This window comes from Agreia sp. Leaf283 (assembly GCF_001422485.1).
GTDB lineage: Bacteria > Actinomycetota > Actinomycetes > Actinomycetales > Microbacteriaceae > Agreia.
Genome location: NZ_LMNF01000001.1, coordinates 1,204,278 through 1,318,127, shown reverse-complemented (window position 1 = coordinate 1,318,127; position 113,850 = coordinate 1,204,278). Strand labels below are relative to the sequence as shown.

The following is a 113,850-nucleotide window of genomic DNA, read 5'->3' as shown; positions in this document are numbered from 1 at the left end:
TCGAGCGTGGCCAGCACGACGACCGGCGCGATGATGTTCGGCAGGATGTCTTTGCCCAGCGAGGTGAACGGGCTGTTGCCGAGCAGGCGGCCGGCCACCACGTACTCCGAGCGCGACGCCACGACCACGAGCGAGCGGGTGACTCGCGCGTATGCCGGCCACGACACGATGAGCATCGCGATCACGGCGTTCGTGAGGCTCGGGCCGAGCGACGCGGCGATGACCATGGCGAGGATGATCGTGGGGAACGCGAAGACCAGGTCGGCGATGCGCATGATGACCTCGTCGGCGACCTTGCCGAAGTAGCCGGCCACCGATCCGGCGATCGTGCCGACGAGCAGCGACGACACGACGAGCAGCAGGGGCAGGATGATCGACACGCGTGCTCCGTCGAGAACGCGCGCGAGCACATCCCGGCCGAGCTGGTCGGTGCCGAACCAGTGCGCCGCACTCGGCGGCTGCAGGCGCTCGAAGTCCTGAGCCAGGGGCCCGGCGGGGCTGATCATCGGCGCAAGGAGCGCCAGCAGCAGCCAGACGACGATGATCGCCGTGCCGGTCACGGCCAACGGATTGCGCAGGGCCGCCGGGAACCGCAGCCGGCGTCGGGCGGCCACGGCGAGAACATCCGGCTGGGGCCGCGAAGCGGGCGCTGTGGTCTGGCTCATGCGGCCCTCACCCTCGGATCGATGAAGCCGTATGCGATGTCGACGATGAAGTTCAGGCCGATGTAGACGATGCCCACGACGAGGCCCACGCCCATGATGGCGGGCAGGTCGAGCTTGGTGGCCGACGAGAAGGCGTATTCGCCGAGGCCGTGCCAGGAGTAGACCTTCTCGACGAGAACGGTGCCGCTGAGCAGCGAGCCGAACGCGATGCCGAGCACGGTGATGATCGGAACGAGGGCACCGCGCAGCACGTACTTGAGCACCACGGTGCGACCGGTGAGCCCCTTGGCCCGGGCCCCGCGCACGTAGTCGGCGTCGAGCACCTCGAGGATGGCCGAGCGCGAGAACCGCGTGAGCAGGCCGATCGTGTAGAGGGCGAGAACGGATGCCGGCAGCACGAGGTGATAGACCGCGTCGCCGAACGTCGCCCACTGCCCGGCCAGCAGCGAGTCGACCGTGTAGAGGCCGGTCACATGCGGGGGCGCGACAGCCGTGGGATCGAGTCGCCCCGACCCCGGGAACAGACGCAGCTGGAAGAAGAAGATGAAGTACACGAGCAGGGCCATCCAGAATGCGGGAACGCTCAGCCCGATCAGGCTGACCACGCGGATGATCTGGTCGATGAAGGTGCGTCGGCGCAGCGCGGCCCAGAGCCCCAGGCCGATTCCGATGATGGCGGAGATCAGGATGGCGCCGACCGCGAGCTCGATGGTGGCAGGGAAGGCCTTGCCCAACTCGGTGGCGACCGAGGTGCGCGTCTGCGTCGACGTGCCGAGGTCGCCCTGGAAGAGGTGGCCGAGGTAGGTGAAGTACTGCACCGGCAACGGCTTGTCGAGCCCGGCGTTCTCGCGGAACTGCGCCACGATCTCGGGGTTCGCCGCCGCCTGCTCGCCGAGTGCGGCCTGCACGGGGTCGGCCGGCACCAGGTTGGTGAGGATGAAGGTGACGAGGGTGACGCCCAGCATGAGCAAGGCCGTCACCCCCAGCCGGATGGCGAGGTAGCGCGCCAGCGGGGGGATGCCCGCCGGCGCGCTGCGTCGTTCCGTCTTCACGGCGTCGATGCTATTTGATTCCGGCAAGGTCGATCGTCCAGACCGGGTTCAGGCTCACGCCCGTGATGCTGGGCGAGGTGACCACGTTCTGCGCGGGCTGCAGCAGGGGAACGAACGGGCCGCTCGCATTCTGTGCCTCCTGCAGGGCCGCGTAGGCGCTCTGGCGCTCGTCGGTCGAGACCGCAGCCTTGGCGGCGGTGGCCAGGTCGGTCACCGTCTGGTCCGCTCCGGCAGCCCAGCCGGCGCGAAGGCCGACGAGCTCGCCCGGCGTGAACGCGAGGTAGTTCGACGGGTCGGGGAAGTCGGGGCCCCAGTACCAGAGACCGACGGTCTCCTTGCCATCGCGGTACGCGTCGAGCTCGGTCGCGACAGGGGCCGGAGCCAGCACGATGTTGATGCCGACCTCCTTGAGCTGGGCCTGCACCGACTCGGCGACGCTCTGCAGCGACAGACCCTGGACCGTGATGTCGTTCGGGAAGTTGAGCGTGACATCCTCACCGGCGTAGCCGGATGCGGTCAGAGCCGACTTCGCGGCGGCGGCGTCGTACTGGTTGCCGTCGGATGCGTCGATCGCGCCGACGAAGAGCGACGGGATGAATCCGCCGGGCTGCACGGAGCCCTCACCGGCGAGGTCGACGATCTTGTCGTAGTCGATCCCGGCCTTGACCGCCTTGAGGAAGTCGGGGTTGCTGGTGATCGCAGAGACCGACGGGTCCTGGTTGAGGAGCAGGAAGATCATGTAGCGCGACGGGCTCGAGAGAACCGTGACATCGGATCCGTCGAGCTCGGCGACCTGGTCGGGGTTCAGGTCGAGGGCGACCTGCGACTCACCGGCCTGGATGTTGAGCTTCTGCGTCGGGCCCTGCACGTTGCGCAGGACCACGCGGTCGTAGGCGGGGGCGTCACCGGTGTACTTCGGGTTCTTGGTCAAGACCACCTGCGAGGCCACATCGAACGACTCGAGCATGTACGGGCCGGAGCCGGCGGACGCGCCGTTCAGGTAGGACTCGGCACCGTCGGCGTCGGTCGCCGTTCCACCGTTCTCTTCGACGACCTTCTTGTTCACGACGCTGAGGGCCGGGTTCGGAAGGATGTAAGGAAGGGCGGGGTTGGGCTCGGCCGAGGTGAGCGTCAGCGTGGTGTCACTCGTCTTCTCGACGGTCACGCCATCGAGCAGGAACGACGGGTTGCCCTTGATGCCCTGCACGCGCTGCAGCGAGAAGACGGCGTCGTCGACGGTCACCGGGGTTCCGTCGGAGAAGACGTGGCCGTCGGCCATGGTGAGGGTGAGCACCGTGTTGTCGGCGTTCATCTCGTAGCTGGCGAGCCCGTCGATCGGCTTCGTCACGTCGTCACCCTTGAAGGTGAGGAGGGTCTCGTAGAGCGCCTTGGCCACGATCGAGCCCGTGGTCTCGTACTCGCGGTTCGGGTCGGCGGTCTTCAGGTCGAACGAGGAGTCGACGACGACGGACTTGCCGCCGGAGGATGCGGAGTCGCTCGAGCCTGCGCTGCAGGCTGTGATGCCGAGCGTCGCGACGACGGCGATGCCGACGATGCCTGCGATGCGGCGGAATGGTGACAACACGAGGGTGGTCTCCTATCGGGTGAGGAAGGGTGCAGGGCGGGTTCGGTGCGATGAGGCGGTGAATTCTGAACGAACCGAATGTGGAATGTTGTCTTGAAATTACTTCTCGCACAGATCAAGTGTCAATCTGACCGCATCAGATAGAGACAAAGTGATGACAGCAACCGCCTTTTCGACATAAAATCTCCAAACAAGAGACTCTGCAGCCGCGGAGACGGACAAAACAGGGGGTCGAACATGGATCTTGATGAGACGCATGTGCGCATGCTGGAGATCCTGAGAGACAACGGGCGTATTTCGATCGCCACGCTCTCGGAGCAGCTCGGCATCTCGCGTTCGAATGCCTACACGCGCTATGAATCCCTGGTGCGCAACGGGGTCATCCGGGGAGTGCACGCCGACATCGATCCGGCCGCCGTCGGCCTCGCCGTGGCGGCCATGGTCTTCGTCACGGTGCGGCAGAGCCAGTGGGCCGATTTCCGCAGCCGACTCACGACGCTCGACGAGCTCGAGTCGTTCACGGTGATGACCGGAGAGCACGACGCCATGCTGCTCGTGCGGGGATCGGGCGTCGCCSCCATCCACGACCTCGTCGCCACGCGACTCGCGCAATGGCCGTCGGTCAAGGCCACCGTGACCGTCTTCATCATGGACGAGATGACCTCGAACGTCTCGCTGCGCATGGGCGCCGCGACGAGCGACACCCTGCAGCAATCGGGCGAGCGCTACGGAATGACGCGGTTCGTGCGCACCAGCGACGAGCGGGCCAAGAGTGCGGAGAGCGCCCAGAACGCTAGGCGCGCACCTCGCGGCACACGCTGACGTGGTCGGCCCCGTCGGGGCCCACGAAGTCCTCGGTCAGCTCGAGCACTCCGTCGTCGGTGCGGCTCACGACGGAAGTCGCGGAGCCCGCGGTGGTGGTTCCGTCTGTGCCCAGGTGCACGAAGGAGACGTGCAGCACGTCGCGGTCGCGGTAGCCGCTGAACCGTCCGACCGTCACCGTGTCGCCCGTGTAGTCGCCCCAGATCACACCGCGATCCTCGCGATAGTGGAACCGCGACGGCGCCGTCGTCGAGACCGCGCTGGCGGTCGACGAGACCATGTCGAAGACCGTGTCGTCGATCGATTCGTCGAAGGTGCGGGAGGCGGCGGCAGCGGAGGCGTCGGAGGGGGTGCTCATGATCGCCCACTGTTCCGGAGTGCGCCGCAGCTCGTCAATTCCCGCGCAGAAAGTCCGTCGCAGGGTGTCAGCCAGGTGACAACTACGGACGAATAGGTGCGTTCGCGATCATGGTCAGGACAGATCGTCGCCAGCGCTGTAACGAGCTTGAAACCTGTTCGCAGATCCGGCTACTTTGCAGTCATGACTACTCTTTCGCCCGCTCCGCGCGACCCCCGGATGCCTCGGCTCCCCACCTCCGACGCCTTCCGCGAGTTCATGGCGAGCGGCTGGGGCGAGCCCGATCGCACCGCCCGGGTGACGCCAGGAGCAGCAGAGGCGGCGGCCGACCACCGCCGAATGCTCTCGGCGAGATTCCCGCGCGAGACGCTGGTCGTGGCGAGCGGGCGCAGCGCGGTGCGCTCGAACGACACCGAGTTCGGCTTCCGTCCGCACAGCGACTTCGCCTGGCTCACCGGATGCGCGGCCGAGGCGGCCGTGCTCGTCATGCGGCCGGGCAGTGCCAGCGATGGCGCATCCGGTCACGACGCCGTGCTCTACCTCACCGAACCGGCCTACGCCGGCGACGAGGCCTTCTACACCGACGCGCTGCGCGGCGAGCTCTGGGTCGGGGCGGCGCCCGGCCTCGACGACTGGGCGTCGGCCCTGCAGATCGACGTGCGCTCGCTCGCCATGCTTCCCGACGACCTGCTCGCCATCCACACCGCCGTGCTGAGCGCCGGTGCGAGCGAGCCCGCCCTGTCGGAGGCTGGAATCGACGAGCCTTCTCCGCTGCTCGAGCAGGCGCTGTCAGACCTGAAGCTCGTAAAGGACGAGTGGGAGATCGCCCAGCTGCGCGCCGCCGTCGACGCCACGGTCGCGGGCTTCTCGGCCGTGGTCGCCGAGCTGCCGGCCGCGCTGGCGGGCGGCGGCGAGCGCTGGCTGCAGGCCACGTTCGACCGGCACTCGCGGCAGGGCGCGAACGGCGTCGGCTACACCACGGTCATGGGGTCGGGGCCCAACGCGGCCACCCTGCACTGGTCGCGCAGCGACGGCCCGGTGAGCGAAGACCACCTCGTGCTGCTCGATGCGGGCGTCGAGGTCGACACCCTCTACACGGCGGATGTCACGCGCGTCTTCCCGGCATCCGGCACGTTCTCGCCGGCCCAGCGCCGGGTCTACGAGCTCGTTCTCGAGGCGCGCGCAGCAGCGCTGAGCGTGCTGCGCCCGGGTGGGCTCTTCTCCGACTTCCAGCAGGCGGCGCACGACGTGATCGCCCGCGGTCTGCACAGCTGGGGCATCCTGCCGGGCACGCTGGAGGAGGCGCTGAGCCCCGAGGGGCAGTACCACCGCCGCTACGCCATCTGCGGCAACGGCCACCACCTCGGACTCGATGTGCACGACTGCGCGAAGACCAGCGAGGAGCTCTACCTGCGCGCTCCCCTCGTGCCGGGAATGGTGCTCACCGTCGAGCCCGGCATCTACTTCCACGCGAACGACCTCACCCTTCCCGAGGAGCTGCGCGGCATCGGCGTGCGCATCGAGGACGACCTGCTCATCACGGAGTCGGGCTACGAGAACCTCTCGGGCGCCCTGCCCGTGGAGGTCGCCGACGTGGAGGCGTGGGTGCGCGCGCTGACACGGTAGCGCCACTCGCCTCGTCGCTCGCCTCGCCGAGCGCGCCCTTCACGGGCGAACGCGCCGCCGTCGACGGCGCGTTCGCTCGCTGAAGGCGCGCTCGACCGGAGCTCAGCCACGGGACACCGCCCCGCAGCACCGTGCGACCATGGGTACTGTGCAAGCAGAGGCGTTCGAGACAGGGCTCACGGATGCCGAACTGCGGCTTCTCGAGGCGAGATTGCGCGAGCGCCGGGCCGAGATCGACACGGAACTCGGCGGGCTGGCGCAGACGCTCGTCGAGGTGCGCGAGGCCCGGGGCGCGGAGTCGGTCGACGACGAGCACGACCCGGAGGGTCCGACGCTGTCGAGCGAGTGGTCGCGCATTCACGGGGTGCACGGCGAGCTCGCGGCGGCGTCGGTGGCGGTGGATGCGGCCCTCGACCGCGTCGCATCGGGGAGCTACGGAGTCTGCGCGCGCTGCGGCCGCCCGATCGGCTTCGCCCGGCTCGACGCGCGCCCCGAGGCCACGCTCTGCATAGCCTGCGCCCGAGCCGCCGAGCGCTGAGCGCGCCCCGCCCGCTCCCTGAGCGCCCCGCCCGCTCCCTGAGCGCCCCGCCCGCTCCCTGAGCTTGTCGAAGGGAAACTCCTCGCCCGAGCCCCTTCGACAAGCTCAGGGAACGAGCCGACGTGTCGAGATCACCTCTGGCTAGGCTGAGCCCATGATCGCGAACTCAGAAGCCCTCGTCTTCTCGTCATTCCTCGCCTACGTCGTCGGTCTCGCGATCGGCGCACTCGTTCTCTACATGGTGATCCGTTCGGCCGTCGCGTCTGCCCTCTACAAGCACCAGCTGTGGCTCGAGCAGTACCGCCCCGCCACGAACCCGGGACCTCAGCCGCCGGCGCCGCCGGCGCCACCCGCCCCGCCCGTTCCCTGAGCCTGTCGAAGGGACACTCCTCGACGGCGCCCCTTCGACAAGCTCAGGGAACGGGGGCCCTTCGACAAGCTCAGGCAACGGGGCGCCCTACGCCGCCACCTCTTCGAGCACCTCGCGGAACGCCAGCGTCGCCGGGTGGTGCGACCCGCTGTCGCGCACCGAGGTGAAGATCGATCGGCGCGCATCCCCCGGCAGATCGATGAGCAGGCAGCTCGTCTCGCGCCCCGCCCATACGAGCTCGGGCATCAGCGCGACCGCGTTCCCCGACTCGATCAGACGGATCTGCGCCTGCAGGTCGGCGGTCTCGTAGCGCACATCGGGCTCGAAACCGGCGATGCGACACTGCTGCAGCGCCCAGTGCCGAGACGCGGCGCCCGCCGGCTCCATCACCCAGGGAAGGTCCCGCGCATCCTGGATCGACACGACCGCATGGATCTGCCGCGAGGTCGGCGGAACGGCGAGAGAGACGGCATCGGACGTGAGCCGCTTCTTGTCGAGCTCCGGATGCCGCGGCGCCGCGTGGGCCGGGTACTCCTCGGCGACCACCATGTCGAAGTCGCGGGCCCAGGTCTCGTAGAGCGCGGTTTCGGGCTCACGCTGCACCATCTCGACCCGCACCTCGGGATAGCGGGAGCGCATAAGGCTCAGCGCATCCGGCATCAGGGCCAGGGCCGCCGACTGGAACACGGCGACGCGTACGGTTCCGGTGACGGCGGTCAATGACGCGGCAAGCGTGGCCTCGGCGCGCTCGAGGATCTCGAGCATCGACGCCGTCTGGGTCACGAGGATCTCGGCCTGCGGGGTGAGCTGCACGCGTCGGCCGACCTTGCGCAGCAGCTCGACGCCGGTCTCCTTCTCGAGCAGGGCGAGCTGCTGGGACACCGACGACGGACTGAAGTTCATGGCCGTCGCGACCTCGGCGAGGGTGCCGCGAATCTTGAGTTCGCGCAGGATGCGCAGGCGCCGGGCATCGAGCACGGGCGGGCCCTCGTTTCATTAGCTGAGCTGATGGTTATTGGTTATGAACGGTCACTTTATCTAATGTGAACCGCATCCCATACTGAACCCATGACCGACATCGCCGCACACCCGGAAGCCGACTCCACCACGCCCGCGCCCGCGCCGGCCGAGCTGGCCGACCTTCCCACCCCCGAGGCGGTCACCGCGCTCGTTCGCCGCTGGCTCACGGAGGCCGCCGCCATCCCGGCCGACGCCTCGGCGCAGCGCCTCGCCGGCGTGCTCAAAGACCCGAAGGGCCTCGACTTCACGGTCGGCTTCGTCGACGGAGTCGTGCGCCCCGAAGACCTGGGCGTCGCCGCCCGCAACCTTCGCGCCCTCGCCCCGAACGTGCCGGCGTTCCTGCCCTGGTATCTGAAGAGTGCCGTGCGTCTCGGCGGCCTGGCCGCTCCCGTCGTCCCGGCCATCGCCATCCCGATCGCCCGCAAGGTTCTGCGCGGCATGGTCGGTCATCTCATCATCGACGCCACCGACGCCCGCCTCGGCTCGGCCATCGCGAAGCTGCGCAACCACGCCGAGGGGACGAAGCTCAACGTGAACCTGCTGGGCGAGGCCGTGCTCGGCGAGGCGGAGGCCGCCCGCCGCCTCGAGGGAACCCATCGCCTGCTCGCCCGCGACGACGTCGACTACGTCTCGATCAAGGTCTCCTCCACCGTCGCCCCGCACTCGGCCTGGGCCTTCGACGAGGCCGTCGCGCACATCGTCGAGCGCCTCACTCCGCTGTTCGAGCGCGCCGCGAAGGCGACGCCGGCCAAGTTCATCAACCTCGACATGGAGGAGTACAAAGACCTCGACCTGACCATGGCGGTCTTCATGCGCATCCTCGACGACCCGCGCTTTCACGAGCTCGAGGCCGGAATCGTGCTGCAGGCCTACCTGCCCGACGCCCTCTCCGCGATGATCCGCCTGCAGGACTGGGCATCCGCTCGCCGTGCCGCGGGCGGGGCCGGGGTGAAAGTGCGCATCGTCAAGGGCGCGAACCTGCCCATGGAGGAGGTCGAGGCGAGCCTGCACGGCTGGCCGCTCGCGACGTGGTCGTCGAAGCAGCAGAGCGACACCAACTACAAGCGGGTCGTGAACTACGCGCTGCACCGCGACCGCATCGACAACGTGCGCATCGGCGTGGCCGGGCACAACCTCTTCGACATCGCCTTCGCGTGGCTGCTCGCCCAGAAGCGCGGCGTGACCGCGGGGCTAGAGTTCGAGATGCTGCTCGGTATGGCGCAGGGGCAGGCCGAGGCGGTGCGCCGCGAGGTCGGATCGCTGCTGCTCTACACGCCCGTGGTGCACCCGCAGGAGTTCGACGTGGCGATCGCGTACCTGATCCGCCGCCTCGAGGAGGGTGCCAGCCAGCAGAACTTCATGTCTGCCGTGTTCGAGCTCAGCGAGAACGAGGCGCTGTTCACCCGTGAGCGCGAGCGCTTCGAGGCCTCGCTCGCCGAGCTCGACGATGCCGTTCCGCAGCCGAACCGCACGCAGAACCGCATGGCTCCCGACGCCACGGCGCCGCGCAGCGGCTTCGACAACGCCGCCGACACCGACCCCGCACTGCCGCAGAACCGCGCGTGGGGCCTCGAGATCCTGCGCCGCGTTCCCTCGTCGCTGCTCGGCGACGACACGATCGCCGCGTCGATCGTGCACGACGAGAGCGAACTGGATGCGATCATCCAGAACACGGCCACGGCCGGTTCCGCGTGGGGTCGGCTCTCGGGCGCCGAGCGCGCCGAGGTGCTGCACCGGGCCGGCGACGAGCTCGCCCTCTCTCGCGCCGACCTCATGGAGGTCATGGCGAGTGAGACCGGCAAGACCCTCGACCAGTCGGACCCCGAGGTGTCGGAGGCCATCGACTTCGCCCACTTCTACGCCGAGCGCGCCCGCGAGCTCGACGCCGTCGACGGAGCCGACTTCGTTCCGGCCGCACTGACCGTGGTCGCTCCCCCGTGGAACTTCCCCGTCGCCATCCCGGCCGGCTCCACCCTCGCGGCCCTCGCCGCGGGAAGCGCCGTGGTCATCAAGCCCGCCCGTCAGGCCCGGCGCTCCGGCGCCGTGATGGTCGAGGCGCTGTGGAGGGCGGGAGTCCCCCGCGAGGCACTGCGCCTCGTGCAGCTCGCCGATCAGTCCCTCGGCCGCACGCTCATCGCCCATGAGGCCGTCGACCGCGTGATCCTCACCGGCGGATACGAGACGGCCGAGCTGTTCCGCTCGTTCCGCCCCGACCTGCCCCTGCTCGCCGAGACCAGCGGCAAGAACGCCATCATCGTGACCCCGTCTGCCGACCTCGACCTCGCCGTCAAAGACGTGGTCGCCTCGGCGTTCGGCCACGCGGGGCAGAAGTGCTCCGCCGCATCCCTCGTGATCCTCGTGGGCTCGGTCGCGACCTCGCGCCGGTTCCGCACCCAGCTGGTGGATGCGGTGTCGTCACTCACGGTCGGCTACCCGGCCGACCCCAGCACGCAGATGGGCCCGATCATCGAGAAGGCGAAGGGCAAGCTGCTCTCCGGTCTCACGACCCTCGGCGAGGGCGAGAACTGGCTGGTCGAGCCGAAGCGCCTCGACGACAGCGGCGCCCTGTGGAGCCCGGGAGTCCGCGCCGGTGTGCGCCGCGGATCCGAGTATCACCTCACCGAGTACTTCGGCCCGATCCTCGGCATCATGACCGCCGCCACCCTCGAGGAGGCCATCGAGATCCAGAACGAGATCGACTACGGCCTCACCGCGGGCCTGCACTCGCTGAACTCGGCCGAGCTCGGCGTGTGGCTCTCGCGCATCCAGGCCGGCAATCTCTATGTGAACCGCGGAACGACCGGTGCGATCGTGCGCCGGCAGCCCTTCGGCGGCTGGAAGAAGTCGGTCGTCGGGCCCGGATCGAAGGCCGGCGGACCGAACTACCTGCTCGGCCTCGGCTCGTGGAAGACGGCCGTGAGCCACGCGGATGCTCCCGTCGCGAACGCGTCGGTGCGTCGCCTGGTCGATGCAGCGGCGACGGAGCTCGGCGCCGACGAGTTCGGCAGCCTGCGTCGGGCCGCCGCGAGCGATGCCGCCGTGTGGGCGTCGGAGTTCGGCACGGCACGCGATGTCTCGGGTCTCAGCGCCGAGCGCAACGTGTTCCGCTATGTTCCGCGCCCCGTGACGATCCGCTTCGGCAGCGACGCCCGTGATGCGCACGTCGTGCGCGTGCTCGCCGCGGCGTTCGTGTCGGGCGCGCCGATCGACGTGTCGGCCGCTGTCGCTCTGCCGTCGGAGCTGCGCGCCGCCGTCTCGGAGTGCGGCCTGTCGATGCGCATCGAGAGCGACGAGGCGTGGCTGGCCCGCGCGAACACGATGTCGGATGCGACGATCCGGCTCGTCGGCGCATCGGCCGGCGAGCTGGCGATCGCCACGGGCGGCCGCCCCGACCTGGCCGTGTATGCCGGCGAGGTCACGGAGTCGGGCCGCATCGAGCTGCTGCCGTTCCTGCACGAGCAGGCGGTCTCGATCACGGCCCACCGCTTCGGAACGCCGAACCACCTGAGCGACAACCTGATCTAGGGCCCCGTCCCCTGAGCTCGTAAAAGGGCCCCGTTCCCTGAGCTCGTCGAAGGGCCCCGTTCCCTGAGCTCGTCGAAGGGCCCCGTTCCCTGAGCTCGTCGAAGGGAGCCCCGTTCCCTGAGCTCGTCGAAGGGAGCCCGTTCGCTGAGCTTGTCGGAGTCGGCTAAGTCCGCACGATTCAACCCCACTCCGGCGAGTCGTCGATCGTCGCGCGGCGCGGCTGCACAGTCGTGCGGACTTAGCGCTACGCCCCCGCGAAGAACGCCCTGACCGCGGCCGACAGCGCCACCGGGTCGTTCACGTGGCACAGCTCCCGCGCCGAGTGCATCGACAGCAGCGGAACCCCCACGTCGACCGTGCGGATTCCGAGCCTCGTCGCCGTCAGCGGTCCGATCGTCGATCCGCACGGAACCGCGTTGTTCGACACGAACTCCTGGTAGCTCACGCCCGCCCGCTCACAGGCGCGCGCCCACAGGGCCGCACCGAGCGCATCCGTCGCATAGCGCTGGTTCGCGTTGATCTTGAGCAGCGGCCCACCGCCCGCGATCGGCGTGTTCACGGGGTCGTGCCGCTCGGGGTAGTTCGGGTGGATGGCGTGGCCGGCGTCGGCCGACAGGCACCAGGATGCGGCGTACGCCCGCAGGCGGTCGGTCGGGGTGGCGCCGAGCCCGGCCCCGATGCGGGTGAGCACGTCGTCGAGCAGCGGGCCGGAAGCGCCGGAGCGCGACTCGCTGCCGAGCTCCTCGTGGTCGAAGGCGGCGAGCACGCTGATGTGCTTCGCACCAATGGCACCGGCACCGGCGCCGCCGCCGGCCGTCTCATCGGCCGCCGCGGCGATCAGCGCGACCAGTCCGGGGTAGACCGACGAGAGGTTGTCCATGCGCCCGGCGGCGAAGAGCTCGCCGTCTTTGCCGAAGCGAGCCGGCGCCTGGGTGTCGGCGGTCAGCAGGTCGTACCCCGCGACATCCCATGCGGGCACCCCGCCGAGGTGAGCGAGGTGGGCGAGCAGGTCGCCCGCGTGACCCACGCCGAACACCGGCGTGAGGTGCCGCTGCTTGTCGAGCGTGAGCCCCGAGTTCACCTCGCGGTCGAGGTGGATCGCGAGCTGCGGGATGCGCAGGTACGGGCCCGTACGCACGAGGTGCTCGCGGCCGTCCCGGGTGACGAGCCTGCCGGCGAGCTCGAGCTCACGGTCGAGCCACGAGTTGAGCAGCGGGCCGCCGTAGACCTCGACGCCGGCCTGCAGCCATCCGCGGTTCGCGATCGTGGGCTTCGGCTTGAGCTTGAAGGCGGGCGAGTCGGTGTGCGAGCCGAGCACGCGGAACGGCGTGGTCGAGGATGCCGCGCTCGGCTGGATCCACGCGATGATGGCTCCGTCGCGGACCACGTAGCGGCGCTCGGGTCCGTCCTGCACACCGGCATCGTCGCGCACGCTCCAGTCGCGCTCCTCGTCGAGCCGCGAGAAACCGGCCTCGTCGAGCCGCCGGGCGGCTTCGGCCACCGCGTGATACGAGCTCGGCGACGCCTGGATGAAGCGGGCGAAGTCGTCGATGTAGGCGTCGGTCGTCGTGGAATCCATGACTCAATCCAACCACTCGCCACCGCACCGACCACACAGAGCCGACCGCACCGCGCCGACCACACAGAAGGGGCAGACCACACAGAAAGGGCCGGCGACTCAGTGGGCGGCGAGCGAGCGGGCCAGGGCGGCTTCGATGAGTTCGAGGTCGATGTGCACGTGCTGCGACGCGATGCGGCTCGCGTCGTCGGCCCGTCCCTCGACGATGGCGGCGACCAGCACCTCGTGATCGCCCAGGGCGCGCAGCTCCATCTCGCGCATGCCCTCGGGCGACCCCCACAGATGAGCCGGGGCCGAGATGCTGATGCGCGATTCGAGGTCGAGAAGCAAAGACTGCAGAGTCGCATTGTGGGTGGATCGGCCGATGGCGAGGTGCAACTGCTCGTCGGCCTTCTGCGACGCCAGGCCGGACTCGGCCGACCGGTATCCGACGAGGCATTCCTCGAGCCGCACGATGTCATCGTTCGTGCGCCGAGTGGCGGCGGCCGCGGCGATCGTGCCGTGCAGCCAGCCCACCGCGTCGAGCGTGTCACGCAGGTCGTCGAGCCGGGCCGTGAGGGTGCGCTGCACCGGCGCATCCGATTCTGGCCCCCACTGTTCGCGCACGAACGAGCCGCCCCCGCGGCCCCGCTGGGTCTCGAGCAGACCCTTCTCGACCAGCACCGCGAGCGCCTGCCGCACCGCCATGCGGCCCACCTTCAGCGACGCCGCCAGGGCGCGTTCGGGCGGAAGCTTCGACCCCGGCAGATACTCTCCGACGGCGATCGCGGTGATGAGTCGATCGGTGATCTCGTCGGACCGCGACGAGCTCACGATCGGCGTCGCGAGCGGGGAGGCGAGCGGAGTCCGTTCCTCGGTCATCGGATGCTCCGTTCCACGAGTCGTCGGCCGGCCGAATGTAACGCTCATGTTAACGGAGCCAAATGGTCTTCTGGTGAGACCTTTTCTTGTGCACAATGACTCTCATGTCTTCCGTGACCACCCGTCTCATCCCGTTCGGCGAACACTCCACGTGGGTTCGCATCGAGACGCCGAACGCCGCTCGCGAGGGAGCGCTGCCTCTCGTCGTGCTGCACGGCGGCCCCGGGATGGCCCACAACTACGTGCGCAACATCGGCCTGCTCGCCGACGAGACCGGCCGCACGGTGATCCACTACGACCAGCTCGGATGCGGCAACAGCACGCACCTGCCCGATGCGCCGGCCGACTTCTGGACCCCGCAGCTCTTCGTCGACGAGTTCGAGAACCTGCTGCGAGCGCTCGAACTCGACTCGGTGCACCTGCTCGGCCAGTCGTGGGGCGGCATGCTCGCGGCAGAGATCGCCGTGCGACGGAATCCCGCCCTCGCGAGCGTGAGCATCTGCAACTCCCCCGCCTCGATGCCGCTGTGGTCGCAGGCCGCGGGCGCCCTGCGCGCCGACCTACCGCCCGAGGTGCAGAGCGCGCTCGACCGGCACGAGGCCGCCGGCACGCTCGACGACCCCGAATACCTGGCGGCATCCGCCGTCTTCTACGAACGGCACGTCTGCCGCGTGATACCCACGCCCCCCGATTTTCAGGAGAGCGTCGACCAGATGGAAGCGGAGCCCACGGTGTACCACACCATGAACGGGCCGAACGAGTTCCACGTGGTCGGCACCCTGGGTTCCTGGACCGTCGTCGATCGCCTCGATCGCATCGACACCCCCACGCTCGTCGTCGCCGGCGAGTTCGACGAAGCGACGCCCGCCACCTGGGAACCCTTCGCCACCCGCATCGCCGGAGCCACCACCCATGTCTTCGCCGGAGCCAGCCACTGCGTGCACCTCGAACAGCCCGAGATCTTCCGGGCCGAGATCGCGCAGTTCTTGAGCAAGCATGACCTCAGCATGCATGACTACAGCACCGCCGACAGAAGAGACCTCACATCATGACCCAATCCGGCCCCGCCCTGACCGCCCAACAGGAACTCGAATCGCTCGGCTACAAGCAGCAACTCAAGAGAAGCGTCTCGACCGTGGATCTGCTGATCTACGGTCTCGTCTTCATGGTGCCCATCGCGCCGTGGGCGATTTTCGGCGTCGTCTACAACGCGGCCGGCGGCATGGTTCCGCTGGTCTACCTCATCGGCCTCATCGCCATGATCTTCACGGCCCTCGCGTACCAGCAGATGGCCAAGTCGATTCCGCTCGCAGGTTCCGTCTTCTCGTACGTGGGCCGGGGCATCCACCCCACGGCCGGATTCTTCGCGGGCTGGGCGATTCTGCTCGACTACCTTCTCGTGCCGACGCTGCTCTACGTGTTCGCCGCCGAGTCGATGGTGGGCATCTTCCCCGACACCCCGCGCTGGGTCTGGGCGCTGGTGTTCGTGGCGATCAACACCGTCGTCAACCTGCTCGGCATCGGCTCGCTCAAGCTGATGAACCGCATCTTCCTCGCCATCGAGCTGATCTTCGTTGTGATCTTCATCGTCATCGCGGTCACCGCGCTCTCGGGCAACACGGTTCCCGACGCGGCCTTCACCATCGACCCCCTGTGGGACCCGAGCAAGGTCACCGGGCCGCTCATCGCATCCGCCCTCTCGATCGCCGTGCTCAGCTTTCTGGGCTTCGACGGCATCTCGACCATGGCCGAGGAGGCCACCGGCGGACGCAACTCGGCCGGCCGCGCCATGATCCTCGCTCTGATCATCGTCGCCGTGCTCTTCATCGTGCAGACCTGGCTTGCCAGCGCACTGGCCGGTGGCCGCGAGTCGTTCAGCGACGACGAGGTCGGTAACGCCTTCTTCACGATCGTGCAGGCCGCCTCGAACAGCGGCTGGATGACGGCCTTCCTGGTCGTGAACGTGCTCGCCGTCGGCATCGCCAACGCCATGGCCGCCCAGGCCGCCACCAGTCGACTGCTCTTCTCCATGAGCCGCGACCGGCAGCTGCCGCGCTTCCTCAGCGTGATCAACAAGCGCCAGGTCCCGCAGAACGCGATCCTGCTCGTGTCGGCACTCTCGGCCGTGCTGGTGCTGTTCTTCGTGGGTCAGATCGACCTGATCTCCGCCCTGGTGAACTTCGGCGCCCTGTTCGGCTTCATGCTGCTGCACCTCGCCGTGATCGTCTTCTACATCGTGAAGAAGAAGTCGAAGAACTACCTGCTCCACCTCGTCGTTCCGGTCATCGGGTTCCTGATCATCGGCTACGTGCTGCTGAACGCGGCCGTCGAGGCCAAGGTCGGCGGCCTCGTCTGGCTCGTGCTGGGCGCCGGGGTCTTCGCGTACTACAAGATCACCGGCCGCAAGACCGAGCTCGCAGAAGAGGACGCGCACGTATGAGCGACACAGGCACACCGGGCACAGGCACCGCGACCACGGGCACACCGGGCACAGGCACAGCGGGCAGAGACCACGGCAACACCACCTGGGTGGTCGACGGCTCGGGAATCGACCACCTGCTCGGCAAGGAGAACGGCCGCTTCGGCTTCGAGGCGGGCGAGCCCGCGCTGCGGGTCACTCCCGGAACCGGCGAACGCATCGGCTTCGAGACGAGCGACGAGGTCTACCGCCAGCTGCACGAGCACAAGGACATGCAGAAGCTCACGGCGGGCATCAACCCCGTGACGGGCCCCGTGTTCGTCGAGGGCGCCCAGCCGGGCGACACCCTGGCCGTGACGATCCACGAGATCAGGCTGAAGGACTGCGGCTGGTCCGTCAGCCTGCCAGGCACGGGGGCATTGTCGGCGGTGATGGGGCCCGAGCTCTTCAGCCGCCGCGTTCCGCTCGACGCAGACGGCGCCCACGTCACCGATCGCCACGCCTTCGCCGTGCGTCCGATGATCGGATGCATCGGCACGGCTCCCGCGGAGGGTGCCAACTCGACGATCATGCCGGCCTACGCGCAGGGCGGCAACATGGACCTGACCGAATGCCGTCCCGGGTCGGTGGTGCACCTGCCCGTCATGGTCGAGGGCGCCTACCTCTCGATCGGCGACATCCACGCTCTGATGGCCGAGGGCGAGTCGTCGTTCGTGGCGATCGAGGCCGAGGGCGTCGCGGTGGTGAGCGTCGATCTGATCCCCGGCAAGAGCATCCGGGCCCCGCGCGTCGAGACCGCCGACGAATGGATCTTCGTCGGTCTCGGCGATCCGGTGCAGCAGAGCATCACCCGCGGCTACGAGGATCTCTTCGAGTTCCTCACCGTCGACAACGGCTGGAGCAAGGGCGACGCCTACGCGGTCATGAGCGCGGTGTGCCACTCGAGGCTGGGCGGGCCCACCGGCTCGGCCGATCCCGACCCCCTGCACCCGATGGCGCCCGTCGGTGCGGTGACCCTGCACATCCTGCCGAAGAGCGCGCTGCTCTAGGCCGGAGGCTTCTCGTCGGGGAAGACGCGCTTGTACGTGCGCCCGTCCGGCAGCGTGACGGTCTCTGCTCGCAGGAGGCCGCGGCTGATGCGCAGGTAGATCGCCTGGGCGCTCACGCCGAGCTGCTTCGCGGCCTCCGACACCGACACCCCGGGCAGGTCGGTGGGCACACTGCTCGGGCGGGCGGAACGCTTGCGCCCTGCCTCGTGCCGCTCTGCGATCTCGGCGTCGGTGCCGTGCCAGCGCCACTTCGCGGCGGCGGCCCCGAGGCCGGCGGCGTTCGCGATGTCCTCCCACGTGATGCCGGATGCGCGGGCCTCGCGAACGGCGTGCAGGGTCGCAGCGTCTTTCTCGAGTTCGGCGGCGAGCATACGCACGGCGCGGATGCGGTCAAGCGGCGCGGGCGGGGACTGGGGCGATGCGGTGGCGGCGGCATCGAGCTCGGCGACGCGGGAGAGCCACGCGCGGCTGTCGTCTGAAAGGAAGGACACGCGCCATATTAACCCGCGAAGCTGCGACTAAATCAGGAGGAGCGCGCGGCCGACGCCACTATCCACGCGGCCGGCCTCTCCTCCTGAATACGTGACGCCGATCAGAGGCTCTCTGCCCGCCGATCGAGCCGCTTGAGGGCCTTCGGAGAGTCGTTGAGCGCTGCGGCCCCGCGGTGCTGCGCGCGCACGGTCATGGCGCCGTAGACGAAGGTGTTCTCGCCCGCCGCGTGGGCGCGGTTCGAGGTCAGCAGCAGGTGCTCCACGAACAGGGCGCTGTCTCGATGGTCGCCCAACGCATCCTGCACGCGCTCGGCCTCGCGGGCGATGTGCCGGTACTTCTTGCCGAGCACGGCGGTGCCGCCCTGCGACACCGCATCGGCCGCGAACCGAAGTCGGCGGGCGGCCTTGCGAGCGCTGTGCAGGGCCTGGTCGCCGCGCGCGTCGACGGCGCCGCCCGATCCGGATGCCCCGGCGAACGCGGCCGCGCCGGCCCGCTTGCGCAGACGCGCGAGTTCGCTGGCGACCACCTTGGCCGCGACGACCTTGATCGACTGGCGCCTCTCACCGCGCTCGGAGAGCGGCGGGTTGGCCACGAACTCGTCGAGGGCGTCGAACAGCCGATAGTACGACGCGCTCGACAGCATCCTCAGGGCGGCCGCGTGCGCCTGGCGGTACTCCTCGAGCGAGCCCTCGACCAGTCGGCGGCGCGAGGCATCGTCGACCCGGTGTCCGATCTCGGCCAGTTCGTCGTCGGCCAGCTGCGCGCGCACCTCGGCGTCGCGTGCGGTGCCGAGGACCGCGCCGAGCGAACGCAGCTGATCGCGCAGGGAATCCACCCGCTGCGCGTCGAAGAGGCGGCTGTAGGCCGCGAGCACGCTGCGCAGCCGTCGCACCGTCGAGCGCATGCGGTGCACGGCGTCGGGCTGGTCTGTCCTCGCCTCGGGATCGAGCCGCTCGAGCTGTTCGACGAGCTGGCGCAGCGCCTCGATGATCACGTCTGCCGCGGGGCTCTTCGATGTGAGGGGAGCGGCCGCCGCGGTCTCGGGAAGCAGCTCCGCGAGCGAGGTCTGTCCGAGCGCCCGGGCGATCTTGGCCGGCGACGACGACACCGTGGCGGCCTCGGCCAGCACGGCCACTTCGAGGGCGTCGAGCAGCGCGGTGCGCTCCTGCTCGTTGTCGGGAGCGCCCGGCAGAAGCTCCATCTCCCATTCGCGCCAGGACCGCACCGAGCCGCCACGAACATCCGATGCCGTCACCAGGTCGTCGGCGAACTCGGCCACGGCCTCGCCGCCGGCGGCGAGCAGGTGCGTCGCGGTGCGGCGGGTCGAGATGCGCGCGATCGGCGTCAGGATGCGATCGCGCACGATGGCGCGCACCGGCTCGAGCACAGAGTCGGGCACGGCGGATGTGTCCGTCGTGTTCGCTTCGTCAGCAGGCGCGTCGACATCGAGGGGCCAGTGCAGCTCGGTGCGGCCCTCTGCCGCGGGGCGCTTGATGTGCCACCCCTCGTCGCCACCGCCCTCGCGTCGGCGCACGATGTGGCGGCGGCGCAGGAGGTCGAAGTCCTCGGTGTCGTAGTACACGGCCTCGAGCGTCACGGTCTCGTCGACGGAGACGTTCTCTATACCCTCGACACTCGTGAACGTGGGCACGAGCGCACTCTCGTCGACGTCGTACTTGCGCTCGATCTCGACCTGGCTGGTGTGCTTCATGGCTCCTCCGTCGTGGCCTACTGTCGCCGCTGCGGACAGATGTGACCGGTGTGCCGGGCGCTACTGTCCGCGCCGGTAACCATTGTCGCCGACGACGGTCAGCGCTGCACCCGGAACCTGTTCTCGGGATCGAGCTTCACCAGCATCTTGCCCATGATGCGGTTCAGGTCTGCCACGTCGTCAGGCGTCAACGGATCGATCACGTTCTCGCGCACGGTGGCGACGTGTCCGGGAGCGGTGGCGACGACCTTCTCCCACCCGGCCTCGGTGAGCTGGGCATTCGTGGCGCGACGGTCTTCGGGGCAGGGAGCGCGCTCGATGTAGCCCCTCTTCTCGAGGCGCGAGACGACGTGCGACAGCCGGGGAAGAGTGGAGTTCGTGGCCGACGCGAGCTCGGTCATGCGGAACACGCGGTTCGGCGCCTCGGAGAGCATCGCGAGGGTGAAGTACTCGAAGTGGGTGAGGTCGGCATCGTGCTGCAGCTGACTGTCGAGAACGCCCGGCAGAAGCTCGACGACGGCGATGAACTTCACCCAGGCTCGCTGCTGCACGTCGCTCAGCCAGACATCCTCATTCATGCTGACCATTCTATCGGAATAGTTGACGCTACAACTAAGTAGACGTACATTACTTGTATCAACAACTAAATCGGGCAGTGGTCCGATCGATGACAATTAGGAGATTCTCATGGCGCTCGTCACCATCATCGGAGCAGGAAACATGGGTTCGGCCATCGCCGCAGTGGCAGTTGCCGGCGGAAACACGGTGCAGGTTCTGGCCCGCGATGCAGAGAAGGCCGCGGCGGTCAACCCCCAGGCGACCGCGGGCGTCGTCGGCGACGCCATCACGGGCGACATCGTGGTTCTCGCCCTCCCGTACGGCGCGGTCGCTCCCGTGCTCGAGTCCTACGCCGGACAGCTCGACGGCAAGGTGCTCGTCGACCTGACCAACCCGCTCGACTTCTCGACCTTCGACTCCCTCGTCGTCGCTCCCGGGTCGTCGTCGGCCGCAGAGATCGCCGAGGCCGTACCCGGCGCATCCGTTCTCAAGGCGTTCAACACGAACTTCGCCGCGACCCTGGCGACCGGGGCCGTCGGCTCCGAGAAGACCACGGTGCTCATCGCCGGCGACGACGCCGACGCGAAGGCGGCCCTCGCCGCCGTCGTCGATGGTGGCGGACTCAAGGCCGTCGACGCGGGCAGCCTGAAGCGCGCGCACGAGCTCGAGGCCCTCGGCTTCCTGCAGCTGACGCTCGCCGCCGCGGAGAAGACCTCGTGGACGAGCGGATTCGCCCTCGCCGACTAAGCCCCTTCGGCGCGGCGCCCGCCGCACGAATGTGCCCGTTTCCCTCCATCTGCTCCGTCACCACGGAGCAGATCGGAGGTGAACGGGCACCATGGCTGCGCACCGGCGAGTGGGAGAATTGACGGGTGACAGACACCCGCACGTATCTCTGGGCCGGCTCCTACACCGCAGACTCCGGCGGATCAGGCACGGGAATCGAGCTGCTCGACGCCGCCGTGGGCCGCTCGCTCGAATCGCTCGGCACCGCAGCCGAAGCGCCCTCCCCGTCGTTCCTCGCGGTGCACCCCACCGCCCCCGTGCTCTACGCCGTCAGCGAGGCGGCCGGTTTTCTGCAGGCCTACTCGATCGTCGAGGGCGAAGAGGGCCACCTCGGCCCGGCCCTGACACCGCTCGGCGAGTCGTGGACCACGGGCGACGCCGGATGCCACGTGGCCGTCGACCCGCGCGGCCGCTACGCGATCGTCACCTGCTGGGGCGACGGCCAGGTGATCCTCTTCGGCCTCGACGGCCGGGGCGGCATCGTCTCGCGCACGATCGCCCCCGCCGCGCGCGACCCGCACGCCCACCGCAACCCCGCGTATCCGGCCCTCGGAACCGCCAGGCCGTCGCGCGCCCACGCGAGTCTCATCCTGCCCGACGGGCGCATCCTCACCACCGACCTCGGGCTCGACGTCGTGCGCATCTGGACTCATGACCCACTGCGGGGACTGGTGCGCGCGGGCTTCGTGACGCTCCCCTTCGAGTCCGGGCCGAGGCACCTCGCACTGCACCGAGACGGGCGCGTGCTTGTCGTCACCGAATACTCGGTCGAGGTGTTCACGCTCGCGCCCAACGACGAGGGCGGATTCGACGTCGTGCACCGGACCCCCGCCATCGAGGGCGGCGCCGATGAGGGCGACACGGCCGCACATATCGAGCTGTCGGCCGATTCGACCCGCGCCTACGTGGGCGTGAGGGGCTCGAATCGCATCGCCGTGCTGAGCGTCGACGACGACGGCGCGCACCCCCTGGAGGCATCGCCGTCGGGCGGCGACTGGCCGCGGCACCACCTCGTTCACGACGGACTGCTGCGGGTGGCCCACGAACGATCGAGCGAGGTCACGACATTCGCACTGGATGCCGCGACCGGCCTGATCGGCGAGCCTCTCGATTCACTCGGGGTCGGCTCCCCCACCTGCCTGGTGCTCGCCCGCTAGCTGCGCGGCCCTTCCGCAATACAGGTTGTTCTGTAAACACGCCGCTGTTCGGAGCACGAAACACCGGCCCTGGCCCCATCCATCCTGTCGAACGGATCCGCTCTTCAGGTCGGGCAGCTCACAAACCGGCCGAGGACTTCCTCGATCGAGCCGCGAGGATCGCGAAAGCCGCAGCGACCGCGAGCGCGACCACGAAGACGGAGCCGAACGCCACATCGCCGTCGAACACGGCGACATCGCCGGCCGGAGAGGCGAATGTGCAGAGCGGTCCGGTTGGAACCACCGAGAACACCGTCGACGGCGCATGGACCGCTTCGATGGCAGCACGCCCGACGACGGCCACCGGAGGAACCCCGCAGTCGATCCATCCTCCCCTCGCGAATGAGATCGCGTACGCGGCTGTGCCGAGTCCCGCGGTCACGGCGACGACCGCCGCGGACAGCGATATCGCCACGGTCCAGGCGAAGAATCGCGGATGCGACGAAGCGGGTCGCACACGCAGCGCGACGGTCAGCACAACGAGAATCAGCGCCAGCACGACAAGGTGCGAGGCGAGGGGCTCATCGGGATAGGTGACGTTGGCACCGGAGGAGCACCTCAACCCCAGAGGAGTGAGACCGAATCCGATCGCCACGGGAGTAGAGCCGGTCGATTCGTATTGCACGGTCCAGGGAGTCCAGCGCTCGGACCCGCAGACGTCGAGGGCGCCTCCCGCCGCGTAGCCGATCCACCGCACGAGCAGCACACCGACGGCAGCCGCGGCGCCGACGATCGACACGACGGAGATGATCCGCGGAATCGCTCCCTTCATCCGACCGACCCTACCGCTGCTGCTCGCCCGCTAGCGCACTAGATGGCGGACAGCCTGCCGACCACCTTCGTCGTGAGGTTCTCCGTCCACGGAACCGGGTCGACGTAGCGCGGCGGCATCACGCCGACGAGAGTCATGCCGAGCTCGGCGTAGCGCTCCATGTCGGCCAAGAAGGCGTCGGTGTCGCCGGTGGGGTCGCCCTGGTACAGCATCGTCTTCTCGATGGCGTCGTAGTCGGTTCCGAGCTCGTCGCAGTGGCCGCGCAGCACCTCGAGCTTGTGCGCGACCGTCGCGAGGGCCCCGTCGCCCGGAGCTCCGAAGAGGTTGCAGGCCTGCGCGTACTGCGCCACGAACTTGAGTGTCTTGCGCTCTCCGCCGCCGCCGATGAGGATCGGCACCGATCCGCGCACGGGCTGGGGAAGGCTGATCGTCTCGGCCAGCGAGTAGTGCGCGCCCTCGAAGGGGCCGTCGTTCGGCGACCACATCTGCCGGCAGATCTGCAGCGTCTCTTCGAGCCTTTCGAAGCGCTCCTTCGTCGAGGGGAACGGCACTCCGAGCGCCGCGTGCTCCCGCTCGTACCAGGCCGCGCCGAGGCCGAGCACAGCCCGGCCCTTCGAGAGCACGTCGAGGGTCGTCACCGTCTTGGCGAGCAGGCCCGGATGCCGGTAGGTCACGCCTGTGACCAGCAGGCCCAGCCGCATCCGGTTCGTGACGCCCGCGAGGTAGCCGAGCGAGGTGTAGCCCTCGAGCATCGGCTCGAACGGACCGCCCGCGTCGAGCATCTGGAACCAGTGGTCCATGAACGAGAACAGCGAGATGCCTCCCTCGTCGGCGATGCGCGCCGTCTCCGTGAGGCGATCGGCGAGGGTGGTCTCCCACTCGGGAGCGGTGAACGTGTAGTAGTGCAGACCCAGATCCATATGGTCACCCTAATCCCGGAGAACACCGTCCCCGCCGGGTTAGCCTCGATCCATGAGATACACACGACTCGGCAGCACCGGACTGAAGATCAGCGAGGTCGTGCTCGGCTGCATGAGCTTCGGCACGCCCGACCGCGGCGGTCACGCCTGGACGCTCGACGAGGAGGCCAGCCGGCCGCTCATCCGCAGCGCCCTCGAGCAGGGCATCACGACCTTCGACACGGCGGATGTCTACTCCGACGGCTCGAGCGAGGAGATCGTCGGTCGCGCGTTGGCCGACTTCTCCCACCGCGACGACGTCGTGATCGCGACGAAGGTGCACGGACGCATGGGCGTTTCGCCCAACCGCGGTGGTCTGTCGCGGGTGCACATCATGTCGGCGATCGACGACAGCCTGCGCCGCCTCGGCGTCGACCACGTCGACCTCTACCAGATCCACCGCTGGGACGCGGAGACCCCGATCGACGAGACGATGAGCGCGCTCAACGACCTCGTTCGTGCAGGCAAAGTGCGCTACATCGGCGCCTCGTCGATGTGGGCGTGGCAGTTCGCCAAGGCCCAGCGCGTGGCCGAGGCGAACGGCTGGAGCCGTTTCGTGTCGATGCAGGACCAGTACAACCTGCTGCAGCGCGAGGAGGAACGCGAGATGCACCCGCTCTGCATCGACGAGAAGGTGGGCGTTCTGCCCTGGTCGCCGCTCGCGCGTGGCCGGCTCACACGCGACTGGGATGCCGAGACCGAGCGCACGGGCAAGGATCTCTTCGGGGCCACGCTCTACTCGTCGAACGACGACTCGAATCGCGCGATCGTGGATGCCGTGGCCGCGATCGCGGGTGAGCGCGGCGTCTCGCGCGCCCAGGTAGCCCTCGCGTGGGTGCGGCAGCAGTCGGCGGTTTCGGCGCCCATCGTGGGAGCGACCTCGCAGAAGCACCTCGACGACGCCGTCGCGTCGCTCGACGTCGAGCTGAGCGAGTCGGAGCTCGCGCGCCTGGCCGAGCCGTATACGCCGCGCAATCCCGAGGGCTTCTAGAACTGCGTATGTGAGGATTGAAAAGTTTCATACCAACACTTATCGCATAAGTGTTGGTATGGTCGATCCATGGATGCACGTGAGGGGGTGGCTATAGCCATTCCGCCGACAGGTTCGGAGACACATAACTGGACTCCTCGATACCCCGACCTCTATTCGCGGTCCGAGGTGATCCGACAGACCGGCCCCTACGACTCCGCAACGACTCCGCCTATCGCGCAGTGGTCACCCGCACTCTCGAGCGAGACGATCGCCGACGTCGAGGAAGCAGCACTGGCCATTCGCACGTTCGACCTGCATTCTCAGGCCGTACTGGGCTCGACCGATCCCGCCCTGGCGCCGATGTCCGCAATCCTTCTTCGAACAGAGTCGGCATCCAGCAGCCAGATCGAGCACCTCACGACCTCAGCAAAACAACTCGCCCTCGCCGAGATCGACGAAGGCAAGAAGTCCCACGCCCGCACGGTTGTCGGCAACGTTCGAGCGATGGAAGCGGCGCTGCGACTGTCCGACTCCCTTGACGCGACAAGCGTTCTGGCGATGCACAACGAGCTTCTGAGTCGACAGCCCGGCCTGGAACACGAGGCGGGGCGATACCGCCGCGAGCTCGTCTGGATCGGGAACAACGACACCGCCGGCCCTCGCGGAGCATCCTTCATAGCTCCGCAGCACGAACTCGTGCCACGTGCCGTCGACGACGTCATGGTGTTCGCACGCCGAACAGATCTGCCCTCTCTTGTGCAGGTGGCCGTAGCTCACGCGCAATTCGAGACCATCCACCCGTTCGTCGACGGCAACGGCCGTACCGGCCGCGCCCTGGCACAGGCGATGCTCCGCCACAACAAGATCTCTACTCACACGACGGTGCCACTATCCGCAGGACTGCTCGTCGACACGGAGTCGTACTTCGACGCGCTCAACCGGTATCGACAGGGAGACGCGGGTCCCATCGTGCGGCGGTTCGCAGATGCCGCTCGCTACGCTTCGGTCACCGGGCGCACTCTCGTCAACGCGCTCGCCGATCAGCTCAGAGAGTCCACCGAAGCACTGTCCGGGATTCGTTCCGACTCGGCCGCATGGAGGATCCTGCCGCGACTCGTCGGTCAGCCGGTGGTCAACATCCGCTACCTCGTCGGCACTCTCGGCTCACGCGATGTGACGGTTGCGAGGGCCTTGGATGTGCTGACCACACGCGGAGTGCTTGTCGAGCGCACCGGATTCTCCCGCAACAGGGTCTGGGAGCATCGAGGAATCCTGACCGTGCTCGATGACTACGCAAGGGAGGTTCGGAGGGCGCGATAATCACTCTTGACGGTTCACTTGTTTTTTGCAAGTATCAGATCAGTTCACCAAGCCAGCATTCCTACCGCCACCTGAGGAGCCCCACAATGTCGTCGATGTTCGTCAACCTGCCCGTCACCGATCTCGAGCGCGCCAAGACGTTCTACACGTCGCTCGGGTTCAGCATCAATCCCATGTTCACCGACCACAACGCGGCCTGCGTCGTCGTCGAAGACGGCCACAACTACTTCATGATCCTGGTGCGCGAGTTCTTCCAGACGTTCACGAAGCTGCCGATCGGCGACAATGCGGTCAACCCGGCCGTGTCCACGGCGATCTTCCTCGACACTCGCGAGGCGGTCGACGAAGCCGTGACCAACGGACTGTCGGCCGGCGGCACCGAGCCGCAGCCGGCATCCGATTATGGTTTCATGTACCAGCGCCAGATCACCGACCCCGATGGAAACCTCATCGAGTTCGGTTGGATGGACCCGGTCGCCGCAGAGCAGGGTCCCGAGGCGTTCGCGGATCAGCAGCCCGAGCAGGCCGCGCAGTCCGAGCAGTCCGCGCAGCCCGAGCAGGCCTAGGGCTCGATGGCCGCGCGCGATTACGGGCAGTACTCCGGTGTCACCCGAGCCGTCGAGCTCATCGGCGAGCGCTGGGCACTGCTGATCGTGCGCGACCTGCTGGTGGGGCCGCGCCGCTACGGCGAGCTCGCCGAGGGGCTCGCGCGCATCCCGAGCAACATTCTCGCGACCCGGCTCAAGGAGCTTCAGGCGGCCGGCATCATCCGCCGCGCACCGCGATCGCGCATCATCGTGTACGAGCTCACTCCCTACGGCCGGGAGCTGGAGCCCGTGGTGCTCGCACTCGGCGCCTGGGGATTCAAGGCATTGGACGAGCCACGAGACGAGCAGGTCGTCACCCCGGCGTCATTGACCATGGACCTGCGGTCCGCCTTCCAACCGCGGGTGGCTCTCGAGCTGCCGGCCACGTCGTATGCGGCCCGTATCGGCGACGCGGAGCTGTTCATCAGGGTGGATGGGTCGGCCCTCGACCTGACGCGCAGCGACGGCCCCGTCGACATCGCTTTCGCGACGGGTCCGGCCATCCACCGGCTCATCTCGGGCGACTTGGCGCCGCAGCGGGCGATCGACACAGGCGCCGTCGAGGTCCTCCGCGGCCACGGCGCCCTGCTCGACCGCTTCGCGAGCACGTTCCACCTCGCTGCCTGACCCCACACGCACTGAAGTGCGGAGAATGGCCGTTTCCGTATGGATCGAAGCGGCCATTCTCCGCACTTCAGTGCGTTCAGCCCGAGCTACTCGGCGTCGAGGTCCGTCTCGAGCAGCGCGGCGAGCTCCTCGAGGGCTGCCTCGGCCCCATCGCCGTCGGCGGCGAGCGTGACGATGTCGCCGTTCGCCGCGCCCAGGCTCATGATCGACAGGATGCTCGCCGCGTCGAGCGGGGTGCTGCCGGCCTTCGAGATGGTCACCTTCATGGGCTGGCGCTTGACCGCCTCGATGAAGACGGAGGCGGGACGGGCGTGCAGTCCGACGCGGCTGGCGATGGTGGCGGTGCGTTCAGGCATGGTGTGTCTCATTTCTTGAATCGGGGGTGCTTGTTTCAGAGGTTTCGATGAAGAGGTGTCAGCGAGGGTGAATCAGCGGGCCGCGACCGGCACGCCGGCCTTGGCGGACGAGGCCGACGCAGCCGACGAGGTTCCGCCGGCCACAGACGAGTCGGCGGTGTCGACACCCTCGACCGGGCGGCGACGCACCCAGCGCTTGAGCGCCACGACGAGCAGTCCGGATACGACGGTCCCGGCAAGGATCGCGACGATGAACATGGCCAGGTTGCCGATCGCGAAGAAGACGAAGATGCCTCCGTGCGGTGCCTGCGAGGTCACCCCGGAGCCCATCACGATGGCGCCGGTCAGGGCGCTTCCCACGATTCCGGCGGGGATGACGCGCAGCGGGTCGACGGCCGCGAACGGAATCGCGCCCTCCGAGATGAACGCGGCGCCGAGTAGCCACGCGGCCTTGCCGTTCTCGCGCTCTGCGGCGCTGAACAGCTTCTTGTCGAGCACGGTGGCGAAGGCGAGCGCCAGGGGCGGAACCATGCCCGCGGCCATGACCGCGGCCATGATCTCCCACGGCGCCTGGTTCGTGGCCGAGCCCGCCGACAGGCCGGCCACCGCGAAGGCGTACGCGACCTTGTTGATGGGTCCACCGAGGTCGGCTGCCATCATGACGCCCAGGATCAGGCCGAGGATGACCGCGCTCGCCCCGGTCAGCGACGAGAGCCACGTGGTGAGGCCGGACATGAGCAGAGCGATGGGCCCGCCGAGCACGATGACCATCAGGCCGGATGCGAAGATCGAGCCGACGAGCGGGATGATGACGACGGGCATCAGTCCGCGCAGCCAGCGCGGCACCTGCAGCCGCCCCAGCGCCCACGCGATGAATCCGGCGAGCAGACCACCGACGAGGCCGCCGAGGAATCCGGCGTTCATCAGCAGGGCCACCGCACCTGCGGTGAAGCCCACCGCGATGCCGGGACGGTCGGCGATCGCGTAGGCGATGTAGCCGGCGAGGGCGGGAACCAGGAAGCCCATCGACGCCGCACCGATGGCGAATGCCACGGCGCCGAGGTAGGTGCCGAGGCCTCCGTCGGGCAGGTTGAAGAGGCTGTAGTTCAGGATGATGTCGGTCGCGTTGCCGCTGATCTTGTAGCCCGCGAGCAGGAAGCCAAGGGCGATGAGCAGGCCGCCACCCGCGACGAACGGGATCATGTAGCTGACACCGGTGAGCAGCCAGCGCTTGATCTTCTGGCCCACATGCTCGTCGGTCGTGGTGCCGGTGGATGCCGCGGCGCCGTCACCCGCGACACGTCGCGCCTGCGGGTCGTTCGCGGCGGCGAGCGCCTCGGCGATCATCTGGTCGGGCTCGTCGATTCCGCGCTTGACCGGCGCCTGGATGACGGGCTTGCCCGCGAATCGCGCCTTGTCGCGCACGTCGACGTCGACCGCGAAGACCACGGCCACGGCGTTCGCGATGATCGCGGGGTCGAGCGGTGTGACGCTCGACGATCCCTGCGTCTCGACGTGCAGCTCTGCTCCGGCGCGCTTCGCGGCCGCCACGAGCGAGTCGGCCGCCATGTAGGTGTGCGCGATGCCGGTGGGGCAGGCGGTGACGGCGACGAGGATGGGCCGGGCTGCGGCATCCGGTGCCGGTGCGTCGGCCACGGGGGCAGCCGACCCGGCCGCATCCGACGCGGGAGCGGCGACAGGCTCGTCGGCCAGCGCGCCGTCGACGAGCTCGACGATCGCCTCGGCGCTCGGAGCCTCGCGCAGCGCGGTCACGAACTCGGGCTTGATCAGCGACCGCGCGAGCTTCGACAGCAGCACGAGGTGGGCCTGGTCGGCGCCGTCGGGCGCGGCGATGAAGAAGATGATGTCGGCGGGGCCGTCGGATGCGCCGAAGTCGACGGCGGGGGCAGGCCTGGCCATGGCGAGCGTCGGCTCGAGCACGGCCGTCGAGCGGCAGTGCGGGATGGCGATGCCACCCGGGATGCCGGTGTCGGTCTTGCTCTCGCGAGCCCAGGCGTCGGCGAAGAGCGCCTCGGTGTCGCTCGCGCGACCGGATGCGGTGACGAGTCCCGCGAGGCGCCGGATGACGGCCGCGCGGTCGGTGCCGAGATCCTCGTCGAGGATCACCAGCCCGGGGGTGATGAGTGAAGACATCGTTGTTCTCCTTACAGGGTGATTCGCTCCGCGGGAATGCGCGGAAGCGTGGTGACGACGAGTTGTTCGGGATGCGTCTGGTCGAGCCTCGGCACGGTCGTGCCGGGGAGGGAGGCGGCTGCGGCGCCGTGGGCGACCGCCTGGGCGAGGCGACCCGCGGGCAGGTCGCCTCTCTGGTCTGCGAGCACGTAGCCCGCGAGCGAGCAGTCGCCGGCGCCGACCGTGCTGCGGGCGACGATCCGGGGGGCCGGCGCGAACCGGGCGGCGTCGGAGTCGACGAGCACGGCTCCGTGCGATCCGAGCGTCACCAGCACCGCGCCGAGGGCCGGCGAGATCAGCGCCTCGGCGAGCGACACCGCGAGCGCCGGATCGGCCTCGAGCTCCTCGTGCGTCGCAGAACCCGTGTCGAGTCCCTGTGATTCCGCCAGCTGCAGCAGCTCCTCGGCGTTGGGCTTGACGAGGTCGACCCGCTCCCCCGACGCGACGAGGGCGGCGAGCGGCGCGCCCGAGCTGTCGACGGCGATGCGCAACCCCGTGCCCACAGAGCTCGGCACGGCCCGCACGGCTCGCACGAGATCCGCGTAGAACGTGTCGGGCACGCCCGGAGGAACCGAGCCGGCGAGCACGAGCCACGACGCCGAGGCGCAGGACGCGACGACCGCCTCGATCAGCTCGGCCACGGTCTCCGCGCTCAGGTGCACGCCCGGGTCGTTGAGCTTCGTGGTCGTTCCGTCGGGCTCGGTGAGGGTGATGTTCGAGCGGATGGGCGCGTCGATCGACACGGTCGCCGTCGGAATGCCCGACGCCTCGAGCGCCACGACCAGCGGGTCTGTCGACGCACCGGGCAGGATGGCGAGGGTCTCGCATCCGGCCGCATGCAGGGCCCGCGAGACGTTCACGCCCTTGCCGCCCGGCTCCTGGCCGGTGACGACGGCGCGCTGCACCTGGCCGCGCTCGAGCGGAGCGTCGAGCTCGACCGTGCGGTCGAACGAGGGGTTCACGGTGAGGGTGACGATCACGGCACGATCACCTCCACGCCCTCGGCGTCGAGGGCGGCCGACAGCGTTCCGGCGGGGTCGACGTTCGAGACGAGGGTGTCGAGGTCGCGCAGCTCGGCGAACCGGTAGAGCGCCTCCTCGTCGAGCTTCGTCGAGTCGGCCAGAACGACCGAACGCCGGGATCGGCGGATCATCGCGGCCTTGACCGCGGCCTCCCTCTCTTCGGGAGTGCTGAGGCCGAAGGCGGCGCTGACGCCGTTCGTGCCGAGGAAGGCAATGTCGGGCCGGAGCCGATCGAGCTGCTCGATCGTGGATGCGCCGACAGCCGCGCTGGTGAGGCCTCGCACGCTGCCGCCGAGCAGGTGCAGCTCGATGGCGGGGTTGAGGTGCAGCAGGGCCGCGATGGGAACGGAGTTCGTGATGATGGTCAGCGGATGCCCGTGCGACGGGTTCCAGTCGACGAGCAGTTCGGCGAGCATCCCGGTCGTCGTTCCGGCGTCGAGCAGGATCGAGCCGCGGAACGTGTCGCCGATCATGCCGAGGGCGGTGCGGGCGATCAGGAGCTTCGCGTCACGGGACTTGTCGGCCCTGACGGCGACGGTCGATTCGGCCAGGCTCGTCTTCGATCCGGCGACGGCCCCGCCGTGCACTCGCAGCAGAACGCCACGACGTTCGAGGTGGTCGAGATCCCGGCGCACGGTCTCTGCGGTCACGCCGAATCGCTCGGAGAGCTCGGTGACCGTGACGCGGCCCTGCGCGCCGATCGCTTCGCCGATCTGCTGATGCCGCTCTATGGCGTACATGTCGTCGTTGACCTCGTCTTTCGATTCGCCTGTGAACCTGCGTCTGGCTGTGTTGTGATGTGACTTTATGTCTGTTTGTCTGCGAAAGCAAGATAAACAAAGATTTTGGATGCCCTTCGACAAGCTCAGGGAACGACGTGGCTGCCCTTCGACGGGCTCAGGGAACGGCACGCATGCCCTTCGACAGGCTCAGGGAACGGCGCTGTGCTCAGGCAACCGGGAGGGTTCTCGCCTACCGTGAAGCGATGACCGACACCCTCACCCGAGAGATCGAGATCGGCGAGAGCCCGCAGAATCCGGTGCGCCGCGCACTGCGCCGTGCCCGGGCCTGGGTCGAGCGGCACCCGCGCATCCGGTTCGCCTACCGATTCGCGGTAGCGGTTCTCGGCGCGACGGTGGCGATCGTCGGGCTGATCCTCGTGCCGCTTCCGGGGCCGGGCTGGCTGATCGTGTTCCTCGGCATCGCCATCCTCGGCACCGAGTTTCCCGCCGCCCACCGCCTGGGTCAGTGGCTGAAGCGCGTTCTCGCGAAGGCCGTCTCGCGGTGGAAGGCGTGGCGCGCATCCCGTTCTGCCCGTGCGTCAAGCTCCTCCCGAATGGACACACCGCGCGCCTAGGATGAGCAGCACTACCCCCGTGCAGTGCTGAAGGAGACCTTCCATGACCGGTTCCGCATCCACCATCGACGGGCTTCAGTCGCCCGTCATCCCGCGCGACGCGCACAACCCCTGGTATCAGCGGCCGGCCGAGCCGCTCGAGGGCGAGGCGCTACTGCAGGTCGATGCCTGGTGGCGGGCCGCCAACTACCTCTCTGTGGGTCAGATCTACCTGCTCGACAACCCGCTGCTCGAGCGCCCCCTTAGCCGCGACGATGTGAAACCGCGCCTGCTCGGGCACTGGGGAACCACTCCCGGGCTCAACTTCGTCTACGCCCACCTCAACCGCATGATCCGGCACCGCTCTCTGCCGACGCTCTACATTGCGGGCCCCGGCCACGGCGGCCCGGGCATGGTGGCGAACGCCTGGCTCGACGGCACGTACTCCGAGATCTACTCGAAGATCGACCAGTCTGTCGACGGCATGCGCGGGCTGTTCCGCCAGTTCAGCTTCCCCGGCGGCATCCCGAGCCACGCCGCGCCCGAGACCCCCGGATCGATCAACGAGGGCGGCGAGCTGGGCTACTCCCTCTCGCACGCCTACGGCGCCGCGTTCGACAACCCGAACCTGCTCGTGGCCGCGGTGATCGGCGACGGCGAGGCCGAGACCGGTCCGCTCGCCACGGCCTGGCACTCCAACAAGTTCATCGACCCGCTGCAAGACGGCGTCGTGCTGCCGATCCTGCACCTCAACGGCTACAAGATCGCCAACCCCACCGTGCTGGCACGCATCCCCGAAGAAGACCTGCTCGCCCTGATGCGCGGCTACGGACACAACCCGCACATCGTGTCGGGCGGCTTCGACGGCGAGGACCCGCTGCTCGTCCACGCCCGGATGGCCGAGACGCTCGACACCGTGCTCAACGAAATCGCCGCCATCAAGCAGGATGCCGCCGACGGCACCCTCGAGGGAACTCCCCGCTGGCCCATGATCATCCTGCGCACGCCCAAGGGCTGGACCTGCCCTGCCGAGATCGACGGCCTGCCCGTGGAGAACACGTGGCGCGCGCACCAGGTTCCGCTGGCGAGTGCCCGCGACACCGAAGCGCACACCCGCCTGCTCGAATCGTGGATGAAGAAGTACAAGCCGGAGGAGCTCTTCGACTCGTCGGGGGCGCCCACGCCCTTCGTCACCGGTCTGGCGCCCGAGGGCTACCTGCGCATGAGCGCGACGCCGTATTCGAACGGAGGGCTGCTGCGACGCGAGCTCCGGATGCCGGACTTCCGCGAGTACGGGGTCGACGTCACGGCCCCCGGTCACGAGACGGCCGAGGCCACGAAGGTGCTCGGAGGCTGGCTCGCCGACGTCATCAAGCTGAACCCCGACAACTTCCGCATCTTCGGGCCCGACGAGACGGCATCCAATCGCCTGCAGGAGGTCTACACGGTCACCGACAAGCAGTGGAACGCCGAGATCCTGCCCGTCGACCTGAACCTGGCCCGCGCCGGTCGGGTGATGGAGATGCTGTCGGAGCACCAGTGCCAGGGCTGGCTCGAGGGCTACCTGCTCACCGGCCGGCACGGACTGTTCAACTGCTACGAGGCCTTCATCCACATCGTCGACTCGATGTTCAACCAGCACGCGAAGTGGCTGCAGGTCGCCCGATCGATTCCGTGGCGTCGCTCCGTGTCGAGCCTCAACTACCTGCTCTCGAGCCACGTCTGGAGGCAGGACCACAACGGCTTCAGCCACCAGGATCCGGGCTTCATCGACCACGTCGTGAACAAGAAGGCCGACGTCGTTCGGGTGTATCTGCCCGTCGACGCGAACACGCTTCTGTCGACCTACGACCACTGCCTGCGCAGCGTCGACTACATCAACGTGGTCGTCGAGGGCAAGCAGCCCGGGCCGCAGTGGCTCAGCATGCCGGAGGCGGTGGCGCACTGCACGCGCGGCCTCGGCATCTGGGACTGGGCCGGCACGGAGCGGCCGAGCGACGAGCCCGACATCGTGCTAGCGTGCGCCGGCGATATTCCGACCATCGAGACTCTCGCGGCCGCATCCCTGCTGCGCAAGCACCTGCCCGAGCTGCGCGTGCGCGTCGTGAATGTGATCGACCTGATGCGCCTGCAAGACGAGACCGAGCATCCGCACGGCCTGTCGAACCGCGACTTCGACACCATCTTCACGACCGACAAGCCCATCGTGTTCGCTTATCACGGGTACCCGTGGCTCATCCATCGCCTGACCTACCGTCGGGCGGCGAACGCGAACCTGCACGTGCGCGGATTCATCGAGGAGGGCACCACGACCACCCCGTTCGACATGCTCATGCTGAACAACCTCGACCGGTACCACCTGGTGATCGACGTGATCGATCGGGTTCCCGGGCTGGGGTCGAAGGCGGCCGCGCTTCGGCAGGACATGCAGGATGCCCGTATGCGCGCCCGCCAGTACACGCGCGAGCACGGAGAGGACATTCCCGAGGTCGCCCAGTGGTTGTGGTCGGGAGACGACGGCGTGGGCTTCGACCGGCAGAACCTGCAGGCCGTCGACGAGACCGGCGGAGACAACGCCTAGGTCGCGCCCCGTTCTGCCCGTTCCCTGAGCCTGTCGAAGGGCCGCCTGCCGCTCCCTGAGCCTGTCGAAGGGCCGCCTGCCGCTCCCTGAGCCTGTCGAAGGGCAGCCCCCGTTCCCTGAGCCTGTCGAAGGGACGCTCGGGAGGGCTCTACCGCGGGGCCGGGCCCGTCGAGCCGCGCAGAATGAGCTCGGTCGGCAGCGACTCGGACTCGACCGCGTCGAAGCCGCCCGCGTGAAGTCCCGCGATGAGCAGGTGCGCCGAGCGTCGGCCGATCTCAGCCATGTCCTGTCGCACCGTGGTGAGCCCCGGGGTGACGATCGCGGCCATGTCGACGTCGTCGAAGCCGACCACGGAGACGTCTTCGGGAACGCGCAGGCCGGCCTCGCGCAGCCTGGTCATGGCGCCGATCGCCATGTAGTCGTTGCAGCCGAAGAGCGCAGTGAACCTCACCTCGTGGGCGAGCAGGTCGGAGACGAGGTCGTAGCCCGACTTCAGCTCGAAGTCGCCGTGCAGCGTCAGCGCGTTCGGGAACGACTCCTTGATGGCTCTGGTGCGCTCGATCGTCGAGTGCAGTCCCGCGAATCCGGCGATGATGACGGCCCGGGTGTGCCCGAGATCGCGCAGGTGGCGGCCGAGCATCTGCGCCCCCACGAAGTTGCTCGAGGTGACTGACGGAACGTCGGGCAGGGTGTCGACCTTCTCGTCGGCGAAGACGATGGGCGAGTTGCCCGACACCCGCACGAGTTCGTCGCTCGCCGAGATCTCCCTGCTCGCGGTGTAGATCAGCCCCTCGATCGACCGGGTGCGCAGCAGGTTGAAGTAGCGCTTCTCCCGACGCGGGTCGGAGTTCGACGTGCTGCAGATGATGAGTCCGTAGTCGAGTTCGTCGGCCACCTCCTCGACACCGCGCGCGATGCGGCCGAAGTACCAGTGCGAGATGTCGGGCACGGCCAGGCCGATCATGCCGCTTCGCCCCGACTTGAGGCGCTGGGCGCCGGAGTCGGGCACGTATTCGAACTCGGTGATCAGCTTCTGGATGCGTTCGGCCGTCGCAGGATTCACCGGTCGCTTTCCCGAGAGGGTGTGCGAGACGGTGGTGACACTCACGCCGGCGGCAGCAGCGATCTGCTGCATTGTCCACGGCTTCGATGGGGTGTCGGTCACGAACTCACAGTAACCGAGAGAGCCGTGCACTCACGACCCTGTGTCGCATTTTGCAAAACGAGTTGCTACCGAAAATACGGCCGCATAAGAGAGGTATGACTCGAGCGGCCGTTCAACTTTCTTTTACAGTCCAGAAACAGGAAGAAATCGGGCTGAAACACACTCCCCGTACCGTCGGACGGAGAAGTCGCAAAACGATTTGCAGCCCGACCCGCACCACAGTCCTGTGCGCCTGCCGCATGCCCGCCATAGCCTCCCACCCGCCAAGGAGAATCAATGCACTCCCGCTCCCGCTCCCCCTTCACCCTCAACTCCGCTGCCCGCACCGCCTCTGCCCGCACCGCCTCTGCCCGCACCGCCCCCGCCAGCACCTCGCCCGCCCGACGCCCCACGAGGCTGATCGCCGGTGCCGCCCTGGGCCTGTCGGCCATGCTGGTGCTCGCGGGCTGCAGCAGCAGCGCCAGTTCCGAGACCCCGTCCTCCGACAGCCCCGTCGCCCTCACCCTGCAGACCTCGTGGATCCCGCTCGTGCAGTTCGGCGGCAGCTACGTCGCCGACTCCGAGGGCTACTACGCCAAGAACGGCGTCGACGTCGACATCCTGCCCGGCGGCCCCGACGTCGACTCAATGGCCGCGGTGGTCTCGGGACAGGCCGACATCGGAATGGGCAACGCCGACACCGTGGCCCGCGCCAACGAGCAAGGCGCCGACCTCGTGATCGTCGCCGCCGGATTCCAGAAGAACCCCCTCGCGATCCTCTCGAGCCCCGACAAGCCGATCGCGACTCCGGCCGACATGGAGGGCATGAAGATCGGCGTTCCCAGCGGTGACGAGGCGGCTCAGGATGCGCTGCTCGAGGTCAACGACGTCGACGCCTCGAAGGTCACGTCCGTGCCGGTCGGCTTCGACGTCGCCCCGCTGGTCAGCGGCGAGGTCGACGGCCTCTGGGTGTTCTACAGCGAGCAGCCCATCGCCTACGAGGAGTCGACCGGAAAAGAGGGAGTCACCTTCCTCACCGCCGACTTCGGGCTCGACGTCTACGCCCAGGTCTACGCCGTCACGAAGGAGTCCCTCGAGGACCCGGCCAAGAAGGCGGCCATCGAGGGCTTCCTCAAGGGAGAGATCGAGGGATGGCAGAGCTACGTCGCCGACCCCACCGAGGCCGTCGACCTCACGGTCAACGACTACGCGAAAGACGGAGGCCTCACGGTCGAAGAGCAGACCAAGCAGGCCGAGCGCCAGATGGATCTGCTCGTGACCGATGAGACCGACGAGCACGGCCTGTTCTGGATGTCGGACGAGGGCATCGAGAAGAACGTCGACACCCTGACGACGCTCGGAATCACCGACGTCGACGCCTCGCTCTTCGACAACTCGCTGCTCGAGGACATCTACGGCGGCAAGTCCAGCCTGCAGTAGAACCGACCGCCGCGGGTGGGGCCGACCCGACTCCCCCACCCGCGGCATCCATCCACCCGCACCCCGCACCACCCGCACCCGACGACAAGGACACCCGACGTGGACGGCACAGGCTTCACCCTCAGCAACCTGACCAAGGTGTACTCGTCGAAGAAGAGCGACGTTCTCGCGCTCGACGACATCTCCCTCGCCGTGCCCCAGGGGTCGTTCACCGCCCTGCTCGGCCCGTCGGGCTGCGGAAAGTCCACGATCCTCCGCATCCTGGCAGACCTCGAGTCATACTCCGCGGGCGAGGTGACCATCCACGGGGAGAGCCCGTCACGCATCCGCACGGCCCACCGGCTGGGCCTCGCCCTGCAGGACCCGTCGCTGCTGCCGTGGCGCAGCGTGCGCGACAACATCCGCCTGCCCGGCCAGGTCATGGGCGTGAGCATTCCGAAGAGCCGCATCGACGAGCTGATCACGCTGGTCGGTCTCGACGGCTTCGCGGATGCGCGTCCGTCGCAACTGTCGGGCGGCATGCGCCAGCGGGTCGCGATCGCGCGGGCGATCGTCGCAGAACCCGAGATCCTGCTGCTCGACGAACCGTTCGGAGCGCTCGACGAGATCACCCGGCAGCGCATGAACGAGGAGCTGCAGAAGCTGTGGAGCGCGACCAGCGCCACCGCCCTTCTCGTGACCCACTCGATCTCGGAGGCGGCGTTCCTGGCCGACCGGGTGATCGTCATGTCGCCGCGGCCGGGCCGGATCGTGGGAGACATCACCATCGATTTCGAGCGGCCCCGACGCCGCGAGCTGCTCTCGACCCCCGAGTTCCACGCGGTCTGCGACGAGCTGAGTTCGCTGCTGCACGCGGGCGCCGACGAGGAGTCCCTGCAGGCGGTCGAGGCGTGAGCGTGTCGTCCTCGACGCCGACCTCGACCTCGACGCCGACTGCCTCGCTGCACACGCCGGCGCAGCAGCAGGCGATCGCCACCGAGCGCGCGCGTTCCCAGCGCGCCGGCCGCCGGGCCGCGCTGTCGGGCTGGGTGACCACCGCGCTGGTGAGCGTCGCGCTCGTCGTGCTGTGGGAGATCCTGGCCGACGTCGCCCTCACGCGACTGGGCGTGCTCGCGTCGCCGAGCGCGATCATCCGGAGCCTGATCGCCGAGCCGCAGCTCTACGTCGGTGCCTTTACCAGCACGGCGTGGATCGCGGTGCGCGGATGGTTCTGGGGCAATCTCGCAGCGATCGTCGTGGCCATCCTCTTCGTGCAGCTTCCGGCCCTCGAGTCGCTCTTCCTGCGGCTGGCGCTCACCCTGTTCTGCCTGCCGCTGGTCGCGGTCAACCCGCTGCTACAGCTCACCTTCGACCCCGACACGGCGAAGGTCGTGCTCGCAGGGCTGTCGGTGTTCTTCACCACCCTGGTCGGCACGATGCTCGGCCTGCGCTCCGCCGACGGCGGCCCGCTCACGATGGTGACCGCCTGGGGCGGCCGGGCCCTGAGCTCGCTGCGCTTCGTGCGGCTGCCCTCGGGCATCCCCTCGATTCTCACGGGGCTGCAGATCGGCGCCGCCGCGGCCGTGCTCGGCGCCATCTTCGGCGAGTTCATCGGCGCGAAGGCCGGTCTGGGCGTGCTGCTCATCAACGGCCTGATGTCGCTCGATCTGGCCCGCGTGTGGTCGGTCGCCGTGATCGCGACCCTGATGGCGGCCGTGCCCTACGGCCTCTTCGGCCTGCTGCGCCGCTGGCTCACCCCGTGGTCGGCCACGATCTCGAACGCCCAGCAGGCGGCGCCGGCCGTGCGCGGGTCGCTCGGAACCCGGGCCCTGCGCGCCGCGGCCTGGACGGTCGGATCGATCCTCGTGATCCTTGCCGCGTGGTGGGCGTATCTGATCGTGTTCGACATGTCGCCGTTCGTGGGCAAGTCGCCCATCGACGTGTACACCTACCTGTTCACCGCCGAAGACGCGGGCGAGAACCGCGCCGTGATGCTCGACGCGCTCGGCGTGACCCTGGTGCACGCGGGGGTCGGCTACATCGCCGGGCTCGTGATCGGCATTGCCGCTGCCGTGTCGTTCGTGCTCTTTCCCATCGTGGAGCGTGTGCTCACACCCGTGGCCGTCGCCCTGCGCTCGGTTCCGATCATCGTGCTCACACCGGTGCTGATTCTCGCACTGGGCCGCGGGCTAGGAGGTGTCGTCGCCATCACCGCCATCGTCACCTTCTTTCCCACGCTGGCCAACACGCAGGGAGGGCTGAAGCGCGTTCCCGCCGACGCGTTCACCCTGCTGCGCAGCTACGACTCCTCGGTCTGGAGCACGCTGTGGCGCCTGCAGCTGCCCTACACGCTGCCCGCGATCTTCGCCTCCGCGCGCATCGCGGCCCCCACGGCGGTGCTGGCCGCCACGCTCGCGGAGTGGCTCGCGACCGGCGACGGCCTCGGCCATGAGATCGTGAGTTCGCGCGCGCACTCCGACTACACGGGCCTGTGGGCGGCGGCCGCGATCCTCACCGCCGTCTCTCTCGTCTTCTACAGCCTGGTCAGCGCCGCCGAGCGCGCCGTGCTGTCGCGTTACGCACCATCCCAGCTCGGCTGACCCCGCCCGCCCCGACGATCTCGATACGGTCGCTGAGCGACCTGCTCGATCAGCGCAACACAGAAAGACGACACATCATGGCCACTCCCCACATCGGCGCCGACTCCGGAGCCTTCGCCCCTGACGTTCTGATGCCCGGCGATCCGCGCCGCGCCAAGCTCATCGCCGAGACCTTCTTCGACGATCCGCAGCTCGTCACCGAGGTGCGCGGCATCCTCGGCTACACGGGGACCTTCAACGGAAAGCCGATCTCGGTACTCGCCTCGGGCATGGGCATGCCCTCGATGGCGATCTATGCGACCGAGCTGGCCCGCTTCTACGACGTGACCCGCATCATCCGGGTCGGCACCATCGGCGGTATCGCCCCGTATCTGAAGCTCGGCGATGTGGTCGCCGCCTCGGCCGCGCACACGAACTCGAACATGACCGCGGAGTGGGTGCCCGGCGTCACGCTCAGTCACGCGCCCTCGTTCCCGCTGCTGCGCAAAGCCGTCGAGCACGGCGAGGCGACGGGCAAGACCATCCACGTGGGCCCGCTGTTCACCACCGACAGCTTCTACAACCCCGACGCCGAGCTCGTCGACAGGCTGCTCGCCTATGGCACGATCGGCATCGACATGGAGGCGGCGGGGCTCTACGCTGTGGCGATCAAAGAGAAGTTCGACGCCCTGATGGTCGGCACGATCAGCGACCTGCCGGGCTCCGAGATGACCGCTGCCGAACGCGAGGCCACCTTCGCCGACATGGTGTCGTTCGCGCTGGCCGCGCTCCAGTAGCCCCGCCCGCGCACCGAAGGAGCATGATCATGACCGATCCGCAGCCTGCCCCCGCCGACCTCGTCATCACCAACGCGGTCGTGCTCGTGCACAACGATCTCGGCGAGGTCGACTTCGCCGAGAACCAGACCATCGTCGTGCGCGACGGCCTCATCGAATCGATCTCCGAATCCCGGCCGCCCTCGGAGCGACCCATCCCTGCGCTCGAGACGATCGACGCATCCGGAATGCTCGCGATGCCCGGCTTCATCAACTGCCACACGCACTCGCCCATGGTGATGTTCCGGGGAGCCGCCGAGGACGTTCCCGAAGACACGTGGTTCAACGACTTCATCTGGCCTATGGAGGTCAACCTCACCGATGACGACGTCGAGCTGGCCACGAGGCTGGCGGCCGCCGAGATGATCCGCAGCGGCGTCACCACGTTCGCCGACCATTACTTCAACATGGATGCCATCGCCCGGGTCACCGATGAGAGCGGGCTGCGCGGGGTGCTCGGCTCCACCTACTTCTCATCCGACGGCGAGGCCGGGCTGGAGCGATCGCTGCAATTCGCGCTCGATTACCGTGGAGCCGCCGGTGGCCGCATCACCACCGCCCTCGCGCCGCATGCTCCCTACACGGTGACCGACGACGATCTCGCGAAGACCGCCGAGGCGGCCCGCGACAACGACCTCCTCGTGCACATCCACGCCTCGGAGGCGCGGTACCAGATGAAGCACAGCCGCGAGCGCTTCGGCCACACCCCCATCGAGACGCTCCGCCGTGCGGGGCTGCTCGACGGAAAGCTGCTCATCGCGCACGGCATCGGCATCGTGGCGGAGGACCTGCCGCTGTTCCTCGCTGCCACCGGAAGCATCGGAATCGGCAGCGCGCCCAAGGGCTACCTGAAGCACGGGCCCGACACCACACCCGTGCGCCTGCTCGAGTCGGCCGGCATCCCCGTTGGGCTCGCCACCGACGGGGCCGCCTCGAACAACACGCTCGACGTGTGGGAGAGCATGACGTTCATGGCGCTTACTCAGAAGGCGCTCGAACGGGACCAGACCTACCTGACCTCGCGCCAGGTGCTGGGACATGCCACGGTCAAGAGCGCCAAGGCCGTGCAGCTCGGCGACAGCATCGGACGCCTCGCCCCCGGGTGCCAGGCCGACCTCGTGCTCGTCGATCTGTCGGAGCCGCGCAACCAGCCGATCCACGACTACGCCAACATGCTCGTGTACAGCGCCCGCTCTAACGACATCGACACCACGATCGTCGCCGGTCGCGTTCTGATGAGGGGCAGGAAGGTGCTGACCATCGACATCCCGGCAGTGGTCGCCGAACTCCAGCCGCGCCTGGCCCGCCTGACCGACAGAAGCCACGGCAGGAGTATCCAGAACTACGACGCCTGACCCTTCTGCCCCCCTGCCCCGGCCGCGAATGTTGCCGAGCGCGACGGATGTGCCCGGGCGACCGGCAACATCCGTCGCCGCGAGCAACATGCGCCGGAGCGCTGCGGCTAGGGGCGCGGGGGGAGGGTGCTCAGGAAAGTCTCGAGCACCTCGAGGGAGGCCTCGACCGTTCGGGCGAGGATGTACTCCCCCTTGGCGGCCGTGGCAACCGACGGGTCGCCGAACACGCCGCTCGGCGAGAAGGGGTGCAGCTGCATCGGCACGGTTCCGAACTCCGGCGGAAACACCGGGTACTCGGCGACATAGCGCTCGGGATGCACGGTCGACGGGTCGATCGCCAGCATGATCGAGGTCTCGACCTCCTCGGCGTGGTTCAGCCCTGGAGCAGCCGGACGCGACTCGCGCACCTCGTCGATGGCGGCATCCATGCCGGGATAATCGAGAACGAGGGCGGGGATGACCCCCTCGTCGACGAGTTCGCGGGCGGCGAGTGTGAGCGGCGCCCGGTTGCCCCAGTCGCCGTTCACGATCACGAGCGCGCGCACCCCTGAGAGAACGAGCGAGCCCCCGATGTCCTTCGCGATCGCGGTCACGGTTCCCGGCGACAGCGAGACGGTTCCGGGGTAGCCCGCGTTGTTCCAGGTCTCGCCGTAGTGCACCGGCGGCAGCAGTACGGCGTCGAGCAGGGTCGCCAGCCGCCGTGCGACCTCCTCGGCGGTCGCGGTGTCGGTCGACAGGGGCAGCTGAGGGCCGTGCTGCTCGAGCGCGCCGAACGGCAGGATGGCGACGCCCGACGTGGCGGAGACATGCGCGGCCACCTCGGGCCAGGTCGAGCGAGCCGCCTCGATCACGGCGCGTAATCCTGGATCGAACGGCCGTGCGAGGTGTCGCGCAGGGCGGGCACCCGGCGCTGCAGCTCGTCGGCCACGCTCGCGACGTCGATGGTGGTGAGCCGCCCACCCGACACGACGACGCGGCCGTCGACGAGCACCGTGCGCACGTCGGAGGACTTGACGCTCAGCACCAGCGCCGCGGCCAGGTCGTGCATGGGCTGCATGTGCGGAACCAAGGTGTCGATCAGCACGATGTCGGCCGTGTAGCCGGGCAGGAGCGCGCCCAGCGAGTCGCCGAGCCCGAACGCGTGCGCGCTCTGCCGGGTGGCCAGGTCGAGGGCGTGCTGCGAGGTCAACCAGGTGGCGTCGCTGTGCACGTTCTTCTGCACCATCGAGAGGAAACGCACGCTCTCGAGCACGTCGAGGGTGTTGTGCGAGGCGGGTCCATCGGTGCCGACCCCCACGGTGATGCCGGCATCGTGCAGCGTCTTCACGGGCGTGCCGCCTGACTGCGCGTGCTTCAGGTACACCTTGCTGCACGAGGCGACCGCGACCCGGTCTGCCCAGGGTCTGAGCCAGCGCAGGTCGTCTTCGATGATGCCCGCGCCGTGCGCGATGATGGCCCCGGTCTCGAGGATGCCGGTGTCGTGCAGCACCTGGATGGGCGTGACCCCGAGCCGGTCGAGACTCGAGCGGGTCTGCGAGGGGCTCTCGGACGCGTGGATGTGGGTGCGCACTCCGAGACGGCGGGCGTGCTCGGCCGTCTTCTCGAGGTCGGCGTCGTTCACCGTGTAGGTCGCGTGCGGTCCCATCGCGGTGGTGATTCGGCCGTCTGCGGCGCCGTTCCAGCGCTCGGCGAACGCCGCGGACCGCTCGATCCCCTCCTCCCCCTGCGACGAGAAGAAGGTCGAGGCGAGAAGTGCCCGCGCGCCGCTTTCGGCCACGACCTCGGCGATGCGGTCTGTCGAGAAGTAGTGATCGGCGAAGCTCGTGACACCGGCGAGCAGCATCTCCCCCACGGCGAGCTGCGCGCCCAAGGTCACGTCGCGCTCGGTGAGGTTGACCTCCATCGGCCAGATGTGGGCGTTGAACCACTCGCTGGTGGGCACGTCTTCGGCCGAGCCTCGGAACATGGTCATCGGCGAGTGCGTGTGAGAGTTCATGAGCCCGGGAATGGCCACGTGTCCTCGGCCGTCGATGAGCGTCGTCGCCGCGTCACGCTCGGCCAGGGTCACCTCGACGCTGGGTTTCACCCACGCGATCGTGTTGCCCCGGATGCCGATGGCATGGTCGTCGAGGAACGTCGCCGTTCCGCGCGCCGCGACATCGGTGCGCGGCAGCGCGGTGTAGTTCGGGGCGGGCCGGGTCGTGCGACTGAGAACCGTCGCCCCGGTGATGATGGTGTGCACGGGCTGCTCGTGTGCCCGCCCTGCTTCCTGGGTCGTCTGCTCGTTCGTCATTCGATCTCCTCCCCCGCGAGCCACCGTATCGTGCGGTCGAAGAGCGGGGCATAGCCCGCCCAGCCCAGGAATGCGGGCGGCGCCCAGTGCGGCGCGAGGTCGGAGGTGAACGCGGCGTTTCGACCCGCGCCATAGCCTCCCACGGCCAGCAACGGATGCCCGGCGCAGCTCGCGAGCGTCGCCGCGCCCGGCCGGGTGGTCACCTCGTTGAGGCCGAGCAGCTCGGGCCACTGCTCGTCGAGCCCGTCGGTGATGGGATGCGCGTAGGCGAGCTGCGGCGCGGCGCCGGCCGGGAGCTCCACCCGGTCGTCGCGATCGAGGATCTCGACGGGAAGCGCCTCGGCGAGCGGCGTGCGCCCCCATCGCGCCTTCGCATCGATGCCGGAGAACGTGAGATAGCCGCCGACCATGAGGAGGCCGCCGCCGAGCTGCACGAACTCGCGCAGGGCTTCCGTGCGGTCGGGCTGTGCCTCGGACCGGGTGAAGGTGGCCGGGGGGAGCTGGAACGTGTTGGCTCCGACGTCGGAGATCACGACGACATCGGCGACCGCCGCGATGCCCTCGGCATCGGCGGGCAGGCGCGTCGAGATCTCGTGCGCCGGAATGTGGGTGACGTCGTGACCCGCCGAGCGCAGGGCGGCGACGAACTCCTGCCCGCCCAGAGTGAACTCGGAGGTGTGAAAGGAGTCGAAGCCCTTCTGGTGAACCGAATAGACGAACCAGGATTCTCCGAGGAGCAGGACGCGTGACATGGCAGCACTGTATACCAATCGTTTTGCACCCCCGGAGTATTTCTTATACTCGAAACATTCGGGAAACACTGCAAAGCGTTTTGCGGCGTACCGTCGCCCTATCGAACCGTCCGAAGGAGACCCTTTTGTCACGCATCCACAGCTCTCGCCTCTTCGCGGTCGGCGGCCTCGTGCTCGCCGCCTCGCTCGCGCTCACGGCCTGCTCCGGCAAGACGGCCACCACGGGCGCCAGCACCGATCCCGACCTTCCCAAGGTCGCGATGCTCTACGGAACGACGGGTGACTTCTCGTTCATGGACAGCGCGTACAAGGGGTTCACCGATGCGCAGGACAGCCTCGACTTCACTCCCATCGACCTCTCCAGCCCCAACACCGACGACTACCAGGACCGCCTCGACCTCGCCATCTCCGAGGGAGCCGGCCTCGCCATCGGCATCGGGTTCCAGTACGCGACCCCGATGGAGCAGACGACCGACCACCCCGACACGCAGTTCGTGGCCGTCGACATCGACAAGGGCACGGTCATCCCCGACACCACCACCATCTCGTTCGCCGCAGAGCAGTCCTCCTACCTCGTCGGCATGGCGGCGGCACTCGCGTCGAAGACGGGCCACGTGGGATTCATCGGCGGCGTCGACCAGCCGAGCATCCAGAACTTCTTCGTCGGCTTCGAGGCCGGCGCCACCTCGGTCGACCCGAACATCACGGTCGACTCCACCTACCTGGCTCCCCTCGGTGACTTCACCGGATTCTCCGACCCGACCAAGGGCAAGGAGGCCGCCGCATCGATGTACTCCAGCGGAGCCGACGTCATCTACGCCGCAGCCGGCGGATCGGGCCAGGGCGTCTACGAGCAGGCGGCCGCATCCAGCACCGACGCCCAGAAGAACTGGGCCATCGGGGTCGACGGCGACGTCTACGAGCAGGTCGACGACTCGATCAAGCCGTACATCCTGACCTCGGCCATCAAGAACGTGAATGTGGCCGTCGAGGACTCGATCAAGGCATTCCTCGATGGAACCCTCGAAGAGGGCGAGCAGGACTTCGACCTGTCCAACGACGGCGTCGGCTACTCGACCTCGGGCGGCTTCGTCGACCAGTACAGCGAGCAGCTCGAGAAGGCCAAGGCGGATATCATCGCCGGAACGATCACGGTGACGTCGGCGCTCTAGCCGAGAAGGACGCTCTAGCCGAGAAGGACTGGCATGCAGAAGCAGGAAGAGCTGGTGCGCCTGACGGGCATCGTCAAGAGGTTCGGCGCCTTCACCGCCAACGACCGCATCGACCTGTCCGTGAAAGCGGGCACGGTACACGCGATCGTCGGAGAGAACGGTGCGGGCAAGTCGACCCTCATGAAGATCCTCGCCGGTGAGGAGCACCCCGATGAGGGCACGATCACGATCGCGGGCGAGCCTCGCACGTTCTCGTCGCCCCGCGACGCCCAGCGCGCCGGCATCGGCATCGTGCACCAGCACTTCCTGCTCGCCGACGCGCTCAGCGTGTGGGAGAACGTGGTGCTCGCCGACGAGCCGGGCTCGGCCCTGCGGCTCGACAGCCGGGCCGCCCGTCGGAGCGTCGAGGAACTCGCCGCGACGAACGGTTTCCCGGTCGACGTGAACGCCGTCGTGCGCGAGCTCGGCGTGGGAGGCCGACAGCGCGTCGAGATCCTCAAGGTGCTCTATCGCGACGCCCGCATCATCATCCTCGATGAGCCGACCGCGGTGCTCGTTCCGAGCGAGGCGCAGTCGCTGTTCGCGGCGATGCGCGCGTTCACCGCCGAGGGTGCCGCCGTGATCTTCATCTCGCACAAGCTCGACGAGGTGCTCGACTTCGCCGACGAGATCACCGTCATCCGGGCGGGCGAGGTGGTGGGGCACCGCATCGCGTCGGAGACCAGCGCCGCCGAACTCGCCTCGCTGATGGTGAAGGTCGCCATGCCGTCGGTGAGCCCCCGCTCCCTGCCGCCCGGCGACGACGTCGTGCTCTCCGCCGACAACCTCAGCGTCGGCCTCGACGGCGAGGTCGCCGCGCTCGACGACGTGTCGTTCGCCGTGCACAGCGGCGAGATCGTCGGAATCGCCGGTGTCGAGGGCAATGGGCAGTCCGAACTGCTGCTCGCCCTTCTCGGCCGTGCCGCCAGCACCGGCACCGTGTCGCTGGGCGGGCACGACATCAGCGCCCTCACCACCGAGCAGCGCCGCGCCCGCGGCATGGCCTACATTCCCGAAGACAGGCACAAGGACGGTCTCGTGCTGTCGATGGCCCTACGAGAGAACGCCGCCCTCGGCTACCACTCGAGGGCTCCGATCAAACGCGGCCCATGGTTCAGCCGCTCCGGCGCCGCAGCGGCCGCCGCCTCGATCATCGAGAAGTTCGACGTGCGCGGCGGCTCCGTCGCGAGCCTCGCCTCGTCGCTCTCGGGCGGCAACCAGCAGAAATTCATCGTGGGGCGCGAACTGGGCTCATCCCCCGACGTGCTCATCGCCGCCCACCCCACGCGCGGCGTCGATATCGGCGCCCAGTCGGCCGTCTGGACCGAACTGACCGCGGCCCGCGATCGCGGACTCGGCATGCTTCTCATCTCGGCTGACCTCGACGAATTGCTCTCGCTCTCCGATCGCCTGCTCGTCTTCTACAAGGGCCGCATCGTGGCCGAACTCCTGCCCTCAGACGTGGATGCGCAGGAGCTGGGCGAATACATGACCGGCGTGCGGCGCCAGGGAGAGGCGGCGGCATGACGCGGCGCATCCTGCTCACGATTGCCGGCCCCGTCGTATCGGTGCTGCTGGCACTGCTCGTGACCACGCTCTTCCTCACCTTCGGCGGCTACTCGGCCGCCAGCGCCTACGAGGTCATGTGGAACTACGGCATCGAGCCGGCCTCGCTCGTATCGGCCCTCAACAATGCGGTGCCGCTCTACCTCGCCGGCATCGCGGCGGCCTTCGCCCTGCGCATGGGTCTGTTCAACATCGGTGTCGACGGCCAGTACCGGGTCGCCGCGCTGGCCGGCGCGGTGGTCGCGGCCAATCTGCCCCTTCCGCTCTATCTGCGACTGCCGATCACCCTGCTGGTGTGCTGCCTGGTCGGCGCTCTCTGGGCCCTGGTTCCGGCGCTGCTCCGCGTGTACCGCGGGGTCAGCGAGGTCATCACCTCGATCCTCATGAACGCCATCGCGACCACGGTCGTCGCCATTCTGCTCGCCAACGTCTTCCGCTCGGGCGGAGGGCAGAACACGGGCACGGCCATCATCGGCGCCGACGGGGCGATGCCCGCGCTCGTCGACCTGGGCATCGGCAACCGCACGTCGATCTCGGGCTTCCTCGTTCTGGCCATCGTCGTGGGCATCGTCTTCTACCTGATCCAGTACCGCACGACGTTCGGGTTCACCCTGCAGGTGGCGTCGAAGTCTCCTGAGGCGGCGGAATCGGCCGGCATCAAGGTGAACCGGCGCATCATCTGGGCGATGCTCGGATCCGGTGCGATCGCCGGGCTGGTCGGTCTTCCGCATGTGCTCGGCGTCGCCTTCCGCTTCGACGGCACCCTGCCGACCGACCTGATGTTCACCGGTCTCGCCGCCGCCCTGCTCGGCCGATCGCATCCGATAGGCGTCGCTGTGGGCGCCTTCGTGCTCGCGTTCGTCGAGCGCAGCTCGCAGGTGCTCGGCCTCGTTCAGCTTCCCACCGAGGTCGGCTCCGTGTTCATGGCCGTGATCCTGCTCTCGAGCGCCATCGGCTACTGGTTCACCGACAAGGCCGATCGCCGGCTCGCTCTGTGGAACGCGATCCGCAGCCGACGCAGGGCAGGCGCACAGACCGTGGAGGCATCCTCATGACCGACAGCAGTGGGGCCGCCGCCGGCCTGACCGTCGACGGCGCGACGAAGACCGTCGCCGCCGCTCCGCGCTCGCTCGCGCCCAGTCGGCGCACCCTCCGCATGGCCCTGCGCTGGAGCCTTCTCGGTTTCGCGCTGATCGTCGTGGCGCAGTACGTGGCCGACGCCCCCGGGATCTCGGCGTCATCCACCTGGGGTTCGGCCCTGCGCCTGACCGTGCCGATCGCGGTCGTCGCCATCGGCGGCCTGTACTCCGAACGGGCGGGCATCATCAACGTCGGCCTCGAGGGCATGATGATCGGCGGCACCTGGATGGCCGGCATCTTCGGCTGGTTCTGGGGGCCGTGGGCGGCGCTCGGCGGAGGAATCGTGGGCGGTCTCGTCTTCGGCCTGCTGATGGCCGTGCTCTGCATCGAGATGGGACTCAACCAGCTCATCGTCGGTGTCTCCATCAACGTCGTCGCCGCGGCGCTCGCCCGTTTCATGTCGGACATCGTGTTCAACGGGGTCGACGGCGGCACGATCTCGCGGTCACCGCGCATCGACGGCTCGTTGCCGAACATCGGCATCCCCTTCCTCTCAGGAGGATTCGGCACCCCTGATGCGACTCGCGCCATGGAGGCGTCGGGCATCCCCGTGATCACCCAGCTGGGCGGCATCGTGGGTGGACTCACGCGCGACGTCTCACTCGCCGCGATCATCGGTCTGCTCCTCATTCCCGCGACGGCATACATCCTGTGGCGCACTCCGTTCGGGCTGCGCTGGCGGGCTGCGGGCGAGCAGCCCGCCGCACTGCAGGCCCTCGGAGGCAGCGTTCACCGAACCCGCTGGGTGGCGGTTCTCGTGGGCAGCGGCCTCGCCGGATTCGCGGGCGGCTATCTCGCCCTCATCTCGCAGGCGTACGTCGAGAACCAGACGGCCGGCAGAGGATTCATCGGCCTCGCGACGCTCATTTTCGGCAACTGGATGCCGTCGGGCGTCTTCCTGGGGTCGAGCCTGTTCGGCTTCAGCGACGCCGTCGGGCTCGGAAGGCCGGAGACGTTCAAGGCGCTGCTCTTCATCCTGGCGATCGTCTTCGTGGCGATCGGTCTCAGCCGGATGTTCGCGGGCAAGCGCCGGGGAGGACTCGCGCCGCTCCTGCTCGGCATCGCCCTCGTGCTCGTTTTCGTGTTCGTGCCGCTTCCCAGCGAGCTGCCGACCGCCGCGCCCTACCTCGTGACCCTGGCCGTGCTCGTGGTCGCGGGAACAACGATGCGACCGCCGGCCGCGCTCGGCCACCTGTTCCCGCGTAAAAACTCGCGCGGCTGATCCCGCGCGCCCACCCGAACCCTCCCCCGCGCCAGAAAGAGCACCATGAACCAGCACCTTCCCGCCGTGGCCCTCTGGGACGGCACCACCGATGCGGGCATCCGCTCTCTGAGCTGGTCCCGATCGGGCGCCGACGCCGTCTTCGAAGAACCCTCGCGCCCGGCCGCCGCCGGTGAGGAGACCCCCGAGTTCAGCGTGATCCCCGGGCTCATCGACACTCATGTGCACATCGTCGGCTATGCCGGGCCGGGCACCGCCGACTTCCTCACCTGGCCACTGATGACGCGGGTCGAGGAACAGACGCTGCACGGCCTGTCGAACGCCCTCACGGCGATGCGCGGCGGCGTCACGACGATCCGCGATCTGTCGGCCGACGACATCCAGTTCTCGATGCGTCGCGCGATCGACGCGGGCGTCGTGACCGGGCCCCGCATGCAGGCCCACGGCATGGTGAGCATGACCGCCGGCCACGGCGACCTGTTCATTCCGCCCGCCTTCACGCAGCGCAAGCCCCTGGCCGACGGCCCCGATCAGTGCCGCCAGCTTGTGCGGCACTTCGCCAGGGCCGGTGCCGACGGGGTGAAGATCGCGACGAGCGGCGGGGTTCTCTCGGTGGGCGACAAGAGTTCGTGGCGCAACTACACGCGGGCGGAGATCGCCGTGATCGTCGACGAGGCCCACGCGCTCGGAATGCGCGTCGCGGCCCATGCACATACCGCTGACGGCATCGAGGTCGCCATCGACGAGGGCGTCGACTCGATCGAGCACGGCACTCTGCTGACCGAGGCGCAGGCGTCCCGGATCGCCGCCGCCGGCATCACCGTGGCGCCCACCCTGCTCATCAACGACCGCATCGCCGCCGGCGAGAACGGCGTGTCATCCGAGCAGGCCGACAAAGCGGCGCAGCTGGTCGAGAAGCGGGATGCCGGCATGCGGGCGGCCGCCGATCTCGGGGTCGACTTCGTGCTGGGCACGGATGCCAATGGGCACCACGTGAAGTTCGGCGATCAGATGGCGGAGGTGCGGTTGATGGCGCGCGTCTTCGGCTGGACTCCGGAGCGGGCCCTGCAGGCGGCCACGTCGCGGGCGAGTCGCGCGTTGGGGCTCGAGCAGAAGCTCGGACGGATCGCTGCCGGCCAGCTCGCCGACTTCGTCGTGATGCGCGGTCGGCCCTGGCAGAACCTGTCGGATCTCGACACCGCGAACATCGTGGCCGTGGTCTCGAAGGGCGAGGTCGTATCGGGAGAGCTGCCGCGCTGACTCGTCGATCGCGAGCATCTCGCGCGATGTCGTGCCCTCTCGAGGAACTCGTGCCCTTCGGAGAGGGTGTTGCCTGAGAAGGCCGTCTGCCACACTCGGAACATGCCAGACTCACAGCCTCCTGCGTTCCCCGGTGTACCTGACGATCCGAAGACTCCCGCGTCGCCCGAGGCTGTTACGTCAACAGAGCTTGTTGCACCAACAGAGGCTGTTGCACCAACAGAGGCTGTTGCCTCGACAGAGGCTTCGAGCACGCCGCCCGTTCCGACGACCCCGCAGTTCTCCTCTGCCCCTCCACACTCGCCCGAGCCGTCCGCCCCGATCCCGCCGTCGGCACCGGCAGGTGCGTCTGAACCGCAGTTCTCGTCTACTCCTCCACCGCCGTCACCTCCCGTTCCGCCGAGTGCGCCGACGCCTCCTGCACCGCCCGCACCACCTGCACCGCCCTCGCCGTCTGCATCGCCCTCGCCGCCTGCACCGCCCTCCTACAGCAGTGCCCCGAGCGCTCCACCCGCACCGCCGTCCTACGGCAGCACTCAGTCAAACCCTTTCTCATACGGCAGCACTCCTCCGGTCAGCGACTATGGAACGCCGCCCCCTGAGCCGCAGAGCTATCCCCCGACGAGCCAGTACTCGTCCGGGCAGTACCCGTCCGGACAAAATGCGTCGGCCCAGTACCCGGCCGCGCCGTATGCTCCGGGAACGATCAGCCCGAAGAAGGGTCCGGGCGGCCTCGCTCTCACGGCGGTGATCATCGGCAGTGTCGCGCTCCTCGGGTCGTTCATTCCGTTCATCAACTACATCACCGGGTTCTTCGCGTTCGTCGGCCTTGTTCTCGGAGTGATTGCGATCTTCCTCAAGGGACGCAAGAAGACGCTCGCCATCGTGGGAAGCGCCGTGTCGTTGCTCGCGCTGATCCTCTCGATTGTTCTGTCGATCGCCTACACCGGCCTCTTCTTCGACAGCGTCGATGAGGCCATCCAGAGCAACTCCCCTTCCGTCACCTCGGAGCCCGTCGAACCAGGCGACGACACGTCCACCGGCGAGCAGGGCGCCCCCGTGGCGGGCGACGTCGGATCGCGCGAGAACCCGGCTCCTCTCGGTTCGAGCGTCGAGCTCTCGCAGTTGGGCGAGCCGACCTGGCAGGTCACGGTCAATGCCCCCACTCTGAACGCCGATGCCGCAGTCGCCGCCGAGAACTCCTTCAGCGACACGGCTCCTGCAGGAACGTCTTTCGCACTGCTGCCCATCACCACGACGTACGTCGGATCGGAGACCGGCTACCCCGCCTACGTGCAGGTGGGCTTCGAGGCGGCCGATGGCACCATGTACAACCAGTACGACGCCATTGCCATCGCACCCGGCGGCATCGATGCGGTCACGGAGCTCGCTCCCGGCGCATCCGCATCGGGCAACATCGCGGTCGCGATCCCGACCACCGGGGTCGAGCAGGGCCTGTGGGTCGTATCGAGCCTCGACGGAACGAAGTTCTACTTCGAGGCTCAGTAGCAGCTCGTTTCCTGAGCCTGTCGAACAGCGTCTCGACAGGCTCGACGAACTGTGTGTCGGACTGACTCGCGTCTCGACAAGCCCGACGCACGAGGTGTCGAACTGACTCCCTTCTCGACGGGCTCGACGAACGGGGTATCGAAGGGCATAGAGTCTCGACAAGCTCGCCGAACAGGGTTACCGGGGTCACCATGGCCTGCCTGTTCGTTGGTGCGCGGCGGGCCGGGGTGTTCGATTCGGATCTTGCCAGCTCGGTGGTCTGACATGCGGCTTGCCGTGGATCATGACGAGTTGCCATGCCGAGGTGTGGATGGTGGAGTGGTGGAACGGACACAACAACGCGAGGTTGTCGATGTCTGTCCGTCCGGGCGGATAGTCCTCGCTCACCCACGGGGTCACGTGGTGCGCCTGACACCGTGACGGTGGCGCGGTGCAGCCGGGGATGACGCATCCTCCGTCGCGGGCGGCGAGTGCTCTGCGTTGCCTTCGGGTGGCCAGACGTTTCGTCTTGCCGTGATGCAGGATCTCGCCGTGCTGGCCGAAGAGGGTGGTGATGGTGTCGCCATGGCAGCGAAGCTGGTCGATGGTGCTGATGGGGATCGGTTCGGTGCTGCCGTCGATCCACGCGGCACCGCGCCCGGATTCGAGGTCGTCGAGGGTGACGTGCACGTTCACGGTCGGTGCCGCACCGTTCAGCAGCGACACGGACGGTGAGGTAGCGGCCAGCTCGAGGAGGGTCATGACCGCGTCGAGAAGCTTCTGCTCCGCCGTGCGCGAGTCGACAATGGTGTGGTCGTCTGGGGTGCCGCTCTTCGCTCCTGACGTCTGTTGCGACGGGTCGTTCGTCAGCGGGCCGTTTTCCTCGCCTCCGGCGATGCCCTGATTTTCGGTGATGCCTGCACCTGTGTGACCGAGATCGGTCGCGTCCTGGCTTGCCGTGTGAGGTGAAGGATTCGATGTGTCGGGCGTGCGCGGGCTGAGGACGGAGTCGACCGCGGCCAGGAACACGCCCAGTTGCAGCGGTGGGAGTGCGTATCTGCCTCGGGCCATACCGTCTGCGCCGACTTTCGGGTAGCTGAACCCACGAAGCGACTGTTTTGCGGCGTCGCGGGGTTCGGCTCCGTCGGGGTCGAGGTGTTCCCGGATCCGGATCGCGAGCCGGCCGATCTCCTCGACCGTGTACCGCCTCGGTACCCTCCAGAACGCGTCCGCGCCGTCTGTGCCGTCGCTCTCTTCGACGCCCGTATCCGCGTCGGAATCGGCGTCGGCATCGATGGCGGCATCTGCGACGGTGGCGATCGCGGCGGCGACCAGGTGTCGTTCGGCCCGGTCGGTGGCATCCGACCAGCCGGTACGGTTCACCACCTCGGACAGGGTGCGGCAGATCACCGCCGCCGTATCCACACCGACCTGACCTGCGAAGAACGCCGCCTCCACGACCGGGAAGAAACTCGGATTCGGGGTTCCCGAGATCGAGATCGATGACCGCAGCCGCTGGCCAAGACTGATGCGGGTCGCCGCGGTGCGCTCCGAGATGTTCGTGGTCGCGGCAAGGAGCTTCTTCGCTGACGCGAACCCGTGACGGTAGGCGAGACCGGCGGTGTCGAGTTCGCGGCGGGAGTCGTGCGCGACTTCGGCAGCGACCCAGGTTCGGGCTGCATCGCCGGCACGACCGATCGCCTCCCAGGCGTGGGCTGCCTCGAGCAGCGCGTCACCGGAATCGGCACCCGACCCGGCACCGGTGTTCACGGCTGCGCGGTTCTCGTCGAGGAGCTCACGAAGGCGCTCGGCGATATCGCCGAGGGATGCGTCGAGGAGGTCCATACGAGAAGTCAAACAGTAGCCACCGACATTGGGTCGACGGTGGCATTCGATGCTTGATCAGGGGATATGGGTGTGGATAACTTGGCCGGAACGGGGGCTGTGGAGGAGAGGAGCGCGGCGAGCTCGGGCGGCCCTTCGACAGGCTCAGGGAACGGCGGCCCCTTCGACAGGCTCAGGGAACGGCGGCCCCTTCGGCGGGATCAGGGAGCGGCCCCTTCGACAGGCTCAGGGCACGGCCCCTTCGTCACCCATCGCGCCCGAAAGCGCGACACGGCCACGGGTGCGGTTCTATGGTGGTGCACACAGTGTTTTTCCGATCCATCGAAAGGAAATCTCTCATGTCGTCACCCCAGCCCGTCGTCTTCATCCATGGCCTGTGGGTGCACGCATCCAGTTGGCAGCCCTGGATCGAGCTGTTCGAGAACGAGGGCTACACGGCCGTGGCCCCCCTCTGGCCCGGCGAACACGACACCGTCGAGAGTTCGCGCGCGCATCCCGACGACGCCGCCGACAAGGGCATCGACGATGTCGTCGAGCACTTTCAGAGCATCGTCGATTCGTTCGACGTGCAGCCCATTCTCATCGGGCACTCGTTCGGCGGGCTCATCGTCGAGAAACTGCTGGGCCAGGGCTACGGCGCCGCGGGCGTGGCCATCGACCCGGCGCAGATCAAGGGAGTGCTCCCCCTTCCCCTCAATCAGCTGCGGTCGTCGTTCCCCGTCCTCGGCAATCCGGGCAACCTGCACAAGGCCGTGTCGCTCACCGAGGAGCAGTGGCGCTTCGGCTTCGGCAACGCCCTCACCGAGGAGGAGTCGTCTGCGCTCTGGAACGCCTGGAACATCCCCTCGCCCGCAAGACCCCTCTTCCAGGCCGCCGTCGCCAACTTCACGCTGCACTCCGAGGCGAAGGTCGCCACCGACAACGACGACCGCGCACCCCTGCTTCTCATCGCCGGCGGCAAGGACCACACCGTGCCCGAGACCCTCGTCGACGCGACCCTCGCGCAGTACCGCAACTCGAACGCGGTGACCGAGCTCATCACCTTCTCCGACCGAGGCCACTCCCTCACGATCGACCACGGCTGGAACCAGCTCGCCACCGAGATCCTCGTCTGGCTCCGCCAGCAGTCGCTCGGCCAGTAAGCCGGATGCCCACGGCCGGGAAAGCCGAATGCCCACGGCCGGGCAATCCGGATGCCCACGGCCGGGCAAGACGGCGAGCGAGCAGGATGCCCACGGTCCGGTCTCACAGACGGGCCAGGATGCCTGGGCTAGGCCTGCTCGGGCGCCGGCAATGACGCCTCGCCCGCCAGCGACAAGGTCAGCACCGCCTCGGTGATGTACGGACTCTTCTCGATCTCGAGCGCCGCCAGCCGCAGGTCCTCTGCCACATCCCCCTCCCGGTCGTTGCCCACGAGGTCGACGGCGGCCACGAGGTAGAACTCCTCGGGGCCGACGAACTCGAGGTGCAGGTAGGTGACCCGCTCCACCTCGGGGGCCGCGAGCAGCGCCGTGAGAACGATCTTCTCGATCTCGTCGTCGGCGACCTGGCCCACGAGAAAACGGCGGTTGCGGTCGATCAGAACCAACGCGACCACACCGAGCAACAGCCCGACCAGGATCGACCCGACCGCGTCGTACACCGCATTGCCGGTGAGCTGGTGCAGAAGAATGCCGAGGAAGGCGATGACGAGGCCGGCGAGCGCCGCCGCGTCTTCGAAGAACACGGCGCGGAGGGTGGTGTTCGACGTGTCGAGCACATGGTGCAGCGTTCCGACCCTCCGTCGCAGCGCGGCGGAGCGCGCCTGCCGCAGCGCCTGGAGGAACGAGATCCCCTCGAGAACCAGGGCGACACCCAGAACGATGTAGTTGATGGTGTAGTCGGCGTCGCGTTCGGGCTCGAAGAGCTGCTGCACGCCGTGCATCACCGAGACGACGGCGCCGACGGTGAAGAGCCCGAATGCCGCGAAGAGCGACCAGACGTACGCCTCCTTGCCGTAGCCGCGCGGATGGTCCTCGTCGCGCGCGCGGTCGGAGCGTCGCTCGGCGATGAAGAGGAACACCTCGTTGCCCGTGTCGGCCCAGGAGTGCGCCGATTCGGCGACCATCGACGCGGAGCCCGTGAGCACCGCCGCGATCGTCTTGGCCACGGCCACCAGCGCGTTGGCGCCGAATGCGATCAGCACGGTGAGGGTGCTGTCCTGCTTCTTTTCTGCGGAGCCGCCTGCGGAGACGTCTGCCGAGCCGCCTGCCGAGGCTCCCGCCGGGGGTGTCGTGGTCACAGGGCAACGATGCCACAGCGCCGATCGTTCTGCTGGGCGGGATCATCCGAGTCTGTGCCCCGAACAGGGGATGTCGCCGAGTGTGCATCGCCGGGTGAACGGTGCAATGCTTGAGACCCGTGAATTCGTCCAAACGATCAGGCACCGAAACGCCCTCGGCGGCGAGCGTGGAACTCGACCGCCTCCTCGCTACCGGACTCCTCCGCACGAGCTTCGAGCCGATCTTCGATCTCGACTCCATGTCGGTCATCGCCTACGGAACTGCGGCCCAGGGCCCTCCCGGCTCTCCGCTCGACTCACCCACTGCGCTGCGGGCGGCGGCGGCCGACAGCGACCGGCTGGTCGAGGTCGACAATGCCGGACGGATCGCCGCGATGAAGACCGCGGAGCGGGCCGGCCTGTCGTTGCCCCGGAGCCTGTTCTTCCACGCCGAACCGGAGACGATTCACGCGCTGTCCCTCGACGACACGGCCCGGGCGCGACCGATGGTCCTCGAGATCCGCGGGCACAACCTCGCCGCAGCGGATCTGGTCGCCCTCCTGAAGTCCATTGTCGACATCCGCGACCAGGGCTGGGCCATCGCTCTCACCGAGGTCTGCGTCGATGACCATGCCCTCGCCCTGCTTCCCATCATCGCGCCCGACGTCATCGACGTCGATCTGCGACTCATCGGCGGCCTGCCCGACCAGCACGTCGCATCCATCGTCAGCGCCATCTCTGCGTACGCCGAGGCGACCGGATGCCTCGTGCTCGCGACGGGCGTCGAGAACGAAGGTCATCTCACCACGGCTCGGGCCCTCGGCGCGACGCTCGGCCGAGGATCGTTCTTCGGAAACCCGGGCAGGCTGCCGAATACTCTGCCCTGGCTCTCGGGAGTGCGTCCGGCGCCGACGGGTCGCCTCGCAGGGCTTCGACAGGACACTCCCTTCTCCGTGGCGGCGGAGCGTCGCGAGACGCGACCGTCTCACCGCGACCTGCTTCTCGAGATCAGCCTCTTCCTCGAGGCGCGAGCCGCGCAGGAGGACGGGTCGGCCGTCATCCTCGGAACGTTCCAGCACCGCGTGAACTTCGACGAGCGGGCCGTGGAACGGTACTACCCGCTGGCCGACACAGCCGCCTTCGTCGGAGTGTTCGGCCACGGCTTCGACGAATTGACGCTCAGCGACGCGGTGTACGCGGTCGAGCTCGACAAGGAGGATCCCCTCGTGGCGGAGTGGAACGTGGTGGTGATCTCGCCGAACTTCGCCGCCACCCTGACCGCACGCCAGGTGGGCGAGCCGTCCGCATCGAACGACGATTTCGAGTTCATCCTCACCCACGACCGTCGTCTCACCATCGAGGCGGCGCGCACCCTCGTGGCACGGCTCTAGGCAGCCGATTCCTCGGGTTCCTCAGGCACCCGGTCGATTCATCGACGGCGCAAGGCTCTCGAGCACGGCGCGGGCATTGTCCTCCGCCGTCAGGTCCCTGGCGTCTGCGAAGAGCCGCACGGCGTCCTCTGCGCGGGCGCGTGCCTCCGTGTCTCGACCGTCTTTGACGGCGTGGCCGGCGAGCAGCAGAGCGGCCCGTCCCGCGTAGCGCGCATCGTCCGTGGCCTCGGCCAGGCGGTGGAGCACGAGGGCGAGCTGCGCGCTCGCGCTGCGATCCGGCCGGTCGAGTTCTGCCGTGGCCCGCATGTACAGGGCGAACATCAGTGCGTCGAGGATCACATCGAGCGACGAGTCGACCGGCCCGAGAACCGGAAGGCTGGGTCCCTTCGCCGTATGAAGCCGAAGCTGCCACTCATCGTCGACGACCTGCAGAACAGCGGAGTGCGGTGAGCCGGTGCCCAGATCGAATTCTCCGATGTCGTCGCCGAAGAGCGGGCGCCAGCCGAGTTCGGTCGAGCGACGCGACAGCCACGCTTCGACGGAGCGCAAAGCATCGTTCACCGGTTCCACTGATCCCGCCCCTTCCCTACCGACTCTAATCTCGCATGCGGTGCCCGCGCGATGCTGCATGCGTTGGAACCTCGAGTTCCATGATGATCGATCAGACCTGCAATAGTCAGGGTGGTACCTTGATGCGGGGATACGCGAGTGAAGGAGAAGGCGTGGGCTTGGTTCGAAAATGGGTCTTCCCCGTAGTGCGCATCCTGCTGATCGCAGCGATCGCCGTGGCTCTGGGCAAGCTCGCCTTCTTCCCCGACAAGACAGAAGACGTGTCGGCCGTTCCCACAGGGGAGATCGTCGAACCGGTCATTCCCGTCGCTCTGGGCACCATCGTGAACGATGTCGTCGTTCAGGCGACCGTCTCGGCAGACCCCGCAACGCCCCTCAAGTCGACCGCCGCCGGCACCGTAGACGAGATCTTCTTCGCCCAGGGCTCGACGGTCGCCGCGGGCGACGTCGTCTTCGACGTCAAGGTCGAGATCGTGCGCGCGCCCGAAGACACGATCGACGAGGAAGGCAAGACCAAGCCCCCGATCTACCGCTACGAGCAGGTCGTCGCGCCGGCGGCGGGCGTGCTCAGCTCGCTGAGCGTCATCTCCAAACAAGACGTGACGATCGGCATGACGGCCGGGCAGATCGCCCCGCCCACGTTCTCGGTCTCGGGTTCGCTGCAGCCCGAGCAGCGTTACCGGCTTGTCGATCAGCCGACGGATGCGTCGATCGCCATCACCGGCGGACCCGCGGCTTTCACCTGCACGGGCCTGCGCATCACCACTCCCCTCGCCGGCAGCGAGGGCGACGGATCGACCGGCGGCGACACGACCGGCACAGCCGGAGCATCCGGAACCGGCGGCGGAGGCGGCGGCTCGACCACCACGGTGAGCTGCCCCATCCCCGGCGACGTCACCGTCTTCTCCGGGCTCGCAGCCCAGATGACCATTGCGGGGGGCAAGGCCGACAACGTTCTCGTCGTGCCGACCACTGCGGTGCGCGGTGCCGCGCAGAGCGGAACCGTCTGGCTCTCGCTGGCCGACGGCAGCACCGAGGAGCGCGCCGTCGGCCTCGGCCTCAACGACGGGAGCCAGGTCGAGATCACCGGCGGACTGGTGGAGGGGGACCAGATTCTGCAGTTCGCGCCCGGCGCGTTGGCCGACCCCGCAAACTGCCCGCCGGGAGCGGTCGACTGCGGCGCGGTCTCGGTGAGATGAGCCTGCTCGAACTGCGCGACGTCACGCGCACGGTGATCCCACCCGACCAGCCGGCCCTGACGATCCTGAACGGCGTCGACCTCACGGTCGAGCCGGGCGACCGCATCTCGATCGTGGGCCGTTCGGGCTCGGGCAAGTCCACGCTCCTCAACCTTCTCGGTCTGCTCGACATGCCGACGAGCGGCCTCCTCACCTTCGACGAGAAGCCGGTCAAGTCCTACTCGGGAGCGGCCCGCGACCGGGTGCGGGGAGCGCAGATCGGCTTCGTGTTCCAGCAGTTCAACCTGCTCCCGGGCAGAACCGCACTCGAGAACGTGGCCATGCCCCTGCTCTATGCCGAGGGCAAGGCGTTCTGGCGCCGAAAGAAGCTCGCGGCCGACATGCTCGAGGAGGTCGGCCTCGGAAACCGCATGGACAGCATGCCCGACCGGCTCTCCGGCGGCGAGCAGCAGCGCGTCGCCATCGCCCGCTCCCTCGTGCGCGGACCGCGCCTGATCCTGGCAGACGAGCCCACGGGCGCGCTCGACCTCGACACCGGCAGCTCGGTGATGCAGCTCATCGACGACGTCGCCACCCGAACGGGCGCCGCCCTCGTCACGATCACCCACGACCCGGCCATCGCGAGCCGGGCCCGCGACCACTTCCGACTCGACCGGGGTGTGCTCACGCGCGTCGACGAGGTCGAGCTCGCCACGGCATCCGAGGCCCTCTCGTGAGGCGCGCGTTCACCAGCCTGGTCGGGGCGGTCATCGAGGCGTGGCAGGAGCTGCGCGTGCACCGCACCCGTGTGCTGCTGTCGCTCATCGGAGTCGCCGTCGCCGTGTGCTCGCTGACCACCGTCGTCGCGCTCGGCGACATCGTGCAACAGGCGAGCGAGGAGCTCAGCGAGAGGCAGAGCGGGCGGCCCGCCTCCCTCTACGTCTCGGCCTACAGCAACGACGGGGCCCCGGTCGATTCGAGCACGATGGATGCGACGTGGACCGAGACGCTGGCCCGGTACGACATCGACTACGGCAGCCGGGTGCTGCAGACCACCCAGGCGGTCCCCTTCACCACCGGCGTCGTGCAGGTGCAGACGCAGGCCGTCGACCAGCCCTACGGTGAGATGCATCGGGTGCGCCTCACCGAGGGCGCCTGGTTCGGTCCCGACGACGACGCCCTGCTCGCCCCGACCCTCGTGGTGAACCAGATCTTCTGGGAGCGGCTCGGCAGTCCCGACCTGCTCACCCACCCGACCGTCGAGCTCGGCGCCCAGGGCGGCAGTCCGGGCACCACGGCCGTGATCGTGGGCGTCTACCCGGTGGCCAGTTACGAGACCGAACCGGCGATGTTCATGCTGGTCGACCACCTCGCTGCGATGGAGGCCGCCAGCTCCACGGTGACTGTCGAGGATCCGTATGCCGGCTCGACCCAGTACGAGATGTGGGTTCCCCCGGCGATCTCCGATCAGCTCATGGAGATCGTGAAACGTGACTTCTCGTCTGCGCTCGCGACCCCCGGTGGCGGAACCGGCGGCATCCAGGTCGACGTCTACCGCCAGGACTATGCCCAGTACGGCGACGACCCCTTTCTCGTGACCAAACTGGTCGTGGGCGGAATCGCCGTGCTCGTGCTGCTGCTCGGCGCGCTCGGACTCGTGAACATCGCGCTCGTCACGGTCAAGCAGCGCGTGCGGGAGATCGGCATCCGGCGCAGTTTCGGCGCGACGGCCGGGCGCGTGTTCTTCGCCGTGATGATGGAGAGCGTGGTGGCGACCATCGCCGCCGGAGCCGTCGGCGTGATCGCGGCCATCCTGATCGTGCAGAACCCGTTCACCATGGACCTCGTGGGCCAGGGACTCGTCAGCGACTTCCCTCCGTTCCCTGCCGAGGCCGCGCTGCTCGGCCTCCTGGCGGCCACCGTGGTGGGCGCCCTCGCCGGCCTGCTGCCCGCCCTGGTGGCCGTGCGGGTGAAGGTGATCGACGCCATCCGGTACTGAGCCGGCCCGCTAGCCCGTCGCGCTTGCCGTCGAGGCGCCGCCCAGTCCCCAATGGTCGGCGATGAGCTGCAGCCCCTGCTCGAAGACGTACGCCCACGTCGTGGCGTCGTGCGCGCTGCCCTGCGCCTCGATGTAGGTCGAGGTCATGCCGGCGGCCTGCGCATCGGCATAGATCGCCTTCACCTGCGGCAGGAACGCCTCGTCGTTCGAGCCCACGCCGAAGACCGCGAACGTGTCGTCGTAGGGTCCGTGCTTCTGCATGATCGCCGCGGGATAGGCGGCCTGGTAGCGGGCGAGGCTGCCTCCGAACGCGGCGTCGGCCGTCTTCTGCGGGTCGCCGATGCGCGGATACTCCTCTCCCGACGCGTCGAGGATCACGCCGAAGAGATTCGGGAAGGCGGCTCCGAGCTGGATGGAGCACGTTCCTCCCTGCGAGAGCCCGCCCACTCCCCAATAGTGGGGATCGTCGATGACGTTGAGGTTCGTCTTGATCCAGGTGGGCACGTCGACCGTGAGGTAGCTCTGCGAGTTGCCGAGCGGCGAGTCGACGCACATCGGGTTCTCCGTGGGGTCGCCGAGCTGATCGGGCGAGACCACGATCGGTGCGAGGCCGTTGTGAGCCGCCGCGTAGGCGTCGAGACTCGCCTCCAGCTTGTCGGTGATGAGCGGATCCTGGGGGCTGCCCGGCTGGCCCGACATCATGATGAGCACCGGCAGCTTCGGCGGATCGGTGGTGAGTGCCGCGGGGGGAAGATAGACGATGGCCGGCCGTGCCGGAAAGCCCGATTCGGATGCCGGGATCGTCACGGTCGTCAGGGTTCCGGTCTTCGGCATGGTCGCCGGCGCCACCCACGCGTCGAGCGACGATGACGACGCCGAGGGCGTGGTCGCGGGCAGGGGCTGCGCGGACTCGTCCTCGATCGCACTGATGCCGAGCGCGCTGCGCACCGTGGGGTACTGGCCGAAGTCGACGTTCACGGCCATCGCCGTGGTGAGCACGAACAGAACGAGCGCGAGCGCCGACGCGACCACGCGCATCCAGGATGCGCGTCGCATCGAGACGATCGCCACACCGAAGGCGGCGAACCCCGCGGCGATCCAGACACGCACGACGGGGGTCAGGTCGGCCCCGAAGAGATCGAGACGGTCGGAGAGGAGCCAGGTCAGCCCGAGTCCGAGGAGCGCGCCCGCCGCTGCGGAGACCCCGACCGCCGTGAGCCAGCGACGCCGCGTCCACCGGCGGCCGGGCCGACGGGCCACGAGCAGCACGACCGCCGCGAGCGCGAGCGCGTAGACGGCGACGAGCACCGGACCCTGAGTGATGCCCAGATCAAGAAGCCGGTTCACGATGCACCTCCTGTGTCGCCTTCGGTCTCAGATCCCTCAACAGCCTGCTCACCTGCAACACCGACAGCTGCGGAAGGTAGCACCGGCCGATGGCCGCTCCTACCGCCGGGAGGTCGGTGGTGTCGGGGTAGATCAGCCAGAGGGGAACGAACTGCGGCTGGAACTTCTTCTTGAAGTTCAGCAGCGAGCGGAACCCGTAGGCGGGTTCGAGCGACCGGCCGACGTAGTCGAGCAGCTGGGCCACGACGCTCGCACGCACCTCGAGCTGCGACGACTCCGGGGCGGCGTTCGCGAGCGGTGCACCCGACAGGCTCAGCAGGTCCATCCCGTCGCTCTTCGCCTGCTCGACGGCCGCGGCGATCACGAACTCCATCGTTCCGTTGGCCGCATCAGGGCGGCGCCGCATGAAGTCGAGGGTGTAACCGCAGACCCGCGGCCCCTGCGCCCCGTCCTGGGTGGCGTACAGCGGCAGCCAGCTCGTGACGGCGACGATCGTGCCGTCTGCGTCGACCGCGAGCATCAGGCGCACGGCCGGATCGGCGAGTTCATCGATGCCGCCGAGCGTGAAGCCCATCTCGGGCAGGTTCTTCTCGGCGACCCAGGCCTCGGAGATGGCCTGCAGCTGAGACCTCTGCAGCAGCGACAGGTCCTTCCACGACGTCCACTGTGCTTGCACGCCGGCGCGCGCCGCCTTGTTCACGGCCGTGCGGATGTCCTGCCATTTCTTGCCGGTCGGGTTCCAGTCGCGGGGGCGCAGCACGGCCTCCTCCGCCACCTTCAGTCGCTGCCAGCGCAGGGCCGCGAAGGTGTCGAGTGCGTCGTCGTCGACCCCGTAGAACGTCGCGGTCCAGCCGTGGTCCCCGCAGAAGCGCACGAACCTCTCGACGACGCGCGGGTCGGCGAAGGCGGGGCCGAACGGACCGCCGACCGCCACCGCGACGAAGCCCTGCACCCTGTAGGCCACGGCGGCATCGACCTCGGGATCGAACCAGTAGGAATTGCCCGACCAGGTCGACATGAACGACATGGTGTGCCCGCCGCCCCTGGTCAGAATCGCTCGGGCGCGCACTCGGTCGTCATCGCCGGCCACGGAGGTGCTGCTGAAGACGAGCAGACAGGATGCGACGACGACCGCCGCCCAGAACAGAGTCGACGGCAGGTGCCACAGCGCGATCGCCCCGCGCGTCGACGGAACGAAAGCGAGTCCGTCGGAGGCCACGAAGGTCGGAGGCACGAGGCGCAGCGGGAGCGCGCGGAGAAGGTCGAGCACATCCACCGTCGGCGTGAACTGGTCCCTGATGGCCAGCGATCCGAGGACGGACAGCAGGGCGGCGCCGACGAGCGCGCTCCCCGTGATCACGAAGAACCGCCTGACGCTCGAGGGGGAGGTTCGCACGTCGACATGCCTGCGCAGCAGAATCAGCAGCAGGGCGCTCGCAAGCGGCAGGATCGCGCAGAGCGCGCTCCCCGTGAGGGTCTGCCAGATGTAGGGGTCGACCTCCTGGTTCGACTCCTCGGCGATCATCGTCATCGTCTCGGGCTGGATCACCACGAAGACCGCCACCATCACCGCAGACATCATGAGGTGGATGCCCACCGCCAGCCACAGGGCTGCCCGCCGGCCCCGCAGAATTCCCCACGCGGCGATGACCCCCACCGCGACGGGGAGAAGGGCGATGAGGGCGCCGCGGGGGTGGTGCTCGTCGATCGCGAGGAGCCCGTAGATCGACAGCAGCCCGCTGCCCGAGCCGATCAGTGCCGCCACGACCGGGCCGATCGCGCCGACGGCGACCACCGTCGCCAGCAGGGTGCGGATCTCATGGTGCGAGCTGCGCACCAGCCGGAACCTCGAGCGCGAACCGCCGAGCATGAAGCCGAGCACGAGCCCGACGGGCACGGCGACGAGCGAGTAGAAGTCTCCCGCCCCGCCGGAGTACAGGAAGAACGTGACGGCGAAGAACGACGCGCCCAGCCGCATCCGGCGACGCCAGAGGGCCGAGGCGAACGAGCTGGCGGCCATGGCCGTGCAGATGACGCCCGTCGCGGGAGACAGCGCGTCGATGGAGGGGGCGTTGAGCGGCAGGAACCCCAGGTAGGTGCTCTCGACCCAGCTGAGGGCGAAGCCGATGAGACCGGATGCGGCGCTGCCCGCGACGTAGGCGACGACCGTGCGCCAGCTGCCCATGAGGCGCTCGGCGGCGCCCACGACCGCCACGATGAACGGAACGACGAAGATCAGCGCGCCGCCGCCATCGACGGCGAGGAAGGCGGTGATCAGGCCCCACCAGCGGTGGTGCCGGAAGACGTCGTCCTGGCCGGTGGCCAGCAGCTGCCAGCCCCAGTCGTAGGTGCTGGAGGCGAATCCGACGATGCTCAGCACGATCACGGCGATGCAGCACAGCACCGTCACGGGCCGACGGAGCATCCAACGAACAACAAGCACGACTACCTCAGATCACGGGCACGCGCATCGACAGCGCCGCTGAAGAGTATCGAGGCGAAGTGAGGAAAAACCCTCTCTGGCGCAATGCATGAGAAACCCGAAGCGAAGGCTCGGCTCGCGCTCTGCGATCTGTCAGGATCGGCTACTTGGCCTTGTCCTTGCCGTTGCCACCCTTGCCCGGGTTCTCGTTGCCATTGCCGTTGTTGCCAGTGCCGTTGCCCGTGCCGTTGTCGCCGGGTCCCGGCGGGGTGACGGGTTCGGATGTGACGCCGGGCTCGGATGTGACGCCGGGCTCGGGCGCCGATGGCTCGGGCTGCACGGGGGTCGTTTCGACCGGCTCCTGCTCGGCCGGATCCGTGACGCTCACCGGCTCCTCGCTGGAGGGGTCGTCGCCCGTGGTCGAATCCTCTTCGGGCGCGGCGGGCGCCTCGGAGGTGGATGGGGTCGTCGCCGGAATCGGCGACGAGTCGGCACCCATGAGCGACGTCAGGACCAGAACGGCCCCGACGATCGCCGCAGCACCGAGGCCGGCCAGAAGCAGTCCCCATCGGCGCGATCGGGGTGGACGGGGAGAACGGGGTGGCGGACCCGACGACGCCGTCGCTCCGAAAGCGACCGTGGGCAGGTCGGACGCCGTGGGGAAAGCGACCGTGGGCAGGTCGGACGCCATGGGCAGGCCAGACGCCGTCATCACCCTGGTCGGCGTGGCTTCGACGGCAGGCACGTCCGACATCGTCATCGCATGGGTCGACGCCGTCGACTCGACGGCGGCCGCCCCTTCGGACCGAAGGTCATGCGAGGCGGCCACCACCTCGAGCGCGGTCGGGCGCTCCTGCGGGTCGCGCGCGGTCATCGCCGTCAGGAGCGACTTCCACCCGTACCCGAGCGAACCGGGAATGTCGGGGTCCTGCGTCAGCCTGGCGAGCGCGGCTTCGTGCACGACCGGCTGACCGAAGACGCGCTCGCCCGTGAGAGCCTCCAGCAGCACCAGGCCGAGCGAGTAGATGTCGGACGGCGGCGCGGGTTCGGAGCCCCTCACCTGTTCCGGGCTGAGGTAGGCAGCCGTGCCGAGCAGGGTTCCCGGAGTGGTCAGGCGCGACGACCCGACCAGATGAGCGATGCCGAAGTCGGCCAGAGTGGCCGTGAACTCTTCTCCCGGCGTCAGCGACCGCCGCAGCAGCACGTTCGCCGGCTTGATGTCGCGGTGCACGACGCCCGCGCTGTGCACCACGTGCAGGGCCTCGCCCAGGTCGCGGGCCATTCGTGCCGCATCCACCGCTGAGACGGGGCCATCCGCGATGCGCGTTCGCAGCGTCGGGCCGTCGACGTACTCCATCACGAGGTACGCGTCTCCGTCGCCGTCGATGCGCGCGTCGTACAGCGTGACGAGCGAGGGGTGGTTCAGCGCGGCGAGGAGGCGGGTCTCCGACGTCTTGCGGCCGAGATCGGCAGCTTCGGAGTCGCGGAAGAGCTTGACCGCGACCGTGCGCCCCAGGGTCTCGTCGGTCGCCCGGTAGACGACGCCCATGCCGCCGGACCCCACGCGCGACTCGAGGCGGTAGCGGCCGCCGAGCAGAGGATTCGACGGAAGCCGGCCGTCGCTCGAACCGTCTGCCATATCGGGTGCGCTCAGACCAGCGGGTCGCTGTCGCGCGTGCTGCGGGTGACCTGTTCGCCGCTTGCAGGATCGACGGCCGAGCGGGTCGTCGACGTCGTCTGGCGGCGGCGCAGCATGAAGATGAGGCTGATCAGGAACACGACGACGCCGGCGCCCATCAGGATGTACCCGATCAGGCTGAGGTTGACGACGCCACCGAGGTCGATGTTCACCGCGAACGCCAGCACGGCTCCGATGACGACCAGTGCGATTCCGCTTCCGATACCCATGGGTATTCCTTTCGATCTGCGCTGGCGCGAGGTGTCCGCATCAGCGCACGGCACAGCGCTCGATCCGGGTGTGGATCAGAGCCGTCGAACCGATTTGCCCATGTCTATCACTCTCGGAGCGGTGGTGATCGGGGCTTGAAGCGGCGTTGTGACTAGTAGTAGGCGGCGTCAGCTCGATCCCGCGACGACCGCGGCGAGCGCCGCGTCGAGCATCGCTGCGGCACTCGAGGAGTCGACCCGCACGATGGCCATCGACGCGAAGACCAGCCCCGTCACGGTCGTCGTCAGCATGTCGGCGGCCCCACGTGCGAGCTCGGGCCGGCGGGCCGCGACACCGGATGCGACGGCCGTGCGAAGGTCGTCGCAGTAACGCGTGACGACCGTCAGCAGCGCGGCCTCGTGCCCCAGCGACGAGCCCGTGGCGTTGAGCAGCAGGCATCCGTTCCTCGCCAGGGCCGTCTCGTGGTCGACCATCGCCTGCCGAAGACCCCGCAGGTAGGTCTCGAGCGCGTCGGGCGCGACATCGGGCGCACGCAGCGGCGCCAGGCGGGGGCGCACCACGTCGTCGAGATACGACTCCACGGCGGCGTCGAAGAGACCCCGCTTGCTGGTGAACGAGTGATAGATGCTCGACCTGTTGAGGCCGGTCGCCTCCTCGAGGTCGGGCAGGGAGGTGTCCTCGTAGCCGCGGCTCCAGAAGACACCGCGCGCGGCGCGCGCCACATCGACCTCTGCGAACGAACGCGTTCTTCCCATGACCCGGCTCCTTCCGACCTGACGATGGCTACGACCTGACAATCGCGGTCGATTGAGTCTATAGTGAAACGGTCAGTTCAAAAAAAGGACCTTAATCATGATCATCGCCGCCGTCGTGCTCGCCGCACTCGCCGCCGCCCTGCACGTCTACATCTTCTTCATGGAGTCTCTGGCGTGGGATGGCCCGGCCGCCCGCAAGACGTTCGGACCGGCATCCACCGCAGAGGTCGAGGCGACCCGCTCGCTCGCCTACAACCAGGGCTTCTACAACCTCTTCCTCGCGATCGTCACGGTCATCGGCATCGTGTTCGTTCTCGTGAGCACCTCGCCGGTCGGCCCCGCGCTCATGCTGGTCGGCACCGGCTCGATGCTCGCGGCGGCGGCCGTGCTGTTCCTCTCTACGCCGTCGAAGCGGTCCGCCGCGATCCGGCAGGGCGGAATCCCCCTTCTCGCGGTGATCGCAACGATCATCGCGCTCGCCGTCTGACGGCATCCATCACCACCCGCACTCCATCAACACCGGCCCTGCATCGCCAGCGCCAGAACCACAGAAAGTCGAGATCATCATGCGCGCCCTCATCCACAACGAATTCGGAGACCCCGCAGAGGTCCTCACCGTCGAGACCGTCGCCACCCCGGAGCCCGGTGCCGGCGAGGTGCGCGTGCGCACCCTTCTGAGCCCCATCCACAACCACGACCTGTGGACGATCCGCGGCACCTACGGGTTCAAGCCCGAGCTGCCTGCCCGGGCCGGAACAGAGGCCGTGGGCGTCATCGACGCTCTGGGCGAGGGCGTGACCGGCCTCGAGATCGGCCAGCGCGTGGCCACCGGCGGCACCTTCGGCGTGTGGGCCGAGTACTTCGTCGCCAAGGCCGCCGGGCTCATCCCCGTCGGCGACGCGATCTCCGACGAGGTCGCCGCGCAGCTCGTGTCGATGCCGTTCAGCGCCATCAGCCTGCTCGACACTCTCGACCTGGCCGAGGGCGACTGGCTCGTTCAGAACGCCGCCAACGGTGCGGTCGGTCGACTCGTCGCCCAGCTCGCCGCGGCCCGGGGCATCAACGTGCTCGGCCTCGTGCGCCGCGCGGCCGGAGTCGACGAGCTGAAGGCCCAGGGCATCGGCAACGTCGTCGCCACCGACACCGAGGGATGGCGCGACACGGTCGCCGAGATCACCTCGGGTGCCGCGATCACGGTCGGCGTCGACTCGGTCGGAGGATCGGCCGCCGGCGACATCGTGTCGCTGCTCGCCGAGAACGGCCGACTCGTGGTCTTCGGGGCGATGAACTCCCCCGTCATGGAGATCCCCTCCGGCCCCGTCATCTTCAAGAGCATCTCGGTCTCGGGATTCTGGGGCTCGAAGGTCATGGGCGGCATGGACGGCGCGAAGCGCGCCGCCCTGCTCGGCGAACTCGTCACGCGCATCGGAGACGGCTCGCTGACGCTTCCCGTCGAGAAGATCTACTCCTTCGACGAGGCCCGCGAGGCGGCTGCCGCGAACTTCGTCGCGGGCCGCGCCGGCAAGGTGCTGCTGCGCCCGTAGCCTCGGCTCGCCGCCGCTACTCCGCCTCCGCCGCCCGTGTGGGCGTCGTCAGGGTCGGGGTGTAGAGCAGTTCGGAGATGCGGCGGCGGTCCATCGCCGCCACCTGCAGCGTGCCGCCGTCGACCTCCACGCTGTCTCCCACCACCGCGAGACGGCCGAGCCTCTCGACGACGAAGCCCGCCACGGTGTCGGATGCCGCGGGCGGCAGGGTCACGCCCGTCGCCTCCTCGAAGTCCTGGAAGTTCAGGCGCCCGTCGACCGAGCCGCCCTGCTCCATCATGGCCGCGGCCGCGGTCTCGGTGTCGTACTCGTCGAAGATCTCGCCCACGATCTCCTCGACGAGGTCTTCGAGGGTGACGATGCCGTCTGTTCCGCCGTACTCGTCGAAGACGACCGCGATCTGGTCGCCGGATGCGCGCAGGCCCGTGAGGGTCGGCAGCACGCCGGCGGTCGACGGAATGTAGGGAATCGGTCGCATCAGCTCGCGCAGCCCGGTCGACGAACTCGACGCCTCGTACAGGTCGCGCACGTGCACGAAGCCGACGATGTCGTCGATCGATGCGTCGACGACCGGAAACCGCGAGTACGGCAGCGCGCGCACCGACTCGAGCGCGTCGGCGATCGAATCGTCGACGGTCAGCGCCACGACCTCGGGGCGGGGCCGCATGATCTCACTCACCTGCCGGTCGCGCAGCGAGAGCACGTCGTCGAGCATGCGCCGCTCGTCGTCGGGCAGGCCCTCGTGGCTGGTCACGATCTCGCGCAGCTCCTCGTCGGAGAGCTTGTCGCCCGTCTTGTTGGGGTCGCCGCCGAGCAGCCGCACGACAGCGTTCGTCGACACCGACAGCAGCCAGATCACCGGCCGCATCAGGGTGGCGAAACCGCCGAGCACGGGCGCGACGGCGTACGAGAACCGGGCGTTGTGCTGGATGGCGAGCCGCTTGGGCACGAGCTCCCCGAGCACCAGCGACAGGTACGCGATGAGCAGGGTCAGGATGATCGTGGCGGTGGTCGAGGCGGCCGCGGCCGAGAGGCCGAGGTTCTCGAGCAGCGGCGTGACCGACGGAGCGATCGACGACGCCCCGTAGGCCGCCGACGCGAAGCCGGCGACGGTCACGCCGATCTGCACGGCCGAGAGGAAGGTGTTCGGATTGCGGGCCAGCCCTGCAACGGTTTTTCCACGCCTGCCTCGCTGGGCTATCGCGTTGATCTGACTCTCGCGCAGGGTCACCAGCGCCATCTCGGTGGCGGCGAAGACGCCGCCCACGAGAACGAAGACGATGACGAGAACGATGCTGACGACGAGTTCGCCGTTCATCGACGGACCTCCGCCGCCTGATCAGGGTGCACGCCCGGGGTCACCCGGGCGCCGGATCGGTGATGGTCGGATTTACTCGCAGACGATGTCATGCCCACGAGCATAGGGATCGCACCTCGGAGAACCCCCACAGTCAAACGGGTCCCTCCCCGCCCCGAGCCTCAGTCTTCGGAAATGGACCTGTCGAAGAGGGCCGGGCGGAAGACATCCGGATCGGGCCCGCTGCGCACGCCCGTGTCGAGGGCGTCGATCCGGGCGATCTCGTCGTCGCTGAGCTCGAAGTCGAAGACCTCGAAGTTCTCGGCGATGCGAACGGGGTTCGTCGACTTCGGGATCGCCGAGCGGCCCTCCTGGATGTGCCAGCGCAGCATGACCTGGGCCGGGCTCTTGCCGTGGCCTTCGGCGATGGATGCGATGGTCTGGTCGTCCATCACGCTGCGGCGCTCGTCGCCCCAGCCCGGGTAGAACGTGATTCCCCCGATCGGAGACCACGCCTGCGTGAGGATGCCGTGTTCGGCGTCGGCGCGCTGCACGTCGGGCTGGGCGAAGTAGGGGTGCAGCTCGACCTGGTTCACGGCCGGAACGACAGTCGTGGCCTCGAACAGCCGGTCGAGGTGCGCCGGCGTGAAGTTGCTGACCCCGATCGCCCGCACGCGCCCGTCGGCATACAGCGTCTCGAGGGCCTTGTAGGCGGCGATCGTGGCGTCGAAGCGTGAGGGGATCGGCTGGTGGAGGATCAGCAGGTCGAGCTGGTCGACGCCGAGCTTGCGGGTCGCCTTCTCGAAGGCGTGCAGGGTCTCGTCGTAGCCGTAGTCGGTGACCCAGACCTTGGTCTCGATGAACACGTGTGAGCGATCGACTCCCGAGCGGCGCAGGCCCTCGCCGACCTGGCGTTCGTTGCCGTAGGCCGCAGCGGTGTCGATGTGCCGGTAGCCGACGTTCAGGGCGGTCTCGACGGCGTTCGCCGTGTCTTCGGGCGAGCTCTGGAAGACGCCGAGGCCCAGGGAGGGAAGGGTGACGCCGTTGTTGAGGGTCAGTTCAGTGGTCATGGCTCGACGCTACGCCGCGCGCTCCTCGCGAGGGAGGCACTGCCTCAACCCCTGACAGCGTTACCCCCCAAGGCCGTGCGATGGAGAGCCTGCACGATTGAGAAGGGCGAGGCGTCAATACGATCGGGGTTCCCTGTTGGACAGGCCGGGGCGACGGCGCGCAGGCTGGAGCCATGGAATACACACACCTCGGACGAACGGGCCTTCGCGTCTCGCGCGTCGTGCTCGGCACGATGAATTTCGGCCCGCAGACCAGCGAGCCCGATTCGCACGCGATCATGGATGCCGCGCACGCGCAGGGCGTCAACTTCTTCGACACGGCCAACGTCTACGGCCAGGACCTCGGCCGCGGCGCGACGGAGGAGATCGTGGGCCGCTTCTTCGCACAGGGCGGCGGACGCCGCGAGAAGACCGTGCTCGCGACGAAGCTCTACGGCGACATGAGCGCCTACCCCAACGACGGCAAGCTCTCGGCGCTCAACATCCGGCGCGCGCTCGACGCGAGCCTCACCCGGCTGCAGACCGACTACATCGACCTGTACCAGTTCCACCACGTCGACCGCGCGACGCCATGGGAGGAGATCTGGCAGGCGATCGAGGTCGCCGTGCAGCAGGGCAAGATCCTCTACGCCGGCAGCAGCAACTTCGCCGGCTGGCACATCGCCCAGGCCCAGGAGGCCGCCAAGGCACGCCACTTCACCGGCCTCGTGAGCGAGCAGTCGATCTACAACCTCATCGTGCGCGACGTCGAGCGCGAGGTGCTTCCGGCGGCCCAGGCCTACGGACTCGGCGTCATCCCCTGGTCGCCACTGCAGGGCGGGCTGCTCGCCGGCGTGCTCGACAAAGAGGCCGACGGGTCGCGTCGCCGCTCGCGTTCCGACGACGAACTCGAGAAGCTGCGCCCGCAGCTCGAGAAGTACGAGGCGTTCGCCGCCGAGCTCGGGCACTCGCCCGCCGAGCTGGCCCTCGCCTGGCTGCTGCACCAGCCCGCGGTGACGGCTCCGATCACCGGGCCGCGCACGATGAATCAGCTCGACACGGCCATCGCATCGGTCGACATCACCCTCGACGAGGATGCCCTGGGTCGGCTCGACGAGATCTTCCCCGGCCACAAGACCTCCCCCGAGGACTACGCCTGGTAGTGCGCCGTTCCCTGAGCCTGTCGAAGGGCAGCATGCTCACCCCGCGCACTCTCACCATCTGAAAGGAACCCCATGAAGCAACGCACCATCGGCGACATCTCCGTCAGCGCCATCGGACTGGGCGGCATGCCCATGTCGATCGAAGGACGCCCTGACGAGGAGCGCTCCATCTCCACCATCCACGCCGCCCTCGACGCGGATGTCACCTTCATCGACACGGCGGACGCCTATCACCTCGCCGCCGAAGACGAGGTCGGCCACAACGAACTGCTCATCGCCAGGGCGCTGAAGAGCTACGGCGGCGACACGTCCGGCGTTCTGGTCGCGACCAAGGGCGGCCACCTGCGGCCCGCGTCCGGACCGTGGGCGCAGAACGGGCATCCGGACTACCTCAAGCAGGCCGCCGAGGCCTCGGCCAAGCGCCTGGGCGTCGACGCGATCGGCCTCTACCAGTACCACCGGCCGGACCCGTCGGTTCCGTACGCAGACTCGATCGGCGCGCTGCGCGAGCTTCTGGATGCGGGCACGATCCGCATGGCCGGCATCTCGAACGCCGACCCCGATCAGATCCGTCAGGCGAACGAGATCCTGGGCGGTCGCCTCGTGTCGGTGCAGAACCAGTTCTCGCCGAAGTTCCGGTCGAGCGAGAAGGAGCTCGTTCTCGCCGACGAGCTGCGCATCGCGTTCCTTCCCTGGAGCCCTCTCGGCGGCATCACGAATGCCGCGTCGCTGGGCGAGAGCTACGAGGCCTTCGGTCGCATCGCCCGCGACCGCGGAGTGACGCCGCAGATCGTCTGCCTCGCCTGGGAGCTCGCGAAGTCGCCGCAGGTCATCCCGATTCCGGGTGCATCCCGCCCCGAGTCGATCACGAACTCGGCCCTCGCGGCCGACTTCGAGCTGACCGCCGAGGAGTTCGCGGCCCTCGACGCGTAGCGCTACGCGGCGGGCTTCAGCGCCGGCTGCCGCAGGCGCCCCACGAGGGCGGCGGCGGCCGGTGCGGCCTGGCGCGGAACGGCTATCGCGGTCGTCCAGACCAGCGCCTCGTGCGTCACGGGAACGGCGCTCAGCAGTTCCGGCCTCTTGAACGCGAAGTGAGCGGGAACCACGGCCACGCCGAGCCCGTAGCCCACAAGATCGAGCAACGACCCCACGTCTCCGACCTCGAGCTCGACCGAGTGCGTCAGCCCCTCGTCGGCGAACGCGCGGTCGGCGAGCACCCGGGCCGCCCACCCGTCTGCGAATCCGACGAACGTCTCGTCTGCGAGGTCGCCGATCTCGACCCGGCCCCGACCGGCGAGCGGGTGATCCGGGTGGCACAGCACCACGAAGCCCTCCGACGCGATAGGAAGCAGCTCGACCGTCGCCGGAACGACACCGCAGTCGGCGACCAGCGCGAGGTCGAGCAGCCCGCCGGCGACCTGGTCGATCAGCTGCGTCGATCCGGCGAATCCGAGCCGCACCGACACGGCCGGGTGCGAGCGCCGGAAGTCGGCGAGCTCCCGAGGCAGGTGCACTCCCCCGAGACACTGCTCGGTTCCGATGCGCAGGGCCCCGCGCAGAACGCCCCGCACGGCGAGCACGGCGTCGCGGGCGGCGGATGCGCTGGCGACGGCCCGCTGGGATTCCTCCAGCATCGCGGTTCCCGCGGGAGTCAGCTGCACGCGCCGGGTGCTGCGGGTGAACAGCGTGGTGCCGAGCTCGGTCTCGAGGGCCCGGATCGACGCGGACAGCCCCGACTGCGAGATCTGCAGGGACTCGGCGGCACGGGTGAAATGCTGGTGCTCGGCGACGGCGACGAAATGCTCGAGTTGGCGGAGTTCCATGAGACTTAAAGAGTACTGCTCGCCCCGGTGGTCGAACCTAGAATCGACAGCATGCCCCGCTCCACCGACCATGCCCTGTCCTTCGGCCGCAACGTCGGCGACTACGACCGGGGCCGTCCGAGCTACCCGGCCGAGGCCGTCGACTGGATCCTCGAACAGGCCGGGCCGGCCCAGCCGGCGGACCAGGCGCATCCGGCCGACTCTGCGCTGGTCGACCTCGGCGCGGGAACCGGCAAGTTCACGGCGGCGCTCGTCGGCCGCGGCCTGCGGGTGGTGGCGGTCGAGCCCGACGCTCTGATGCGTGAGCGGCTCTCCGCGAACCTGCCGACGGTCACCGCGCTCGAGGGCAGCGGCGAGCACCTTCCGCTCGACGACGCGAGCGCCGCGCTCATCACCGTGGCCCAGGCCTGGCACTGGGTCGACGTCGACGCCACGTCGCGCGAGGTCGCCCGCGTGCTCGAGCCGGGAGGCGCCCTCGCTCTCGTGTGGAACATCCGCGACGCCGACGTCGACTGGGTCGCCCGACTCGGCGAGGTGATGGGGGCGTCCGAGGCCGAGAAGTACGACAGCGTGACCCCGCCCGTCGGTGCGCCGCTCGAACGACAGGCCTACCGCGAGTTCCGCTGGGTGAACGAGGTGACCCGGGAGCAGTTCTTCGCCATGGTCACCTCGCGAAGCTACGTGATCACGATGGCCGACGCCGAGCGCGACGCGATGCTCGCCCGCCTCGGGGAGCTGCTCGACGAGCATCCGGATCTCGCCGGCCGCACGAGCTACCCCATGCCCTACGTGACCCGGGTCACGATCGCGCGGGTCACGGCATGAGCGCGGCGCTGAACGAGGTCGAGTACCTCGAGAGCTTCGCCGAAGACCACCTCTACCTCAACCACGCCAGCTACGGGCCGCCGTCGCGTCAGGTGGCAGCGACCACCGAGCGACTGCAGAACCTCGCGATGGCCGGGGGCTTGAGCGCCTCCGCAACGCTGCACTCCGAAGACGCGCGGGCGCGGGCGGCGGTCTCGGCGCTCACGGGAACACCCTCCGAGCGCATCGCGCTGACCACGAGCACCTCGCTCGGGCTCATGCAGATCGCCTTCGGCGTGAGCGGCGAGGTTCTCGTGAGCCCCGACGAGTTCCCCGCGAACGTCTACGCGTGGCGCCGGGCGGAGGACGCGGGGCTGCTCACCGTGCGCACGCTGCCGGGCGGAGGCCCCTCCGCCCCCACCCGCGTGACGCCCGAGCTTGTTCGCGACGCGCTCATCCCGTCGATCAACGCGGTCGCCGTGAGCGCCGTCGACTTCCGCACCGGGTTCCGCGCCGATCTGGCCGGCATCCGCGAGGTCATCGGCGACCGCCTGCTGATCGTCGACGGCATTCAGGGCTTCGGCGTGATCGACGCCGACTGGACCATCGCCGACGCCGTCGCCGTAGGCGGGCAGAAGTGGCTGCGGGCCGGCTGGGGCGGCGGGTTCGTCGCGTTCAGCGAGCGGGGCCTGGATGCGATCCGCCCGGTTCTCGGCAGCTGGACCGGTGCCGAGAACACCGGACTCTACGACGGGCTCGAGCACGCGATCCTGCCGGATGCCCGGCGCCACTCCATCACCAACCTGTCGCCCATGGCCATGGGCTCGCTGGCCAGCGCGCTCGAACTGGTGTCGTCAGTAGGCATCGCCCGTGTCGAGCAGCTCATCGCCGGCACCGCCGATGTGCTGATCGAGGAGCTCGACGCCGCGGGCGTTCCGGTTCTGTCGCCGCGCGAGCACAGCCTGCGCGCCGGCATCGTGGTGGCGGGCTTCGCCGACGGCACCGCCGCGCGGGCGCACGCGGCCCTCACCGACGCGGGCGTGACGGCCACGCTGCACGGGACCGATCGCATCCGCTTCGCCGTTCATGCGACGACCACCGACGACGCCGTGCGAACCGCGGCGCGTATGCTCGGCAGCGTGTAACGAATTCGGGAGGAGACGTGAGCCGCGTGGATAGTGGCCTCGGCGAAGCGCTCCTCCTGAATACGCAGCGTCGCTAGCCCTTCGCAGCCCGCTCGGCCTCGCGGCGCCGCTCGCGCGCGGCGTCTGCCTCGGCGGCCTCGGCCACGGTCGGGGCGGTCCCCCCGAGCGAGCGCGGCTGCCACCACTGGCCCGTTCCATCGACGGGGTAGCTCGCCTGGAGCTCGTCGACCATCGTCTGCATCGTGACGCGCAAGGACTCTGTCACCTGCGTGATGTCATCCTGCTCGCCGACCACGATCGGCCTGCCGAAGGCGAAGTGCACGGGAACGCCGAATCGCTGCCTCAGCGGAATCGACCGGTTCTTCGTGAGCAGCCGCTGCCCACCCCAGACGGCCACGGGGATGATCGGCACTCCCGCGTCGCGTGCCAGGCGCGCGGCACCCGACTTGAGCTCGCGAACGGTGAACGACGAACTCACACCGGCCTCGGGAAAGACCCCGACGAGCTCGCCCGACTTCAGGGCGGCGACAGCGTTGCCGAAGGCCGCGGCGCCCGCCTTCATGTCGACGGAGATGTGATGCATTCCGCGCAGTAGCCACCCCACCGCGGGTTTGTCGAAGGCCCGCTTGGTGGCCATGAAGCGGATGCGGCGGCGGTTGTGCAGCCACGTCTGCCACTCGACGAGCGCGAACTCGAGGTAGCCGAAGTGCGTCATGGCGAAGACGGCGCCGCCGGAGGAAGGGATGTTCTCGAGGCCGGTGGCCGAGTGCGTCGTGCGCAGCCCGGCGAACATGGTTCGACCGATGCCGATGGCAGTGGAGTAGATGGGTTCGCTGGAGCGCCGCGTCATGCGAACAACGGTAGTGCGGCCGCCTGCTAGAACGCGGTGTGGCGGCGGGCCATTGACACGGCTCCGGATGGGCCGGTCATCCCCGGCGGTCAGCCCCGGCGGTCAGCCTGGGTGATACCGCCGTGGTGGTCGGGGCGCGGGTACTCGCGCGACGCCGGCTCGTGGTCTTCGACGGCGAGCGTGTCGCTCTCGGGGCGGCCGTATGCATCCGGATCGGGCGGGGTCTCGGCCTCGTCGACCGTGACCGTTCCGTCGATGTCGGTGGCGATGTTCTCGCCCTCGGCGCGCTCGGTGATCCAGTCTGCGGCGGCTTGCCGGTCGCGCGTCTCGTCGCTCGGTCTTGAGCTCTCGTGCGAAGTCTCGTCGTGCGTCATCGCATCAGCCTACGTCCGGGGCGACGAAGCCGTGGCGGGGGTTGCTTCAGAGGCGTAGCTTTGATGTCGTTCCGTGCGAAAATAGAAGGTCGAACCCACACGATGGGTTGAAAATCGAGGAGACCACACACCCCATGGCCAACGCTGGATCCAAATGCCCCGTCTGCTCGCGCACCGTCGCCGTGGGCATCGTCTCGCAGACCCTTGTTCAGCACGAAGACAAGACCGGCTTCCGCTGTGCCGGATCAGGCACCAGCCCCGGCGCCGGCCGACCGGCCGCGGCGCCACGTAAGGCGCCGGCATCCGGCACACCGCGCAGCAGCACCGCGGCCAAGCGCACCAGCCCGCCCACCAAGGGCGGCGTCACCGTGCGCCGCGTCGAGGTCGACCAGGAGGAGCTGGCCCGTCGGCAGGAGAAGCAGGAGCGCATGCGCGAGGAGCGCGCCGCGGCCGCCCGCGAGCGCAACGACGCGAACATCTCGTACTTCGACGAACTCAGGTAGTCCTCTCGGCGGAGGCCCCGCACGAAGCTCGTTCTCGCGGGGGATGTGTGCCGCTCGGCCGCTGGCCAGACTGAGGGCATGACGACGAACCGCACTTCCGCCCCGCTCAGAACACCGGCCGCGGAGCGCTCCCGCCGCCTCCGGCGCCGCTCGGTCTTCGCCGCCCTCGCCGCCGCCGTCGCCCTCGCCGTGTCGGCCTGCGCGACGAGCAGCCCCGAGGCATCCGCCCCGCCCACCGCGGTCGCGCTGCCCGACACTCCCGTCGGCGAGAAGGCGCAGTGGGTGCTCGACGCCGTCAACTCCGACGCCGAGACGACCGAGGCCGAGGTCGAAGCGAACGTCGGGGCGGAGATGCTCGAGCAGGTGCCCGCCGGCCAGCTGGTCACCGTGTTCGCCCAGATGGGCGATGCGAAGCCGTGGATCGCCGCAGAGGTGAGCGAGGAATCGAACGGCCTCGTGGTTCTGCTGCACAGCGACGCGGCCGAACTGCAGATGTCGATCTCGGTCGACGAGCAGCAGCTCATCAACGGGCTCCTCTTCCAGGAGCCTCCCGCCGATCGCACCCCTGCCGCCTCGTGGCAGGAGCTCGAGAAGAACGTGGGTGCGCTCGACGCCGACACGAGCATGACCGTGACGCGCGTCGGTGCGGCTGCCGCCGGCTCGGGCGAGCGCATCGTCGACATCGCGGGCGATGCGACCAAGCCGCTCGGTTCGGTGTTCAAGCTCTACATTCTGGGCGCCGTGGCCGACGCGGTTGCCGCGGGCACCCTGTCGTGGGACGACACCCTGATCATCTCCGACGACACCCGCAGTCTTCCGTCGGGTGAGCTTCAGGACCTGCCGAGCGGCACGCTGGTGACGGTTCGGGATGCGGCGACGAAGATGATCCAGATCAGCGACAACACCGCCACCGACCTGCTCATCGACAGGGTCGGGCGGGAGGCCGTCGAGGCGCAGCTGACGATCATGGGCCACCACGACCCGTCACTGAACACGCCCTTCCCTAAGACCAGGGAGTTCTTCCAGCTCGGCTGGAGCGCCGACTTCGCTGACGCCCAGGCGTCATGGGCGGACAGCTCGGTCGACGAGCGCCTCGCCGTTCTCGCGGGGATGCCCGGCGGAGTCCTCGACGCGGCATCGCTCGACCTGTCGAAGACGGCCTGGCAGAAGGGCATCGACTGGTTCGCGAATCCGGCCGACCTCGTGGCGGCTCACCTGGCCCTGCAGCAGAAGGCGGCGACGCCCGCCGGCGAGCCGGTACGCGGCATCCTGTCTGCGAACCCGGGGCTGCAATTCGACGAGGAGGTCTTCCCCTACGTGGCGTTCAAGGGCGGCAGCGCTCCCGGAGTGCTGGCCGGCAGCTGGCTGCTCGAGCGCGCCGACGGCGAACGCTTCGTGATCACCCTGCAGGCCTCGTCGCTCGACCCGGCCGACGTCACCGACACGGCACTCATCTTCGGAAACGTGACCGACGCGGCGACGCTGCTCGCCGACGAGTAGCGCGAGGTCTCTCAGGCGATCGGCGTCGCCGTTCCCGTCACGACGATGCCGCCCGCGGCCGGGATGTGCACCAGCAGCCTGCTGGGCCTGCCCACATGCGAACCCTGGGTGATCTCGATGTCGGCCGGGGCATCCACGAGGCCGAGCGCCCGCAGGTAGGCGCCGAACGCGGCGGCCGCCGAACCCGTGGCGGGGTCCTCCGTGATCTCCCCCACCGGAAAGAGGTTGCGGCTGTCGAACTCGGCCGCGCCCGTCGGGAAGATCGTCGTGACGGTGCCCGTCCACCCCTGCGCGTCCATCAGCTCGCTCATCGCGTCGGGGTCGAAGGTGAAGGAGTCGAAGTCGTCGCGATCGGCGAAGACGATGACCGGATGCCTGTTGCCGGCGAACGAGACACGCGGAGGGAAGGCAGGGTCGAGGCGGTCGGTCGACACCGAGAGAAGCCCGAGCAGAGTCTCGAGCACGCCCTCGTCGAGAGGATCGACCGACGGCTCGACGCTCGTGAATGACGCGGTGATGGCGTCACCGTCGGCCGTGGTCGTGATCGTCACCGGACCGACCGGCGTCTCGAACACGAAGACCCCCTCGCCGCCTCGGAGGGCGAGCGCCACCGCCGTGGCGACGGTCGCGTGGCCGCAGAACGGAACCTCGGCCAGCGGTGAGAAGTAGCGCACACGAAGGTGACGGCTGTCGCCGTCGATGCTGCTCTCGGTGATGAATGCGGTCTCGGCGAACCCGATCTCGGCCGCGATGGCCTGCATCTCGGCGTCGGTGAGCGTCGAGGCGTCGAGCACGATGCCCGCCGGGTTGCCGCCGCCGGGTGCGTCGGAGAAGGCTGTGTAGCGGAGGGCGGTGCTCGCATCGGTCATACGTCCATGCTGGCAGATGCACGCCGCCCCGGCCCCTACGCTCTCTGGTCGATCTCGGAGTATCCCTGCGGCACGACCGTGATGCGCAGCCTCGACGGGATCTGCTCCTTCATCGCTTCGACGTGGCTGATCAGACCGATCGTTCGGCCTCCCGATCGCAGGCTGTCGAGGGTGGACATGGCGATGGCCAGCGTGTCGGAGTCGAGCGAACCGAAGCCCTCGTCGATGAAGAGCGTGTCGAGCGTGATGCCACCCGCCTGGTTCGACACGACCTCGGCGAGACCGAGGGCGAGGGCGAGCGACGCGAGGAAGGTCTCGCCGCCCGACAGCGAATGCGTGGCTCGCGCCCTGCCGGTGTGCTGGTCGAGGATCGCGATGCCGAGTCCGGACCTCGTGTTGCGGTACTGCACCGAGTCGTCGTGCTCGAGCGAGTAGCGGCCACCGGTCATCACCGCGAGCCGTGCGTTCGCCGCCCTGATGATCTCTTCGAGCTGGGCCGCGAGAACATACGACTCGAGCCGCATGCGCATGGTGTTGGGCTCAGCGCCCTCGACCGAGTTCGCCAGCGAACGCATGGTCTCGTATTCGGCGAGCAGGGTCTCGGATGCGTCGAGCCGCTCGAGCGCGTCGCCCACGAGACTGCGGAGTCGGCCGAGGCGATCTGCCACGGAGCCCGCGGCGACTCGGGCCTCGTCGCGGTCGGCACCGGCCGCGCGGCGTGCCTCGGCGGCCGGCTCGATCTCGATGGATGCCTCGGGCAGCTCCTGCAATTCGGGTTCGGCGAGGATCGCCGCGGCCGTGGCGCGGGCCACCTCGTGGGCGCTGATGCGGCCGGAGAGGTCGTCGCGCTGCGGAGCCGTGAGTCGGGCCTCTGTGACCTCGTCCGAGTCGGAGAACAGCTGCTCGTCGAGGTGCTCGCGCAGCGTCTGCCGGGCGTGCTCGAGCGCGAGCCTCTTGTCGGCGTGCGCCAGCAGGGCCGCCTCGAACTCGCGAGTGACCGTGAGCAGGTGCTGCAGGTCGAGCACCCTCTCGGCGACCGAGGAGTGGTCGCCGCGGTGCTGCTCGACGAGCTCGGTGATCGATTCGATCTGGGAGACGAGCGAGGCCCGCGCGTTCTGCGTGGTCTGCAGGGCCGACGTCAGCACGTCGACGGTGGCGGTGATCGACTCGAGTTCTGCCCGCAGTTCGGTCACTCGCGACTCGAGGGCCTGCGCGGCACCGTCGGCATCGACGGCCGACGCCAGCGTGGCCCTGGCCGACTCGAGGTCGGCGTCGATCTCAGCGGGCGACCGCCCTTCGCTCGCCGAGGTCGCCGACGCGTGCCGGGCGGCCAGGTCTTGAACCGCGACGCCCGCCTCGGCCAGGGCGTCGCCTGCCGCCGCGAGCAGGGTTCGCTGCTCAGCGATCTCGGCGTCGGTGATCGGTTCGCCCAGCTCGCTGGTCCAGGCGGTGGGGTTCGGGTGCTCGGTGGCTCCGCAGACGGCGCACGGTTCGCCGTCGACGAGTCTCGACGCGAGCTCGGCCGCGTGCCCGTCGAGTCGACGGGTGAGCAGGTCGTCGTATCGGCCGCCGGCCGCCTTGTTGGCCGTGCTCGCGGTCTTCTCGACCACGCGCGCGGCGTCGAGGTCGAGTTTCAACTCGGCGGCGAGCACGGCCGACTCGCGCGCCGTGGCCAGGCGCGTGACGCGGTCTTCGGCGTCGGAGCGGCCGGAGGCCTCGACGAGGCGGGCGTTGCGCTGCTCGACGACCTCGTCGATGAGGCCGGGAAGTGTCTTCGCGCGCTCAGTGGCCTCGTCGACATCGGCCTGCTGCGCCTTTTCGGCGGCATCGTATTCGGCGACGCGAGCGGTGAGGCGGGGAATGCGCTTCTCGTCGGCGAGAACCACGTCGAGCCCGCCCATAAGACGAGAGAGCTCGTCGGCGTCGGCCGCGAGGGAGTCGGGTGTGGGGGGTGAGTCGGACTCTGCGGCGCGCTGCGCAGACGCGCCCGCTGCGGAGGACGCCTCTCCGAGACCCGACAGCGTTGTGGCCTCGGCGTAGGCGACCCGCGCGGCCCTCTCGGCGAGGGCAGCTCGATCGAGTGCCGACTCCGCGGTCTCCTGAGCGCCCACATGGGCCCAGACGATCTCGGCTCGGGTCGCCGCCTCGAGCCGGCGCCTGTCGTCGTCGACGGACTCGTCGAGTCGAACGAGCTCGGCCAGCTGAGCGGCCGCCTCATCGCGGCGAGTCTGGAGTCGACGAAGGTTCTCGCGCTCGCGCAGCTCCGCCTCGGCGGCGCTGAACCGCTCGTCGGCCACAGCCACGTGCTGCCGGGCGGAATCGAGTTGACGGTCGAGGTCGGCGAGGGCGTGCTCGAAGTAGGCGCGGTCGATGGGACGCCCCGCGGCGGAGGATTCGGGTACCGCGGGAGCCTCAGGCTCGACGAGCACCCCGGAATCGCCGGGAGCCTCAGGCTCGACGCCGTCGTCTTCAACAGCGTCGCGATCTTCGGCAGAGCCCCCACCCTCCGCAGCACCGACCGCCACGATCGCCGCCACCTGGCTGCCGAGCTCGGCGATGCGCTCGGCGGATTCGCGCTGCCGCACCTCGAGGGCCTTGCGCCTCTCGACGAGGGCACGCTCGATGTCGGCGAAGCGGCGCGTGCCGAACAGGCTCTGCAGCACGGACTGGCGTTCGTCGTTCTTGGCGTGGAGGAACTTCTGGAAGCGGTTCTGTGCCAGCAGGATGACCTGCAGGAACTGGTCTTTGCTGAGCCCGAGGATGCCGTCGAGGGCGATGCCCACCTCTCGGGGAATCGCGGCCACACCCTGCCACTCGTCCTCGTCGCCGGAGGCATGCGGCAACAGTTCGGCCGGCGCACCAGACGCGCCAGATGACATCGACGCCCCCGAGGCCTCGCCGACCCGCACGAAGAGCTGCGCGGCCGCCGGGCTCTTGGTCGTGCCCACGCCGTTCTTCTTCGGCCGCTCGTAGTCGGGCGAGCGCCGCACCCTGTACTGCTGCCCGCCCGTGCTGAACCAGAGTTCGACGTAGGTGGGGTCGCCCGGTTCGCAGTAGTCGCTGCGCAACTGCTGCTGCGTGCCCTCGTAGCGCGGCACGCCCGCGTAGAGCGCGAAGCAGATGGCATCGAGGATGCTCGACTTGCCCGCGCCGGTGTTGCCGGTGATCAGAAAGATGCCATCGTCTGAGAAGGCGTCGAAATCGATGTGCTGTGCCGTCTTGTACGGGCCGAATCCGGCGATCGTGAGGCGGTTGATTCTCACGCGGTCGACTCCCGGCCGGCCTGCTCGGCGATGATCTCGACGATCAGTTCGGCCTCGTCGTCGCTCGGACCCACCCCGTTGCGTACGAACTCGAGGAACCCGGCGATCACCTCGTTGTCGGATCGCGCGTGCAGTCGTTCGGCGTAGCTCGCCGCGGCATGCTCTGCCACGATCGTGGGCTGATGGGTGAGGGCCACGGCGTAGGGAAACCGCGACTGGATGCGACGCATGCCGTCGATGGGTCGCGCCTGGTCGGTGAGCACGACGGAGACGAAATCGCCCTCGGCAGTCGACAGCGCGGGGTCGGCGAGCAGCTCGTGGAGCTCGCCGGTGAGGATGCTGAGCGGCCGGGGCACGGGAAGGTCGACCCACTCGACCGTATCGAGACCGGCCGCATCGAGGTCGACCAGCCAGGCGCCGCGGGGCTTGGCTGCCTCGCCGAACGAGTAGTGCAGCGGCGCGCCCGAATAGCGGATGGCCGGGGTGAGGGTGGATCGGCCGTGGATGTGCCCGAGCGCCACGTAGTCGGGGCCATCGAAGACGTCGACGGAGACCAGGTCGAGGCCGCCGGCCGTGATGTCGCGCTCGACGTCGCTGGCCTCGGATGCGGACGCGTCGGCAGCCGCATCACCATCAGCGCCCGCACCACCATCAGCACCCGGGACGTTGACGACGAAGGCGTGCGACAGCACCACCGACCTCGCGCCGTCTCGCCGCGCGATGTCGTCGCGGATGCGCTGCATCGCGTAGCCCAGAACCTGGGAGTGCCGCCTCATCTCGACCTCGGGAAAGAGGTGCCTGACCAGCGCGGGCTCGAGGTAGGGGATGCCGTAGAACAGCACCGGCCCGTATTCGTCGTCGATGACGACGGGCTCGTCGAACTGCTCGGGGCGGGTGATGACGTGGATGCCCGCCAGCCCCGCCCACTCGCTCTGGAACCCGAGCCGCGTGGCCGAATCGTGGTTGCCGCTGGTGATGACCACGGATGCGCCCGCGTCGCGGATCTGCCGGATGGCCCTGCTGAGCACGTCGAAGGCCTCGCGCGCGGGCGTGGCCGAGTCGAAGATGTCGCCCGACACGACGACGACGTCGACCGACTTCGCGCGCACGATGTCGGCCAGCGCGTCGAGCACCGTGCCGAGGTTGGCGAGCGTGGAGTGACCGTGGAACGTTCGACCGATGTGCCAGTCGGACGTGTGCAGGATTCGCATGAGCCAACGCTATAGCCGCCCGCCGACATCGATCGCCGCGACCCATTGCGCGTGCCTCGGCGACCTCCTCAGAATTGACCATGCGCATCACCACCGCCCTCGTGTCGCACGAGATTTCGCAGCCCCACCCGATGCGCGTCGACATCGGAGACAGGGTCGTCGTGGGCGAGCGCGACGCCGACTGGCCCGCGTTCGTCTTCGTCACGGGCGATGCCGGCAGCGGCCGCGTTCCCCTGCGCTACCTCTCGCGCGCGCGTCCTGTCGCCGTGGTCAACACCCCTTACGACACGAGCGAGCTGCCCACCCGCGAGGGCGACGTGATCGAGGTCGTGCGCGAAGACCGGGCGAGCGGATGGCTGTGGTGCCGATCGCTCGACGGCCGGCAGGGCTGGGTGCCCGCCACGAGCCTGGTCGACTGAGCCCGGCCGACGGGCCCGGCGATCGGGCCCGGCCGACCGGGCCCGATCGACAAGGCCTAGGCCGTGCGGGCCAGGAGTTCCGCGGTGTCGTGACCCACGACATCCAGAGCCGTGGCGACGCCCGCGTTGTAGACGCGACCGTCGTGCGTGTTCAGGCCCTTCGCGAGCGCCGGGTCGTCGGCCAGGGCGCGGGCCCAGCCCTTGTCGGCGAGCGCCACGACATACGGCAGCGTCGCGTTGGTCAGAGCCCGGGTGGATGTCTCGGGTACGGCCCCGGGCATGTTCGCCACGCAGTAATAGACGGTGTCGTGCACCGCGAACACGGGGTCGTCGTGGGTGGTGGGGTGCGAGCCCTCGAAGCATCCGCCCTGATCGATCGCGATGTCGACGAGAACACTGCCCGGCTTCATCGTGGCGACCATCGCATCGGTGACGAGCTTGGGCGCCTGCGCTCCCGGAATGAGCACGGAGCCGATCACGAGGTCGGCCTCCTTCAGCTGCGCGGCGATCTCATAGGCCGACGAACTGCGCGTCTGGATCGCGCCGCCGAAGCGGATCTCGAGCTCGCGGAGGCGGGGAAGGGAGAGGTCGATGATGGTGACGTCCGCTCCCATGCCGAGCGCGTTCGCGGCGGCGTGCTCTCCGGCCACGCCGCCGCCGATCACCACGACCTTGGCCTTGGGCGTTCCGGGGACTCCGCCCAGCAGGATTCCGCGACCGCCGGCCGCGCTCATCAGGTGGAAGGCGCCGACCTGGGTCGACAGCCGGCCCGCGACCTCGCTCATGGGCTGCAACAAGGGCAGCGAGCGGTCGGCGAGCTGCACGGTCTCGTAGGCGATGCCTGTGGTCCCGGCGGCAAGAAGCGCATCGGCACAGGCTCTGGATGCGGCCAGATGCAGATAGGTGAAGAGCGTCTGGCCGGCACGCATGCGCGGGAACTCCTCGGCGACGGGCTCCTTCACCTTGAGCACGAGCTCGGCGCTCGCCCAGACCTCGTCGGCTGTCGTGGCGATCGTTGCCCCGGCCTCGATGTACTGCTCGTCGCTGATGCGGGAGCCGACTCCGGCGTCTTGCTCGACGACGACAGAGTGGCCGCGGCGCACCAGTTCGAAGACTCCGGCCGGCGTCGCCGCTACCCGGTTCTCGTTGTTCTTGACTTCTTTAGGCACTCCGATGTGCATGATGACTCCGTCCGTCTGCGGCACCTGGAGGTGCCGAAAGTTCTGGGTCGATTCTTGCCAAAATTCGTTTCTGGCAAACGGAAACCGTAGTATGAGCGATACTCCGACCAGAATCTGTGAAATAGTTCGGTCATGACCGACCCAACGAGCGCTGCGGCGAACGATCGCCGCCCCTCTCAGGCACCCGCCGAACTCGACGAGATCGACCGGTCGATCCTGCGCATCCTGCGGGCCAACGCGCGCATACCGAACAACCAGCTGGCCGAGCGCGTCGGCATCGCGCCGTCGACCTGCGTGGCCAGGGTCAGGTCCCTCGTCACCCGCGGGGTGATCACGGGCTTCACGGCCAACGTCGACCCGTCATCCGTCGGGCTGAGCCTGCAGGCGCTGATCAGCGTCACGATCAGGGCGGGTGCGCGCAACCTCATGGTCGAGCTCGGACAGGAGATCCGGCAGTTCCCCGAGGTGGTGCAGCTGTACTTCCTCGGAGGCGCGGAGGACTTCATCATCCACGTCGCCGTGCGCGACAGCGCCGCCGTGCGCGATTTCGTGCTCGACAACCTCTCGGCGCATCCGGCCGTCGCATCGACCCGCACGAGCCTGGTCTTCGACCACGACTACAGCGGCGTGTCGATAGCGCCCTGACGCCGGGAGCCGACTTGTCAACGGGTCGAACCGCGCTCGTGCCCGAACTACTCTCGCCGTAGAAGCAAAGACGCCGACGCAAAGGGGCACACCTGATGGACTACTTCTGGCTCGAAGCCTTCTATCTGGGCCTGCTCGGACTCGCGGGGCTGGCGATCGCGGGGATCTCGGTGATCGTGCTGCTGCGTCTCTTCCGCGGTCAGCGCTGACGCATCCGCGCCCGTTCGGTACATCCGCGCCCGGACGGCCGGTAGCCGATGCACCTCTGGGGCGCGGATACCCGCCGGCGCTGCGCTACACCTGCTGTTCCGGCTCGTCGGGGTATTCGGGGAAGGTCGCCAACTCTTCGTGGCCGCTGATGAAGCCGCCCAGGATCGCGGCCATCACCTCAGGACGCACGCTGTGGTTCGCCGCGTCGATCTCGATGCTGCGCGCGTCAGGCAGCGCCTCGGCCAGCGCGGCCGCGGCCGGAGGGAAGATGGGCTGGGTCTCTGCGCCGACCATGGCGATCACGGGCTGCGTGACGGATGCCCACTGCTCGGCCCACGGGGCACGGTCGGCCTTGTCGAGAACGGCAACGTCGTAGGCGAGAGTGTGCGCGATCACGAGCATGTCGGGCCACGCCGGCGAGTTCTTCGCCCCTTCGAGCCACTGAGGCGGCATGTTCCGCATGAAGTACTCGACGACGGCGCCCCGATCTCCGGACTCGACGAGCTCGGTGATGGTGCGCAGCTCGAGCCCGTCGTCGCCTTGACCCTCGAGAGTGAGCGGAACCTCGAACAGGGCGAGCTTCGTGATGCGTTCGCCGACGCCGGGCGTGGCCGCAGCCCAGAGCGCGAGCGCCCCGCCAGAGGAGTTGCCGTACAGGGCCGCGGATCCGCCCAGCACATCGAGCAGGGCTGCGATGTCGTCGACCTCTCGCTCGACCGCGTACGGAAGGGTGTCGCCACTCTCACCTCGGCCCCGACGATCGTAGTTGATGACGGAGAACCCCTGATCGGCGAGCAGCGTCGCGATGTGCGCGGTCGTGGGGTCGAAGGCCCTGTAGTTCATAGCGCTGCCCACGAGCACGATGGCGTGCGCGCCGCTGCCCAGCCGGTCGTAGGCGATGCGCGTTCCGTCTGCCGATGTCACGAACTCAGTCATGACCGCAGCCTAGCCGCGCGACCTCCACGGTCTGCGGGGACTACCGATGACGAACCACGTCGTCGTATCGTCGGATCATGACACTCGCATGGGAACAGGTCGTCATCGACTCCGAGGACGTGATTTCGCAGGGCCATTGGTGGGCAGACGCTCTGGGCTGGCAGATCATCGACGAAGCCGACGACGGAATCGAGATCCAGAACCCCGACGGAAGCCATCCGACGATCCTGGTGCTGGCCGTTCCCGAGGCCAAGACCGTGAAGAACCGGCTGCACCTCGACTTCGTTCCCGATGACCAGGCGGCCGAGGTGGATCGCCTCATTTCCATGGGCGCCACCCGGGTCGACATCGGCCAGGGAGAACAGAGCTGGGTGGTGCTCGCCGATCCGGAGGGCAACGAGTTCTGCGTGCTCTCCGCGAGGTGACGCTTCGCGCGTTGTGACCAACGCGTGTTGCCGGTTCGATCGACCCGAACCGGCAACACGCACGGCACTCAGCCGGTGACCACCGCGATCTCGTTCGGCGTCGCCGGCAGCTCGGCACTCGTGACGACCTCGCCGGTCGCCACGTCGACGGCGAAGAGGGAGTCGGTCGCCGGCTCGGTCACGTAAGCGATGCCTCCGAGAACCACGAGCGCCGGATGGGCGTCCTGCCACTCGGCTGGCCCCTCCCACGCGCCGATCACCGGGTAGCTGGCACCGAACTCGCCGGTCTCGGGATCGAGTACATGCAACGCGCCGTCGGAGCCCAGGACGATCGCCTCGTCGCTCGGCCCGCGGGCCACGTCGCGCCAGGTGTAGCCGGCTCCGTCGGGCAGCGTGACGATCTTCATCGTCTTGGCGACCGTGTCGACGAGGGTCAACTGCTCGAGCAGCACGCCCTCACGGTCGGGATCGGAGTTGTAGTCGCCGACCGCGATCGACGAGGTCTCGGTCACGTACTGGTTTCCCGTGCGGCCGTAGGCATCCGGAGCCTGGATCTTGGTGAACTCGCCGTCGTCGTAGACCAGCACGCCGTCGGAGCATCCGAAGACCGCGACCTCGTTCTTCGCCGCGCCCTCGCCGTGCACCGAGGGGCACTCCTCGTTGCGGGCGATCTCGGTGCGCGAGGCGTCGAGCACGCGCACGCCGCTGCGCCCCTCCGACGTTCCGATGGTCGTCAACAACGTTCCGTCTTCGAGTTCGATCGACACCCCGTGGTGCGCGGCGGGCGCCGACACGACCTCGGTCTCGGGGAGCCCGTCATCCGCCGCCGTCAGCAGCGCGTCGGTGTCGAAGATCGTGGTGTCGCCGGTTCCGTCGGCGAAGAGGATGGTCTTGTCGCCGTGCCGCACCACGTGTCCCGGGGTCGGCGCGTCGAAGACCAGGTCGGTCAGTTCGGGCTCGGCCGTCCGAGACGCGCCGTCGGCCGTCCAGGTTCCGGTGTCGAGCACCTGGAAGCCGTCGGTGGTCGAGACGAGCACGTGACGCCCGTCGCCGGCCGCGTTGATCCGGTTGAAGCCCGGCAGTGCGATGTCCGCCTCGAGCTCGAGGGTCGCGCCGTCGAGCACGAGGAGGCCGCCGTCGTAGGTGAGCGACACCCGCGGGGCGGGGTCTGTTGCGGATGCGGCTGCGCCGGCGGTCTGAGCGGGAGCGGTATCGGTCGCGCACGCGGTCAGCAGGAGGGCCGACGCGGTGACGGCGACGAGCGCGATCCGCCGGGAGTGGAGCTGTTTCTTCATTGTTTCCTTTTCTGTGGTGGGGTGGGCGTCTCTCACGGAGACAGCCCGGTGGCGATGAGCTCGGTGTTCGAGCGCATCATCTGCAGGTAGGTGCCGGCTCCCCCGCCGGGCTCGCCGAGCGATTCGGTGAACAGCGCGACGACATCGACGTCGATGGATGCCTCGTCGGCGAGAACCTGCACGAGCCGGTCGGGCTGCGACGAGTCGGCGAAGATCGTCGTCACGCCAGCCTTTTCGATGGCCGACACCAGGTCGTCGAGGTCGGATGCGCTGGGAGCCGCCAGGGTCGTTCCTCCCGGAATGACGGCGCCGATCACGGTGAAGTCGAATCGCGCCGCGAGGTAGCCGAACACGTGATGGTTGGTGACCAGCTGTCGCCGCTCGGCCGGGATGGCCGAGAACGCCGCGGTCATCTCCGCGTCGAGCGCCTCGAGCTGCGTGAGGTAGGCGGCCGCATTGTCGGCGATGGCCGCGCCATCGATGCCGTCGGTGTCCTCGAGCTCCCGGGCGACACCCTCGACGACGTCGATCATGCGCGCCGGGTCGGTCCAGAAGTGCGGATCGGGCGCTCCCGCCGCGTCGCCCGCGGAGTACTCGAGCGGGTCGATCAGCTCGCCGGCCGTGATCGATCGCACCCCGTCGGTCGTCGCCGCATCCAGGTTCTGCTGCAGGCCCTCTTCGAGCCCGAGGCCGTTCGACACGATGAGGTCGGCGTCGAGGATACGCGCGGCCTCCCTGGCCGAGATCTGGAACGAGTGCGGGTCTGCATCGCGCTGCATGAGCACGACGACCTCGGCCTCGTCGCCGACGATCTCGCCGACGACATCGCCCAGGATGTTCGTCGAGACGACCACGAGGGGCCGGTCTGCGCCGTCGCCGTCGGCGCCCTCGGATGCGCAGCCCGTCAATGCCAGGAACGTCACCGAGAGGGCCAGGCCCACGGCGGCCCGCACGGATCGACGCGCGCTCATCGCCCGGTCTCCGCGACGAAGGCGGGTTCGGCCCCGACGGTGAGCGTGCGGGCGACGCGCAGTCCGTCTCGGTAGTCGATCTCGTAGACCAGCCCGTCGGCGGGAGCGTTGAGGTAGACGCGATCGGCGTCGAGCTGCAGGGTGACGCCGGGTGCGAGGGCCGGGTCGGCGAGGCTCGACGCGGCGAGAGGCTCGGTGGCCGCGAGCGTCGCCCCCGTCATCGGGTCGAGCAGCAGCACGCGGCCGTCCTCGGCCAGCGCGACGACGCTGTCGTCGGTGTCGGATGCCGCCGTGACGTGAACGAGCGGAGCCTCGGTGGGCAGGAAGGTCCACTGGCGAGCGCGGGTGTCGAGCAGCCAGGCTCCTCTGCCACCCGCAACGGCGGCGACGACCGGCCGGCCGCGACGGTTGTCGAAGCCGGATGCCCTGTCGGCCGCGGAGACCTCCTGCGGATACGGGATGCTCTCGAAGTCGACGCCGCCGTCGCCGTCGCGCGTTGCCAGCAGCGCGCCGTCCGCGCATCCGAAGACCACGCCCACGTTGGTGGTGATCGAGCCGCCGAGCTCCGCGCACGCGGCGTCGGAAGCCGCGACGGCGTCGCCATCGCCCTCGATCAGCCGAACGCCCGCGGCCCGGCCGTCGGCGCCCGCGACCGTGGCGAGCGCGCCGTCTCCGAAGGGCACCACCGCGCCCTTGTGCGGCGGCGACTCGAGGCGGGCCGTCTCGACGATCTCGCCCTGGCCCAGAGCCTCGGTGTCGAGCAGCAGGCCGACCCCGGCGTCGCCGAACCAGACTCCGGTGAGCGACGGCCCGCCGACGACGACGGCCTCGCCCCGCTCGGCGATCGAGCCGACGACGCGAGGCTCTGCGGCGTAGTAGTGCACGTGGTCCTCGTGGTCGACGGTCCAAGCGCCCGAATCGAGGATCGTGAGCGTTCCCGCCTCGGCCGACGACGCGAAGACGAATCGTCCGTCTGTCGAGACCGCCGAGGGGGCCACGTCGAGCGTCGCGAGTTGAGCGCTCTGCTCGTCGAGAAGGTCGAACAGGGTCGCGGAGCCGTCGCGATCGATCGTGGTGAGCTGCAGTTGCGCCTCGGGCATCTCGGACGCTCCCTCGACGTAGCCGTGGGGCCGGCCGGAGGACTCGTCGGCCTCCGTGCCCGGGGCCCCGGTGGATGCCGTGGCGCAGGCCGGCAGGGCCAGGGCGGCCAGGAGAACGGCGGCGGGAGCGAGAGGTGCTCGGCGGAATCTAGGCGGTGTGGGCACGCGGGCCTTTCTGGGTCGAGACGGAGGGGAGGCGGGTGACGACAGCACGGGCTCCGGCCGAGAGCGCGGCGAGAACGATGGCGGTGAGGGCGATGGATGCGCCGGCCGCCGTGGACGCGTGCCACGAGACGAGCAGGCCGGCGAGCACGGCGAGGGAGCCGATCGCCGCCGCGAGCGTCATGGTCGCGGGGATTCCGCGCATCCATTGGCCCGCGGCCACCGCGGGGGCCAGCAGCAGCCCGACGACGAGCAGCGTGCCGACCGCGCTGTACGAGGCAACGACAGCGAGGGTCACGAGGCCGGTGAGCACGGTCTGCGCGAGGCGGGGTCGCATGCCGAGCGTGCGGGCGACCCGCGGGTCGAAGGCCAACGCCACGAAAGGGCGATGGAACAGGGTCGCCACCGCGAGGGTCACGAGGAGGGCGGCGGCGAGCAGCAGCACGTCGCTCCAGCCGATGGCGAGCACGTCGCCGAACAGGATCGCCGTGAGGTCGACGGCGAACGAGCGGGAACGCGACACGATGATCACGCCGAGTGCCAGCATGCCCACGAACAGCAGGCCGATGGTGGTGTCGTTCGAGAGCCGACCCCGGCGCGAGACGATGCCGACGCCGGCGCTCATGACCAGTGCGCTCACGGCCGCGCCGAGCACCACGGGCAGGCCGACGAGCGTTGCGATCGCGACACCCGGGAGCATGCCGTGGGCCATCGCCTCGCCGAGGAAGGCCATGCCGCGAATGACGACCCAGGTGCCGACGATCGCGCTCATCGAGGCCACCAGAACGCCTCCGACGAGGGCGCGCAGCATGAACTCGGAGGAGAGGGGATCGACGAACCAGGACACGAGAAGCGACCCTACATGAGAATGATTGTCATTAACGATAAGGTCGTCGTATGCAGCCGCCTCGAGACATCTCTTCCCTTGAAGCGCACGAAATCCACGTGCGGTTCGACCGAACGACGGCGCTGTCGGGCGTGTCGGCGGACTTCGTCGCGGGCACCGTGACGGCACTCTGCGGCGGCAACGGCTCGGGAAAGTCGACGCTGCTCGGGGTGCTGGCGGGCACTATCGAGCCGCAGTCAGGGCGCGTGCGCGGCCCGACGCGACGGCCGGCCCTCGTGGTTCAGCGCAGCGCGGCGAGCGACACGCTGCCGCTCAGCGTTCTCGAGGTGGTGAGCATGGGCCGCTGGGCACACCGGGGCATGTGGCGGCGATTGGATGCCGGGGATCGCGAGACGGTGCGGTCGTGCATGCGGGCCCTCGGCATCCAGAATCTGGCGGACCGCCCGCTCGGGTCGCTGTCAGGCGGCCAGCGCCAGCGTGCCCTCGTGGCCCAGGGGCTGGCCCGACGGGCCGACGTTCTGCTGCTCGACGAACCGACGGCAGGCGTCGACGCCGACGCACAGCAGCTCATCGTCGCCGTACTGCGAGCGGAAGCGCGACGCGGGGCGATCGTCGTGCACGCCACGCACGAGGAGAGCGTGCTGAACGAGGCCGACACGATTCTGCGCCTGGAGCGCGGCCGAACGGTCAGGCCTTCGTGAGCGCCGACTCCTTGTGTGCCGCCTGCTTGCCCGACTTGTCGCTCTCGACGAGGTAGGCGGGATCGTCGGTCGACGCAGTGAACTTCTGGCCGTCGAACTGGAAATCCTTCGTCTTCTTCTCGACGATCGTTCCGTGAGTCTCGCCCTGCGGCGTGTTCCAGCTGACTTTGTCGCCCTTCGAGAACGTCATGTCTCGCCCCTTACTTCTTGAGGGGGTCGTGGCCCCAGTTCATGAGTGAGTAGCGCCACGGCGTGTCAGCGACCTCGCCCGAAGGTCGCTGCGCCGAGTGCCGCTTGATGTAGCCCAGCACCGTGCGCATGTGCTCGTAGTCCGCCTCGGTGAGTTCGGATTTCTTCTTCTCGAGGATCGAGAGGATGTGCCGACCGCTGCGGTGCCCGATCGCCTCTCCTCCCGCGCTCTGGCCCACGCTGCGCGACTCGTCGGTCGTCAGCCACTTCTCGAGCGCCTTCGGAGTGAGGTTCACCGAGTGGGTGAAGTCCGTCCAGACGTCGGCGTTGTCGTCATCACTGTGGCTCATTCCCTCAGTATCGACCCTCGGCGCACTTTCGTCGCAGGGGAATGAAAATCGGCCCCTTTTGTGGGAATATGACGCTTTTCTGTCGCGTTCGATCGGTTGTCGTATACCCCCTAGGGGTATATGGTCGTCGTATGAGCAACACGCATGAGCACCTCGAGCACGCGCATCACGAGCACGACCACACGAGCCACGAGCACGACCACGCAGGTCACGAACACGGCGGCCACGAGGCCCACGACCACACTGCTCACGACCACTCGGGCCACTCCGGCCACGACCACTCGGGCCATGGCGGCCACGGCGGCCACGCCGCGCACTTCCGCCGCCTGTTCTGGATCATGCTCGTGATCGCCGTGCCCGTCGTCGGGTTCTCGCCGATGTTCGCGATGCTCCTCGGCTACGAGCTGCCCGACAACCTCGTCGTCAGCGCCATCTCCCCCGTGCTCGGAACGGTGATGTTCGTCTGGGGGGGCGCCCCCTTCCTCACCGGAGGGCTCGGCGAGATCAAGGCCCGCCAGCCGGGAATGATGCTCCTCATCGCCCTGGCCATCAGCGTCGCCTTCGTGTCGAGCTGGGGCGCGACCCTCGGCCTGCTCGACCACCAGCTCGACTTCTGGTGGGAGCTCGCCCTGCTGATCGTGATCATGCTGCTCGGCCACTGGATCGAGATGCGCTCCCTCGCCCAGGCGTCGAGCGCCCTCGACAGCCTCGCCGCCCTGCTGCCCGACGAGGCAGAGCGGGTGGATGCCGATGGCTCGGTCGTCACCGTGGCCCCGGCCGAGCTGCGCCTCGGCGACACGGTGATCGTGCGCCCCGGCGGACGCCTGCCCGCCGACGGCGAGGTGATCGACGGCACGGCCGACGTCGACGAATCCATGATCACCGGCGAGTCCGTTCCCGTCTCCCGCAGCAGGGGCGACGCCGTCGTCGCCGGAACGGTCGCGACCGACTCGGCCCTGCGCATCCGGGTCACCGCGACCGGCGACGACACCGCGCTGGCCGGAATCCGAAAGCTGGTGACCGACGCGCAGAACTCGTCGAGTCGCGCCCAGCGCATCGCCGACCGTGCCGCGGCCTGGCTGTTCTGGTTCGCCCTCGGCGCGGCCGTGATCACCTCGATCGTGTGGTCGCTCGTGGGCAGCCCGAACGACGCGATCATCCGCACCATCACCGTGCTCGTCATCGCCTGCCCGCACGCGCTCGGCCTTGCGATCCCGCTGGTCGTCTCGATCGCGACCGAGCGCGCGGCGAAGGCCGGCGTGCTCGTGAAGGACCGCCTGGCGCTCGAGAGCATGCGTACCGTCGACACCGTGCTGTTCGACAAGACCGGAACGCTCACGACGGGATCGCCGACCGTCACCCACGTGCTCGCGACCAGCGGCTCGGCCGGCGGCGACCGGCCGGGCGACGACGAGCTGCTGGCACTCGCCGCGTCTGCGGAGGCCGACTCCGAGCATCCGGTAGCCCGCGCGATCGTGGCGGCCGCCGCCGAACGCGGCCTGACGGTGCCGCAGGCCACGGACTTCCGCGCCTCCACCGCGGTGGGCGTCGAGGCCACGGTCGACGGCCGCGTCATCGCCGTGGGCGGGCCGCGCCTGCTCGAGCAGTCGAATGCCGAGGCACTGGATGCAACGCGCGGCTGGTCCGCGAACGGCGCGATCGTGCTGCACGTGCTCGCAGACGGCGTGCCGATCGGAGCCATCGGACTCGCCGACGCCGTGCGCCCCGAGTCGAAGCAGGCCGTCGCCGACCTCGCGGCCCGAGGGGTTCAGGTCGTCATGATCACGGGAGATGCGGAGGCGGTGGCGCACTCGGTGGCGGCAGAGCTGGGCATCGAGCGGGTCTACGCCGGAGTGCGCCCCGAAGACAAGTCGTCGACGGTCCGCGAGCTGCAGCAGGAGGGCCGCAAGGTCGCCATGGTCGGAGACGGCGTGAACGACGCCCCTGCCCTGGCCCAGGCCGATGTGGGAATCGCGATCGGCGCCGGAACCGACGTGGCCATCGCCGCGGCCGGCGTCATCCTGGCCGGAGACGACCCGCGTTCGGTCGTCTCGGTGATCGACCTGTCGAAGGCCAGCTACCGCAAGATGACGCAGAACCTGTGGTGGGCGGCGGGCTACAACCTGCTGTCGGTGCCGCTCGCGGCCGGGGTGCTCGCGCCGATCGGCTTCGTTCTGCCCATGGAGATCGGCGCCCTGCTGATGTCGCTCTCGACCATCGTGGTGGCGCTGAACGCGCAGCTGCTGCGCCGCATCGACCTGCGCCCGGGGCGCTGACGCAGCGGACCGCGCGACCTATTCAGGAGGAGCGCTCCACCGTGTGGATAGTGGCGGCGGCCGCGCGCTCCTCCTGAATTGGTTACAGCACGACCGGGCTCAGAAGCCGATCGAGGGATCGATGAACTCGTTCGTCACGATCTGGTCGGGCGTGAGTCCGTCGGCCGGAGGCGTTCCGAGCTTCTCGAACAGCGGCGTCGTGATGTCGATGATCTTCTGCACGCGATCGACGTCGAAGTTGCCCACGGCGTCGTCGGATCCGTTGCCCACGAGTCCCAACTCGACCTGCGCCTTCACCGAGTAGTCGGCGACACCGGGCGTGTAGACCCAGCCGTTGTCGAACTCGTCGACGGCGTTCAGGATGAGCTCGTTGGTGGCGGACGGGTCGGCGTAGTAGTCGACCGTGGCCTGCTGGATCACGGGCACCAGCGCGGTGAGGCAGGGCGAGAGCTCCTCGAGGTCACCGGTGCGCACCGACAGCGCCGAGGCGTAGATCGGGTAGCCCGCGTCGTGGATGAGCTGGAACGCGACCGGCTTGCCCCAGTCGGCGATCTCGTTCTCGTAGACGTAGGGCTCGACGGTCGCGAAGCCCTGCTGGGCATCTTTTCCGCCGGCCGCGATGAAGCTCGCGGGCGTGCCGTCGTAGCCGCCGTCGACGTGCGAGGCGGGCAGGATTCCGCTGCCCATCAGGTACTCCATGTAAGCGGCACCGCCGAAGTAGCGCACGAACGCGTCGGTCTTGCCGAGGTCTTCGATCGTCTTCACATCGGGGTAGGTCGCGGGGTCCCACATGATGATCTGCGGCCCCACCTCGAACGGGGCGAACACGGCGGTGGTGGGCATCTCGTCGCTCAGCTGCACGGCCTCGTCGGTATTGGCGTAGCCGAGCGTGATGTCCGTGTCGGTGTACTGCTGGCTGGTCACCGTCTGGAAACCGATCGCAGGCCCGCCCGAGCGCACCTCGACGTTCACTCCGGTGTACTCGCCGCTCGCGAACAGGGGCCCGGAGACCGCCTTCTTCGCGGCGTCGATCGTGGCATCCGGCCCGATCAGCTGATACAGGTTGCCCTGCTCGGCCTCAGGGTTCCAGTCGGTTTGGATCACGACGTTCGCCGGGCAGCCGGCCGCGGCCAGGTCGACGGCGCCGATGGGCAGGTCGGCGGATGCCGTGGGCTCGGAATCGGCGGATGCGCCGGTCGAGCAGGCGGCCAGGGTGGCGACGAGCGCGAGCGCCGAGGCCGACGTGGCGACCGTGCGGCCGAGCCGCCGGGAGCGGGTGGAGCGGAGCGTGCTGGACATGGTTCTCCTCTGGGTGGATGGTGTGGGGTGCTGTGGTCGGGTGGAACAGTCAGGCGAGGGTGTCGATCGCGGTCTCGCTGGCTCCGATCGCGAAACGGTCACGGGTGGTGGTGTAGAAACTGGCGCCGAATCGGGCGACCGGCGCGTAATCGTGCAGGTGCACCCGCCAGGAATCCGTGTCGATCAGCTGATCGCGGGTGTGCAGTGACACGATGCGGCCGATGAAGATCTCGCGGCTCGCGGTGTCGAGCTTCTCGTGCAGCACGCATTCGAAGGCGACGGGCGCCGCGGCGATGGTGGGCGGGCCGACGAGGCGCGACGGCATGCCGGCCAGGCCGACGGCGTCGAGCTCGCTGACGCCGGCGGGCAGGCGCTCGCCACAACGATCGGCGGCCTCGGCGAGCGGCTCGTCGACCATGTGCACCACGAACTCGCCCGTGCGATCGATGTTGCGGGCGGTGTCCTTCTGCGCTCCCCCGGCGAGCCTGTTGAGGCTGACGAGCAGCAGCGGGGGCTCCTCGCCGAGCATGCAGAACATGCTGAAGGGCGCGGCGTTCACGACCCCGCCCTCGTCGAGCGTGGTCACGAGCGCGATCGGCCGGGGCACGATCAGGCTCGCCATCAGCTTGTAGCGCTCGTATTCGCCGAGCGTCTCGAAGTCGATGTCCTGCGCGCTGCCGGCCACGGCATTCTCCAGATCGGCGCTGTTCGTCAGATCAGCGCTCATGGGAGGCCATCCACCACGAGAACAGCACGTCGCGCAGGCCGTCGCCCCGCTCTGCGTAGCGGGTCGTGAGCCCGCCTCGCCACAGCTCGTCGAAGGCCGCGGCCGTCTCGTCGTCGAGCTCGATCTGCACCGCCTCGACGCCGATCGGCAGCCCCGCGAAGGCGGGCCGGTACTGAGGGTCGCGGGTCAGGCGCCGCTCGGTTCGGATGGCGGGCTGCGCGAACTGTGCCGGTGTGCGCTGCGAGTCGTATTCGTAGATGGTCGGCACGGCGTCGAGGTCGGCGATCGACGCGCGGAACCTCTGCACTCGCACCGGTTTCAGCGAGAAGTTGCTGGTGGGCTGCACGTCGGAGCCGCAGATGTTCGGCACGGCCAGCACATCCATGACCGCGAGCAGCTCGATATGGTCGCCGGGGGCGGTGTCCTGCCTGCGGATGCGCTGCTGCCCGTCGACCACCTCGGTCGCCATGAAGATGTTGAACGAGTCGTGCACGTCGTCGGGAGTGAGCCCGTACTCGCGCTGCGCCTCCGCCTGGATGTCTGCGCAGTTGGTGTGCTCACGGAAGCCGTGCACCGACTCGTACATGTTCGCGCTGCACCGGGGGAAGAGCACGTCGTTGCAGTGCACGCTGTCGCTCAGGATGAAGAGCATCGCTCGCTCGCGCGGCGGCGCCGACCAGAGGAAGTCGCCGGTGGTGGGGTTGATCCCGTGAAGCGTTCTCGTTCGTCCGCAGTGGAAGGCCTCGCGGTAGTCGTCGAGGCTGAAGGCATTGAAGTCGAGGCACTGCGATCCCGCGATCTGCTCGAGGCGCAGGATCTCGCCGGCGCGCAGCTCGATCGCCTTTCCGGTGCCGGGCTCGAGCACGAACTCCTCGAGCAGAACGCGCTCGGCACCCGGGGCGGCCGGCGGCCCGTCGAGCAGCGCCTCACGCCATGAGCTCTCCCGACGGCTGGTGGCCGGCATCGGCAGGCGGGTGATCGAGCCCGTCGCCGTCTCGAGCACGGCACGTCGCAGGAGAGCCGACGGGTCGGCCGCCTCCCCGTCGGCGACCGACCGGGCGATGAGCTCTCGCTGCTGGCGGGTGAGACGCATCGCGGTCGCGGTCGTCGTGGTGGTCATGTCGTCTCCTGCTCGGGCGGTTCGAATGGTTAAGTATGCACATCGCTATGTTTCGGTATACCGAACAATGATGTTACGAGTACGTAAACTCCGATCAGGCGGCTACGATGGACCCATGAGCGACTCCCCCGCCGCACCGGTCTCCCGCGGCGACGGCATCTACCTCGCCCTCCGCGAAGCGATCATGGAGAGCGCACTCGCGCCCGAGACGAAGCTGCCCGAAGACGCCCTCGGCAAGAGCTTCGGCGCGAGTAGAACCATCGTGCGAGCAGCCCTCGCGCGGCTCGCGGCCGAGGGGCTCGTCGAGGTGGGCAAGACCAAGTCGGCGCGCGTGGCGCATCCCGGCCGAGACGAGGCCCGCGAGGTGTTCACCGTGCGCCGCGCCCTCGAACGGGCGACCGTCGCGCTACTGGCCGACGGCTGGTCGCCGTCGTACGCCGAGCCCATCCGGGCCCACATCGAGGCCGAGGCCCGCGCATCCGCCGACGCCGACCACAAGCTGTCGGTCAGGCTGGGCGCCGAGTTCCACATCCTGCTCGCCGAGCTCACAGGAAACCGGCTGCTGCTGCGCCACATCAACGAGATCGTGGGCCGCAGCACCCTCATCCTCGCCGTGTACGGGGCCGCGCATCCCCAGGCCGACAGCCTGCGCGAGCACGAGGAGCTGCTCGAGGCGATGGCGGCGGGCGACGCCGCGCGGGCCGAGGGCATCGTCGACCGTCACATCCAATCGGTCGAGGGCCGGGCGCTCATTCCCGACGACACGGTCGAGCGGTCGCTCGACGAGGTGCTCGCGCCATATTCCTCCGGAGCACGAACCACCGCATCGCGCCGAGGCTGAACCGGTCGCCGTCGAACCGGCGCACCCCCATTGGCAACCCAGGCGCGCCGTGCTTGTCTTGAGCCATGCCCGAGATTCCCATGTTCCCCCTCGGCACCGTTCTCTTTCCCTACATGCCGGTGTCGCTGCGTCTCTTCGAGGAGCGCTACCTCGTGATGCTCGCGAAGATGCTCGAGGTCGAGCAGCCCCAGTTCGGTGTCGTGCTGATCGAGCGGGGGCAGGAGGTGGGCGGCGGAGAGCACCGCTTTCAGCTGGGAACGCTCGCGCTCATCACCGAGATGGCCGGCGGCGAGGGCTTCGTGGCCGTGAACGCGGAGGGCGGCTCACGCTTCGAGGTGGTCGGCTGGCTCGACGACGACCCGTACCCACAGGCGCAGATCCGCTTCCTCGAGCCGCTCGAGTGGGATGAATCACTGAGCGCGCTGCGCGACGACACCGAACAGGCCGTACGCCGTGCCCTCGCGGTGGCGAGCGAATTCACCGAGCAGCGGTGGGCATCCGTCGTCGAGCTCTCGGCCGACCCGCTCGAGGCCTGCTGGCAGCTCGCGGGCATCGCGCCCGTCGGCGAGCTCGACCAGCTCGCGTTCCTCGGCGCGATCTCGATGGAGGAACTGCTCACCACCGTTCTCGAACGGGCGACGGATGCGGCCGAGTCGTTCGCATCGGCCTGGTCGGCCGGCCCCGGTCCGAACAGCACGGACACGTTCCCCGGAGACGACCTCGAGGGCGATCGGTGAGCACCCCGCGAGCGGCGGCCGACGATGCTCAGGCGCCCTCCACGACGCTCTGGTTCAACGGTGCGGTCGCGTTCGTTCTCGCGGGCATCGTCGCCATCACCCTGCACGAGCTCGCCCGGTTCCTGACGGCGATCGCACTGCAGTCGCGGGCGACGCTCTACCCGAGCTACATCGAATTCGACATCACCCAGACGCAGACGCTCATCCTCACGTCGACGGCCGCCGCGGTCACGAGCCTGGTCACCGGACTCGCGCTCATCTTCGCCGCCCGCATCTGGGGAGCGGGGATCACCCGCCTCTTCGTGACCTGGCTCGGCTTCATCAGCGTTCAACTCGTGTTCAGTTCGCTGCTGCTGGCGCCCATCACGGGCGCGGGCGACGCGGCGACCCTGCTGTTCTGGTTCGACGCCCCACCCTCGCTCTACTGGATCGGCTTCGTGGTCGGCGCCGCGGGCACCGTGCTGCTCGCCCGCCTCTTCGCCACGCGGGTCACTGCATACGCCGACGGCTCGGTCAGTTCGATGCGCTCCCTCGGAATCGGATCCTGGGCGGCGGGAACCGCGGTGCTGGTCTTCGTCTACGCGCTCACCTTCACCTTCACGACGCGGAGCCACCCCATCGAGATGGTGAGCGACACGCTCATCGGCGTCGCGGCAACCGGCATCTTCGCGCCGCTGTTCTACCCGTTCAAGGGCACCGTGCGCATCGTCAACGAGTTCCTGCGGTTCAGGCGGCCGACCGCCGCGCTGCTCTGCCTCGTCGCCGCAGGCCTCGTGCTCGTGTTCGTGCTGAACAACGGGGTGGAGTTCAGCCCGGAGTCGACGGGTTCGGCCGCGACAGGAGCGACGGCAGGTACGGGGGCGACGGCAGGTACGGGGGCGACGGCAGGTACGGGGGCGACGGCAGGTACGGTTGCGGCGGCTCCGGATGCGGCGGGCTCAGCGCGCTGACGAGCCGGCGACCGCCGCCGCGAGCTCCTCGTCGATGATCGCGAGCGTGTCGAGCCCGGCCAGCTCCTCGGCGAAGCGTCGTGCCCTGGCGCGGTAGCCCGCATCGGCCAGCACGGCGCGCACGGCCGAGCCCACGGCATCCGCGGCCGGCGTGCCGGTGCGCAGGTTGACGCCCGCCCCCGACCAGCCGATGCGGGCCGCGACCTCGGGCTTGTCCTCGGTGTCGCCCGCGACGACCAGGGGAACGCCCGCGGCGAGCGCGGCCTGCACCCCGCCGAAGCCGCCGTTGGTCACGACGACGTCGGTGAGCGGCAGCAGTCTGTCGTAGGGAAGGTAGTCGGCGACGCGAACGTTGGCCGGAACCTCGCCGAGCCCCTGCGCGGGGCGACCGCCCATCGAGACCACGACCAGCACGTCGTCGTCGGCAAGGGCCGCGATGGTGGGCCTGATGAGGCGGTCGAGGTCGTGATTGTCGATCGTTCCCTGGGTGACGTGCACGACGCGGCGCGATCCGTCGAGGTCGCCCCACCAGTCGGGCAGCGCGGCGCCGCCGTCAGTGGGCAGCGCCCCGACGAAGCGCACGTTCGGCGTGAGGTCGCCACGCGGGTACTCGAGAGTCGCCGGGCCGAGCTGCAGGAAACGGTCGAAGGCTCCCGAGATGTCCATCACGAAGAGTGTCGGCTTCGGCGCCCCGATCTCGGCGAACGCCGCCTGGGCCGCGCGCTGGGTATCGCGGAAGAGCACCCGGCGTGCGAGCGTGTTCAGCGCGCGATTTCGGATGCGGCCCAGCGGCGTCGCCGACGGCGCCATGCCGAGACCGGCCGGCGCCGTGTCGCGGCTGAGCTGGGTGAGGGGCGTCACACCCACGGCGAGGATCGGCGGGCGCTGCCCGTCGGCATCCGTGTCGGCCAGCAGCGGCGAGACGCCCGCGAACGCGCCGTCGACCAGGATGGCGTCGATGTGCTCGCGCTCGAGCACGGCCCGCACCGAGCGGTGCTGAGCCGGAATCGTCTTGACGAAGATGTTCTGGATGTCGTACTGCGCCTGGGCGAGGCCCTTGTAGCGGCCGCGATCGGGCAGGTAGCTCTCGACATCGCGGTCGTCGAAGTCGGCGCGGCCTTCGAGCGCCACGAACTCCATGCCCGCGCGCTCGATCTTCTCGGCGAACCTCGTTCCCGTGAGCATGATCACCCGGTGCCCATGCGACACGAGGTACGCCCCGATCACCGCCAGCGGCGACGCGTGGCCATGCACCGGAGTACTGCAGATCAGATAGGTGCTCATGGGTCCCCCGCGCTTGCCGTCGAATTGACTATACCGACACGTTATCGAAATCGATCCTCAGGTGCTGGTGTTCACCTGGCCGACGGAGAAGACTGGAGAGATGACGACCACAGACACCCTCGCCGATGCCTTCCAGAGAGTCCAGCAGATCGTGCGCCGCACCGTCGACGGCGCCTCGGAGGCGGTGCTCACGTTCCGCGCCGACGACGAGGCGAACACCGTGGCCTGGCTGGTGTGGCACCTCACCCGCGTTCAAGACGGGCACGTCTCCGAGCTCGCCGCCGTCGACGAGCTCTGGGTCGACGGCGGCTGGCACGATCGCTTCGGCCTGCCCTTCGACGCCGCGGCCACGGGCTACGGGCAGTCCTCGTCAGAGGTCGCGCAGGTGCGCGGCGTCTCCCCCGACGATCTGATCGGCTACCACGACGCCGTCTGCGCCCGCACGCTCGACTACGTCGCGACGCTGGACGACGACGACTTCGGGCGCATCGTCGACACCTCGTGGACTCCGCCCGTGACCCTCGCGGCGCGGCTCGTGAGCGTCATCTCCGACGACCTGCAGCACGCGGGTCAGGCGTCGTTCGTGCGCGGTGTCGCGGAGCGCGCCGGGGCCTGAGCGCGGGGAGCCGGCACGCGTCCGCCGTCAGCTGCGGCGGCGCCGCTGCCGCGACGTCAGCGCGATGTACGCGCTCAGCGCGCCGCTCGCTCCGAGCCCGATCCCCATGAGCGGGCCGCTCCAGCTGCCGAAACGCTTGCGGTCGCTCACGGCGATCTCGCCGATGCCCCGGATGAACGCGGCCACGATCACCCCGGCCACCACGCGGTTGCCCACCTTCTCGACGCGCGCCACCAGCGGGTCGAGTTCGGAGGCGCGCAAGTGCACCTCGATGCCGTTGCGGTCGATCACGTCGAACACCTTGCGGATCTTGTCGGGCAGCTCGATTCCGAGCTCGGCCGCCTCGAGGCCGGCTGCGGCCAGCCGCTTGGCTATCGCCGCGGGTGAGAACTTCGACAGCGCGAGTTTCGTCGCGTACGGCTTGAGGGCATCCCCCAGGCTGAACGTCGGATCGAGCAGCACGCCCATGCCATCGACCATCAGCAGCATGCGCAGCAGCATCACGATGGAGGGCTGCAGTTGCAGTCGGTTGTGCCGCAGAACGGTGAGCAGCTTGTTGATGAGCGCGCCCATGTCGACCTCGCCGAGGCCCTTGCCCCGGTAGATGTCGATGAAGCCCACGAGATCGGCGCGCAGCGACTCCGCATCGATCGACTTCTTCGAACTCGACAGGGCGATGAGCGCCGACGCCATACGGTCGGGGTCGTGCCTGCTCAGGGCCATGAAGAGGTCGGCGAGCTGGCCACGCAGGGTCTCGTCGATCTGCCCGACCATGCCGAAGTCGATCAGGCCGATGCGACCGTTCGGCTCGACGAAGAGGTTGCCCGGGTGGGGGTCGGCGTGAAAGACCCCGTCGACGAAGACCATCTGGGCGATGGCATCGACGGCGTGGGTGACGATGCCGGGGCGGTCGATTCCCGCGGCGTCGAGGCCGGCGATGTCATCGACCTTGAGGCCCGTGATGCGCTCGAGGGTAAGCACGCGCGTGGTGCTCGTGTCCCAGAAGACGCGGGGGATCTGGATGGTGTCGTCACCCGCGAAGTTGGCGGCGAAGATCTCGGCGTTGCGGCCCTCGTGCGTGTAGTCGAGCTCCTCACGCAGTGTGCGCGCGAACTCGTCGGTGATGCCGGTGATGTTGTAGTCGGCGGCGAGCTTCCACTGGCGAGAGGCGCGCACGGCGAGCGTGTGCAGGATCTCGAGGTCGATGGCGATGTTCGTCGCGATGTCGGGCCGCTGCACTTTGACGACGACCTCTGTTCCGTCGTGCAGCGTGGCGAGGTGGGCCTGCCCGATCGAGGCGCTGGCGAGCGGCTTGAGCTGGAAGCTCGCGAAGACCTTGTCGGGCAGGTCGCCGAGCTCCTCGACGATGAGGCGCTTGATCACCGGGCCGGGCACGGCGGGTGCACGGTCCTGCAGCTTGGCCAGCTCGGTCAGGTAGTCGGGCGGCAGGATGTCGGAGCGCGTCGACAGCAGCTGGCCGAGCTTCACGAAGGTCGGGCCGAGTTCTTCGAGGGCGCGCCGGAGATTCTCGGGGTTGCTGGCCCGCGACTGCTCTTGCGAGGCGGGCTCGAAGCGCTCGAGGCCGGTGGCCCCGATGATGAAGCTGAGCCCGTGCCTGCTCAGCACACTGGCGATCTCCCGGTAGCGTTCGAGCCGCGTTCCGACGGCTGCGGCGATCGGATTAGCCACGCGGTACCCCCTGTGCCTCGGTCATGCGCCCATCCTGCCACGGTGCCCGTCGCTTATTCAGGAGGAGAGCCCGGCCGCCGCCACTATCCACATGGCGGCGCTCTCCTCCTGAATTGATCGCGTCACCCGAGGAGCTCGCCCACCGCATCCGAGCGGCGACGGGGCCACATGTGCTTTCGAGCACCCACCACGTGCCTCACGATGGACTCGACCCACGGCCAGTCGAACATCACCATTTCGTACGTTGCTCTGAACACGACGTAGTCCATGCTCACCAGCACGGCGTCGCGGCGGTGGTCTTCGCGGTACTGGTCCTCCAGCCAATGGAAGCTGTGGCTGTCGCACTCGATCACGAAGCGATCGCCGATCAGCAGATCGACGTGTCCTACCCCCGAGATCTTCGCCTGCACGGTGAGATGGATTCCGAGCTTGCGCAGGCGAACCCGAACGAGCGTCTCGATCCCCGACTGACTCCGCCGCTCGGCCTTCTCGAGCAGGCGTCGACACCGACGCGGGAGATTCTCGAACTGCGCTCGAAGCTCCGGCTCCGATACAAAGCCGAGGTTGAGGGCGGAGTCGATCACGGTGAGGGCCATCTCCCCGCTCTGGCACACCGCTGCGTGGGCCAACGCCTGCGCAATGGTCTGCACGGGTTCACGAATGACGCCCGCAGTGGCGAGCGGGTGGATGCAGACCCGGTCGCGATCTCGGTCCAACGGCCGAGAACCGTCGTGCGGCGATCGGAGCCGCGACGCATTTCGGGGCACGGCGACGTGAAGCTGCGTGTCGGGCGGAGTCCAGATGTCGGTCAGGCTGGTGGCCGAGAACGACGTCAGCGAACCGCCGACGCGAACGGCCCGCACCACGGGCTGAGGAGCATCGGGCGACGCGTACCACCCGCGCCGCACACGGATCATGCGGGCATCGTCGACCGCATCGGAGATCTGACGAATCGACATCCCTCGGGCTGTCAGGTGGCTTCGGGGGGCGACGGGGTAGTTCTGCATTCGGAGAGAGTGCGCCGACAGGCAGACCCACGAGTCGCGATCCGGCGGTTCTGTGGACAGAGGCCGCCCGTCACTAATTCAGGAGGAGAGCCCGGCCGCCGCCACTATCCACACAGCCACGCTCTCCTCCTGAATTACGCTCGGCCACTAGTCTCGAGGGAGCTCACCGACGAGCACGCAACAACCGGCGAGCAGCCGGGCAAGGGGAACGATCGAACATGGCACAACTCTGGACACTTCATGGCGACGGCAAGAACGTCGAGGCGGATGCCGTGGTGAAGCCGGGTGAGCGACTCACCTGGCCGCGCATGGTCGGCCTGGGCGGCCAGCACGTGGTCGCCATGTTCGGAGCGACCTTCCTGGTTCCCGTGCTCACGGGGTTCCCGCCCGCGACGACGCTGCTGTTCTCCGGCATCGGCACGCTGCTGTTCCTGCTGATCACGAAGAACCGGCTCCCGAGCTACCTCGGATCCTCCTTCGCGTTCATCGCCCCGATCACGGCCGCTGTCGCCTCCACGGGCATGGGCGGCGCGCTCCTCGGCATCCTCGCGGTCGGCGCCCTCCTCGCCCTCGTCGGCGTGGTCGTGCTGATCACCGGCATCGGCTGGATCAACGCCCTGATGCCGCCCGTCGTCTCGGGTGCCATCGTGGCCCTGATCGGGTTCAACCTCGCCCCCGCGGCGAAGAACAACTTCCAGCTCGCCCCGCTGACGGTTCTCATCACCCTCGCCGCGGTCATCTTCTCGACCGTGCTGTTCAAGGGCATGCTCGCCCGCCTGTCGATCTTCATCGGCGTCGTCGTGGGCTACATCGCGGCCGTCATCGCGGGCGAGGTCGACTTCTCGGCGGTCGGCGACGCAGCCTGGGTGGGGCTCCCCCAGTTCGCCCTTCCCGCCAACCCGTTCGCCGACTCCGCGGTCTGGGGTGTGCTCCCCGCCTTCCTTCCGGTCGTGCTCGTGCTCGTCGCCGAGAACGTGGGCCACATCCGCGGCGTCGCGCAGATGACCGAGTCGCCCGAGGTGAACAGGCTCACCGGCCGCGCCCTCCTGGCCGACGGCCTGGCAACCGTGCTCGCCGGCTTCGGCGGCGGATCGGGCACCACCACCTACGGCGAGAACATCGGAGTGATGGCCGCGACCCGCATCTACTCCACTGCCGCCTACTGGATCGCCGGCGCCGTCGCCATCCTCCTCGGACTCTCGCCCAAGGTCGGCGCCCTCATCAACACGATCCCGGCAGGCGTGCTCGGCGGCGTGACCACCGCGCTCTACGGTCTGATCGGCATCATCGGCGTGAAGATCTGGCTCGACAACAAGGTGGACTTCTCGAAGCCGGTCAACCAGTTCACGGCGGCCACGGCGCTGATCATCGGCATCGCCGACTTCACCCTGAACGCCGGCTCGGTCACCTTCAACGGCATCGCGCTCGGAACGGTCGCCGCCATCGTGATCTACCACGCGATGACCGCCGTGGCCCGGCTGCGCGGCACGGATGGCGGCCCGCGCGACGCGTGACCACCAGACGGCCCGTCACGACCAGGGAAGGGTCACATACTCCAGCTCTACTCCGGCCTCGGCGCCCGCGCTCGAGCAGACCAGCACCCCGAATGCATCGGCCAGGCCTCGGAGCATCGCCGACCCGGTGAACGCACTCGGCAGGGCGAGCCCGTCGACGACGCGGAACGGGATGAGCCGCGTCGCGCCACGCCCCGGGGGCACGGCCTGAGCCGACCGGATGCGCGACAGCCCCGGCATTCCCCCGCCCGAAAGCGCGGCCAGCACCGGCCCGGCCAGGGTCAGCAGCCCCATCATCGCCGCGAGCGGATTGCCCGGAAGCCCGATCAGCAGTCGCCCGTCGTCGAGACGCGCCAGCAGGCTCGGACCGCCCGGCCGCATCTCGACCCCGCCGACCAGGATGCGTGCGCCGAGTCGCGAGAGCGCTGCGCGCAGGTGGTCTGCCGACGACGAGCCCGTGCCCCCTGTCGTGATGACCACGTCGCTCTCGCTCGGCTCCGCAGACAACGCGGCCGCGAGCGCCTCGAGGTCGTCGCCCACGCGGGCCTCGCGAACGACCTCGCCGCCCAGCAGGCCGACGAACGCCGGCAGCTGCGGGCCGAAACTGTCGCGCACGCTGCCCGGCGCCGGGATGCCGCGGGTCACCACCTCGTCGCCCGTCAGCACGAGAGACACCCGGCCTCGCGCGCGCACGACGAGCTCGTCGGCTCCGCACGCGGCGGCGACCGCGATGTGCGGGGGATTCACCCGCACGCCCGCCTCGATCGCCACCTCTCCTCGTCGGAACTCCTCGCCCGCCAGCCGGATGTGCTGGCCGGGCGACGGCTCCACCGACGCCTGCAGTTCGCCGCCCACGACCTCGCCCGCCTCGCTGCGCAGCACCGCGTCGGCCCCCTCGGGAATGAGTCCACCTGTCACGATCGCGCGGGCGTCGTTCACCCCGAGCGCCGCTGCGGGAGTCTCAGACGCCGGCCGCAGCACCCAGGGACCCGACCCGCGAACGGCCCAGCCATCCATCGCCGACGACGCGTAGTGCGGAACGTCGCAGAGGGCGACCACCGGATCGGCGAGCACGCGTGCGACCGCCGCGGAAAGAGGGAGGGAGACCGGCGGCAACGCGGCCCCGGCGGCGAACGCGAACTCGCGAGCCTGGGCCCACGAGGCGCGCTGCCCTCCCGGCGCCGCGCTCACCTCTCGAGGCTGCGCGCGAGAGCTGCGGCGATCTCGGAAGCCCGAGCCGTGGCCTGTTCGCCGCTCGCCTCGCCGAGCGCTGCGGCGCGGCCCGCCGCGTAGCCCACCAGGTAGGTGGTGAGCGGAGCCGCCGGACGCAGCACCGCGTGCGCCGCGACCCCCGCGAGCGCCAGCACGGCATCGATGTCGACCTCGAGGTCGGCGATGTCCAGCTCCCGGGCGAGGGAGGCGCTCCAGCGCTCCAACGTCTCGGTCATCTCCGCCTGCTCCTCGGGCGACCGCGCGGGCTTCGCCGGCTTCTCGGTGTTCGGCTGGTCGGTGTTCGGCTGGTCGTCGCTCATGCTCGACTCCTCTGCTCGTCAGGGTGCTCGTGTGGGTGCTCGTCGGGGGATGGCGCGGCGATGGGCGGCGCGGCGATGGATGGCGTATCGGTGGGCGGCTCGATGCCGAAGGCGGCCGCGTCGGGCCAGGTATCGACGTCGCTCGTGGAGCCCGCGGCGTCTGACAGTTCGCGCAGATCGAGCGGCGCGATCAGCGAGCGCATCGAGGCTCCGTCGAGGGTTCCGGATGCGCGCAGCGCCTCCACCGCATCGGACAGCGCGCGGCGGCTGTAGACCGCCGCAAGGGGCTGCCGCATGCCGGAGGAATCGACCAGAAGGGCCCCGTCGGAGCCGGCCAAGGGCAGCGACTCGACGAGCGCGGAGACGGCGCGAGCGATCTCGGGCATGTCGCAGGCGAGCACCAGCACGATGTCCGCGACATCCGCTGAGGACGCCTGCTGCCCTTCGAGGGCGCGAACCCCCGCGCCGATCGCCGCCGCGGGGCCGCCGAAGGGCGGGTCTTCGCGCGTGAACCGGACGCGCGCATCCGGGCCCGGCGCATCCGGGCCCTGCGCATCCGAAACGTGCGCACCCGGCGCTCCCTGCGCATCCGGACCCACGACGACCACGCGCCTCGCGCCGCCCCGCAGGGCGGCATCGACCGTGTTCTTCAGCAGCGTTGTACCGTGCCAGAGCAGCTGCGCCTTGGGCACGCCCGAGAGACGGGAGGACCTTCCGCCCGCGAGCACGATCGCGTCGAGCAGCATTCAGTCAGCCTACGAGATGCCGAGTCGCTGAGATGCTGCGGCCAGCCCTGTCGGCATGCGCGAATCGGTGATAAGCCTTCTTTATGGGCAGAATCACGGTTCGTCGTCGCGTCACCCGCCTGAGCGTCGGAGGGCACAAGAGCGTGCGCGAAGACGTGCTCGCCGCCGAGGAGCCGCTCGAGATCCGGGTGGGCGGCCAGTCGCTCGCGATCACGATGCGCACGCCGGGCAACGACGTCGACCTCGCCGCGGGCTTCCTCGTGTCGGAGGGCGTGATCTCGAACGGCGAGCAGTTCGCCGCGGCCCGCTACTGCGCGGGCACCGACGATGACGGCATGAACACCTACAACGTGCTCGACGTGACGCTTGCGCCAGGTGTCGCGGCTCCCGATCCGAGTCTGCAGCGCAACTTCTTCACCACGAGCTCGTGCGGGCTCTGCGGCAAGGCGTCGATCGACGCGGTGCGCACGACGTCGGCCTACACGGCCTCAGCGGATGCCCTGCGCATCGAGGCCGCGCTGCTCACGACGTTCCCCAATAGGCTTCGTGAACAGCAGGCCGTGTTCGAGAAGACGGGCGGGCTGCACGCGGCCGCCCTCTTCGACGGCGTCACCGGCGAACTGCTCGTGCTGCGCGAAGACGTGGGCCGGCACAACGCCGTCGACAAGGTGATCGGCTGGGCCACCCGCGAGAACCTGCTGCCACTGCGCGGAATCGTGCTCATGGTCTCGGGCCGGGCCAGCTTCGAACTCATGCAGAAGGCCTCGATGGCCGGCATCCCGATGCTCGCCGCCGTGTCGGCGCCCTCGTCGCTGGCGGTCGAGCTGGCCGTCGAGCTGGGCATCACCCTCGTCGGCTTCCTGCGCGGCGACTCCATGGTCATCTACTCCCGCGACGAGCGCGTCGTCGAGTCGGCTCCGCTCGAATCCGAACTCCCCACCCTCGAGACCATCCCCAGCGAAAGCGTCGGTGCCGCATGACCACCATCCCGCCCCGAGAAGACGACAGCCAGCTCGAAGTCGGCGAACGAGAGAAGTGGGCGGTCGGCGTTCCCGGCATCGTGCACTCGATGGTTCCGGCGATCGAGGGCATGGGTGTTGCCCGCACGGCCAAACTGATGCTCGGCCTCAACCAGAAAGACGGGTACGACTGCCCGAGCTGCGCCTGGCCAGACCCCGACAGGCGCAAGGCCGCCGAGTTCTGCGAGAACGGCGCCAAGGCGGTCACGTGGGAGGCAACTCCCATCGCGGTGCCCCGCAGCTTCTGGGGGCAGCACTCCATCGACGACCTGCTCACCCGCTCCGAGCACTGGCTCGGAATGCAGGGCCGGCTCGTCGAGCCCGTCTACAAGCCGGCCGGAAAGAACCACTACGAGCCCGTGAGCTGGGAGAAGGCGTTCGCGATCATCGCCTCGCGGCTGAACGAGCTCGACTCCCCCGACGAGGCCGCGTTCTACACGAGCGGACGCACCGCCAACGAGACGGCCTTCGCCTACCAGCTCTTCGTGCGCGCCTTCGGAACCAACAACCTGCCCGACTGCTCGAACATGTGCCACGAGTCCACGGGAACCGCCATGGGCGAGGTCCTCGGCGTGGGCAAGTCCACCATCGCCTACGACGATTTCGAAGACACCGACCTCATCATCGTGATGGGCCAGAACCCGGGCACCAACCACCCGCGCATGCTCACCGCGCTCGAAGACGCCAAGCGCAAGGGCGCGAAGATCGTGGCCATCAACCCGCTGCCCGAGGCCGGGCTCATGCGCTACAAGAATCCGCAGCGCCCGCGCGGCATCGTCGGCCACGGC

At 68.9% G+C, this 113,850-nt stretch carries 105 protein-coding genes (2 of these 105 running past the window's edge); 52 read left to right on the top strand and 53 right to left on the bottom strand.

Features of this window, described 5'->3' with window-relative positions; genetic code table 11:
• The 3 genes in view from ASF51_RS05955 to ASF51_RS05945 are tightly spaced (at most 10 nt apart) and all read right to left on the bottom strand, a layout consistent with a single transcriptional unit that may run on beyond the window.
• Positions 1-665: the 5' portion of an ABC transporter permease gene (locus ASF51_RS05955; RefSeq protein ID WP_082479580.1), read on the bottom strand. 244 nt of this gene lie to the left of the window's left edge; only the first 665 of its 909 coding nucleotides appear in the window; the start codon lies at positions 663-665; the stop codon falls past the left edge of the window.
• On the bottom strand, positions 662-1,717 hold the full coding sequence (locus ASF51_RS05950) for an ABC transporter permease (RefSeq protein ID WP_055926492.1): 1,056 nt from the start codon (positions 1,715-1,717) through the stop codon (positions 662-664). Before ASF51_RS05950 ends, ASF51_RS05955 begins: the two co-directional genes overlap by 4 nt.
• A 10-nt stretch (positions 1,718-1,727) precedes the next feature.
• Complete coding sequence (locus ASF51_RS05945; protein ID WP_055926488.1) at positions 1,728-3,302, bottom strand: ABC transporter substrate-binding protein; 1,575 nt, start codon at positions 3,300-3,302, stop codon at positions 1,728-1,730.
• A gap of 237 nt (positions 3,303-3,539) precedes the next feature.
• Between ASF51_RS05945 and ASF51_RS05940 the strand changes: the two genes are divergently transcribed.
• Positions 3,540-4,124 carry an Lrp/AsnC family transcriptional regulator gene (locus ASF51_RS05940; RefSeq protein WP_055926487.1) on the top strand — a complete coding sequence of 195 codons (585 nt, stop codon included), beginning with the start codon at positions 3,540-3,542 and terminating at the stop codon, positions 4,122-4,124.
• Here the strand turns inward: ASF51_RS05940 and ASF51_RS05935 are convergent.
• On the bottom strand, positions 4,096-4,482 hold the full coding sequence (locus ASF51_RS05935) for a hypothetical protein (protein ID WP_055926484.1): 387 nt from the start codon (positions 4,480-4,482) through the stop codon (positions 4,096-4,098). The genes ASF51_RS05940 and ASF51_RS05935 overlap by 29 nt on opposite strands.
• Positions 4,483-4,665: 183 nt before the next feature.
• On the opposite strand from ASF51_RS05935, the gene ASF51_RS05930 reads away from it, so the two are divergent.
• From ASF51_RS05930 to ASF51_RS05920, 3 genes are all read left to right on the top strand, one after another.
• The gene (locus ASF51_RS05930) at positions 4,666-6,108 is read left to right on the top strand and encodes an aminopeptidase P family protein (RefSeq protein ID WP_055926481.1); all 1,443 of its coding nucleotides are present in this window, start codon (positions 4,666-4,668) and stop codon (positions 6,106-6,108) included.
• 139 nt (positions 6,109-6,247) lie between these two features.
• On the top strand, positions 6,248-6,646 hold the full coding sequence (locus ASF51_RS05925; RefSeq protein ID WP_055926478.1) for a TraR/DksA family transcriptional regulator: 399 nt from the start codon (positions 6,248-6,250) through the stop codon (positions 6,644-6,646).
• A 154-nt stretch (positions 6,647-6,800) separates the two neighbouring features.
• On the top strand, positions 6,801-7,016 hold the full coding sequence (locus tag ASF51_RS05920) for a hypothetical protein (RefSeq protein ID WP_055926475.1): 216 nt from the start codon (positions 6,801-6,803) through the stop codon (positions 7,014-7,016).
• An 87-nt stretch (positions 7,017-7,103) separates the two neighbouring features.
• Here the strand turns inward: ASF51_RS05920 and ASF51_RS05915 are convergent, their stop codons facing one another.
• Positions 7,104-7,994: a LysR substrate-binding domain-containing protein gene (locus ASF51_RS05915; RefSeq protein ID WP_055926472.1), complete on the bottom strand. Its 891-nt coding sequence runs from the start codon at positions 7,992-7,994 to the stop codon at positions 7,104-7,106.
• A gap of 90 nt (positions 7,995-8,084) precedes the next feature.
• Here ASF51_RS05915 and ASF51_RS05910 point away from each other — a divergent pair, with 90 nt between their 5' ends.
• Entirely contained in the window at positions 8,085-11,561 is a 3,477-nt protein-coding gene (locus ASF51_RS05910; protein ID WP_082479579.1) for a bifunctional proline dehydrogenase/L-glutamate gamma-semialdehyde dehydrogenase, read from the top strand.
• A 244-nt stretch (positions 11,562-11,805) separates the two neighbouring features.
• Here ASF51_RS05910 and ASF51_RS05905 read toward each other — a convergent pair whose 3' ends face one another.
• Together ASF51_RS05905 and ASF51_RS05900 are read right to left on the bottom strand one after the other, a co-directional pair.
• Positions 11,806-13,140: a M18 family aminopeptidase gene (locus tag ASF51_RS05905; protein ID WP_055926469.1), complete on the bottom strand. Its 1,335-nt coding sequence runs from the start codon at positions 13,138-13,140 to the stop codon at positions 11,806-11,808.
• Positions 13,141-13,239: 99 nt separating this feature from the next.
• The gene (locus ASF51_RS05900; protein ID WP_055926466.1) at positions 13,240-14,001 is read right to left on the bottom strand and encodes a FadR/GntR family transcriptional regulator; all 762 of its coding nucleotides are present in this window, start codon (positions 13,999-14,001) and stop codon (positions 13,240-13,242) included.
• Positions 14,002-14,105: 104 nt separating this feature from the next.
• Between ASF51_RS05900 and ASF51_RS05895 the strand changes: the two genes are divergently transcribed.
• From ASF51_RS05895 to ASF51_RS05885, 3 genes are read left to right on the top strand one after another with little or no spacing between them, the layout of a single operon-like run.
• Positions 14,106-15,053, top strand: a complete 948-nt coding sequence (locus tag ASF51_RS05895) for a proline iminopeptidase-family hydrolase (protein WP_157412023.1) — start codon at positions 14,106-14,108, stop codon at positions 15,051-15,053.
• Positions 15,050-16,441, top strand: coding sequence for an APC family permease (locus tag ASF51_RS05890; protein ID WP_055926460.1), 1,392 nt, complete (start codon positions 15,050-15,052; stop codon positions 16,439-16,441). The genes ASF51_RS05895 and ASF51_RS05890 overlap by 4 nt, the downstream gene beginning before the upstream one ends.
• Positions 16,438-17,469 (top strand): acetamidase/formamidase family protein, encoded by a 1,032-nt coding sequence (locus ASF51_RS05885; RefSeq protein ID WP_082479578.1) that lies wholly within the window; start codon positions 16,438-16,440, stop codon positions 17,467-17,469. Before ASF51_RS05890 ends, ASF51_RS05885 begins: the two co-directional genes overlap by 4 nt.
• On the opposite strand, the gene ASF51_RS05880 is transcribed toward ASF51_RS05885, so the two are convergent.
• The 3 genes from ASF51_RS05880 to ASF51_RS05870 form a co-directional block, all read right to left on the bottom strand.
• Complete coding sequence (locus ASF51_RS05880; protein ID WP_055926457.1) at positions 17,466-17,960, bottom strand: hypothetical protein; 495 nt, start codon at positions 17,958-17,960, stop codon at positions 17,466-17,468. The two genes, ASF51_RS05885 and ASF51_RS05880, sit on opposite strands and share 4 nt — an antisense overlap.
• Before the next feature lie 101 nt (positions 17,961-18,061).
• Positions 18,062-19,672: a CYTH and CHAD domain-containing protein gene (locus tag ASF51_RS05875; RefSeq protein ID WP_055926454.1), complete on the bottom strand. Its 1,611-nt coding sequence runs from the start codon at positions 19,670-19,672 to the stop codon at positions 18,062-18,064.
• A gap of 98 nt (positions 19,673-19,770) precedes the next feature.
• The gene (locus tag ASF51_RS05870) at positions 19,771-20,250 is read right to left on the bottom strand and encodes a MarR family winged helix-turn-helix transcriptional regulator (RefSeq protein WP_055926451.1); all 480 of its coding nucleotides are present in this window, start codon (positions 20,248-20,250) and stop codon (positions 19,771-19,773) included.
• A gap of 109 nt (positions 20,251-20,359) precedes the next feature.
• On the opposite strand from ASF51_RS05870, the gene ASF51_RS05865 reads away from it, so the two are divergent.
• Both ASF51_RS05865 and ASF51_RS05860 read left to right on the top strand, forming a co-directional pair.
• On the top strand, positions 20,360-20,977 hold the full coding sequence (locus ASF51_RS05865) for an NADPH-dependent F420 reductase (protein ID WP_055926448.1): 618 nt from the start codon (positions 20,360-20,362) through the stop codon (positions 20,975-20,977).
• 125 nt (positions 20,978-21,102) lie between these two features.
• Positions 21,103-22,173 carry a beta-propeller fold lactonase family protein gene (locus tag ASF51_RS05860; RefSeq protein WP_055926444.1) on the top strand — a complete coding sequence of 357 codons (1,071 nt, stop codon included), beginning with the start codon at positions 21,103-21,105 and terminating at the stop codon, positions 22,171-22,173.
• Between the two features lie 118 nt (positions 22,174-22,291).
• Here the strand turns inward: ASF51_RS05860 and ASF51_RS05855 are convergent, their stop codons facing one another.
• On the bottom strand, positions 22,292-22,984 hold the full coding sequence (locus tag ASF51_RS05855) for a hypothetical protein (protein WP_055926442.1): 693 nt from the start codon (positions 22,982-22,984) through the stop codon (positions 22,292-22,294).
• A 38-nt stretch (positions 22,985-23,022) separates the two neighbouring features.
• The gene (locus tag ASF51_RS05850; protein WP_055926439.1) at positions 23,023-23,904 is read right to left on the bottom strand and encodes an LLM class F420-dependent oxidoreductase; all 882 of its coding nucleotides are present in this window, start codon (positions 23,902-23,904) and stop codon (positions 23,023-23,025) included.
• 52 nt (positions 23,905-23,956) lie between these two features.
• On the opposite strand from ASF51_RS05850, the gene ASF51_RS05845 reads away from it, so the two are divergent.
• From ASF51_RS05845 to ASF51_RS05830, 4 genes are all read left to right on the top strand, one after another.
• Positions 23,957-24,934, top strand: coding sequence for an aldo/keto reductase (locus tag ASF51_RS05845; protein WP_055926436.1), 978 nt, complete (start codon positions 23,957-23,959; stop codon positions 24,932-24,934).
• Positions 24,935-25,003: 69 nt separating this feature from the next.
• Positions 25,004-26,236, top strand: a complete 1,233-nt coding sequence (locus ASF51_RS05840; protein WP_055926433.1) for a Fic family protein — start codon at positions 25,004-25,006, stop codon at positions 26,234-26,236.
• An 86-nt stretch (positions 26,237-26,322) separates the two neighbouring features.
• A complete protein-coding gene (locus ASF51_RS05835) occupies positions 26,323-26,802 on the top strand; it encodes a VOC family protein (protein WP_055926430.1) in 480 nt (159 codons plus the stop codon).
• A 6-nt stretch (positions 26,803-26,808) separates the two neighbouring features.
• Complete coding sequence (locus ASF51_RS05830; protein WP_055926427.1) at positions 26,809-27,450, top strand: helix-turn-helix domain-containing protein; 642 nt, start codon at positions 26,809-26,811, stop codon at positions 27,448-27,450.
• An 86-nt stretch (positions 27,451-27,536) separates the two neighbouring features.
• Here the strand turns inward: ASF51_RS05830 and ASF51_RS05825 are convergent, their stop codons facing one another.
• The 4 genes from ASF51_RS05825 to ASF51_RS05810 form a co-directional block, all read right to left on the bottom strand.
• On the bottom strand, positions 27,537-27,806 hold the full coding sequence (locus ASF51_RS05825; RefSeq protein WP_055927986.1) for an HPr family phosphocarrier protein: 270 nt from the start codon (positions 27,804-27,806) through the stop codon (positions 27,537-27,539).
• 72 nt (positions 27,807-27,878) lie between these two features.
• The gene (locus ASF51_RS05820) at positions 27,879-29,960 is read right to left on the bottom strand and encodes a fructose-specific PTS transporter subunit EIIC (protein ID WP_082479577.1); all 2,082 of its coding nucleotides are present in this window, start codon (positions 29,958-29,960) and stop codon (positions 27,879-27,881) included.
• Between the two features lie 11 nt (positions 29,961-29,971).
• Entirely contained in the window at positions 29,972-30,979 is a 1,008-nt protein-coding gene (locus tag ASF51_RS05815) for a 1-phosphofructokinase family hexose kinase (protein WP_055926424.1), read from the bottom strand.
• Positions 30,976-31,761 carry a DeoR/GlpR family DNA-binding transcription regulator gene (locus ASF51_RS05810; protein WP_055926421.1) on the bottom strand — a complete coding sequence of 262 codons (786 nt, stop codon included), beginning with the start codon at positions 31,759-31,761 and terminating at the stop codon, positions 30,976-30,978. The genes ASF51_RS05815 and ASF51_RS05810 overlap by 4 nt, the downstream gene beginning before the upstream one ends.
• A gap of 245 nt (positions 31,762-32,006) precedes the next feature.
• Here ASF51_RS05810 and ASF51_RS05805 point away from each other — a divergent pair, with 245 nt between their 5' ends.
• Both ASF51_RS05805 and ASF51_RS05800 read left to right on the top strand, forming a co-directional pair.
• A complete protein-coding gene (locus ASF51_RS05805) occupies positions 32,007-32,378 on the top strand; it encodes a TIGR02611 family protein (RefSeq protein WP_055926418.1) in 372 nt (123 codons plus the stop codon).
• A gap of 43 nt (positions 32,379-32,421) precedes the next feature.
• Positions 32,422-34,938, top strand: coding sequence for a phosphoketolase (locus ASF51_RS05800; protein WP_082479576.1), 2,517 nt, complete (start codon positions 32,422-32,424; stop codon positions 34,936-34,938).
• 148 nt (positions 34,939-35,086) lie between these two features.
• On the opposite strand, the gene ASF51_RS05795 is transcribed toward ASF51_RS05800, so the two are convergent.
• Positions 35,087-36,103 (bottom strand): LacI family DNA-binding transcriptional regulator, encoded by a 1,017-nt coding sequence (locus tag ASF51_RS05795; RefSeq protein WP_157412022.1) that lies wholly within the window; start codon positions 36,101-36,103, stop codon positions 35,087-35,089.
• 276 nt (positions 36,104-36,379) lie between these two features.
• Between ASF51_RS05795 and ASF51_RS05790 the strand changes: the two genes are divergently transcribed.
• The 5 genes from ASF51_RS05790 (at position 36,380) to ASF51_RS05770 (ending at position 42,271) form a co-directional block, all read left to right on the top strand.
• Positions 36,380-37,522, top strand: coding sequence for an ABC transporter substrate-binding protein (locus tag ASF51_RS05790; RefSeq protein ID WP_055926413.1), 1,143 nt, complete (start codon positions 36,380-36,382; stop codon positions 37,520-37,522).
• Between the two features lie 99 nt (positions 37,523-37,621).
• Positions 37,622-38,416, top strand: coding sequence for an ABC transporter ATP-binding protein (locus tag ASF51_RS05785; protein WP_055926410.1), 795 nt, complete (start codon positions 37,622-37,624; stop codon positions 38,414-38,416).
• Complete coding sequence (locus ASF51_RS05780; protein WP_162236925.1) at positions 38,413-40,101, top strand: ABC transporter permease; 1,689 nt, start codon at positions 38,413-38,415, stop codon at positions 40,099-40,101. Before ASF51_RS05785 ends, ASF51_RS05780 begins: the two co-directional genes overlap by 4 nt.
• Before the next feature lie 77 nt (positions 40,102-40,178).
• Positions 40,179-40,877, top strand: coding sequence for a purine-nucleoside phosphorylase (gene deoD, locus ASF51_RS05775; protein WP_055926403.1), 699 nt, complete (start codon positions 40,179-40,181; stop codon positions 40,875-40,877).
• 29 nt (positions 40,878-40,906) lie between these two features.
• Entirely contained in the window at positions 40,907-42,271 is a 1,365-nt protein-coding gene (locus ASF51_RS05770; RefSeq protein ID WP_055927980.1) for an amidohydrolase, read from the top strand.
• A gap of 107 nt (positions 42,272-42,378) precedes the next feature.
• Here the strand turns inward: ASF51_RS05770 and ASF51_RS05765 are convergent, their stop codons facing one another.
• From ASF51_RS05765 to ASF51_RS05755, 3 genes are read right to left on the bottom strand one after another with little or no spacing between them, the layout of a single operon-like run.
• Positions 42,379-43,122 (bottom strand): creatininase family protein, encoded by a 744-nt coding sequence (locus tag ASF51_RS05765; RefSeq protein WP_055926400.1) that lies wholly within the window; start codon positions 43,120-43,122, stop codon positions 42,379-42,381.
• Positions 43,119-44,564 (bottom strand): amidohydrolase, encoded by a 1,446-nt coding sequence (locus ASF51_RS05760; protein WP_055926397.1) that lies wholly within the window; start codon positions 44,562-44,564, stop codon positions 43,119-43,121. Before ASF51_RS05760 ends, ASF51_RS05765 begins: the two co-directional genes overlap by 4 nt.
• On the bottom strand, positions 44,561-45,316 hold the full coding sequence (locus ASF51_RS05755; protein WP_055926394.1) for a glutamine amidotransferase: 756 nt from the start codon (positions 45,314-45,316) through the stop codon (positions 44,561-44,563). The genes ASF51_RS05760 and ASF51_RS05755 overlap by 4 nt, the downstream gene beginning before the upstream one ends.
• Before the next feature lie 125 nt (positions 45,317-45,441).
• On the opposite strand from ASF51_RS05755, the gene ASF51_RS05750 reads away from it, so the two are divergent.
• The 6 genes from ASF51_RS05750 to ASF51_RS05720 all read left to right on the top strand — a co-directional run bounded on the left by ASF51_RS05750 (position 45,442) and on the right by ASF51_RS05720 (position 53,224).
• Entirely contained in the window at positions 45,442-46,488 is a 1,047-nt protein-coding gene (locus tag ASF51_RS05750; protein ID WP_082479573.1) for a BMP family protein, read from the top strand.
• Between the two features lie 33 nt (positions 46,489-46,521).
• Positions 46,522-48,054, top strand: a complete 1,533-nt coding sequence (locus tag ASF51_RS05745) for an ABC transporter ATP-binding protein (protein ID WP_055926391.1) — start codon at positions 46,522-46,524, stop codon at positions 48,052-48,054.
• Complete coding sequence (locus ASF51_RS05740) at positions 48,051-49,148, top strand: ABC transporter permease (protein ID WP_055926387.1); 1,098 nt, start codon at positions 48,051-48,053, stop codon at positions 49,146-49,148. Before ASF51_RS05745 ends, ASF51_RS05740 begins: the two co-directional genes overlap by 4 nt.
• Positions 49,145-50,455 (top strand): ABC transporter permease, encoded by a 1,311-nt coding sequence (locus tag ASF51_RS05735; RefSeq protein WP_055926384.1) that lies wholly within the window; start codon positions 49,145-49,147, stop codon positions 50,453-50,455. The genes ASF51_RS05740 and ASF51_RS05735 overlap by 4 nt, the downstream gene beginning before the upstream one ends.
• Positions 50,456-50,500: 45 nt before the next feature.
• Positions 50,501-51,715: an amidohydrolase family protein gene (locus tag ASF51_RS05730; RefSeq protein ID WP_055926381.1), complete on the top strand. Its 1,215-nt coding sequence runs from the start codon at positions 50,501-50,503 to the stop codon at positions 51,713-51,715.
• Positions 51,716-52,462: 747 nt separating this feature from the next.
• Entirely contained in the window at positions 52,463-53,224 is a 762-nt protein-coding gene (locus ASF51_RS05720; RefSeq protein WP_055926375.1) for a hypothetical protein, read from the top strand.
• Positions 53,225-53,410: 186 nt separating this feature from the next.
• Here ASF51_RS05720 and ASF51_RS05715 read toward each other — a convergent pair whose 3' ends face one another.
• A complete protein-coding gene (locus ASF51_RS05715; protein WP_055926372.1) occupies positions 53,411-55,048 on the bottom strand; it encodes an HNH endonuclease signature motif containing protein in 1,638 nt (545 codons plus the stop codon).
• A 338-nt stretch (positions 55,049-55,386) separates the two neighbouring features.
• Between ASF51_RS05715 and ASF51_RS05710 the strand changes: the two genes are divergently transcribed.
• A complete protein-coding gene (locus ASF51_RS05710; protein WP_055926370.1) occupies positions 55,387-56,190 on the top strand; it encodes an alpha/beta hydrolase in 804 nt (267 codons plus the stop codon).
• 128 nt (positions 56,191-56,318) lie between these two features.
• On the opposite strand, the gene ASF51_RS05705 is transcribed toward ASF51_RS05710, so the two are convergent.
• Entirely contained in the window at positions 56,319-57,329 is a 1,011-nt protein-coding gene (locus ASF51_RS05705; protein ID WP_082479572.1) for a cation transporter, read from the bottom strand.
• Positions 57,330-57,496: 167 nt separating this feature from the next.
• Here ASF51_RS05705 and ASF51_RS05700 point away from each other — a divergent pair, with 167 nt between their 5' ends.
• The gene (locus ASF51_RS05700; protein ID WP_055926367.1) at positions 57,497-58,699 is read left to right on the top strand and encodes an EAL domain-containing protein; all 1,203 of its coding nucleotides are present in this window, start codon (positions 57,497-57,499) and stop codon (positions 58,697-58,699) included.
• Positions 58,700-58,720: 21 nt separating this feature from the next.
• Here ASF51_RS05700 and ASF51_RS05695 read toward each other — a convergent pair whose 3' ends face one another.
• Positions 58,721-59,260 carry a hypothetical protein gene (locus tag ASF51_RS05695; RefSeq protein ID WP_055926364.1) on the bottom strand — a complete coding sequence of 180 codons (540 nt, stop codon included), beginning with the start codon at positions 59,258-59,260 and terminating at the stop codon, positions 58,721-58,723.
• Positions 59,261-59,421: 161 nt separating this feature from the next.
• Here ASF51_RS05695 and ASF51_RS05690 point away from each other — a divergent pair, with 161 nt between their 5' ends.
• Genes ASF51_RS05690 through ASF51_RS05680 form a run of 3 tightly spaced genes read left to right on the top strand, consistent with a single transcriptional unit; the run spans position 59,422 to position 62,446 of the window.
• Complete coding sequence (locus ASF51_RS05690; protein ID WP_162236924.1) at positions 59,422-60,468, top strand: efflux RND transporter periplasmic adaptor subunit; 1,047 nt, start codon at positions 59,422-59,424, stop codon at positions 60,466-60,468.
• A complete protein-coding gene (locus ASF51_RS05685; protein ID WP_055926359.1) occupies positions 60,465-61,184 on the top strand; it encodes an ABC transporter ATP-binding protein in 720 nt (239 codons plus the stop codon). Before ASF51_RS05690 ends, ASF51_RS05685 begins: the two co-directional genes overlap by 4 nt.
• Positions 61,181-62,446, top strand: a complete 1,266-nt coding sequence (locus ASF51_RS05680; protein ID WP_235497148.1) for an ABC transporter permease — start codon at positions 61,181-61,183, stop codon at positions 62,444-62,446. Before ASF51_RS05685 ends, ASF51_RS05680 begins: the two co-directional genes overlap by 4 nt.
• A gap of 9 nt (positions 62,447-62,455) precedes the next feature.
• Here the strand turns inward: ASF51_RS05680 and ASF51_RS05675 are convergent, their stop codons facing one another.
• From ASF51_RS05675 to ASF51_RS05655, 5 genes are all read right to left on the bottom strand, one after another.
• A complete protein-coding gene (locus ASF51_RS05675; RefSeq protein ID WP_055926352.1) occupies positions 62,456-63,793 on the bottom strand; it encodes an esterase family protein in 1,338 nt (445 codons plus the stop codon).
• The gene (locus ASF51_RS05670) at positions 63,777-66,236 is read right to left on the bottom strand and encodes a DUF2156 domain-containing protein (protein WP_157412020.1); all 2,460 of its coding nucleotides are present in this window, start codon (positions 66,234-66,236) and stop codon (positions 63,777-63,779) included. Before ASF51_RS05670 ends, ASF51_RS05675 begins: the two co-directional genes overlap by 17 nt.
• 142 nt (positions 66,237-66,378) lie before the next feature.
• On the bottom strand, positions 66,379-67,854 hold the full coding sequence (locus tag ASF51_RS05665) for a serine/threonine-protein kinase (RefSeq protein ID WP_055926345.1): 1,476 nt from the start codon (positions 67,852-67,854) through the stop codon (positions 66,379-66,381).
• Positions 67,855-67,865: 11 nt separating this feature from the next.
• Positions 67,866-68,123 carry a DUF6458 family protein gene (locus tag ASF51_RS05660; RefSeq protein WP_055926343.1) on the bottom strand — a complete coding sequence of 86 codons (258 nt, stop codon included), beginning with the start codon at positions 68,121-68,123 and terminating at the stop codon, positions 67,866-67,868.
• A gap of 168 nt (positions 68,124-68,291) precedes the next feature.
• Positions 68,292-68,879: a TetR/AcrR family transcriptional regulator gene (locus tag ASF51_RS05655; RefSeq protein ID WP_055926338.1), complete on the bottom strand. Its 588-nt coding sequence runs from the start codon at positions 68,877-68,879 to the stop codon at positions 68,292-68,294.
• A 97-nt stretch (positions 68,880-68,976) separates the two neighbouring features.
• Here ASF51_RS05655 and ASF51_RS05650 point away from each other — a divergent pair, with 97 nt between their 5' ends.
• A complete protein-coding gene (locus tag ASF51_RS05650; protein WP_055926335.1) occupies positions 68,977-69,366 on the top strand; it encodes a DUF1304 domain-containing protein in 390 nt (129 codons plus the stop codon).
• A 79-nt stretch (positions 69,367-69,445) separates the two neighbouring features.
• Positions 69,446-70,423: a zinc-binding dehydrogenase gene (locus ASF51_RS05645; RefSeq protein WP_055926332.1), complete on the top strand. Its 978-nt coding sequence runs from the start codon at positions 69,446-69,448 to the stop codon at positions 70,421-70,423.
• Positions 70,424-70,439: 16 nt separating this feature from the next.
• Here ASF51_RS05645 and ASF51_RS05640 read toward each other — a convergent pair whose 3' ends face one another.
• Both ASF51_RS05640 and ASF51_RS05635 read right to left on the bottom strand, forming a co-directional pair.
• Positions 70,440-71,741: a hemolysin family protein gene (locus ASF51_RS05640; RefSeq protein ID WP_055926329.1), complete on the bottom strand. Its 1,302-nt coding sequence runs from the start codon at positions 71,739-71,741 to the stop codon at positions 70,440-70,442.
• 161 nt (positions 71,742-71,902) lie between these two features.
• Positions 71,903-72,790, bottom strand: a complete 888-nt coding sequence (locus ASF51_RS05635) for an aldo/keto reductase (protein ID WP_055926326.1) — start codon at positions 72,788-72,790, stop codon at positions 71,903-71,905.
• A 173-nt stretch (positions 72,791-72,963) separates the two neighbouring features.
• Here ASF51_RS05635 and ASF51_RS05630 point away from each other — a divergent pair, with 173 nt between their 5' ends.
• Complete coding sequence (locus tag ASF51_RS05630; protein ID WP_055926323.1) at positions 72,964-73,932, top strand: aldo/keto reductase; 969 nt, start codon at positions 72,964-72,966, stop codon at positions 73,930-73,932.
• A gap of 72 nt (positions 73,933-74,004) precedes the next feature.
• Positions 74,005-74,865, top strand: coding sequence for an aldo/keto reductase (locus ASF51_RS05625; protein ID WP_055926320.1), 861 nt, complete (start codon positions 74,005-74,007; stop codon positions 74,863-74,865).
• A gap of 2 nt (positions 74,866-74,867) precedes the next feature.
• Here the strand turns inward: ASF51_RS05625 and ASF51_RS05620 are convergent, their stop codons facing one another.
• Positions 74,868-75,755, bottom strand: a complete 888-nt coding sequence (locus ASF51_RS05620; protein WP_055926317.1) for a LysR family transcriptional regulator — start codon at positions 75,753-75,755, stop codon at positions 74,868-74,870.
• A gap of 51 nt (positions 75,756-75,806) precedes the next feature.
• Here ASF51_RS05620 and ASF51_RS05615 point away from each other — a divergent pair, with 51 nt between their 5' ends.
• Positions 75,807-76,580, top strand: coding sequence for a class I SAM-dependent methyltransferase (locus ASF51_RS05615; RefSeq protein ID WP_055926314.1), 774 nt, complete (start codon positions 75,807-75,809; stop codon positions 76,578-76,580).
• The gene (locus tag ASF51_RS05610) at positions 76,577-77,704 is read left to right on the top strand and encodes an aminotransferase class V-fold PLP-dependent enzyme (protein ID WP_055926311.1); all 1,128 of its coding nucleotides are present in this window, start codon (positions 76,577-76,579) and stop codon (positions 77,702-77,704) included. Before ASF51_RS05615 ends, ASF51_RS05610 begins: the two co-directional genes overlap by 4 nt.
• Before the next feature lie 73 nt (positions 77,705-77,777).
• Here ASF51_RS05610 and ASF51_RS05605 read toward each other — a convergent pair whose 3' ends face one another.
• Positions 77,778-78,554 carry a 1-acyl-sn-glycerol-3-phosphate acyltransferase gene (locus tag ASF51_RS05605; protein WP_055926308.1) on the bottom strand — a complete coding sequence of 259 codons (777 nt, stop codon included), beginning with the start codon at positions 78,552-78,554 and terminating at the stop codon, positions 77,778-77,780.
• Positions 78,555-78,643: 89 nt separating this feature from the next.
• The gene (locus tag ASF51_RS05600; protein ID WP_055926305.1) at positions 78,644-78,928 is read right to left on the bottom strand and encodes a hypothetical protein; all 285 of its coding nucleotides are present in this window, start codon (positions 78,926-78,928) and stop codon (positions 78,644-78,646) included.
• Positions 78,929-79,062: 134 nt separating this feature from the next.
• On the opposite strand from ASF51_RS05600, the gene ASF51_RS05595 reads away from it, so the two are divergent.
• Both ASF51_RS05595 and ASF51_RS05590 read left to right on the top strand, forming a co-directional pair.
• Entirely contained in the window at positions 79,063-79,431 is a 369-nt protein-coding gene (locus ASF51_RS05595; protein WP_055926302.1) for a hypothetical protein, read from the top strand.
• A gap of 78 nt (positions 79,432-79,509) precedes the next feature.
• Positions 79,510-80,931 (top strand): serine hydrolase, encoded by a 1,422-nt coding sequence (locus tag ASF51_RS05590; protein WP_055926298.1) that lies wholly within the window; start codon positions 79,510-79,512, stop codon positions 80,929-80,931.
• Between the two features lie 11 nt (positions 80,932-80,942).
• Here the strand turns inward: ASF51_RS05590 and ASF51_RS05585 are convergent, their stop codons facing one another.
• The 3 genes from ASF51_RS05585 to ASF51_RS05575 are packed head-to-tail and all read right to left on the bottom strand — an operon-like array spanning position 80,943 to position 86,274.
• Positions 80,943-81,800: a PhzF family phenazine biosynthesis protein gene (locus tag ASF51_RS05585; RefSeq protein ID WP_055926296.1), complete on the bottom strand. Its 858-nt coding sequence runs from the start codon at positions 81,798-81,800 to the stop codon at positions 80,943-80,945.
• A gap of 35 nt (positions 81,801-81,835) precedes the next feature.
• Positions 81,836-85,063, bottom strand: a complete 3,228-nt coding sequence (locus ASF51_RS05580) for an AAA family ATPase (protein WP_055926293.1) — start codon at positions 85,061-85,063, stop codon at positions 81,836-81,838.
• Positions 85,060-86,274 (bottom strand): exonuclease SbcCD subunit D, encoded by a 1,215-nt coding sequence (locus tag ASF51_RS05575; protein ID WP_055926290.1) that lies wholly within the window; start codon positions 86,272-86,274, stop codon positions 85,060-85,062. Before ASF51_RS05575 ends, ASF51_RS05580 begins: the two co-directional genes overlap by 4 nt.
• A gap of 80 nt (positions 86,275-86,354) precedes the next feature.
• On the opposite strand from ASF51_RS05575, the gene ASF51_RS05570 reads away from it, so the two are divergent.
• Positions 86,355-86,693: an SH3 domain-containing protein gene (locus tag ASF51_RS05570; protein ID WP_055926287.1), complete on the top strand. Its 339-nt coding sequence runs from the start codon at positions 86,355-86,357 to the stop codon at positions 86,691-86,693.
• A 56-nt stretch (positions 86,694-86,749) separates the two neighbouring features.
• On the opposite strand, the gene ald is transcribed toward ASF51_RS05570, so the two are convergent.
• Positions 86,750-87,874, bottom strand: coding sequence for an alanine dehydrogenase (gene ald / locus ASF51_RS05565; protein ID WP_055927971.1), 1,125 nt, complete (start codon positions 87,872-87,874; stop codon positions 86,750-86,752).
• A gap of 132 nt (positions 87,875-88,006) precedes the next feature.
• On the opposite strand from ald, the gene ASF51_RS05560 reads away from it, so the two are divergent.
• Positions 88,007-88,519 carry an Lrp/AsnC family transcriptional regulator gene (locus ASF51_RS05560; RefSeq protein WP_055926284.1) on the top strand — a complete coding sequence of 171 codons (513 nt, stop codon included), beginning with the start codon at positions 88,007-88,009 and terminating at the stop codon, positions 88,517-88,519.
• Between the two features lie 294 nt (positions 88,520-88,813).
• Here the strand turns inward: ASF51_RS05560 and ASF51_RS05555 are convergent, their stop codons facing one another.
• Positions 88,814-89,665, bottom strand: coding sequence for an alpha/beta fold hydrolase (locus ASF51_RS05555; protein WP_055926281.1), 852 nt, complete (start codon positions 89,663-89,665; stop codon positions 88,814-88,816).
• Positions 89,666-89,742: 77 nt separating this feature from the next.
• Here ASF51_RS05555 and ASF51_RS05550 point away from each other — a divergent pair, with 77 nt between their 5' ends.
• Complete coding sequence (locus ASF51_RS05550; RefSeq protein ID WP_055926279.1) at positions 89,743-90,090, top strand: VOC family protein; 348 nt, start codon at positions 89,743-89,745, stop codon at positions 90,088-90,090.
• 68 nt (positions 90,091-90,158) lie between these two features.
• Here the strand turns inward: ASF51_RS05550 and aztD are convergent, their stop codons facing one another.
• From aztD to aztB, 4 genes are read right to left on the bottom strand one after another with little or no spacing between them, the layout of a single operon-like run.
• Entirely contained in the window at positions 90,159-91,385 is a 1,227-nt protein-coding gene (aztD, locus tag ASF51_RS05545) for a zinc metallochaperone AztD (protein ID WP_055926276.1), read from the bottom strand.
• 32 nt (positions 91,386-91,417) lie between these two features.
• Positions 91,418-92,356, bottom strand: a complete 939-nt coding sequence (gene aztC / locus ASF51_RS05540) for a zinc ABC transporter substrate-binding protein AztC (protein WP_157412019.1) — start codon at positions 92,354-92,356, stop codon at positions 91,418-91,420.
• Entirely contained in the window at positions 92,353-93,621 is a 1,269-nt protein-coding gene (locus ASF51_RS05535) for a hypothetical protein (protein WP_055926274.1), read from the bottom strand. The genes aztC and ASF51_RS05535 overlap by 4 nt, the downstream gene beginning before the upstream one ends.
• Positions 93,605-94,465, bottom strand: a complete 861-nt coding sequence (aztB, locus tag ASF51_RS05530) for a zinc ABC transporter permease AztB (RefSeq protein ID WP_055926271.1) — start codon at positions 94,463-94,465, stop codon at positions 93,605-93,607. The genes ASF51_RS05535 and aztB overlap by 17 nt, the downstream gene beginning before the upstream one ends.
• 98 nt (positions 94,466-94,563) lie before the next feature.
• Between aztB and aztA the strand changes: the two genes are divergently transcribed.
• Positions 94,564-95,166, top strand: coding sequence for a zinc ABC transporter ATP-binding protein AztA (aztA, locus tag ASF51_RS05525; protein ID WP_235497147.1), 603 nt, complete (start codon positions 94,564-94,566; stop codon positions 95,164-95,166).
• Here the strand turns inward: aztA and ASF51_RS05520 are convergent.
• Together ASF51_RS05520 and ASF51_RS05515 are read right to left on the bottom strand one after the other, a co-directional pair.
• Positions 95,153-95,356: a DUF2945 domain-containing protein gene (locus tag ASF51_RS05520; RefSeq protein WP_055926264.1), complete on the bottom strand. Its 204-nt coding sequence runs from the start codon at positions 95,354-95,356 to the stop codon at positions 95,153-95,155. The two genes, aztA and ASF51_RS05520, sit on opposite strands and share 14 nt — an antisense overlap.
• A gap of 10 nt (positions 95,357-95,366) precedes the next feature.
• Positions 95,367-95,705 carry a DUF3140 domain-containing protein gene (locus ASF51_RS05515; RefSeq protein ID WP_055926261.1) on the bottom strand — a complete coding sequence of 113 codons (339 nt, stop codon included), beginning with the start codon at positions 95,703-95,705 and terminating at the stop codon, positions 95,367-95,369.
• Between the two features lie 131 nt (positions 95,706-95,836).
• Here ASF51_RS05515 and ASF51_RS05505 point away from each other — a divergent pair, with 131 nt between their 5' ends.
• Positions 95,837-97,981, top strand: a complete 2,145-nt coding sequence (locus ASF51_RS05505; protein ID WP_082479569.1) for a heavy metal translocating P-type ATPase — start codon at positions 95,837-95,839, stop codon at positions 97,979-97,981.
• A gap of 99 nt (positions 97,982-98,080) precedes the next feature.
• On the opposite strand, the gene ASF51_RS05500 is transcribed toward ASF51_RS05505, so the two are convergent.
• From ASF51_RS05500 to ASF51_RS05490, 3 genes are read right to left on the bottom strand one after another with little or no spacing between them, the layout of a single operon-like run.
• Complete coding sequence (locus ASF51_RS05500) at positions 98,081-99,280, bottom strand: hypothetical protein (RefSeq protein WP_055926252.1); 1,200 nt, start codon at positions 99,278-99,280, stop codon at positions 98,081-98,083.
• Positions 99,281-99,329: 49 nt separating this feature from the next.
• Positions 99,330-100,007, bottom strand: coding sequence for a flavin reductase family protein (locus ASF51_RS05495; RefSeq protein ID WP_055926232.1), 678 nt, complete (start codon positions 100,005-100,007; stop codon positions 99,330-99,332).
• Entirely contained in the window at positions 99,997-101,127 is a 1,131-nt protein-coding gene (locus tag ASF51_RS05490) for an urea carboxylase-associated family protein (RefSeq protein WP_055926229.1), read from the bottom strand. Before ASF51_RS05490 ends, ASF51_RS05495 begins: the two co-directional genes overlap by 11 nt.
• Positions 101,128-101,242: 115 nt before the next feature.
• Here ASF51_RS05490 and ASF51_RS18980 point away from each other — a divergent pair, with 115 nt between their 5' ends.
• From ASF51_RS18980 to ASF51_RS05475, 3 genes are all read left to right on the top strand, one after another.
• Entirely contained in the window at positions 101,243-101,968 is a 726-nt protein-coding gene (locus tag ASF51_RS18980) for a GntR family transcriptional regulator (RefSeq protein ID WP_055926226.1), read from the top strand.
• Positions 101,969-102,033: 65 nt separating this feature from the next.
• On the top strand, positions 102,034-102,705 hold the full coding sequence (locus ASF51_RS05480) for an LON peptidase substrate-binding domain-containing protein (RefSeq protein WP_055926223.1): 672 nt from the start codon (positions 102,034-102,036) through the stop codon (positions 102,703-102,705).
• The gene (locus tag ASF51_RS05475) at positions 102,702-103,655 is read left to right on the top strand and encodes a hypothetical protein (protein WP_055926220.1); all 954 of its coding nucleotides are present in this window, start codon (positions 102,702-102,704) and stop codon (positions 103,653-103,655) included. Before ASF51_RS05480 ends, ASF51_RS05475 begins: the two co-directional genes overlap by 4 nt.
• Here ASF51_RS05475 and ASF51_RS05470 read toward each other — a convergent pair.
• A complete protein-coding gene (locus ASF51_RS05470) occupies positions 103,644-104,939 on the bottom strand; it encodes a nucleotide disphospho-sugar-binding domain-containing protein (protein WP_055926218.1) in 1,296 nt (431 codons plus the stop codon). The two genes, ASF51_RS05475 and ASF51_RS05470, sit on opposite strands and share 12 nt — an antisense overlap.
• A gap of 100 nt (positions 104,940-105,039) precedes the next feature.
• On the opposite strand from ASF51_RS05470, the gene ASF51_RS05465 reads away from it, so the two are divergent.
• On the top strand, positions 105,040-105,555 hold the full coding sequence (locus ASF51_RS05465) for a DUF664 domain-containing protein (protein ID WP_055927965.1): 516 nt from the start codon (positions 105,040-105,042) through the stop codon (positions 105,553-105,555).
• Positions 105,556-105,582: 27 nt separating this feature from the next.
• Here the strand turns inward: ASF51_RS05465 and ASF51_RS05460 are convergent, their stop codons facing one another.
• Both ASF51_RS05460 and ASF51_RS05455 read right to left on the bottom strand, forming a co-directional pair.
• The gene (locus ASF51_RS05460) at positions 105,583-107,244 is read right to left on the bottom strand and encodes an AarF/ABC1/UbiB kinase family protein (RefSeq protein ID WP_235497146.1); all 1,662 of its coding nucleotides are present in this window, start codon (positions 107,242-107,244) and stop codon (positions 105,583-105,585) included.
• Between the two features lie 122 nt (positions 107,245-107,366).
• Complete coding sequence (locus ASF51_RS05455) at positions 107,367-108,203, bottom strand: endonuclease domain-containing protein (RefSeq protein WP_055926217.1); 837 nt, start codon at positions 108,201-108,203, stop codon at positions 107,367-107,369.
• Positions 108,204-108,469: 266 nt separating this feature from the next.
• Here ASF51_RS05455 and ASF51_RS05450 point away from each other — a divergent pair, with 266 nt between their 5' ends.
• On the top strand, positions 108,470-109,765 hold the full coding sequence (locus ASF51_RS05450) for a uracil-xanthine permease family protein (RefSeq protein WP_055926215.1): 1,296 nt from the start codon (positions 108,470-108,472) through the stop codon (positions 109,763-109,765).
• Between the two features lie 15 nt (positions 109,766-109,780).
• On the opposite strand, the gene ASF51_RS05445 is transcribed toward ASF51_RS05450, so the two are convergent.
• Genes ASF51_RS05445 through ASF51_RS05435 form a run of 3 tightly spaced genes read right to left on the bottom strand, consistent with a single transcriptional unit; the run spans position 109,781 to position 112,043 of the window.
• Entirely contained in the window at positions 109,781-110,956 is a 1,176-nt protein-coding gene (locus ASF51_RS05445) for a molybdopterin molybdotransferase MoeA (RefSeq protein WP_055926212.1), read from the bottom strand.
• Positions 110,953-111,297: a DUF6457 domain-containing protein gene (locus ASF51_RS05440; RefSeq protein ID WP_235497145.1), complete on the bottom strand. Its 345-nt coding sequence runs from the start codon at positions 111,295-111,297 to the stop codon at positions 110,953-110,955. Before ASF51_RS05440 ends, ASF51_RS05445 begins: the two co-directional genes overlap by 4 nt.
• Entirely contained in the window at positions 111,294-112,043 is a 750-nt protein-coding gene (locus ASF51_RS05435) for a molybdenum cofactor guanylyltransferase (RefSeq protein WP_055926209.1), read from the bottom strand. Before ASF51_RS05435 ends, ASF51_RS05440 begins: the two co-directional genes overlap by 4 nt.
• An 83-nt stretch (positions 112,044-112,126) precedes the next feature.
• On the opposite strand from ASF51_RS05435, the gene fdhD reads away from it, so the two are divergent.
• Together fdhD and ASF51_RS05425 are read left to right on the top strand one after the other, a co-directional pair.
• Positions 112,127-113,023: a formate dehydrogenase accessory sulfurtransferase FdhD gene (fdhD, locus tag ASF51_RS05430; RefSeq protein WP_055926206.1), complete on the top strand. Its 897-nt coding sequence runs from the start codon at positions 112,127-112,129 to the stop codon at positions 113,021-113,023.
• Positions 113,020-113,850, top strand: the 5' end (the start) of a protein-coding gene (locus ASF51_RS05425) for an FdhF/YdeP family oxidoreductase (protein WP_055926203.1). It continues 1,467 nt past the right edge of the window; 831 of the gene's 2,298 nt are visible here — the first part of the coding sequence; its start codon is at positions 113,020-113,022; its stop codon lies off the right edge, out of view. Before fdhD ends, ASF51_RS05425 begins: the two co-directional genes overlap by 4 nt.

Coding starts and splice junctions, on each gene's coding strand:
- ASF51_RS05935 (WP_055926484.1), bottom strand. CDS start 4,482: ATGAGCACCCCCTCCGACGCCTCCGCTGCCGCCGCCTCCCGCACCTTC.
- ASF51_RS05930 (WP_055926481.1), top strand. CDS start 4,666: ATGACTACTCTTTCGCCCGCTCCGCGCGACCCCCGGATGCCTCGGCTC.
- ASF51_RS05925 (WP_055926478.1), top strand. CDS start 6,248: ATGGGTACTGTGCAAGCAGAGGCGTTCGAGACAGGGCTCACGGATGCC.
- ASF51_RS05920 (WP_055926475.1), top strand. CDS start 6,801: ATGATCGCGAACTCAGAAGCCCTCGTCTTCTCGTCATTCCTCGCCTAC.
- ASF51_RS05910 (WP_082479579.1), top strand. CDS start 8,085: ATGACCGACATCGCCGCACACCCGGAAGCCGACTCCACCACGCCCGCG.
- ASF51_RS05905 (WP_055926469.1), bottom strand. CDS start 13,140: ATGGATTCCACGACGACCGACGCCTACATCGACGACTTCGCCCGCTTC.
- ASF51_RS05900 (WP_055926466.1), bottom strand. CDS start 14,001: ATGACCGAGGAACGGACTCCGCTCGCCTCCCCGCTCGCGACGCCGATC.
- ASF51_RS05895 (WP_157412023.1), top strand. CDS start 14,106: ATGTCTTCCGTGACCACCCGTCTCATCCCGTTCGGCGAACACTCCACG.
- ASF51_RS05890 (WP_055926460.1), top strand. CDS start 15,050: ATGACCCAATCCGGCCCCGCCCTGACCGCCCAACAGGAACTCGAATCG.
- ASF51_RS05885 (WP_082479578.1), top strand. CDS start 16,438: ATGAGCGACACAGGCACACCGGGCACAGGCACCGCGACCACGGGCACA.
- ASF51_RS05875 (WP_055926454.1), bottom strand. CDS start 19,672: ATGAAGCACACCAGCCAGGTCGAGATCGAGCGCAAGTACGACGTCGAC.
- ASF51_RS05870 (WP_055926451.1), bottom strand. CDS start 20,250: ATGAATGAGGATGTCTGGCTGAGCGACGTGCAGCAGCGAGCCTGGGTG.
- ASF51_RS05865 (WP_055926448.1), top strand. CDS start 20,360: ATGGCGCTCGTCACCATCATCGGAGCAGGAAACATGGGTTCGGCCATC.
- ASF51_RS05855 (WP_055926442.1), bottom strand. CDS start 22,984: ATGAAGGGAGCGATTCCGCGGATCATCTCCGTCGTGTCGATCGTCGGC.
- ASF51_RS05850 (WP_055926439.1), bottom strand. CDS start 23,904: ATGGATCTGGGTCTGCACTACTACACGTTCACCGCTCCCGAGTGGGAG.
- ASF51_RS05845 (WP_055926436.1), top strand. CDS start 23,957: ATGAGATACACACGACTCGGCAGCACCGGACTGAAGATCAGCGAGGTC.
- ASF51_RS05840 (WP_055926433.1), top strand. CDS start 25,004: ATGGATGCACGTGAGGGGGTGGCTATAGCCATTCCGCCGACAGGTTCG.
- ASF51_RS05835 (WP_055926430.1), top strand. CDS start 26,323: ATGTCGTCGATGTTCGTCAACCTGCCCGTCACCGATCTCGAGCGCGCC.
- ASF51_RS05830 (WP_055926427.1), top strand. CDS start 26,809: ATGGCCGCGCGCGATTACGGGCAGTACTCCGGTGTCACCCGAGCCGTC.
- ASF51_RS05825 (WP_055927986.1), bottom strand. CDS start 27,806: ATGCCTGAACGCACCGCCACCATCGCCAGCCGCGTCGGACTGCACGCC.
- ASF51_RS05820 (WP_082479577.1), bottom strand. CDS start 29,960: ATGTCTTCACTCATCACCCCCGGGCTGGTGATCCTCGACGAGGATCTC.
- ASF51_RS05810 (WP_055926421.1), bottom strand. CDS start 31,761: ATGTACGCCATAGAGCGGCATCAGCAGATCGGCGAAGCGATCGGCGCG.
- ASF51_RS05805 (WP_055926418.1), top strand. CDS start 32,007: ATGACCGACACCCTCACCCGAGAGATCGAGATCGGCGAGAGCCCGCAG.
- ASF51_RS05800 (WP_082479576.1), top strand. CDS start 32,422: ATGACCGGTTCCGCATCCACCATCGACGGGCTTCAGTCGCCCGTCATC.
- ASF51_RS05790 (WP_055926413.1), top strand. CDS start 36,380: ATGCACTCCCGCTCCCGCTCCCCCTTCACCCTCAACTCCGCTGCCCGC.
- deoD (WP_055926403.1), top strand. CDS start 40,179: ATGGCCACTCCCCACATCGGCGCCGACTCCGGAGCCTTCGCCCCTGAC.
- ASF51_RS05770 (WP_055927980.1), top strand. CDS start 40,907: ATGACCGATCCGCAGCCTGCCCCCGCCGACCTCGTCATCACCAACGCG.
- ASF51_RS05760 (WP_055926397.1), bottom strand. CDS start 44,564: ATGACGAACGAGCAGACGACCCAGGAAGCAGGGCGGGCACACGAGCAG.
- ASF51_RS05755 (WP_055926394.1), bottom strand. CDS start 45,316: ATGTCACGCGTCCTGCTCCTCGGAGAATCCTGGTTCGTCTATTCGGTT.
- ASF51_RS05745 (WP_055926391.1), top strand. CDS start 46,522: ATGCAGAAGCAGGAAGAGCTGGTGCGCCTGACGGGCATCGTCAAGAGG.
- ASF51_RS05740 (WP_055926387.1), top strand. CDS start 48,051: ATGACGCGGCGCATCCTGCTCACGATTGCCGGCCCCGTCGTATCGGTG.
- ASF51_RS05735 (WP_055926384.1), top strand. CDS start 49,145: ATGACCGACAGCAGTGGGGCCGCCGCCGGCCTGACCGTCGACGGCGCG.
- ASF51_RS05730 (WP_055926381.1), top strand. CDS start 50,501: ATGAACCAGCACCTTCCCGCCGTGGCCCTCTGGGACGGCACCACCGAT.
- ASF51_RS05715 (WP_055926372.1), bottom strand. CDS start 55,048: ATGGACCTCCTCGACGCATCCCTCGGCGATATCGCCGAGCGCCTTCGT.
- ASF51_RS05710 (WP_055926370.1), top strand. CDS start 55,387: ATGTCGTCACCCCAGCCCGTCGTCTTCATCCATGGCCTGTGGGTGCAC.
- ASF51_RS05685 (WP_055926359.1), top strand. CDS start 60,465: ATGAGCCTGCTCGAACTGCGCGACGTCACGCGCACGGTGATCCCACCC.
- ASF51_RS05665 (WP_055926345.1), bottom strand. CDS start 67,854: ATGGCAGACGGTTCGAGCGACGGCCGGCTTCCGTCGAATCCTCTGCTC.
- ASF51_RS05660 (WP_055926343.1), bottom strand. CDS start 68,123: ATGGGTATCGGAAGCGGAATCGCACTGGTCGTCATCGGAGCCGTGCTG.
- ASF51_RS05655 (WP_055926338.1), bottom strand. CDS start 68,879: ATGGGAAGAACGCGTTCGTTCGCAGAGGTCGATGTGGCGCGCGCCGCG.
- ASF51_RS05650 (WP_055926335.1), top strand. CDS start 68,977: ATGATCATCGCCGCCGTCGTGCTCGCCGCACTCGCCGCCGCCCTGCAC.
- ASF51_RS05645 (WP_055926332.1), top strand. CDS start 69,446: ATGCGCGCCCTCATCCACAACGAATTCGGAGACCCCGCAGAGGTCCTC.
- ASF51_RS05640 (WP_055926329.1), bottom strand. CDS start 71,741: ATGAACGGCGAACTCGTCGTCAGCATCGTTCTCGTCATCGTCTTCGTT.
- ASF51_RS05635 (WP_055926326.1), bottom strand. CDS start 72,790: ATGACCACTGAACTGACCCTCAACAACGGCGTCACCCTTCCCTCCCTG.
- ASF51_RS05630 (WP_055926323.1), top strand. CDS start 72,964: ATGGAATACACACACCTCGGACGAACGGGCCTTCGCGTCTCGCGCGTC.
- ASF51_RS05625 (WP_055926320.1), top strand. CDS start 74,005: ATGAAGCAACGCACCATCGGCGACATCTCCGTCAGCGCCATCGGACTG.
- ASF51_RS05620 (WP_055926317.1), bottom strand. CDS start 75,755: ATGGAACTCCGCCAACTCGAGCATTTCGTCGCCGTCGCCGAGCACCAG.
- ASF51_RS05615 (WP_055926314.1), top strand. CDS start 75,807: ATGCCCCGCTCCACCGACCATGCCCTGTCCTTCGGCCGCAACGTCGGC.
- ASF51_RS05610 (WP_055926311.1), top strand. CDS start 76,577: ATGAGCGCGGCGCTGAACGAGGTCGAGTACCTCGAGAGCTTCGCCGAA.
- ASF51_RS05605 (WP_055926308.1), bottom strand. CDS start 78,554: ATGACGCGGCGCTCCAGCGAACCCATCTACTCCACTGCCATCGGCATC.
- ASF51_RS05600 (WP_055926305.1), bottom strand. CDS start 78,928: ATGACGCACGACGAGACTTCGCACGAGAGCTCAAGACCGAGCGACGAG.
- ASF51_RS05595 (WP_055926302.1), top strand. CDS start 79,063: ATGGCCAACGCTGGATCCAAATGCCCCGTCTGCTCGCGCACCGTCGCC.
- ASF51_RS05590 (WP_055926298.1), top strand. CDS start 79,510: ATGACGACGAACCGCACTTCCGCCCCGCTCAGAACACCGGCCGCGGAG.
- ASF51_RS05585 (WP_055926296.1), bottom strand. CDS start 81,800: ATGACCGATGCGAGCACCGCCCTCCGCTACACAGCCTTCTCCGACGCA.
- ASF51_RS05575 (WP_055926290.1), bottom strand. CDS start 86,274: ATGCGAATCCTGCACACGTCCGACTGGCACATCGGTCGAACGTTCCAC.
- ASF51_RS05570 (WP_055926287.1), top strand. CDS start 86,355: ATGCGCATCACCACCGCCCTCGTGTCGCACGAGATTTCGCAGCCCCAC.
- ald (WP_055927971.1), bottom strand. CDS start 87,874: ATGCACATCGGAGTGCCTAAAGAAGTCAAGAACAACGAGAACCGGGTA.
- ASF51_RS05560 (WP_055926284.1), top strand. CDS start 88,007: ATGACCGACCCAACGAGCGCTGCGGCGAACGATCGCCGCCCCTCTCAG.
- ASF51_RS05555 (WP_055926281.1), bottom strand. CDS start 89,665: ATGACTGAGTTCGTGACATCGGCAGACGGAACGCGCATCGCCTACGAC.
- ASF51_RS05550 (WP_055926279.1), top strand. CDS start 89,743: ATGACACTCGCATGGGAACAGGTCGTCATCGACTCCGAGGACGTGATT.
- aztD (WP_055926276.1), bottom strand. CDS start 91,385: ATGAAGAAACAGCTCCACTCCCGGCGGATCGCGCTCGTCGCCGTCACC.
- aztC (WP_157412019.1), bottom strand. CDS start 92,356: ATGAGCGCGCGTCGATCCGTGCGGGCCGCCGTGGGCCTGGCCCTCTCG.
- ASF51_RS05520 (WP_055926264.1), bottom strand. CDS start 95,356: ATGACGTTCTCGAAGGGCGACAAAGTCAGCTGGAACACGCCGCAGGGC.
- ASF51_RS05515 (WP_055926261.1), bottom strand. CDS start 95,705: ATGAGCCACAGTGATGACGACAACGCCGACGTCTGGACGGACTTCACC.
- ASF51_RS05505 (WP_082479569.1), top strand. CDS start 95,837: ATGAGCAACACGCATGAGCACCTCGAGCACGCGCATCACGAGCACGAC.
- ASF51_RS05500 (WP_055926252.1), bottom strand. CDS start 99,280: ATGTCCAGCACGCTCCGCTCCACCCGCTCCCGGCGGCTCGGCCGCACG.
- ASF51_RS05495 (WP_055926232.1), bottom strand. CDS start 100,007: ATGAGCGCTGATCTGACGAACAGCGCCGATCTGGAGAATGCCGTGGCC.
- ASF51_RS05490 (WP_055926229.1), bottom strand. CDS start 101,127: ATGACCACCACGACGACCGCGACCGCGATGCGTCTCACCCGCCAGCAG.
- ASF51_RS18980 (WP_055926226.1), top strand. CDS start 101,243: ATGAGCGACTCCCCCGCCGCACCGGTCTCCCGCGGCGACGGCATCTAC.
- ASF51_RS05480 (WP_055926223.1), top strand. CDS start 102,034: ATGCCCGAGATTCCCATGTTCCCCCTCGGCACCGTTCTCTTTCCCTAC.
- ASF51_RS05470 (WP_055926218.1), bottom strand. CDS start 104,939: ATGAGCACCTATCTGATCTGCAGTACTCCGGTGCATGGCCACGCGTCG.
- ASF51_RS05465 (WP_055927965.1), top strand. CDS start 105,040: ATGACGACCACAGACACCCTCGCCGATGCCTTCCAGAGAGTCCAGCAG.
- ASF51_RS05455 (WP_055926217.1), bottom strand. CDS start 108,203: ATGTCGATTCGTCAGATCTCCGATGCGGTCGACGATGCCCGCATGATC.
- ASF51_RS05450 (WP_055926215.1), top strand. CDS start 108,470: ATGGCACAACTCTGGACACTTCATGGCGACGGCAAGAACGTCGAGGCG.
- ASF51_RS05440 (WP_235497145.1), bottom strand. CDS start 111,297: ATGAGCGACGACCAGCCGAACACCGACCAGCCGAACACCGAGAAGCCG.
- ASF51_RS05435 (WP_055926209.1), bottom strand. CDS start 112,043: ATGCTGCTCGACGCGATCGTGCTCGCGGGCGGAAGGTCCTCCCGTCTC.
- fdhD (WP_055926206.1), top strand. CDS start 112,127: ATGGGCAGAATCACGGTTCGTCGTCGCGTCACCCGCCTGAGCGTCGGA.